This is a genomic window from Sphingopyxis sp. EU05-FHT14B03 (assembly GCF_058790875.1).
In genome coordinates this window covers 57,672-172,444 of record NZ_JBYTDC010000002.1, presented here as the reverse complement: position 1 = coordinate 172,444, position 114,773 = coordinate 57,672, and the positions used below count along the sequence as shown (strand labels likewise).

101 protein-coding genes, 1 tRNA gene and 1 pseudogene (2 of these 103 cut by a window edge) are annotated in these 114,773 nt (G+C 67.0%); 27 read left to right on the top strand and 76 right to left on the bottom strand.

Features of this window, described 5'->3' with window-relative positions:
• The 23 genes from AC3WS4_RS09910 to AC3WS4_RS09800 all read right to left on the bottom strand — a co-directional run.
• Window positions 1–498, bottom strand: partial view of a Rossmann-fold NAD(P)-binding domain-containing protein gene (locus AC3WS4_RS09910; protein WP_492739067.1) — the 5' portion only. Its footprint begins 162 nt before the window's first position; only the first 498 of its 660 coding nucleotides appear in the window; its start codon is at window positions 496–498; the stop codon falls past the left edge of the window.
• A gap of 11 nt (window positions 499–509) precedes the next feature.
• Complete coding sequence (locus AC3WS4_RS09905) at window positions 510–1,082, bottom strand: hypothetical protein (protein WP_492739068.1); 573 nt, start codon at window positions 1,080–1,082, stop codon at window positions 510–512.
• Window positions 1,083–1,118: 36 nt separating this feature from the next.
• Entirely contained in the window at window positions 1,119–2,294 is a 1,176-nt protein-coding gene (locus AC3WS4_RS09900) for a deoxyguanosinetriphosphate triphosphohydrolase (protein WP_187138933.1), read from the bottom strand.
• A 159-nt stretch (window positions 2,295–2,453) separates the two neighbouring features.
• Window positions 2,454–4,364 carry a tetratricopeptide repeat protein gene (locus tag AC3WS4_RS09895; protein WP_492739069.1) on the bottom strand — a complete coding sequence of 637 codons (1,911 nt, stop codon included), beginning with the start codon at window positions 4,362–4,364 and terminating at the stop codon, window positions 2,454–2,456.
• A 65-nt stretch (window positions 4,365–4,429) separates the two neighbouring features.
• Window positions 4,430–5,884: a cell division protein FtsZ gene (gene ftsZ / locus AC3WS4_RS09890; RefSeq protein WP_492739070.1), complete on the bottom strand. Its 1,455-nt coding sequence runs from the start codon at window positions 5,882–5,884 to the stop codon at window positions 4,430–4,432.
• 150 nt (window positions 5,885–6,034) lie between these two features.
• On the bottom strand, window positions 6,035–7,291 hold the full coding sequence (ftsA, locus tag AC3WS4_RS09885; RefSeq protein WP_056346903.1) for a cell division protein FtsA: 1,257 nt from the start codon (window positions 7,289–7,291) through the stop codon (window positions 6,035–6,037).
• 4 nt (window positions 7,292–7,295) lie between these two features.
• Complete coding sequence (locus tag AC3WS4_RS09880) at window positions 7,296–8,234, bottom strand: cell division protein FtsQ/DivIB (protein ID WP_056346902.1); 939 nt, start codon at window positions 8,232–8,234, stop codon at window positions 7,296–7,298.
• Entirely contained in the window at window positions 8,231–9,154 is a 924-nt protein-coding gene (locus AC3WS4_RS09875; RefSeq protein WP_492739071.1) for a D-alanine--D-alanine ligase, read from the bottom strand. The genes AC3WS4_RS09880 and AC3WS4_RS09875 overlap by 4 nt, the downstream gene beginning before the upstream one ends.
• Entirely contained in the window at window positions 9,151–10,050 is a 900-nt protein-coding gene (gene murB / locus AC3WS4_RS09870) for a UDP-N-acetylmuramate dehydrogenase (RefSeq protein ID WP_492739072.1), read from the bottom strand. Before murB ends, AC3WS4_RS09875 begins: the two co-directional genes overlap by 4 nt.
• A gap of 115 nt (window positions 10,051–10,165) precedes the next feature.
• On the bottom strand, window positions 10,166–11,599 hold the full coding sequence (gene murC, locus AC3WS4_RS09865) for a UDP-N-acetylmuramate--L-alanine ligase (protein WP_492739073.1): 1,434 nt from the start codon (window positions 11,597–11,599) through the stop codon (window positions 10,166–10,168).
• Window positions 11,599–12,783 (bottom strand): undecaprenyldiphospho-muramoylpentapeptide beta-N-acetylglucosaminyltransferase, encoded by a 1,185-nt coding sequence (murG, locus tag AC3WS4_RS09860; RefSeq protein ID WP_056346892.1) that lies wholly within the window; start codon window positions 12,781–12,783, stop codon window positions 11,599–11,601. The genes murC and murG overlap by 1 nt, the downstream gene beginning before the upstream one ends.
• 10 nt (window positions 12,784–12,793) lie before the next feature.
• The gene (locus AC3WS4_RS09855) at window positions 12,794–14,032 is read right to left on the bottom strand and encodes an FtsW/RodA/SpoVE family cell cycle protein (protein ID WP_492739074.1); all 1,239 of its coding nucleotides are present in this window, start codon (window positions 14,030–14,032) and stop codon (window positions 12,794–12,796) included.
• Window positions 14,029–15,345: a UDP-N-acetylmuramoyl-L-alanine--D-glutamate ligase gene (gene murD, locus AC3WS4_RS09850; protein ID WP_492739075.1), complete on the bottom strand. Its 1,317-nt coding sequence runs from the start codon at window positions 15,343–15,345 to the stop codon at window positions 14,029–14,031. The genes AC3WS4_RS09855 and murD overlap by 4 nt, the downstream gene beginning before the upstream one ends.
• Window positions 15,342–16,412, bottom strand: a complete 1,071-nt coding sequence (gene mraY, locus AC3WS4_RS09845; RefSeq protein WP_492739076.1) for a phospho-N-acetylmuramoyl-pentapeptide-transferase — start codon at window positions 16,410–16,412, stop codon at window positions 15,342–15,344. Before mraY ends, murD begins: the two co-directional genes overlap by 4 nt.
• Complete coding sequence (locus tag AC3WS4_RS09840) at window positions 16,412–17,788, bottom strand: UDP-N-acetylmuramoyl-tripeptide--D-alanyl-D-alanine ligase (RefSeq protein WP_492739077.1); 1,377 nt, start codon at window positions 17,786–17,788, stop codon at window positions 16,412–16,414. The genes mraY and AC3WS4_RS09840 overlap by 1 nt, the downstream gene beginning before the upstream one ends.
• Window positions 17,785–19,224, bottom strand: coding sequence for a UDP-N-acetylmuramoyl-L-alanyl-D-glutamate--2,6-diaminopimelate ligase (locus AC3WS4_RS09835; protein WP_492739078.1), 1,440 nt, complete (start codon window positions 19,222–19,224; stop codon window positions 17,785–17,787). Before AC3WS4_RS09835 ends, AC3WS4_RS09840 begins: the two co-directional genes overlap by 4 nt.
• Window positions 19,224–20,915 (bottom strand): peptidoglycan D,D-transpeptidase FtsI family protein, encoded by a 1,692-nt coding sequence (locus AC3WS4_RS09830; RefSeq protein ID WP_492739079.1) that lies wholly within the window; start codon window positions 20,913–20,915, stop codon window positions 19,224–19,226. Before AC3WS4_RS09830 ends, AC3WS4_RS09835 begins: the two co-directional genes overlap by 1 nt.
• Window positions 20,912–21,514 (bottom strand): hypothetical protein, encoded by a 603-nt coding sequence (locus tag AC3WS4_RS09825; protein WP_492739080.1) that lies wholly within the window; start codon window positions 21,512–21,514, stop codon window positions 20,912–20,914. Before AC3WS4_RS09825 ends, AC3WS4_RS09830 begins: the two co-directional genes overlap by 4 nt.
• Window positions 21,508–22,500 (bottom strand): 16S rRNA (cytosine(1402)-N(4))-methyltransferase RsmH, encoded by a 993-nt coding sequence (rsmH, locus tag AC3WS4_RS09820; protein ID WP_492739081.1) that lies wholly within the window; start codon window positions 22,498–22,500, stop codon window positions 21,508–21,510. The genes AC3WS4_RS09825 and rsmH overlap by 7 nt, the downstream gene beginning before the upstream one ends.
• Window positions 22,497–23,018: a division/cell wall cluster transcriptional repressor MraZ gene (locus tag AC3WS4_RS09815; protein WP_492739082.1), complete on the bottom strand. Its 522-nt coding sequence runs from the start codon at window positions 23,016–23,018 to the stop codon at window positions 22,497–22,499. The genes rsmH and AC3WS4_RS09815 overlap by 4 nt, the downstream gene beginning before the upstream one ends.
• A gap of 285 nt (window positions 23,019–23,303) precedes the next feature.
• A complete protein-coding gene (locus tag AC3WS4_RS09810; RefSeq protein WP_492739083.1) occupies window positions 23,304–24,467 on the bottom strand; it encodes a motility-associated ABC transporter substrate-binding family protein in 1,164 nt (387 codons plus the stop codon).
• Window positions 24,464–24,844: a hypothetical protein gene (locus AC3WS4_RS09805; protein WP_492739184.1), complete on the bottom strand. Its 381-nt coding sequence runs from the start codon at window positions 24,842–24,844 to the stop codon at window positions 24,464–24,466. The genes AC3WS4_RS09810 and AC3WS4_RS09805 overlap by 4 nt, the downstream gene beginning before the upstream one ends.
• A 2-nt stretch (window positions 24,845–24,846) precedes the next feature.
• A complete protein-coding gene (locus AC3WS4_RS09800; protein WP_492739084.1) occupies window positions 24,847–25,818 on the bottom strand; it encodes a cysteine synthase A in 972 nt (323 codons plus the stop codon).
• 400 nt (window positions 25,819–26,218) lie between these two features.
• Here AC3WS4_RS09800 and AC3WS4_RS09795 point away from each other — a divergent pair, with 400 nt between their 5' ends.
• A complete protein-coding gene (locus AC3WS4_RS09795; RefSeq protein WP_492742758.1) occupies window positions 26,219–28,258 on the top strand; it encodes a TonB-dependent receptor in 2,040 nt (679 codons plus the stop codon).
• Window positions 28,259–28,328: 70 nt separating this feature from the next.
• Here AC3WS4_RS09795 and AC3WS4_RS09790 read toward each other — a convergent pair whose 3' ends face one another.
• From AC3WS4_RS09790 to AC3WS4_RS09765, 6 genes are all read right to left on the bottom strand, one after another.
• Complete coding sequence (locus AC3WS4_RS09790; RefSeq protein ID WP_492739086.1) at window positions 28,329–28,868, bottom strand: hypothetical protein; 540 nt, start codon at window positions 28,866–28,868, stop codon at window positions 28,329–28,331.
• 44 nt (window positions 28,869–28,912) lie between these two features.
• Window positions 28,913–29,656, bottom strand: a complete 744-nt coding sequence (fabG, locus tag AC3WS4_RS09785) for a 3-oxoacyl-[acyl-carrier-protein] reductase (RefSeq protein WP_187138950.1) — start codon at window positions 29,654–29,656, stop codon at window positions 28,913–28,915.
• 6 nt (window positions 29,657–29,662) lie between these two features.
• The gene (locus AC3WS4_RS09780; protein ID WP_492739087.1) at window positions 29,663–30,133 is read right to left on the bottom strand and encodes a GxxExxY protein; all 471 of its coding nucleotides are present in this window, start codon (window positions 30,131–30,133) and stop codon (window positions 29,663–29,665) included.
• 46 nt (window positions 30,134–30,179) lie between these two features.
• A complete protein-coding gene (locus tag AC3WS4_RS09775; protein ID WP_492739088.1) occupies window positions 30,180–32,114 on the bottom strand; it encodes a beta-propeller domain-containing protein in 1,935 nt (644 codons plus the stop codon).
• A gap of 72 nt (window positions 32,115–32,186) precedes the next feature.
• The gene (gene fabD / locus AC3WS4_RS09770) at window positions 32,187–33,125 is read right to left on the bottom strand and encodes an ACP S-malonyltransferase (protein ID WP_492739089.1); all 939 of its coding nucleotides are present in this window, start codon (window positions 33,123–33,125) and stop codon (window positions 32,187–32,189) included.
• A 110-nt stretch (window positions 33,126–33,235) separates the two neighbouring features.
• Entirely contained in the window at window positions 33,236–34,063 is an 828-nt protein-coding gene (locus AC3WS4_RS09765) for an LD-carboxypeptidase (RefSeq protein ID WP_492739090.1), read from the bottom strand.
• 55 nt (window positions 34,064–34,118) lie between these two features.
• Here AC3WS4_RS09765 and AC3WS4_RS09760 point away from each other — a divergent pair, with 55 nt between their 5' ends.
• The 7 genes from AC3WS4_RS09760 (at window position 34,119) to AC3WS4_RS09730 (ending at window position 39,836) form a co-directional block, all read left to right on the top strand.
• Complete coding sequence (locus AC3WS4_RS09760) at window positions 34,119–35,498, top strand: Mur ligase family protein (protein WP_492739091.1); 1,380 nt, start codon at window positions 34,119–34,121, stop codon at window positions 35,496–35,498.
• A 347-nt stretch (window positions 35,499–35,845) separates the two neighbouring features.
• Window positions 35,846–36,214: a 30S ribosomal protein S6 gene (gene rpsF, locus AC3WS4_RS09755; RefSeq protein ID WP_431593325.1), complete on the top strand. Its 369-nt coding sequence runs from the start codon at window positions 35,846–35,848 to the stop codon at window positions 36,212–36,214.
• A gap of 11 nt (window positions 36,215–36,225) precedes the next feature.
• A complete protein-coding gene (gene rpsR, locus AC3WS4_RS09750) occupies window positions 36,226–36,450 on the top strand; it encodes a 30S ribosomal protein S18 (protein WP_056346852.1) in 225 nt (74 codons plus the stop codon).
• A 14-nt stretch (window positions 36,451–36,464) separates the two neighbouring features.
• Entirely contained in the window at window positions 36,465–37,088 is a 624-nt protein-coding gene (gene rplI / locus AC3WS4_RS09745; RefSeq protein ID WP_056346850.1) for a 50S ribosomal protein L9, read from the top strand.
• Between the two features lie 296 nt (window positions 37,089–37,384).
• A complete protein-coding gene (locus AC3WS4_RS09740; protein ID WP_492739092.1) occupies window positions 37,385–38,422 on the top strand; it encodes a hypothetical protein in 1,038 nt (345 codons plus the stop codon).
• A gap of 8 nt (window positions 38,423–38,430) precedes the next feature.
• Window positions 38,431–39,087, top strand: a complete 657-nt coding sequence (locus tag AC3WS4_RS09735) for a Fe2+-dependent dioxygenase (RefSeq protein ID WP_187140328.1) — start codon at window positions 38,431–38,433, stop codon at window positions 39,085–39,087.
• 5 nt (window positions 39,088–39,092) lie between these two features.
• Window positions 39,093–39,836, top strand: coding sequence for a class I SAM-dependent methyltransferase (locus AC3WS4_RS09730; RefSeq protein WP_492739093.1), 744 nt, complete (start codon window positions 39,093–39,095; stop codon window positions 39,834–39,836).
• Here AC3WS4_RS09730 and folE read toward each other — a convergent pair.
• Window positions 39,817–40,413: a GTP cyclohydrolase I FolE gene (folE, locus tag AC3WS4_RS09725; RefSeq protein ID WP_056346841.1), complete on the bottom strand. Its 597-nt coding sequence runs from the start codon at window positions 40,411–40,413 to the stop codon at window positions 39,817–39,819. The genes AC3WS4_RS09730 and folE overlap by 20 nt on opposite strands.
• Window positions 40,414–40,850: 437 nt before the next feature.
• On the opposite strand from folE, the gene AC3WS4_RS09720 reads away from it, so the two are divergent.
• Window positions 40,851–43,856: a TonB-dependent receptor gene (locus tag AC3WS4_RS09720; RefSeq protein ID WP_492739094.1), complete on the top strand. Its 3,006-nt coding sequence runs from the start codon at window positions 40,851–40,853 to the stop codon at window positions 43,854–43,856.
• 125 nt (window positions 43,857–43,981) lie between these two features.
• Here the strand turns inward: AC3WS4_RS09720 and AC3WS4_RS09715 are convergent, their stop codons facing one another.
• Complete coding sequence (locus AC3WS4_RS09715) at window positions 43,982–46,639, bottom strand: TonB-dependent receptor (protein ID WP_492739095.1); 2,658 nt, start codon at window positions 46,637–46,639, stop codon at window positions 43,982–43,984.
• A gap of 286 nt (window positions 46,640–46,925) precedes the next feature.
• Here AC3WS4_RS09715 and AC3WS4_RS09710 point away from each other — a divergent pair, with 286 nt between their 5' ends.
• Window positions 46,926–48,053 carry a hypothetical protein gene (locus tag AC3WS4_RS09710; RefSeq protein ID WP_492739096.1) on the top strand — a complete coding sequence of 376 codons (1,128 nt, stop codon included), beginning with the start codon at window positions 46,926–46,928 and terminating at the stop codon, window positions 48,051–48,053.
• Between the two features lie 40 nt (window positions 48,054–48,093).
• On the opposite strand, the gene AC3WS4_RS09705 is transcribed toward AC3WS4_RS09710, so the two are convergent.
• From AC3WS4_RS09705 to AC3WS4_RS09615, 19 genes and pseudogenes are all read right to left on the bottom strand, one after another.
• A tRNA-Phe gene (locus AC3WS4_RS09705) sits at window positions 48,094–48,169 on the bottom strand.
• A 96-nt stretch (window positions 48,170–48,265) separates the two neighbouring features.
• Window positions 48,266–48,460, bottom strand: coding sequence for a DNA gyrase inhibitor YacG (locus tag AC3WS4_RS09700; protein WP_056346836.1), 195 nt, complete (start codon window positions 48,458–48,460; stop codon window positions 48,266–48,268).
• On the bottom strand, window positions 48,450–49,433 hold the full coding sequence (locus AC3WS4_RS09695) for a ribonuclease (RefSeq protein WP_492742757.1): 984 nt from the start codon (window positions 49,431–49,433) through the stop codon (window positions 48,450–48,452). The genes AC3WS4_RS09700 and AC3WS4_RS09695 overlap by 11 nt, the downstream gene beginning before the upstream one ends.
• The gene (locus tag AC3WS4_RS09690; protein WP_492742755.1) at window positions 49,417–50,007 is read right to left on the bottom strand and encodes a Maf family protein; all 591 of its coding nucleotides are present in this window, start codon (window positions 50,005–50,007) and stop codon (window positions 49,417–49,419) included. The genes AC3WS4_RS09695 and AC3WS4_RS09690 overlap by 17 nt, the downstream gene beginning before the upstream one ends.
• Window positions 50,004–50,222 carry a translation initiation factor IF-1 gene (gene infA / locus AC3WS4_RS09685; protein ID WP_010162480.1) on the bottom strand — a complete coding sequence of 73 codons (219 nt, stop codon included), beginning with the start codon at window positions 50,220–50,222 and terminating at the stop codon, window positions 50,004–50,006. The genes AC3WS4_RS09690 and infA overlap by 4 nt, the downstream gene beginning before the upstream one ends.
• A 73-nt stretch (window positions 50,223–50,295) precedes the next feature.
• Window positions 50,296–51,162, bottom strand: a complete 867-nt coding sequence (locus tag AC3WS4_RS09680) for a cupin-like domain-containing protein (protein ID WP_492739099.1) — start codon at window positions 51,160–51,162, stop codon at window positions 50,296–50,298.
• Entirely contained in the window at window positions 51,159–52,364 is a 1,206-nt protein-coding gene (locus tag AC3WS4_RS09675; protein WP_492739100.1) for a GNAT family N-acetyltransferase, read from the bottom strand. Before AC3WS4_RS09675 ends, AC3WS4_RS09680 begins: the two co-directional genes overlap by 4 nt.
• A 151-nt stretch (window positions 52,365–52,515) precedes the next feature.
• Window positions 52,516–54,411 carry an XrtA/PEP-CTERM system amidotransferase gene (locus tag AC3WS4_RS09670; RefSeq protein WP_492739101.1) on the bottom strand — a complete coding sequence of 632 codons (1,896 nt, stop codon included), beginning with the start codon at window positions 54,409–54,411 and terminating at the stop codon, window positions 52,516–52,518.
• A 13-nt stretch (window positions 54,412–54,424) separates the two neighbouring features.
• Complete coding sequence (gene xrtA / locus AC3WS4_RS09665; RefSeq protein ID WP_492739102.1) at window positions 54,425–55,942, bottom strand: exosortase A; 1,518 nt, start codon at window positions 55,940–55,942, stop codon at window positions 54,425–54,427.
• Window positions 55,939–57,144: a TIGR03087 family PEP-CTERM/XrtA system glycosyltransferase gene (locus AC3WS4_RS09660; RefSeq protein ID WP_492739103.1), complete on the bottom strand. Its 1,206-nt coding sequence runs from the start codon at window positions 57,142–57,144 to the stop codon at window positions 55,939–55,941. The genes xrtA and AC3WS4_RS09660 overlap by 4 nt, the downstream gene beginning before the upstream one ends.
• Entirely contained in the window at window positions 57,144–58,190 is a 1,047-nt protein-coding gene (locus tag AC3WS4_RS09655; protein ID WP_492739104.1) for a FemAB family XrtA/PEP-CTERM system-associated protein, read from the bottom strand. The genes AC3WS4_RS09660 and AC3WS4_RS09655 overlap by 1 nt, the downstream gene beginning before the upstream one ends.
• Window positions 58,187–59,047 carry an XrtA system polysaccharide deacetylase gene (locus AC3WS4_RS09650; protein WP_492739105.1) on the bottom strand — a complete coding sequence of 287 codons (861 nt, stop codon included), beginning with the start codon at window positions 59,045–59,047 and terminating at the stop codon, window positions 58,187–58,189. Before AC3WS4_RS09650 ends, AC3WS4_RS09655 begins: the two co-directional genes overlap by 4 nt.
• Before the next feature lie 795 nt (window positions 59,048–59,842).
• Window positions 59,843–60,805 (bottom strand): annotated as a pseudogene (locus AC3WS4_RS09645) (XrtA/PEP-CTERM system-associated ATPase); the annotation flags it as partial.
• 13 nt (window positions 60,806–60,818) lie between these two features.
• Complete coding sequence (locus AC3WS4_RS09640; RefSeq protein ID WP_492739106.1) at window positions 60,819–62,546, bottom strand: hypothetical protein; 1,728 nt, start codon at window positions 62,544–62,546, stop codon at window positions 60,819–60,821.
• A 2-nt stretch (window positions 62,547–62,548) separates the two neighbouring features.
• Window positions 62,549–63,583, bottom strand: coding sequence for a P-loop NTPase family protein (locus tag AC3WS4_RS09635; protein WP_492739107.1), 1,035 nt, complete (start codon window positions 63,581–63,583; stop codon window positions 62,549–62,551).
• Window positions 63,584–63,597: 14 nt separating this feature from the next.
• Window positions 63,598–65,145, bottom strand: coding sequence for an XrtA system polysaccharide chain length determinant (locus tag AC3WS4_RS09630; protein WP_492739108.1), 1,548 nt, complete (start codon window positions 65,143–65,145; stop codon window positions 63,598–63,600).
• 52 nt (window positions 65,146–65,197) lie between these two features.
• Window positions 65,198–65,857 (bottom strand): XrtA/PEP-CTERM system exopolysaccharide export protein, encoded by a 660-nt coding sequence (locus AC3WS4_RS09625; RefSeq protein WP_056346818.1) that lies wholly within the window; start codon window positions 65,855–65,857, stop codon window positions 65,198–65,200.
• Between the two features lie 321 nt (window positions 65,858–66,178).
• A complete protein-coding gene (locus tag AC3WS4_RS09620) occupies window positions 66,179–67,408 on the bottom strand; it encodes a pyridoxal-dependent decarboxylase, exosortase A system-associated (protein WP_492739109.1) in 1,230 nt (409 codons plus the stop codon).
• Window positions 67,405–68,928, bottom strand: coding sequence for an acyl-CoA ligase (AMP-forming), exosortase A system-associated (locus AC3WS4_RS09615; RefSeq protein WP_492739110.1), 1,524 nt, complete (start codon window positions 68,926–68,928; stop codon window positions 67,405–67,407). Before AC3WS4_RS09615 ends, AC3WS4_RS09620 begins: the two co-directional genes overlap by 4 nt.
• Window positions 68,929–68,963: 35 nt before the next feature.
• Here AC3WS4_RS09615 and AC3WS4_RS09610 point away from each other — a divergent pair, with 35 nt between their 5' ends.
• The 4 genes from AC3WS4_RS09610 to AC3WS4_RS09595 all read left to right on the top strand — a co-directional run bounded on the left by AC3WS4_RS09610 (window position 68,964) and on the right by AC3WS4_RS09595 (window position 71,874).
• Window positions 68,964–69,965, top strand: a complete 1,002-nt coding sequence (locus tag AC3WS4_RS09610) for a GNAT family N-acetyltransferase (RefSeq protein WP_492739111.1) — start codon at window positions 68,964–68,966, stop codon at window positions 69,963–69,965.
• 7 nt (window positions 69,966–69,972) lie between these two features.
• Entirely contained in the window at window positions 69,973–70,257 is a 285-nt protein-coding gene (locus tag AC3WS4_RS09605; protein WP_056346809.1) for a phosphopantetheine-binding protein, read from the top strand.
• Window positions 70,258–70,390: 133 nt separating this feature from the next.
• Window positions 70,391–71,065: an alpha/beta hydrolase family protein gene (locus tag AC3WS4_RS09600; RefSeq protein ID WP_492739112.1), complete on the top strand. Its 675-nt coding sequence runs from the start codon at window positions 70,391–70,393 to the stop codon at window positions 71,063–71,065.
• A complete protein-coding gene (locus AC3WS4_RS09595) occupies window positions 71,050–71,874 on the top strand; it encodes a hydrolase 1, exosortase A system-associated (RefSeq protein ID WP_492739113.1) in 825 nt (274 codons plus the stop codon). Before AC3WS4_RS09600 ends, AC3WS4_RS09595 begins: the two co-directional genes overlap by 16 nt.
• A 97-nt stretch (window positions 71,875–71,971) precedes the next feature.
• On the opposite strand, the gene trxB is transcribed toward AC3WS4_RS09595, so the two are convergent.
• Complete coding sequence (trxB, locus tag AC3WS4_RS09590; protein ID WP_492739114.1) at window positions 71,972–72,937, bottom strand: thioredoxin-disulfide reductase; 966 nt, start codon at window positions 72,935–72,937, stop codon at window positions 71,972–71,974.
• Window positions 72,938–73,029: 92 nt separating this feature from the next.
• Between trxB and AC3WS4_RS09585 the strand changes: the two genes are divergently transcribed.
• Both AC3WS4_RS09585 and AC3WS4_RS09580 read left to right on the top strand, forming a co-directional pair.
• Complete coding sequence (locus tag AC3WS4_RS09585; RefSeq protein WP_492739115.1) at window positions 73,030–73,653, top strand: class I SAM-dependent methyltransferase; 624 nt, start codon at window positions 73,030–73,032, stop codon at window positions 73,651–73,653.
• Window positions 73,654–73,672: 19 nt separating this feature from the next.
• Complete coding sequence (locus AC3WS4_RS09580) at window positions 73,673–74,968, top strand: caspase family protein (RefSeq protein WP_492739116.1); 1,296 nt, start codon at window positions 73,673–73,675, stop codon at window positions 74,966–74,968.
• Window positions 74,969–75,198: 230 nt separating this feature from the next.
• Here the strand turns inward: AC3WS4_RS09580 and trhO are convergent, their stop codons facing one another.
• The 5 genes from trhO to AC3WS4_RS09555 form a co-directional block, all read right to left on the bottom strand.
• On the bottom strand, window positions 75,199–75,924 hold the full coding sequence (gene trhO / locus AC3WS4_RS09575; protein WP_492739117.1) for an oxygen-dependent tRNA uridine(34) hydroxylase TrhO: 726 nt from the start codon (window positions 75,922–75,924) through the stop codon (window positions 75,199–75,201).
• 122 nt (window positions 75,925–76,046) lie between these two features.
• Complete coding sequence (locus tag AC3WS4_RS09570; protein WP_492739118.1) at window positions 76,047–78,068, bottom strand: GMC family oxidoreductase N-terminal domain-containing protein; 2,022 nt, start codon at window positions 78,066–78,068, stop codon at window positions 76,047–76,049.
• Window positions 78,069–78,536: 468 nt separating this feature from the next.
• Window positions 78,537–78,896, bottom strand: a complete 360-nt coding sequence (locus AC3WS4_RS09565; RefSeq protein ID WP_492739119.1) for a GFA family protein — start codon at window positions 78,894–78,896, stop codon at window positions 78,537–78,539.
• Window positions 78,893–80,989 carry a malate synthase G gene (locus AC3WS4_RS09560; protein WP_492739120.1) on the bottom strand — a complete coding sequence of 699 codons (2,097 nt, stop codon included), beginning with the start codon at window positions 80,987–80,989 and terminating at the stop codon, window positions 78,893–78,895. The genes AC3WS4_RS09565 and AC3WS4_RS09560 overlap by 4 nt, the downstream gene beginning before the upstream one ends.
• A 69-nt stretch (window positions 80,990–81,058) precedes the next feature.
• Complete coding sequence (locus AC3WS4_RS09555; RefSeq protein WP_492739121.1) at window positions 81,059–82,720, bottom strand: phage tail sheath family protein; 1,662 nt, start codon at window positions 82,718–82,720, stop codon at window positions 81,059–81,061.
• Between the two features lie 113 nt (window positions 82,721–82,833).
• Here AC3WS4_RS09555 and AC3WS4_RS09550 point away from each other — a divergent pair, with 113 nt between their 5' ends.
• A complete protein-coding gene (locus AC3WS4_RS09550; protein ID WP_492739122.1) occupies window positions 82,834–83,505 on the top strand; it encodes a spermine/spermidine synthase domain-containing protein in 672 nt (223 codons plus the stop codon).
• On the opposite strand, the gene AC3WS4_RS09545 is transcribed toward AC3WS4_RS09550, so the two are convergent.
• The 4 genes from AC3WS4_RS09545 to AC3WS4_RS09530 all read right to left on the bottom strand — a co-directional run bounded on the left by AC3WS4_RS09545 (window position 83,502) and on the right by AC3WS4_RS09530 (window position 89,039).
• Window positions 83,502–84,860 carry an efflux transporter outer membrane subunit gene (locus tag AC3WS4_RS09545; protein WP_056346786.1) on the bottom strand — a complete coding sequence of 453 codons (1,359 nt, stop codon included), beginning with the start codon at window positions 84,858–84,860 and terminating at the stop codon, window positions 83,502–83,504. The two genes, AC3WS4_RS09550 and AC3WS4_RS09545, sit on opposite strands and share 4 nt — an antisense overlap.
• Window positions 84,860–86,059 carry an HlyD family secretion protein gene (locus AC3WS4_RS09540; RefSeq protein WP_492739123.1) on the bottom strand — a complete coding sequence of 400 codons (1,200 nt, stop codon included), beginning with the start codon at window positions 86,057–86,059 and terminating at the stop codon, window positions 84,860–84,862. Before AC3WS4_RS09540 ends, AC3WS4_RS09545 begins: the two co-directional genes overlap by 1 nt.
• Window positions 86,056–87,726, bottom strand: coding sequence for an MFS transporter (locus AC3WS4_RS09535; RefSeq protein ID WP_187140297.1), 1,671 nt, complete (start codon window positions 87,724–87,726; stop codon window positions 86,056–86,058). Before AC3WS4_RS09535 ends, AC3WS4_RS09540 begins: the two co-directional genes overlap by 4 nt.
• Window positions 87,727–87,848: 122 nt before the next feature.
• Window positions 87,849–89,039: a GGDEF domain-containing protein gene (locus AC3WS4_RS09530; protein WP_492739124.1), complete on the bottom strand. Its 1,191-nt coding sequence runs from the start codon at window positions 89,037–89,039 to the stop codon at window positions 87,849–87,851.
• 173 nt (window positions 89,040–89,212) lie between these two features.
• Here AC3WS4_RS09530 and AC3WS4_RS09525 point away from each other — a divergent pair, with 173 nt between their 5' ends.
• From AC3WS4_RS09525 to AC3WS4_RS09495, 7 genes are all read left to right on the top strand, one after another.
• Window positions 89,213–90,424, top strand: coding sequence for a hydrolase (locus tag AC3WS4_RS09525; RefSeq protein ID WP_492739125.1), 1,212 nt, complete (start codon window positions 89,213–89,215; stop codon window positions 90,422–90,424).
• Complete coding sequence (locus tag AC3WS4_RS09520; protein ID WP_492739126.1) at window positions 90,421–91,422, top strand: arginine N-succinyltransferase; 1,002 nt, start codon at window positions 90,421–90,423, stop codon at window positions 91,420–91,422. Before AC3WS4_RS09525 ends, AC3WS4_RS09520 begins: the two co-directional genes overlap by 4 nt.
• Complete coding sequence (locus tag AC3WS4_RS09515; RefSeq protein ID WP_492739185.1) at window positions 91,422–92,672, top strand: N-succinylarginine dihydrolase; 1,251 nt, start codon at window positions 91,422–91,424, stop codon at window positions 92,670–92,672. The genes AC3WS4_RS09520 and AC3WS4_RS09515 overlap by 1 nt, the downstream gene beginning before the upstream one ends.
• 258 nt (window positions 92,673–92,930) lie before the next feature.
• Window positions 92,931–93,470, top strand: a complete 540-nt coding sequence (locus AC3WS4_RS09510) for a phosphatase PAP2 family protein (RefSeq protein ID WP_492739127.1) — start codon at window positions 92,931–92,933, stop codon at window positions 93,468–93,470.
• Between the two features lie 78 nt (window positions 93,471–93,548).
• Window positions 93,549–94,631, top strand: coding sequence for a helix-turn-helix transcriptional regulator (locus tag AC3WS4_RS09505; RefSeq protein WP_492739128.1), 1,083 nt, complete (start codon window positions 93,549–93,551; stop codon window positions 94,629–94,631).
• A 273-nt stretch (window positions 94,632–94,904) separates the two neighbouring features.
• Window positions 94,905–95,153, top strand: coding sequence for a hypothetical protein (locus AC3WS4_RS09500; RefSeq protein WP_492739129.1), 249 nt, complete (start codon window positions 94,905–94,907; stop codon window positions 95,151–95,153).
• A gap of 49 nt (window positions 95,154–95,202) precedes the next feature.
• Window positions 95,203–95,955 (top strand): alpha/beta fold hydrolase, encoded by a 753-nt coding sequence (locus tag AC3WS4_RS09495; protein ID WP_492739130.1) that lies wholly within the window; start codon window positions 95,203–95,205, stop codon window positions 95,953–95,955.
• Here AC3WS4_RS09495 and AC3WS4_RS09490 read toward each other — a convergent pair.
• Both AC3WS4_RS09490 and AC3WS4_RS09485 read right to left on the bottom strand, forming a co-directional pair.
• Window positions 95,909–96,943, bottom strand: coding sequence for an alpha/beta fold hydrolase (locus AC3WS4_RS09490; RefSeq protein ID WP_492739131.1), 1,035 nt, complete (start codon window positions 96,941–96,943; stop codon window positions 95,909–95,911). The two genes, AC3WS4_RS09495 and AC3WS4_RS09490, sit on opposite strands and share 47 nt — an antisense overlap.
• Window positions 96,944–97,307: 364 nt before the next feature.
• Window positions 97,308–98,687, bottom strand: coding sequence for a DEAD/DEAH box helicase (locus AC3WS4_RS09485; protein WP_056346766.1), 1,380 nt, complete (start codon window positions 98,685–98,687; stop codon window positions 97,308–97,310).
• A 490-nt stretch (window positions 98,688–99,177) separates the two neighbouring features.
• On the opposite strand from AC3WS4_RS09485, the gene AC3WS4_RS09480 reads away from it, so the two are divergent.
• On the top strand, window positions 99,178–100,650 hold the full coding sequence (locus AC3WS4_RS09480) for a glycerol kinase (RefSeq protein ID WP_492739132.1): 1,473 nt from the start codon (window positions 99,178–99,180) through the stop codon (window positions 100,648–100,650).
• 140 nt (window positions 100,651–100,790) lie between these two features.
• Here the strand turns inward: AC3WS4_RS09480 and rpmE are convergent, their stop codons facing one another.
• From rpmE to rpsB, 12 genes are all read right to left on the bottom strand, one after another.
• The gene (gene rpmE / locus AC3WS4_RS09475) at window positions 100,791–101,018 is read right to left on the bottom strand and encodes a 50S ribosomal protein L31 (protein ID WP_187140287.1); all 228 of its coding nucleotides are present in this window, start codon (window positions 101,016–101,018) and stop codon (window positions 100,791–100,793) included.
• Between the two features lie 104 nt (window positions 101,019–101,122).
• On the bottom strand, window positions 101,123–101,602 hold the full coding sequence (fabZ, locus tag AC3WS4_RS09470; RefSeq protein WP_187140286.1) for a 3-hydroxyacyl-ACP dehydratase FabZ: 480 nt from the start codon (window positions 101,600–101,602) through the stop codon (window positions 101,123–101,125).
• Window positions 101,603–101,606: 4 nt separating this feature from the next.
• The gene (locus tag AC3WS4_RS09465) at window positions 101,607–102,293 is read right to left on the bottom strand and encodes an OmpH family outer membrane protein (RefSeq protein ID WP_492739133.1); all 687 of its coding nucleotides are present in this window, start codon (window positions 102,291–102,293) and stop codon (window positions 101,607–101,609) included.
• A complete protein-coding gene (gene bamA / locus AC3WS4_RS09460; RefSeq protein WP_492739134.1) occupies window positions 102,293–104,971 on the bottom strand; it encodes an outer membrane protein assembly factor BamA in 2,679 nt (892 codons plus the stop codon). Before bamA ends, AC3WS4_RS09465 begins: the two co-directional genes overlap by 1 nt.
• Window positions 104,972–105,042: 71 nt before the next feature.
• On the bottom strand, window positions 105,043–106,176 hold the full coding sequence (gene rseP / locus AC3WS4_RS09455; protein ID WP_492739135.1) for an RIP metalloprotease RseP: 1,134 nt from the start codon (window positions 106,174–106,176) through the stop codon (window positions 105,043–105,045).
• Window positions 106,169–107,332 (bottom strand): 1-deoxy-D-xylulose-5-phosphate reductoisomerase, encoded by a 1,164-nt coding sequence (locus tag AC3WS4_RS09450; protein WP_492739136.1) that lies wholly within the window; start codon window positions 107,330–107,332, stop codon window positions 106,169–106,171. Before AC3WS4_RS09450 ends, rseP begins: the two co-directional genes overlap by 8 nt.
• 1 nt (window position 107,333) lies before the next feature.
• Window positions 107,334–108,008: a phosphatidate cytidylyltransferase gene (locus AC3WS4_RS09445; protein ID WP_492739137.1), complete on the bottom strand. Its 675-nt coding sequence runs from the start codon at window positions 108,006–108,008 to the stop codon at window positions 107,334–107,336.
• A 3-nt stretch (window positions 108,009–108,011) separates the two neighbouring features.
• Entirely contained in the window at window positions 108,012–108,698 is a 687-nt protein-coding gene (gene uppS, locus AC3WS4_RS09440) for a polyprenyl diphosphate synthase (protein WP_492739138.1), read from the bottom strand.
• Window positions 108,699–108,815: 117 nt separating this feature from the next.
• The gene (frr, locus tag AC3WS4_RS09435) at window positions 108,816–109,370 is read right to left on the bottom strand and encodes a ribosome recycling factor (RefSeq protein WP_187140280.1); all 555 of its coding nucleotides are present in this window, start codon (window positions 109,368–109,370) and stop codon (window positions 108,816–108,818) included.
• A 14-nt stretch (window positions 109,371–109,384) separates the two neighbouring features.
• Entirely contained in the window at window positions 109,385–110,116 is a 732-nt protein-coding gene (pyrH, locus tag AC3WS4_RS09430; RefSeq protein ID WP_056346747.1) for a UMP kinase, read from the bottom strand.
• Window positions 110,117–110,230: 114 nt separating this feature from the next.
• On the bottom strand, window positions 110,231–111,157 hold the full coding sequence (gene tsf, locus AC3WS4_RS09425; RefSeq protein WP_056346745.1) for a translation elongation factor Ts: 927 nt from the start codon (window positions 111,155–111,157) through the stop codon (window positions 110,231–110,233).
• A gap of 142 nt (window positions 111,158–111,299) precedes the next feature.
• The gene (gene rpsB, locus AC3WS4_RS09420; protein ID WP_056346744.1) at window positions 111,300–112,169 is read right to left on the bottom strand and encodes a 30S ribosomal protein S2; all 870 of its coding nucleotides are present in this window, start codon (window positions 112,167–112,169) and stop codon (window positions 111,300–111,302) included.
• 320 nt (window positions 112,170–112,489) lie between these two features.
• Here rpsB and AC3WS4_RS09415 point away from each other — a divergent pair, with 320 nt between their 5' ends.
• Window positions 112,490–112,750, top strand: a complete 261-nt coding sequence (locus AC3WS4_RS09415; protein ID WP_187140279.1) for a hypothetical protein — start codon at window positions 112,490–112,492, stop codon at window positions 112,748–112,750.
• Here AC3WS4_RS09415 and AC3WS4_RS09410 read toward each other — a convergent pair.
• Together AC3WS4_RS09410 and AC3WS4_RS09405 are read right to left on the bottom strand one after the other, a co-directional pair.
• Complete coding sequence (locus AC3WS4_RS09410) at window positions 112,734–113,507, bottom strand: CDP-alcohol phosphatidyltransferase family protein (protein ID WP_187140278.1); 774 nt, start codon at window positions 113,505–113,507, stop codon at window positions 112,734–112,736. The genes AC3WS4_RS09415 and AC3WS4_RS09410 overlap by 17 nt on opposite strands.
• Before the next feature lies 1 nt (window position 113,508).
• On the bottom strand, window positions 113,509–114,243 hold the full coding sequence (locus AC3WS4_RS09405) for a phosphatidylserine decarboxylase (RefSeq protein ID WP_056346739.1): 735 nt from the start codon (window positions 114,241–114,243) through the stop codon (window positions 113,509–113,511).
• 158 nt (window positions 114,244–114,401) lie between these two features.
• Between AC3WS4_RS09405 and AC3WS4_RS09400 the strand changes: the two genes are divergently transcribed.
• Window positions 114,402–114,773 carry the beginning of an NADP-dependent isocitrate dehydrogenase gene (locus AC3WS4_RS09400; protein WP_187140277.1) on the top strand. Its footprint extends 843 nt past the window's final position, so only the first 372 of its 1,215 coding nucleotides appear in the window; it begins with the start codon at window positions 114,402–114,404; its stop codon lies beyond the right edge, outside the window.

Genomic DNA, 114,773 nt, shown 5'->3' with positions numbered 1-114,773 from the left:
GATCGCGATCCCCTCCCCCATCCGTTTCGGCCCGGCGCGGTCGCCCGTCAACAAGCCGGGGCGCAGGATGTCGAGCCGCTCGAAACCAAGCGCGCGCAGCCCGTCCTCGGTCTCGCCCTTGGTCCTGAGATAGAAATTGCGGCTCTTCGCCGCGGCACCGACCGAGCTGACGACGATCATCTGCGTCGCCCCCGCCATGCGCGCGCCGCGCGCCGCCGCGAGGATCAGGTCGTGATCGACGGCGCGAAACGCCGCTTCCGACCCCGCCTGCCGGATCGTCGTGCCGAGGCACGAAATGAGGACGCGCGGGCGCTCGATCGCGATGATGTCGGCCCAGCGCTCGGGCGGCGCGACGAGCAGCGCATGCGCTTCGGGCAGATCGTCCATTTCGCGGCGAACGAGAACGGTCAACGACAGCGCGCCCGCGTTCGCGATCACCGCGCCGCCGACCATCCCGGTCGCGCCGATGAGCAATGTTCTCCCACCGGACTCTGTCATGCGATCTTCCTTCAATCGGGCGCGCCAAATTCGGCGCTCTCAAGCATTCGCGCAAACAATGACAGATCGCGCCCGAAATGCCTGTCGGGGCTTTCCATCCGAAACGTGTAAAGAAAACGTGGCCGTGCTTCCTTACCTATCGCTTCGCGACCGGGCGAAAGAAGTTTCAGTTCGATGGTGCCGTTCCGGCTTCCGGCGGGCGCGCATTGCTCTACCTCCATTCCGAGTTTCCGCCATTTATCAACCATTGGCGTCAACGCGGCGTTTGGCACTTCCGGCGTGCAGCCGGCGTCTTTCAGCGATCGATGCTCCATCGCATTGTGGTCGGCCCAGACAGCGACCCAACGATCATTTGCGGCGGCGTCACGTGCGGCATCGCAATCGGCATAGCGTGCACCAACACGAAAGAAGAAACCGTGCGGATGCGTGTCGCTCATCGCCGCACAGACAAAAGCGTCCTTCGGTAATTCGGGCCTGAATGCATATTCGTCAAACGCCATCGCGACGCGTCCATCACGCTCATCCGCGCCATTTCGCTTCGGCGGCGCAGCAGGGTCCTCGCAGCCTGTCAGGATCAGGGTCATGGCGAGCAACGGGACAGCAAGAGCGCCCCGCATCGTTCAGACATGCGCCAGCGCGGGCGGCACTTCGCCGCGGCCGAAGATTTCGGCATAGCGGTCGATGGCGAAGCGGTCGGTCATGCCGGCTATATAGTCACCGATATGGCGCACTGTCGCGCATTCTTCGCCCGGCACCCGCGCCGACCAGTCGGCGCCCATCAGGCGCGGATTGTCGGCATAGGCGGCGAAGAGCCGGGCGATGATCTGGTTCGCCGCCTCGGCCGCCGCGACCTGTTCGGGGTGATGATAGAGATTGGCGTACATGAAGCGCTTGAGATCGCGCTCCTTGCGCGCCAGTTCACCCGAAAAGCCGCCGAGGGTGCGGCCGGCGGCGCGGACTTCGGCGGCGCTCGTCACGCCCGCGTCGGCGACATTGGCGCGCGTCGCAGCGATCACATCGTTGACCATGACGCCGATCTGGTCGCGGACCAGTTCGCGCAGCAAGCGGTCGCGCGGAGCGCCGGGAAAGCGATCCTCGACCGCCGCGAAATTGGCGGCGACGAACGGCTGGGCCATCAGCTGGTCGAGGCTGAGCAGCCCGGCGCGCAGCCCGTCGTCGATGTCGTGATTGTCATAGGCGATGTCGTCGGCGACCGCCGCGATCTGCGCCTCGAGACTGGCATGGCTGGAGAGGTCGAGCGGAAATTCGGCGTCGATCGCGGCGAGCGCCCAGCCGGGATATTTGACCGGGCCATTATGCTTGGCGAGCCCTTCGAGCGTTTCCCAGGTCAGGTTGAGCCCGTCGAACAACGGATAGGGGCATTCGAGGCACGCAAGCGTGCGCAGCGTGTGGCCGTTGTGGTCGAAGCCGCCATGGTCGGTCATCGCGGCCTTGAGCGCATCCTCGCCGGCATGGCCGAAGGGCGGATGGCCGATGTCGTGCGCAAGGCAGAGCGCCTCGGTCAGATCCTCGTTGAGCCCCAGCGCGCGCGCGATGCCGCGGCCGATCTGCGCGACCTCGATACTGTGGGTCAGGCGGACGCGATAATGATCGAGATCGGGGGCGACGAACACCTGCGTCTTGTGGCGCAGGCGGCGGAAGGCGATCGAGTGGATGATGCGGTCGCGGTCGCGCTGGAACGCGTCGCGCGGCCCGCGCACGACGCGGCCGACCTCTTCATGGCGGCGTCCGCGACTTTGCAGCGGATCGCTGGCGCAGTCAGAGACGGAGGCCATCGAGGTCCTCCCCATCGCGTAGCGTTGGGGAGGTGGCAGCGCGGAGCGCTGACGGAGGGGTAAGGACGCCAGCGTCGAAACCCCTCCACCACCGCTTCGCGGCGGTCCCCCTCCCCAACGCTTCGCGATGGGGAGGATCTATCTCGACCGCTGCCGTGCTCATCTGACCGGATCGACGTCTTGGCCCGCGTCGCTGTTGAAGAGGAAGCCGTCGCCGCCCGCCTTTTTGTAATCGGCGAGCCAGGTGTCGGCGCTCTTTTTGTCCTTGAACGGCCCGACGAGCAGGCGGCGGGTCTTGCCCCATTCGGTGGTGCCGCCCGCCTTGCCCTTGAACAGCGCCGGAGACTTTTTGGCGAATTTGCCGAAGTCGGTCGCCAGCGCCTTCGCATTGGCGCCGGTCGCGACCTGCACCCAGATGCGTGCCGGGTTCGCTTTCTTTTCAGCCGCTTCGGCCTTGGCCTTCGCATCGGCTTCCGCTTTGGCCTTGGCCGCGGCGTCGTCCTTGACGCGCTTCGCCTCGGCAGCGGCATCGGCCTTGCGCTTGTCGTCGCGCAGCTTGGCGAGGGTGGCCGCGTCGACCGCTTCGCTGGCGGGCGCCATTTCCTCGGCGGGGATTTCGAGCGAACCGACGATATCGGCGAGCGAGGCGAGCGGCGCCGAGGGCGTCGGCGCGAAGGTCGGCGATGCCGCGACGGCCGAGGTCGGCGGCGGCGGCGCGTCGGCCTGCGCCATCTCGGCGGACGCCGGAGCGGGAGCCGCGGCGCCGGGCGCCGGCGTCGCCGCGCCGGGCTGGCCGATGTCCGAGATCGAGAAGCCGGGACCGACCGGACCGCCGTCGCGGATCGCGACGCCGATCGGTGCCGACGTCGTCGCGGCGGGCGGCGGGCTGGCGGCCGGAACCGCCTGAGCCGGGGCATCGACGCGAGCGACCGTCGTAGCCGCAGGCGCAGGCGCCGGTGCAGGCGTGGGCGTGGGCGTGGGCGCGGGACGGGCCGGCACCGGCGTGGTCCGAGCCGGCGTCGCGCTGGCAACTGCGACGCTCGGCGCCTGCCGTGGCGGCGTTGCGACGGGCGCCGGATCGGGGGCGCGGCGGACGGTTACCGGCGGCGGTGTCGCGCTGACGGGCGTCAGCGTACCGCGTGCCCGCTCGCGCTCGCTGGGGCGGCGGCGGTCGGGCCTGGACGCCGCAGGCTTGGACGTCGACGGCGCCGCTGCGGGCGGCGGCACGGCCGCGGCGACCTGCACGGGCTTGCGCGGCGGGCCGAGGTTGCCCGACGGGAAGCGGCCGAAATGCGCGGCGGCGGCCTGTTGCGCCGGGTTGAGCCGGTCCATCTGGACCAGATAAGGCAGGATATTCTGCGCCAGCTGCGGCGGCATCGTCGCGTTGACGATCTCGGTCGCCTCGCCGTTGCGACCGTTGATCGCGAGGATCATCGCGCGCATCCGCCAGGCGCCGCGATCCTGGGTGCGGAGCTGGCCCGACAGCAGTTGCACGCCGCGGTCGGCCTCGCCGGCGATCCCCAGCGACAGCGCGTAGCGGCGCAGCGTTTCGTCGTTCGGTGCCAGCGACAGCGCGAGTTGATAGTCGCGCTGCGCCGCGTCCTGCTGCCCGAGCAGGTCGCGCGCAAGACCCCGGTCGGAGAGGAAAATCCGCTCGGGCGCGCCGAGCAATTGCGCCTCGCCGAAATAGTCGAGGGCGCGGGTCGGATTTTCCATATGGACCATCGCCGAGCCAAGCGCCGCCTTGACCGCACCGTCGCGCGGGTTCGCCTGTTCGGCGCGGGTCAGGAAACCGAGCGCGGCGCGATAGTCCTCAAGCTCGATCGATGCGCGTCCGGCGTCGAGCAGCGCGGGGCCGTCGGTGCTGTTGGCGGCGATCCGCGCCAGCGCCGACGACAGCAAGGTTCGCGCCGCGGTGCGCTTTTCCATCGCAGCGCGCGTCGCCGCGTCGGGCGGCGTGACCTGCGCCTGCACGGCCGCGAGCGGCAGCACGCCAAGCCACAGCGCGGAAAGCGCGAGCGCATGACGCGCCGCGCGTCCCGGCCTGCCCGACTTCATCGTTCGCCGCATGGGCCAATTCATCCCGATTTCCGCGCCGCCCTGCCCTGAAGGACGGCGGCGGTATGATCGCCCCGTTACTGGTTGTTCTGGCGGTTAAGGAAGCGCGGGATATCGACCCCGTCTTCCTTGCCCTCTTCCTCACCCTCGGCCGGCGCGGCGCCGCGCGACAGGCGCGACATGCGTTCGAACAGGGTGCCGCCACCGATTGCGCGCGACGGCGCCTCGTCGGCGGCGGGTTCGGGCGCCGGAGCGGGCTGATAGGCCGGAGCCGACGCTTCGGGCTGTCCCAGAACCAGCTCATCCGCCGTGTCGTCGTAGGTCGCGGCGATGTTCGACAGTTCCATCGGCTCTTCCTCGACCACGGCCGCGGGCGCGGACGGAGCGCTGTCGCCGAGCGAGAAACCCGGCGCCGGATCGGCGGCAACGGGCGGAGCCTCGACCGCCGCTTCGAAGGGCGCTTCCTCGACCGGCTCTTCGACGACCGGCGCCGCGGCGGGTGCCGCGCTACGCGCCGGAGCGAAGGAGAAGCTGCGCGTCGCGGCGGGAGCCGGTGCGGCTTCGCCGGTGCCGTCGATACCGGTCGCGACGACCGACACGCGGATCTTGCCCTGCAGCGCTTCGTTGAAGGCGCTGCCCCAGATGATGTTGGCGTCGGGATCGACGAGTTCGCGGATGTGGTTGGCGGCTTCGTCGACTTCCATCAGGCGCATGTCCTCGCCGCCGACGATCGAGACGATGACGCCCTTGGCGCCCGCCATCGACACGCCGTCGAGCAAGGGGTTGGCGATCGCCTTTTGCGCCGCTTCGAGCGCGCGGCCGTCGCCTTCGGCTTCGCCGGTGCCCATCATCGCCTTGCCCATTTCGCGCATCACGCTGCGCACGTCGGCGAAGTCGAGGTTGATCAGGCCGGGCATGACCATCAGGTCGGTGATCCCGCGCACGCCCTGCTGCAACACTTCGTCGGCCATGGTGAAGGCTTCTTTGAAGGTCGTGTTCGGGTTGGCGACCAGGAACAGATTCTGGTTCGGAATGACGATCAGCGTGTCGACATGGTCCTGCAGCTCGGCGATGCCGGCATCGGCCGAGCGCATACGCCGCGCGCCTTCGAACATGAAGGGCTTGGTCACCACGCCGACGGTCAGGATGCCGCGGTCGCGGGCCGCCTTGGCGATCACCGGCGCCGCACCGGTCCCGGTGCCGCCGCCCATGCCGGCCGCGATGAAGCACATGTGCGCGCCGTCGAGCGCGTCCTCGACCTGCGCGATCGTTTCCTCGGCCGCCGCGCGCCCGACCTCGGGCCGCGAACCCGCGCCGAGGCCCTGGGTGATCTGCGCGCCGAGCTGAATGCGGCGTTCGGCCGGCGACGCGTTCAGCGCCTGCGCGTCGGTGTTGGCGACGATGAAATCGACCCCTTCGACCTTGGCCGCGATCATGTTGGCGATGGCATTGCCGCCGGCACCGCCGACGCCGATCACCGCGATCCGCGGCTTCAGCTCATCGACCTGCGGCGGGCCAATATTGATGCTCATCAAATAATCTCCCTGCAGCGGCGAACCCTTGCCGCTTCCTCATCGTGCGACCCACGGGCGGTGGTCCCGCCGCCCCGATATCCGTTACCGCATTGCACTATTGTGACGCCGGAATCACTCAAAAAATTAACCCTTTCGCGCAACTCGTCGCTAGAAACTGTTTTTAAGTGCAGCCATCAGGCGATTGATAATTCCGGTACTGCGCGGACGATAGACGTCCTGCGACATCATCGGCAGGTCGCGCAGGTCCACCGGGTCCGACGCAGCGTAAAGCACCAGCCCGGCAAGCGTCGCGAAAGCCGGTCCCGAATGGGCGTCGGGCAGCCCGAGCAGGCCCTTGGGGCGGCCCACCCGCGCCGCGCGGCCGAGCGCGCTCTGGGTGTAATCGGCGATCCCCTTCAGGTCGGCGCCGCCGCCGACCAGCACCACCTGACGGCCGATCGGGCCGACGAAATGCAGGTCTTTCAACGTCCTGCCGATCTCTCCCATCATCGCGTCGAGGCGCTGGCGGATCACCGTGACAAGCTGGGCGCGGGTGATGCGCGGCGATTCCGATCCGCTGGGTGCGCCGGGTTCGAGTTCGATGATCTCGTTGTTATCGCGCGGGCTGGCCGAGGCCGAGCCGTAGAAGCTCTGCAGGCGCTGCGCCTGGCTGCGGCGGATACCGAAAGCCGAGGCGATGTCGTCGGTGATGTCGCTGGCGCCGAACGGCAGCGACGCCATTTCGACGAGCATGCCGCCGGCATAGAGCGAGACGGTGGTCACCGACGCGCCAAGCTCGACAAGTGCGACGCCGAGGTCGCGTTCCTCGTCCGACAGGCACGAGAGGCCGGCGGCGATTGGCGAGGCGACCACGGCGTTGACGTCGAGATGCGCCTGGCGCACCGCGGCCTCGAGGTTCCGCACCGGGGCGCCATCGGCCATGATGATATGGATGTCGACGCCGAGCCGGTCGGCGTGGAGGCCGATGGGGTTCTTGACCCCGGTGAGGCCGTCGAGCGTGTAGAGCGCGGGCTGGGCGTGGAGGATCATGCGGCCTTCGGGATCGATGCCGGCGCGGCCCGCGGCGAGCAGGTCGTCGACATCCTCCTGCTCGATGCGATGGCCGCCGAGTTCGCTTTCGATCGGGGCGACGTCGCTCAAGAGGCTGCCCGCCGAGAAGGCGACCCAGACATCGTCGATGTTGAGCCCGGCGATGCGCTCGGCCTGTTCGATCGCCTCGCGCACGACATGTTCGGTCTGTTCCATGTCGGCGACATAGCCGCGCTGGACGCCGCGGCTTTCGCGCTGGCCGGTGCCGAGGACGTGGAGCGCGCCGTCGGCGGTCTGGCCCGCGATCAGCGCGCACACCTTCCACGACCCGACATCGAGCGCGGTGATGATCTTCTCGATGCGCGGCGGCGCCATCGCCCTATCCTTCTTCGGCCGCGGTCGCGGCGGCCAGCGCGTCGGCGGCGGCGCGCGCGCCTTCGAGCTTCGCGGGTGCCACCTGTCCTTCGTGCGGCAAGCGTAGCACAAAACGGTTGGGGTCGCGCATGTCGAAGCGCAGGATACCGCGTCCGAGCAACCGGTTGGCGCCGTCCATATGCGCGAATTTGGCGAGCGCGGCCTTGGCCTCGGTCTCGCCTTCGGGCAGCGACAGCGTCTCGCCGCTGCGGAAACGCAGATCCCAGCGACGGTTGCCGACCCAGGTCGCGCCGGCGAGCAATTCCTTGAGGCTGCTCGCTTCGGCGAGCAGGCGGTCGAGGTCCTGCGAGCGCTGGTTCGCCTTCGGCCCGATGACGAGCGGCAGGTCGGGCATCGTCGCGATGGTGACGGGTTCGAGCACGACGCCATTTTCGTCGATCAGCGACAGCCGGTTGTTGTGCTGCCAGATCGCCGCCGGGGTGCGCTCGACGATGTCGACGACGAGCGTGTCGGGCAGGCGGCGCGAGACGCGCGCATCCTTGATCCAGCCATATTTCATCAGGTCGCCGCGCACCCCTTCGAGGTCGAGCGCCGCCATCGAGCGGTCCTTTTGCGCCAGCGCGATGTCATAGACCTTGAGCCGGTCGATGCGGTCGGCGCCGACGACCTCGACCTTCTTGACCTGGAAGCCGGCGCGGCCGACCGCCTGCGCATATTCCTCCTGCACCTTTGCCGTCACGCCCGTCGCATGGGCGGCAAGACCGACCACGGCGAAGAGGCCGAGGCCGATCGTCCAGTTGGCGACCTGCTGCAGCCGCTGCGGACTGATCGGCAGCGCGTTGATCACCGCGTCGACGCGCGACGTCTTGATCGTCTTGCGCTTTTTCGGCGCGCGCGCCGGGCGGCGCGGCGCCGACGTAGGCCGCTTGATCTTCTGGCTCATAATGCTTCCCCCACGATGCGTTCGACCAGTTCCGCATAATCCATGCCGATCGCGCGTGCCTGTTCGGGCACCAGGCTGAGCGGCGTCATCCCCGGCTGGGTATTGACCTCGAGCAGGAAGATGCCCGCGAGGCCATGCTCGTCGTCCCAGCGAAAATCGGAGCGCGAAGCGCCCTTGCAGCCGAGAAGGCGGTGCGCCTGGACCGCGAGGTCCTTCATGCGCTCCGCGACGTCGTCGGGCACCTCCGCGGGGCAGACATGTTCGGTCAGCCCGTCGGTATATTTGGCGTCATAGTCGTAGAAGCCCGACTTCACCCGCAGTTCGGTGACCCCGAGCGCCTGATCGCCGAGCACCGCGACGGTCAGTTCGCGGCCCTTGATGAAGGGTTCGGCGAGCAGGCGGTCGAATTCCTGCCAGGGCCCCACCGCACCGCGCGCGATCGGATTGCCGTAATTGCTGTCGTCCTTGACGATCGCGACCCCGACCGACGAGCCTTCGTTGACAGGTTTCAGGACATAGGGACGCGGCAGCGGGTCGACCGAAAACAGGCTTTCGCTGTCGACCATCGTGCCCACGGGCATCGGGATGCCGTGCGGGACGAGCGCCTGCTTGGTCAGTTCCTTGTCGATCGCGATCACCGAGGTGACGAGACCGCTGTGGGTATATTTGAGGCCCATCAGGTCGAGCATGCCCTGCACCGTGCCATCCTCACCGGGGACGCCGTGGAGCGCGTTGAACACGACGTCGGGATTGGCATCGGCGAGCCGCCGCGCGACGTCGCGGTCCATGTCGATGCGCGTGACCCGGTGCCCGCGCGATTCGAGCGCGTCGGCGATGCCCTTGCCGCTCATCAGCGAGACTTCGCGCTCGGCGGACCAGCCGCCCATCAGGACGGCGACATGCCACGGACCCCGGCTCACTTCTTCACTCCCACGCGCTGTATTTCCCATTGCAATTCGACGCCGCTCTTCGCCTTCACGCGGCGGCGCACTTCCTCGCCGAGCGCTTCGATGTCGGCGCTTGTCGCCTCGCCGGTGTTGATGAGGAAATTGGTGTGCTTCTCGCTGACCTGCGCGCCGCCGACCATAAAGCCGCGGCAGCCGGCTTCGTCGACGAGTTGCCACGCCTTGCGGCCGTCGGGGTTCTTGAAGGTCGAGCCGCCGGTTTTCGAGCGCAAGGGCTGCGAGGCTTCGCGGCTCGCCGAGATGCGGTCCATTTCGGCCTGGATCGCGGCGGGTTCGCCGGGGCGGCCGCGGAAGGTCGCGCCGACGACGACCGCACCCTCGGGCAATTCGCTGTGGCGATAGGTGTAGCCGAGGTCGGCGAGCACGAGCGTGCGGCGCTCGCCCGAGCGCAGCACGATGTCGGCGTCGATCAGGATGTCCTTGACCTCGCCGCCATAGGCGCCGCCGTTCATGCGCACGAAGCCGCCCACGGTGCCGGGGATCGAACGCAGGAATTCCATGCCGGCGATGCCGGCGTCGCGCGCGGTCGAGGAAACGAGAATGCCCGAGGCGCCGCCGCCGCAGCGCAGCGTGGTCGCGTCGATGGCTTCGACCTTGGCAAAGGCCTTGCCAAGGCGGACGACGACGCCGGGGAAGCCGCCGTCGCGAATGATCAGGTTCGACCCGAGGCCGAGCGCCATGACGGGCGTTGCGGGGTCGAGGTCGCGGAGGAAATCGGCAAGATCGTCAGCGTCTTTCGGCTCGAACAGCCAGTCGGCGGGGCCGCCCGACTTGAACCAGACGAGCGGGGCCAGCGGCGCCTTTGCCGTCAGCTTGCCGCGCACGGCCGGGAGGGTGGCAAGGTCGCTCACAACCGCATCCCTTCCCCGTTCGTCCCGAGCGAAGTCGAGGGACGCGTGGCGCTGCGCTGGCATGTCTCGACTTCGCTCGACACAAACGGAGATGGGATGGGAACGGAGAAGCTTGTCACGCCGCGCGCTCCACCGCCGCGGCCAAACCCGCCGCCATCTTGGTGATGTCGCCCGCGCCGAGGCAGATGATCTTGTCGCCTGCACCGAGGTCACCCGCAGCGATCGTCTGGGCGATGGCGGCCGCCAGCGCATCGGCGTCGGCGACGGTTGACGCCTGGCGATGCCCGCGATCGCGCAGCCCCGCCACGAGCGTGTCCGACGACACGCCCTCGATCGGGCTTTCGCCCGCCGTGTAGACGGGCAGAGCCAGCACGATGTCGGCGTCGTTAAACGCCTGCTGGAAATCGTCCATATGGTCGCGAAGCCGGGTGAAACGGTGCGGCTGGACGACCGCGACGACGCGCCCTGCCCCGACACCCTCGCGCGCGGCCGAGAGCACGGCGCGGATTTCGACGGGGTGGTGGGCGTAATCGTCGATGACGGTCACCACGCCCTCACCCGCCGCGATCTCGCCGACCTTGGTGAAGCGGCGCTTGACCCCGGCGAAACCGTTGAAGCCCGAGGCGACCTTCTCGTCCGACACCCCCATGTGCAGCGCCACCGCGATCGCAGCGAGCGCGTTCTGGACATTGTGGCGCCCCGACATCGGCAAATGGATGCCCTCGATCGTCCGGCTGTTGCCGTCGCGGTCGCGCACGACGACGTCGAAACGATTGCCGTCGGCGCCCGGCGTCACGTTGGTGCCGCGCACATCGGCCTGCGCCGAGAAGCCATAGGTGATAATGCGGCGGTCGCGGATGCGCGGGATGATCGCCTGTACCTCGGGATGGTCGAGGCAGAGCATCGCGGCGCCATAGAAGGGCACATTTTCGATAAACTCGACAAAGGCGTCCTTGATCGCGTCGAAGCTGCCATAATGGTCGAGATGTTCGGGATCGATGTTGGTGACCACCGCGATCGTTCCGTCGAGGCGCAGGAAGCTGCCGTCGCTTTCGTCGGCCTCGACCACCATCCAGTCCGACGCACCAAGCCGCGCGTTCGAGCCATAATTGTTGATGATGCCGCCGTTGATCACGGTCGGGTCGATGCCGCCCGCGTCGAGCAGCGCCGCGACGAGGCTGGTCGTCGTCGTCTTGCCGTGCGTCCCCGCGATCGCGACGGTCGATTTCAGCCGCATCAGTTCGGCGAGCATTTCGGCGCGGCGGACGATCGGGATGCGGCCGGCCAAGGCGGCCTCGACCTCCGGATTTCCGCGCTTGACCGCGGTCGAGGTCACGACGACCGCGACGCCGTCGACGTTCGAGGCCTCGTGGCCGATCGCGACCTTGATGCCGCGCTTGCGCAGGCCTTCGATCACATAGCCGTCGGCGATATCGCTGCCCTGCACCTGATAGCCGAGGTTGTGCATCACCTCGGCGATGCCCGACATGCCGATGCCGCCGATGCCGATGAAGTGGATGGTGCCGATGTCGGTCGCGACGCCGCGCATCAGCGGTCTCCCGAACGCGTCGCGGCGACGCCGCCCGCGACGGCGGCCGAGCGCGACGGCGCACCGACACGGATGACATCCATCATCGGCGGCGCGGCGAGCGATTCGACGAGGTCGGCGAGGTCGCGCGTCGCGTCGGGCAGGCCGCAGCTCGCCGCGCGCGCAGCCGCTTCCTCGAGCGCGCCGGGTTCGAGCGCCATGCGCTGGATCTGCTTAGCGAGCGCCGCGGCGGTGAAGTCAGGCTGCGCGAACGACACTGCGCCACCCGCCTCGACGAGATCGGCGACGTTGTAGGTCTGATGGTCGTCCATCGCGTGCGGATAGGGCACGAACACCGCGGGGCGACCGGCGCAGGCGAGTTCGGACACGGTCGAGGCGCCAGCGCGCGCGATCACCAGATGCGCCCAGCGCATGCGGTCGGGGATGTCGGCGAAATAGGGCGCGCATTCGGCGGCAACGCCCAGCTCGGCATATTTGGCGCGCACGCCCTCGATATCGGCCTCGCGCGCCTGCTGGACGATCTGCAACCGGTCGAGCAAGGCACGCGGCAACATCGCGATGGCGGCGGGAACAACCTCGCTGAGCACCGTCGCGCCGAGGCTGCCGCCGACGACGAGCAGGCGCAGGATGCCGTCCTCGGGAAGCGGCGGATAACCTTCCTCGCGGATCGCGATGACCTCCTCGCGCACCGGGTTGCCGGTCAGGTGGCGCTTGAGCGCCAGCGCTTCGGGGAAACGATGGATGTTGCGATAGGCGACCGCGATCGCGTCGACGCGCGATGCCATCAACCGGTTGGTGCGGCCGAGCACGGCGTTCTGCTCGTGGATCACGCTCGGGCGCCTGGTCGCCTTGGCGGCGAGCAGGCTGGGAAGCGAGGGATAGCCGCCGAAGCCGACGACGACCGCAGGGTCGAATTCATTGATCAACTCGATGCCGAGGCGCCGCCCCTTGCGGATCGCCAGCGCCGCCTTGACCCAGCCGATCGGGCCGCCAGCGACGCGCCCGGCGGGCAGGACATGGGTTTCGAGTTCGGCGGGGGCGCCGGGAATCTTGAGGCCGCGGTCGTCGCTGACCAGCGCGACGCGGTGGCCGCGCGAAATCAGCTCGCCCGCCAGCGCATAAGCGGGAAGCATGTGGCCGCCGGTCCCCCCGGCGGCGAGAAGATAGTGACGCGTTGCGGTCATTTGCGGGCCGTCATTTTTTGTTCCAGTTGCGGGTCATCGATACCCTTGCGGCATAGGGGTTCCGCCGGGTCAGCGACAAGAGCAAACCCATGCCGATCGACAGCGCGATCATCGACGAGCCGCCGTAGCTGATGAAGGGCAAGGTCATCCCCTTCGACGGGAAGAGCTGGGTGTTCACCGCCATGTTGATGATCGCCTGTCCGCCGAACTGCGCGATCAGGCCGGCGACCGCGAGGATCAGGAAGCTGTCCTCTTCGTCGAGCAGGCGAACGAGGACACGGACGATGATCGCGAGATAGAGGATCGCGATCGCCATGCACGCGATCATCCCGAACTCCTCGCCGATCACCGAGAAGATATAGTCGGTATGCGCCTCGGGCAGCTGGAATTTGGCGAGGCCCGCGCCGGGACCGGTGCCGATCAGCCCGCCGGCGGTGAGCGTCGCGTGCGCCTTGTCGACCTGGAAGCTGTCGCCCTCGGCAAACAGCCAGATGTTGATGCGCTGCTGCGCGACCGGATAGAAGAAATAGGCGAGGACGATACCGGCAAGGCCGCCCGCCGCGAGCATGCCCATGATCCGCATCGACAGGCCGGCGACAAGGACGAGGACGAGCCAGGTCGCGATGAAGATGATCGTCTGGCCAAGGTCGGGCTGGCCCATCAGCAGCATCGCGATGATACCTGTGAGCACGAAGCTGAGCGGCACGACGGGCAGGCTCTGGTCCTGCAGCCGCAGCGACAGCACCCATGCGAGCGCGACCGCGAAGAAGGGCTTGAGAAACTCCGACGGCTGGAGGCGGAACATGCCGCTGCCGAGCCAGCGCTGCGCGCCGTTCACTTCGGTGCCGATCAGCGGCACGAGGAAGAGCAGCCCCATGAAGGTGATGGTGCCGTAGATCGCGAAACGCCGTGCCTGCTGTTTGGGCAGCATCGACACCGCGAGCATCACCGGCACGCCGACGAGCACCCACATCAGCTGGCGATAGAAATAATAGAGCGGGTCGAGGCTGGCGGTCGAGGTCGAGAGCTTCTGCGCCGCGACCGGCGAGGCGGCGGTGACGGCAACGAGGCCGACCGCGATCAGCATCGACACGAGCAGCAGCAGCACGCGGTCGATTTCCCAGAACCACAGGCCGAGCGGGGTGCGGTCGGCGCGGCTGAGCCGCGGGCCGCGCCGCTTGCTGCTGCGCGTCGTGGCGATGATCGGCCGTTCGTTGGTCGCGTCCATATTGTCGAGCCCCCCGCTCATGCCCCGAATGCCTTGACGATGGCGCGAAAGCGGTCGCCGCGCTCCTCGAAACTCTTGAACTGGTCGAACGACGCGCAGGCCGGCGACAGCAGTATGATGTCGCCCGGCTCGGCGACCGCCGCCGCGCGCGCGACCGCGGTCGCGAGGTCGCCCGAACGGTCGACGGGAATCGCATCGCCGATCTCGGCCGCGAAACCGTCCATTGCCTCGCCGATCAGATAGGCACGCTTGACGTGTCCGAACCAGGGACGGCAGGCGGACAACCCGTCGCCCTTGGCCTGCCCGCCGGCGATCCAGTGCAGACGCTGGTCCGGCGCCGGCGGAAAGGCCGCCAGCGCCGGTGCAGCGGAAGCCGCGTTGGTCGCCTTGCTGTCATTGTACCAGCGGACGCCAGCGACTTCGCCGACCAGTTCCATGCGATGCGGCAACGCCTTGTAGGTGGCGAGGCCGGCTTCGATCTGTTCGTCGTTCAACCCGAGGACGCGGCACACCGCGATCGCGCAGACCGCGTTCTGCGCATTGTGCGGCCCCTGCAGCGCCGGCCAGCGCATCTGGTCGACGGGGTCGACATCCTTGCCCGAGACGCGAAACAGGCGGTGATTGATCCGCCCCGCGATGATCTTCGACGGGTCGTCGTCGACCGCGACGATCGCGACCTGATCGCGGTGCTGGAGCGAGAACAAGCGCGCCTTCGACGCGGCATAGCCCGCGAAACCGTCGTAGCGGTCGAGATGGTCGGGGGTGAGGTTGGTGAGCAGCGCGACATCGCAGGCGAGGCTGTGCGACAGGTCGATCTGGTAGCTCGACAGTTCGAGGACATAGACCCCGACGCCGTTTTCATTGGGGGCGAGCGGATCGCGGCTGAGGATCGGCAGGCCGATATTGCCGCCCATCAGCGTCGGGATGCCCGCGCTTTCGAGCATATGGGTGACCAGTGCGGTGACGGTCGACTTGCCGTTGGTGCCGGTGATGCCGACGACCTTGTGCGGCGGCAGCTCCGCGCGCGCTTCGGCGAACAGCTCGACATCGCCGATCACCGGGACATGCGCCTCGCGCGCGTGGGCGGCGATCGGGTGGCGGTTGAGCGGGACGCCGGGCGACACGACGACGCCCGCGAAACCGATCAGGTCGATCTCCAGCGGATTGCCGATGTCGGCGCCGAGCGCCATCGCCTCGTCGCGCGCTTCCTCACGGTCGTCCCACGCGGTGACGCCGGCACCGCTGGCGACGAGTGCCTCGACCGTCGCGAGCCCCGAGCGCGCCAGCCCCAGCACCGCGTAGCGGCGACCGGCAAAGGCGCGGCTGGTGATCACCGGAGCTTGAGCGTCGCAAGCCCTGCCAGCGCGAGAACGATCGACACGATCCAGAAACGGATCACGACGGTCGATTCGGGCCAGCCGAGCTGTTCGAAATGATGGTGGATCGGCGCCATGCGGAAGACGCGCTTGCCGGTGCGTTTGTACCAGGCGACCTGGATGATCACCGACAGTGCCTCGACGACGAACAAGCCGCCGATGATGACGAGCACCAGTTCATGCTGGGCGGTCACCGCGATCGTCGCGAGCGCGCCGCCCAATGCGAGGCTGCCGGTGTCGCCCATGAACACCGCCGCGGGGGGCGCGTTGAACCACAGGAAGGCGAGGCAGGCGCCGATGATCGCGGCGGCGAAGATCGCCAGTTCGCCCGCGCCGGGGACGTGCGGGATGCCGAGATATTCGGCGAATTTCACGTTGCCCGACAGATAGACGATGACGAGGAAGGCGAGGCTGGCGATGATCACGGGGAAGGTCGCGAGTCCGTCGAGCCCGTCGGTCAGGTTCACCGCATTGCCGAAGCCGACGATCATCACCATCGCGAAGAGATAATAAAAGGGCCCGAGTTCGAGCACGATGCCGCTGAAGAAGGGCAGATACAGGTCGGTACCGGTGCGCGACACGATCAGGAACACCGCGACCCCCGCGATGACGAATTCGATCAGCAGGCGGACGCGGCCGGGGATGCCGCGGTGGCTGGCCTTGGTGACCTTGTCGAGATCGTCGAGGAAGCCGACGACCGCGAAACCGCCGGTGACGAACAGGCAGGCCCAGACAAAACGGTTCGACAAATCCATCCAGAGCAGCGCCGAAATCATCAGCGAAATCAGGATCATCAGCCCGCCCATCGTCGGCGTGCCCTTTTTCGCGAGATGCGTCTGCGGTCCATCGTCGCGGATCGGCTGGCCCTTGCCCTGGCGCATGCGCAGCATCAGGATGAAGCGCGGGCCAATCCACAGGCCGATGATCAGCGCGGTCGCGACCGCGGCGCCCGAGCGGAAGCTCAGATAACGAATGAGGTTGAGGACCCCCGGAAAGCCAAGCCATTCCGCCAGCCAGTACAGCATCAATATTCCCCGTTGGTCAGCGCCGTCACCAGATGCGACAGGCCAACGCTGTTCGACCCCTTGACCAGCACGGCATCGCCGGCGCGGATCAAGTCTTTCAGCCGCTCTTTGGCGGCCCGATGGTCGGGCACATGCGCGAAATCGATACGCCCCTCAAGCGCTTTGGCGAGCGGCGCCATCTCTTCGCCGACGAGCAAGGCGAACTGCACGCCCGCTGCGACGAGCGGAGCGGCCAAACCGGCATGATAGGCCTCGCCGCCCGGGCCGAGTTCCTTCATCGCACCGAGAATCGCGACGCGGCGGTCGGCGGATTCGCTGCCGAGCTGGTCGATCGTGGCGACCATCGACGCGGGGTTGGCATTATAGCTTTCGTCGATCAGCAGGATGTGGCCGCCGCCGAGCGCCAGCCGGTGGCGCGCGCCGCGCCCGGCGAGTCCGGCCATCTCGGCAAAGGCGAGCCCCGCCGCGGGAAGGTCGCCACCGACGGCTTTCACCGCGGCGAGCACCGCGAGCGCGTTCGATACCCAATGCGCGCCGGCCTGCGCGATGTTGAAGCAGAGCAAGGCTTCCTGAACCTGCGCGGTGACGAGCGAACCGCCCTGCCCGTCGGGCAGCCAGTCGACCGCACGGACATCGGCGCCGGCGCCGAGCCCGAAGCTCACCACCTGCCCGGCGTGCTGCTCGGCCTTGGCGCGCAGCCGTGCATAATGCGGGCTGTCGAAGGGCACGATCGCGGTACCGCCGGGTTCGAGGCCTTCGAAAATTTCGCCCTTGGCGTCGGCGATCGCCGCTTCGCTGCCGAAAAATTCCATATGCGCCGGCGCGATGGTGGTGACGATGGCGACGTGCGGGCGCACCATCCGGGTCAGCGCGGCGAGTTCGCCGGCGTGGTTCATGCCCATTTCGAACACGCCATAATCGGCGGTCGAGGGCATGCGCGACAGGCTCAAGGGCACGCCGACATGGTTGTTGTAGCTTTTGACCGAGCGATGCGCCTTGCCCGGGCGGAAGCGGTCGAGCGCCGCGAACAGCGCCTCTTTGGTCCCCGTCTTGCCCGCCGAGCCGGTCACGCCGATGATCCGGCCATGGCAGCGCGCGCGCGACGCGATACCCAGCGCGTTCAGCGCGAGGGCGCTGTCGGCGACGCGGACATGCGGATGGTCGATGGCGGTTTCGCAGACGATCCCTGCCGCGCCCGCGGCGATCGCCTTATCGATGAAGTGATGGCCGTCGGTCGCCTCGCCCTTCATGGCGACGAACAGGTCGCCCTTCCCCACTTCGCGCGAGTCGAAGGCGACGCCGTGGACGGTGAAGTCGGCGCTGGCGGTGCCGCCGGTCGCAGCGGCGATGGCGCGCGCGGTCCACAGCGGGTTCATGCCGCCTCCTCGCGCGCGACGGTCACATCGTCGAAGGGAATGACGCGCATCGCGTCGCCCCGGCCGACGATCTGGCCCTGTTCATGCCCCTTGCCCGCGATGCAGACGATGTCGTCGGCGCGCGCCTCGGCGATCGCGGCGGCGATGGCGGCGCGGCGGTCGCCGATGACCTGCGCGCCCGGCGCGCCGGCGGCGATCGCGGCGCGGATCGTCGCGGCATCCTCGCCGCGCGGATTGTCGTCGGTGATGATCGCGATGTCGGCCTTCGCGGCGGCGACCCGGCCCATTTCGGGGCGCTTGTCCTTGTCGCGGTCGCCACCGGCACCGAAGACGAGGATCAGGCGGCCGGTCGCGTGCGGGCGAAGCGCGTCGAGCGCCGCCTCGATCGCGTCGGGGGTGTGGGCATAATCGACATAGACCGGCGCGCCCGTTTTGGTGATCGCGGCGCGTTCGAGGCGCCCGCGCACCGGCTGGAGCCGCGCGAGATTGCCGAGCGTCTGCGCGACATCGCCGCCGGTCGCGATAACGAGGCCCGCCGAAACCAGCGCATTGGCGACCTGATAGGCGCCGATCAGCGGCAGGGTGACTTTCTGCACCACCGGACCCGCCGCGATCATCAGCGATTGCCCGAGTTGGGTCGGCTCGCGCGAGACGAGACGCAGGTCCTCGCCATGCTGGCCGACGGTGAGGATGCGAACGCCGCGCTGTTTCGCTTCATATTCGGCGGCCGGCGACCACATGTCGTCGTTCCAGATAACGACCGTGCCGTTCGGGTCGACGACCTCGCGGAACAGCCGCATCTTCGCGGCCATGTAGCTGTCCATGTCGCCATGATAATCGAGATGATCGTGGCTGAGATTGGTGAAGGCGGCGGCCTTCACCGGCAGGCCCTCGGTCCGATACTGGTCGAGGCCGTGGCTCGATGCCTCGAACGCGGCGTGGGTCACCCCCTCGGCGGCAAGGCCCGCCATGTTCGACAGGAAGGTAACAATATCGGGGGTGGTCAGCCCGGTGACGACGCGGTCATCGCCGGCGGTGACGCCGAGCGTGCCGATCGACGCGGCGTGGAAGCCCGCCATGCGCCACAGCTGGCGGGTCATCTCGACGGTCGAGGTCTTGCCGTTGGTGCCGGTCACCGCGACGCAGGTCGCGGGAAATTTGTGGAAAAAGCGCGCGGCGATATGCGCGAAGGCGCGGCGCGGATTGGCGTCGGCGATATGGACCGCGCCCTCGACCCTCGCCTCGGGCCGCGCGACGATGGCTATCGCGCCCGCCTCGATCGCGGCGGCGATAAAATCCTCGCCGTTGAACTTTTCGCCGACGAAGGCGCCGAAGATCGTCCCCGGCGCAACCTTGCGATGGTCGATCGCGAGCCCGGTGACGACGGGGTCGGCGCCCGACAAAGCCTGATTTTCGATCAGCGCCGCGAGACGCATTACTCGGCTTCCCCGTTTCTCCAGAGCAGCGGGGTCAGTTCGGACACGTCGACGTCGCGGCTTTCGTCGGGGAAGACGCCGAGCATCGGACCCGCGCGCATCACGACTTTTTTGACCACCGGCGCCGCGGTCCAGCCCGCGGTGCGCTGGCCCGAACTATAGGCATTGCCCTTGGGCTGGTCGATCATCGCGATAACCACGTAACGCGGGTTATCCATCGGAAATGCCGCGGCAAAGGTCGCGACGACCGACGTCCGGTTATACCCGCCGATGCCGGGCTTTTCGGCACTTCCGGTTTTCCCGCCGACGCGGAAGCCGGGCGCCTCGGCCTGCTTGCCGGTGCCGTCGGACACGATCAGACGGAGCAACTGGCGCATCCGCGCGCTGGTCGACGCCTTGAAGACGCGGCGGCCCTGCGGCGGCGCCTTGTCGCCCAGCTTGAGCATCGTCGCCGGGCGGTAGATGCCGCCGTTGACCAGCGCGGCATAGGCGCTGGCGAGGTGCAGCGGGGTGACCGCGATCCCGTGACCATAGCCGGTCGTCATCGTGGTCAGCCGGCCCCAGTTTTTAGGCCACAGCGGAAATGCCCGTTCTTTCAGCTCGATGCCCGGCCGTTTGTCGAAATCGACGCTGCGGAACATCGCCTCCATCTTCTCGCGGCCCAGTTCGTCGGCGATCTGCGCGGTGACGATGTTCGAGCTGTGGATCAGCGTTTCGGGCACATTGTACCAGCGCCCCGCCGGATGGCTGTCGCGGATCCGGAAACCCGCGATCGCGAGCGGCTGGGTCGCATCGTAGCGCCGCGCCATGCTGGTCACCGTGCCGGCGTCGATCGCCGCCGCGACGGTCAGCGGCTTGAAGGTCGAACCCAGCTCATAGAGATTATAGGTCACGGCGTTGCGGCGCGTCGCGGGGTCGCTGCCGGTCAGCTTGTTCGGGTTGAAGGTCGGCAGCGACGACATCGCCAGCACTTCGCCGGTGTGGACGTCGAGGATGATCCCCGCGCCGCCGATCGCCTCGAGGTTCGTCACCGCGCTGCCGAGTTCGCTTTCGAGCACGCCCTGCACCCGCGCGTCGATCGACAGCGCGAGCGGCTGGCCGCGCGTCGCGGCGTCGGTCAGGCGCTTGTCATAGGCGCCCTCGATCCCGGTGACGCCCTGCCCCTCGGCGTTGATGAAACCCAGCGTGTGCGCCGCGAGGCTGAGCTGCGGATAGAGCCGCTCCTTCTCGCGCGGGAAATCGAAGCCGATCTCACCGATCGCGTTCACCGCCGCGACCTGGTCGGGCAGCGCGCGGCGGCGAATATAGGTGGCGCGCGGGCCAGTCAGCTTGGCGAGAAATTCCTCGCGCGGGGTGTCGGGGAAGATCTTGACCAGTTCGTCGGCCAGATAGGCACGGTTGTTGAGCAGCTTCGACGGCACGACGCGGATTGAATAGCCGTCGATGGTGCGCGCCAGCGGCACGCCGTTGCGGTCGACGATGTCGGCGCGCGCCGGAACGAAGGCCGCGGCGGTGCCGCGCTGCGGCGTCGTGTCGAACGCCGCGAAATAGAGCAGACGCAGCGACACGAAAAAGATCGCCGCCGTGAACAGCAGCATCAGGATCATCAGCCGCTGCTGTGCGGTGAGCAGCAGTTGCTGCCGCACCCCGGCGGTACGGACGCGTGTCGGACGGACGACCAGCGTGTTCATCGGCCCCTGGCTTCCCCTGCTTCGGCGGCGGCAGCCCGCTTGAGATCGGCGAGCGTCGATTCGGCGAGGAGCTGGTCCTCGATCATCTTCAATTGTTCGCGGCGGCGGGTCGGCGCCATGCGCGGCGGCGTGTCCGACTGGACCGCGGCAAGCTTGATCGCCGCCGGCTTCGGCGCCGCGGCTGGGGCGGCGGGGGCGTCCGGCGCCGTGGCGGCGGCGGGCTTGGCCTTTTCGGGCAGCGCGACCGGCGACACCATCGCCATCAGCACCGGCGCGACGTCATTGGCACCGCGCGCGCGCGGCAAGCGGCCGACCGAAGCAAGCTGGCGCTCGTTCGCGAGATACTGGCTCGCCGACGGCGCCGAATAGCCGAAGGTTTCGGCGTTCCATTGCTCGAGCTGGCGCATCGACGCGCGCACCGCGAGTTCGGATTCGAGGTAGCGGATATTGTCGCGGGTGCGATTGATCTGCTGGTTGATCTGCGCGAGTTCGCTGCGTGTCGCCGCGACCTTCAGCGACACCGGATAGAGCATCATCGCGAACACCAGCACGAGCAACACCAGCCCGATACCCTGCAATTTGCGCGCCGCCATCAGCATGAGATCGCCTCCTGTGTCGTCGAACCCGCGGACCATGCCGCCGCTTCGGTGCGCACCGCGCTGCGCAATGTCGCCGAACGGGCGCGGGGGTTGCGGGCTTCTTCATCCTTGCCCGGGCGCACCCGGCGCGCCGGGGGCAGGAAAGTTGCGGCCCGCGCCGGAGGGGCTAGCGCGGGCCGGTGGCGCGAACCGGCGGCATCGCCTCCGCTCCGTTCGCGCAGGAAATTCTTCACGATGCGGTCCTCGGTGCTGTGGAACGACACCACCGCGAGCCGGCCGCCGGGACGCAGCAGCCGCTCGGCGGCGTCGAGCCCGGCCTTGAGCTCGTCGAGTTCGCCGTTGATGTGGATGCGGATCGCCTGAAAACTGCGCGTCGCCGGGTCCTTGGGGGCCCCGGGCGGGTGGCGCAGCGCCTTGCGGATCACCGTCGCGAGTTCGCCGGTGCGGGTGAGCGGGCGCGCCGCGACGATCGCGCGTGCGACGCGGCGCGACTGGCGTTCGTCGCCATAATGGAACAGCACATCGGCGATCGCGCCTTCGTCGGCGCTGTTCAGCCAGTCGGCCGCGGTCTCGCCGTCCTGCGCCATCGTCATGTTCAGCGGGCCGTCGTTCTGGAACGAAAAGCCGCGTTCGGCGCGGTCGAGCTGCATCGATGAGACGCCGATGTCGAAGACGATGCCGTCGACGGCATCGATGCCGCGCTCGGCGAGCAGCCGGTCGATTTCGCCAAAGCGACCGTGGACCAGCGTCAGCCGGCCGGCGGCTTCGGCGACGAGTGCCTGGCCCTCCGCGATCGCATCGGGATCGCGGTCACAGGCGACGACCTGAGCGCCCGCCGCGAGCAGCGCGCGGGCATAGCCGCCGGCGCCGAAGGTGGCGTCGACATGGCATTCGCCGGGCGCGATCGCGAGCGCGGCGACAATCTCGTCGCGGAGCACGGGGTCATGGCGCGGATCCCTGAAGACATTGGGGGCAAGGTCGGTCATTTCCGCCCCCTCGCCTTGCTGGCTTCCCATGCGGCGGCGACGCGGCGCAGGCGCGGGTCGGCCTCTTCGCAGGCGGCGAGCAGCGGCAGCCACCAGATTTCGAAGCGGCGCCCCGCACCGACGAAGGCGCAGGCGCTGCCGTCGAACGCCAGCACGTCGGGATCGTAAGGATTGTCGCGGTGCGAGAAGGTCGGCAGGAAGCGACCGCTTTCGTCGAGCGTGTAGTTCTTCGTGAAGTCGAAGCGCTTCTTATATTCGGCGTCTTCGTCATAATCGCGGTCGCGGTCGCGCGCGATGTCGCGGTCGCGGGCGATTTCGTCGTTGAGGCGGTCGAACTGGTCCTGGCCATAAGCGACCAGACAGGGCAGCTTTTCGTGAAAGCCGACCCAAAGCACGCGCTGGCCATCCGCATTGAGGGGCACATTGTTGCGGAATTCGGAGGGGACGGCGATGCGTCCCTTGCCATCGATCGCGGCGAATTCGGTGCCGGAATAGCTGCCGGGCGTGATAACCGCCATCGATTTGCCCCCAGCCTAGCACCCCGGGCAAAACTTCCCCGACCCCGGAATCCAAAAATTCCGAATCCAGTGACTCAGGTGGAGATTGCCCCTCTCCGATTCCTGCCTACCAAGTCTCGGTCGGGGTGGAAAGGGGTAAATTAGGGCCTGACCGGGTCAATTCACCACATTTCTAGGGCAGATCGGGGCGAAAGGCGCGCAAATGAGCGGCAATGGCCCGCGACGCGCACGCCGCAGGCCGCTGTGGATAAGCATCAACGGACGGAAAAACGCCGGTTCCAGCGGTCAGCGGATCCAGATCGGCTCGAAATAGGCCCTGGAGGGGCCGCCCAGGGCGGAGACCAGCCATTTCATATTGTCGGACCGGCGGAGCCATAGCGCATCGGGGATCGGCGACTGCCACAGGCTTTCGTGGAGCAGGTCGGCGTCCCCGACGAGCCAGACGGTCGCCCGACCGATCGGACAGCGCGCGACGCGGCGGTCGCCCCAGGTCGCACAGCCGGCCGGCAGGCGCGTAAAGCGGCCCGCCGAATGGAGCCGGAGCTTCTGCCCCGCCGGGTCGAGGAAGACATCGACATCCCCCGCCCGCGCCGGATCGGGCGCGGCGAGCGTTATCCCCCAATGGTCGAGCAGCGGGGTGAGCAGGCTGGTCACCGGCGGATTGCGCGGATCGCCGAGCGGATAGGCGGGCGGCCAGGTCGACAGCGCATCGGCAAGGATGACGATGGTGCGCGGCTGCGCGGTGAGTGTGTCGAGCCGGACCAGTTCCTCTGGCGCAAGCGCGCGTGGATGAGCGACGAGCAAGGCATCTTCATCGCCGACATCCGCGAGACTATCGACGACACGAACGTCCAGCCTCCGGTATAATTCCGAAAGCGCCTGCGCCTCGGAAGGCCCCGCCTCCAGCATCGCCGCAAAATCGCCGCCCTGCCCGGCCCAGCGCAGCGGCAGGCCCGTTATCATGGCAACGGGCTGCGAAAGCGGCTTGGTCCATGTTGCATAGGCTGGGCCGATCAACGCCTGCCCGCCGACAAACCACAAAATGAGCGTGAGAAGCATTGCCGGCCAACGCAGCGCCGCATGCCAATTACCGGTGCGCCCGATGAGGATTGCCGCAATGCCGCATCCTACGCCACCACATAGCAAGGTAACGACGAGTTGGAGGCCACCCATTCGCTCCGCCAGTCCATAGTGCAGCGCCAACTGCGTCATGGCCAGGATCAGCAACGCCGCCGCAAAGGTCCGGGCGCGCGCCCGCAGGCTCTCGCCCCGGATGAGCCATGCAAGGAGCAGCGCGCCCGGCATGAGCAGAGGGATTGCCAGCGCCGCGTCGACCCTTCCGAGCAGCATCTGGCCACCGCATATCCAGGCCAGCGCCAGCGCCGGAAGGACATAGGCGGCGGACAGTCGGAGCGTCGGCGCCAGCCCGGCAAAACGCGCGCGCGTCACTGTGCCGATTTGTTCCGTGCGCGCTGCAGTTCGGGATCGGGTTCGAGGTCGGGAACCTTTGCCGTCGCGGGCGGCAAGGGCGCGGCCTTGGCCGCAGACGGGGCCGCCTTTGCAGCGTCGGCCGTCGGCGTCACCGGCTGGACGCCCAGTTCTTCGAGCGGGGCGCCGCTGCCCTTTTCGGGCGTGCCGGTCGCGGCGGGATCCGCGGTCACCGCATCGCTCGCGACCTGTTCGCGCGCCCGCTCCCCGATCAGCCCGGCGAGACCGACGAGCAGCAGCACCGCCATCACCCCGGCGATGCCGATCTGCAGCCGGCGCATCGAATCATTGGGACCCAGCGGTTCGGGCGATACGGGCGAGGGCCTGGGCTTTTTCATGTTCACGCCGCCAATCCTTTGCTCGCCAGCCACGCGGGGTTGTAGAGCGTCGAGAGATAGCGAAACCCGCTGTCGCACAGGATGGTTGCAATGCGCTTGCCGGGGCCGAGCTGGCGTGCCAGCGCCATCGCGCCCGCGACGTTGATCCCCGACGACAGGCCGAGGCACAGCCCTTCCTCGTCGAGCAGCTGGCGGACCACCGCCAGCCCTTCGGCATCCGAGATGCGGAATTGCGTGTCGATCGGCGCGCCGTCGAGATTGCCGGTGATGCGGTTCTGGCCGATCCCCTCGGCGACGCTCGATCCTTCGGGCTTGAGTTCGCCGCACTGGTAATAATTATAGAGTCCAGCACCATGCGGGTCGGTCAGCGCGATGGTGATTTTCTCGTCCTTGGCTTTCAGGCCGAGCCCGGTTCCCGCGATCGTGCCGCCGGTGCCCGCGGCACAGGTGAAACCGTCGATGCGGCCGTCCATCTGCTCCCAGATTTCCTCGGCGGTGCCGAAGATGTGCGACTTGCGGTTGGCGATATTGTCGAACTGGTTCGCCCAGATCGCATTGTCGGTTTCCTCGGCGATGCGGCGCGAGGTGTGGACGAAATGGCCCGGATTGGCGAAGGGCGCCGGCGGCACGAGCACCAATTCGGCGCCGAGCGCGCGGATGGTGTCCATCTTCTCGGCGCTCTGGTTGTCGGGCATGACGATGATCGTCCGGTACCCGAGCGCATTGGCGACGAGCGCGAGGCCGATGCCGGTGTTACCCGCTGTCCCCTCGACGATCGTGCCGCCGGGCTTCAGGCTGCCGTTCGCCTCGGCATCGCGGACGATATACAGCGCGGCGCGATCCTTCACCGATCCGCCGGGATTGGCATATTCGCATTTGCCCCAGATTTCGCAGCCAGTGGCGGCGCTGGGGCCTTTCAGAAGGACGAGCGGGGTGTTGCCGATCAGCTCGAGGCTGGTGTGCGCAATGGTCATGGCGCTTGATCTAGGGCGCCGCCCCGCGGCCCGCAAGACAGCTTCTTTTGGGAGGACGAAGACGGGGCTTTGCCGGGAGCAGCGGCGTCGGGGTGGGGAGCGGACGCTTATGCCACCGTCATCCCGGGCTTGACCCGGGACCCGCCTTTCTTCGTCGACCGTCGGATAAAAGAAAAGGCGGGCCCCGGATCAAGTCCGGGGTGACGACAGGGGCACGCCCGAAACCAGCCGCTCCCCACCGCCCTTCATCGACGGACGGCGCCGTGGTCCCGACGAACGGCGGGAACTGGCCCTTGCCTCTGTAACAATATATCATTACTGACGCCGCCACAGTCGCCAACGAAAACAGGATTTCCTCTCCATGCGCTTGCTTTGCTCCGCCGCTTCGACCCTCGCCCTGATGCTGACCGCGCCCGCCTTTGCGCAGGACACCGCACCGCAGACGGGCGACGACGATTATCACACCGACCAGCCGATCATCGTCACCGCGCCTTATGTGCGCAGCCTCGACATATTGGGCAATGTGTCGGTGATGGAAGGCGAAAAGCTGGCGCAGGATATTCGCGGCCAGATCGGCGACAGCCTGACCAGCCAGCCCGGCGTGTCGGCCAGCAGCTTCTCCCCCGGCGCCTCGCGTCCCGTGCTGCGCGGTTTTTCGGGTGAGCGCGTCAGCGTGCTCGTCGACGGCCTTGGCGCGATCGATGCCTCTTCGACCTCGGCCGACCATGGCGTCAGCATCGACCCGCTGACCGCCGAACGCATCGAGATCCTGCGCGGCCCGTCGGTCCTGCTGTTTTCGAGCCAGGCGATCGGCGGCGCAGTCAACGTCTTCGACCGCCGTATCCCGCGCGGCATTCCCGAAGCGCCCTTTCACGTCGACGCGCTCGCCAGCTATGGCAGCGCCGCCGACGACAAGAGCGTCGGCGCGTCGGTCGACGTCGCCCTGACCAAACAGCTCGTCTTCCACGTCGATGGCAATTATCGCGATTCAAACGATGTCCGCGCCGGCGGGCTGATCTATGCCGAGCCTTTACGCCAGCGCCTGCTCGGCCTTGCAGCCGATGCGACCGCCGACGGCGATGCCGATGAGGCCGCGCGCCTGACCGGCGCCGCGAACAGCCGCGGGCGCATCCCGAACAGCGCGAGCACCAGCACGAGCGCCGGGGTCGGCGCGGCCTATATCAACGACGGCGGCATGCTCGGCCTGTCGTTCGGCTATCTCGAAAGCGATTATGGCATCCCGCCGCGCGCCGACCTGGGCGAGGAACCGACGATCTCGTCGCGCCAGTACCGCGTCGACCTGCGCGGCGAGGTCGAACTGGGCGACGGCCTGTTCGAGAAACTGCGCGTGCGCGGCGCCTATGGCGATTACGCCCACACCGAATTCGACGACGGCGTCCCCGGCACGACCTTCCTCAACAAGGGCATCGAGTTCCGCACCGAACTGGCGCAGAACGACCGCGGCGGCTGGCGCGGCGCGAGCGGCTTGCAGTACAGCTTCCGCGACTTCGCGGCGATCGGCGACGAAGCCTTTCTGCCGCCCAACGAAACCACCCGCCTTGCCGCCTTCACGCTGCAGGAAAAGGAAATGGGTCCGCTGACGCTCGAGGGCGCGCTGCGGTTCGAAAAGAGCAATATCAAGGCGAGCAGCATCGGTTACGACCGGTCGTTCAACGCTTTTTCGGGTGCGGGCGGTTTCAGCTATGCCCTCGCCGACGGGATCAAGGCGAGCATCTCGGTCTCGCACAGCGAACGCGCGCCCTCGGCCGAGGAGCTGCTGTCCGACGGTCCGCACGCCGCGACCCAGACCTTCGAACGCGGCAATCCCGATTTCGACAAGGAAACGAGCTGGGGCGGCGAAGCGTCGCTGAAGTTCAACCGCGACGGCTATTCGGTCGCGCTCACCGGCTATGCGAGCTGGTTCGACGGCTTCATCTATGAAAGCGATACCGGGCTGATCGAGGACGATCTGCCGCTGTTCCAGTTCCTGCAGGACAAGGCGCGCACCTACGGCTTCGAGTTCGAAGCGGCGGCGCCGATCGCACAGATCGCCGGTTTCAACATCGTCGGCGACGTCACCGCCGACATGACGCGCGCCAAGATCAAGGGCGCCGGCGTCGACGGAAACGTCCCGCGCATCCCGCCGCTGCGCGTGCTCGGCGGGCTGGAAGCGCAGGGCGACCGGATCGACGCGCGCGCCGAGGTCGAATGGACCGACGACCAGAACCGCATCGCAACCTTCGAAACCCCGACCAAGGGCTTTACGCTGGTCAACGCGTCGCTGACCTGGCGTCCGCTGCCCGAAACGAAGAATCTGTCGCTGACGCTGGCGGCAAACAATATCTTCGACGTCGATGCGCGGCGTCACGCCAGTTTCACCAAGGATTATGTGCCGCTCGCCGGCCGCGATATCCGGATTACCGCCCGCGCGAGCTTCTAGATCCCTCTTCCGGAGGGTCGCCCGGGGAAGCCGGGTCCGGCACCGCCGCCGGACCCGGCTCATTGTCCCGTCAGAAGGGCAGCAGCTTGCGCTTGTTCCAGTAGATCGAGGTCGCCGCGGCGTATGCGCCGACCTTTTCCCACACCCCCGAATCGACCTTTTCGATGTCGACGCCGGTGTCGATATAGGCCTGGACGATCGACATGATCTGGTCATCGGTCATGTCGGCCGACAGGTCCGGATTCGTGCCGCTCGGACCGAAATCGAGCGCCTTGTCGACCGGCGCGTTCGACAGGCTGTTGCGCGCAAGGTCGCCGATCAGCCATTCGCGCGAAATCCGCGCGAGGCCGTAGTCGAAATAGTCGGCCTTGTTTGCATCGTCGATTCCGTGGCGAGCGACACAGGTGTCGGTGATCGTCGCCAATTGCTTGAACAGCGCGTCGCGCGACACATCGTCGCCGACGCCGGTCATCGCCGCCCCGATCGACGCCTTCAGCGTCGCATTGGCGTCCTTCGTCACACAGTCGAACTTGGCGCCTTCCTGCGCCATTGCGGCGCCAGGCATGGCGGTCCATGCCAGCAAGGCGCCCGCCATGATTCCCTTCAACATAGGATCGTCCCTTCCACCCGAATTTCCCTCGGCAATACAGTCGCCTAGGACAGCATGGCCATGCCGCCGTTAACATGCAACGTCTGGCCGGTGACATAGCCCGCCTCTTTCGAGGCCAGATAGACCACCGCCGCGGCGATGTCGCTGCCCTCGCCCATGCGCCCCGCCGGTATGCGGGTGTTGAGCGCGTCCTTCTGCGCGTCGGGCAGTTCGGCGGTCATCGCGGTGGCGATGAAGCCCGGTGCGACGCAATTCGCTGTGACCCCGCGGCTCGCCAGTTCCTGCGCCAGCGCCTTGGTCATGCCGGTGACGCCGGCCTTCGACGCCGCATAATTGGCCTGCCCCGGATTGCCGGTGGCGCCGACGACGCTGGTGATCGAGATGATGCGCCCGAAGCGCGCCTTCATCATCGGCTTGGCCGCCGCGCGCGCGAGGCGGAAATTCGCTTCGAGGTTGATGCGGATGACGTCCATCCATTCCTCGTCCTTCATCCGCATGATCAGATTGTCGCGCGTCACCCCGGCGTTGTTGACGAGGATGTCGAGCTTGCCGCCGAGCGCCTCGACCGCCGAAGGGACCAGCGCGTCGACCGCGGCGCTGTCGCCAAGGTTGCACGGCAGCGCGACATGGTCGCCGCCGAGGGTGTCTCGAAAGGCGTTCAGCTTGTCGGCATTGGACCCCGAAACCGCGAGCCGCGCGCCCTGCGCCGCCAGCGCCTGCGCAATGGCCGAACCGATGCCGCCGCTGGCGCCGGTAACGAGGGCGGTCATGCCGGTGAGATCGAACATCAATATCTATCCTTGCAATGGTCCGGTTTTTCCGGACGTCGGTGTATCAGTTTTTTCGCGCAGAGACGCAGAGGACGCAGAGTCTTTATGGTCGTTTACGAGGCGGCGAATTCCCTGCTTCAATGTCGGCTCGCCAAAATTGATCAGCAGGCCGACGGGCATATGCATCAACCGCAGATATGTGAGAACCTGTTTCGCGTGCACCGGATGCAGATTCTCGGTGGATTTGATTTCGACGACCAGCCGGTCGTCGATCACCAGATCGGCGCGCGCAACCTCGCGAAATTCGATCCCGTCGAAAACGACGTTGATCGGCCATTGCCGATCAACCTTGTATCCCATGGCGGCCAGGCGACCGGCAAGGAGCGTCTCATAGACACTTTCCAGAAGCCCCGGACCGATCTCGCTATGTAGCCGCATCGCGACGCCAATCACGTCATGCGATATCTGGTCGATATGGAGCGCCGCCTCGCCCATCCCCAGCCAACTCTCCGCGTCCTCTGCGCCTCTGCGCGCAAATCTTCTACCCCGACCCGCCGCCTTTCCTCGGAGTGAAGTCGATGCGCGCCGTTTCGCGTATCTTCCCGTCCTGCCAGCGGCCTTCGACCAGTTCATAGCCCATCAACGCGAAGATGCGACCGCCAAAAAACACCGGACGCGCGTTGCCGTACCAGTCGACGCATGAGGCGAGACAATGATCGTCGCCCTGCCCCGGGCGGGCGTCGAGCGTGCCCGCGAGCGACAGGTCGCGCGCCGCGCGGCGGAGGTAGAGGATCGACGCCGCGCTGCCGAGGAACTTCGTCCCGTCGTCGCCGCCGCGCATCACCGGCAGGCCGAGCAGCCCGTCGTCGCCGTTGCCGTCCGGATCGGGGCGATAGAAAAAGGCGTGGCTGCGATTCTCGCCCTCCGCCGCGGCCGGGAAGGCGTAGCGGCTGGCGAGCCGCGGCGTGCCGTCGAGCGCCACCGTCGTGAAGGTCAGCGCGCCGTCGCCGCCCGAGCCGACGATGATCGCGTCGCGGCCCATGATGTCGATCCGCCCGACCTGATGACCCGGATCGAGCGGGACGACCTCGCCGCCCTTCACCGGGACGGCATAGAGCGCGGCCTGCCCGCCGCCTTCCTTGCGCAGGTCGCGACGTATCTGGCCGCCAGCATAGAGCAACCAGTCGCCGACGAAGCGGTTCTGCCGCTCCCACCCCTCGACGCCGGGCAGCACGCGGAAATCGGCGGGCTTTACCTTGGCCCCGCCGTCGCCAAAGCGCGATGCCGCAAGGTGGAGCAGCGCCATGTCGCCCTTGTCATTCGCCTCGGCCTGCCACATCGCATCGCCGCCGCCCTCGTCCATCGTCAACACGTTGAGCGCGCCGTCGCTTTCTTCGCGGAAGGAGAATTGGTCGAGCGGCATACCGGCGACCTCGACCGCCTGCGGTGCGCCGCCGCCCAGCGGGATGCGATAGAGCATGGCGCGGTTGTCCGCCGGATCGCTGCTCCATTCGGACCCCATGCCGGCCCAGACATAGACGGCGTTCTGCGAGACATAGAAGCTGCGTGACCAGCTGCCGAGCACGTTGGTCGCATCGCAATCCATATCGTCGCTGCCGAGGTCGCAGATCATCACGCTGTGCAGCACATCGCCGGCGAGCCTGTCGTCGGCCCATGCCGGCTGCGGCATATAGATGTCGCGCGCGCCGGTGAACGGCTTGAAGGCGCCGACCTTGCCCTTCTGCCACGTCGCAAGCGCCGGCAGGCTGTCGGCGATGCCCTCATAGGTCGGCAGCGGCGCATAGAAGATCAGCCTGTCGCCGATCAGCCGCGAGGCATAGTTGCGCGACGAATAATAATCGCCCGAACGCAGATAATGGGTGTCGCGCCATTTAAGCTTGCCGTCGGCGGAGAGGTGGAAGCGGTTCACCTCGGTCCCGCTGCGCGCATAGCTGTAACCGAGCACGACGACGGTATCGTCGCTAACCAGCATCTCGTCATACCAGGTGCCGTCGGCATCGCTTTTGCCCGGAAAGACATCGACCGCGGCGATCGGTCGCATGCCCCCGCCCGAGGCGTCGATCGTGAACAGCCGCCCGCGCCGCAGCACGATCAGCAAATCGCCCTGTTTCTTGACGATGCCACCTTCGTCGACCCCGGCGGTCTGGACATTGGTGATGCCTTCGCCCGGCGCCGCCTTTGCCGCGGGTTCTTCGGGGGCGACGGCGACCGAGGGTAGCGGAACCGATTCGAGCACGGGGGCCGCCGCGGCGTCAGCGGCGGCCGGTTCGGCAACATCGAGCCGCTGGACCGCGTTTCGTTTCGCGAGGAACGCCTTCAACTCGGCCTCGCTGGCAAAGGCTCGCATGGCGCTGCCATCGCCCTCGCTCGCCGCACAGGACGCCAGCAACGCCGCGCCGATTGCCGCAACCAGCGCGCGCGATCGCGGGATTCGTAGTTGGATTAGACCGTTCATCACCCTCTCCCTTGGCTTGAACCATGGGAGTAATGATACATTATCTCTTTAGTTGAGAAAAGCGATATTCGCTCAAAGCGTTTTGAGCAGCGCCTCGATATCGTCCATCGAGATCACGCTCGTCACCTCGACCTCGCCCGACGCGCTGCGCTTGACCATCGGGCCCAGCACCTTGCCGCCGAATTCGACGAACTGGCCGACCCCGATAGCCTCCATCGCGCCGACGCTTTCGCGCCAGCGGACGCGGCCGGTGACCTGCTGGACGAGCAGGTCGCGGATCGTATCGGCGTCACCCACCGGGCTGGCGGTGACGTTGGCGACCACCGGAACGAGCGGCGCGGCGGGCGGATTGGCGCCGAGCGCCTCGGCCATCGCGTCGGCGGCGGGCTGCATCAGCGGGCAGTGGAAGGGCGCCGACACGGGAAGCAGCACGCCGCGCTTGATGCCATAATCCTTGACCAGCGCGACCGCGCGCTCGACCGCGCCCTTGTGGCCCGAGATCACGACCTGCGACGGGTCGTTGTCGTTGGCGACGGTGCAGATTTCGCCCTCGGCGGCGGCGTCGGCGAGCTTCTGCGCGGTGTCGATGTCGGCGCCGAGCAGCGCCGCCATCGCGCCGATGCCGACGGGCACCGCCGCCTGCATCGCCTGCCCGCGCGTCTTGAGCAGCCGCGCGGTGGTCGCGAGGTCGAAGGCGCCGGCGGCGCAGAGCGCGCTATATTCGCCGAGGCTGTGGCCCGCGACATAATCGGCCTTGGCCGACAGCGTCACGCCGCCTTCCTTTTCGAGCACCCGCAGCGTCGCGATCGCGTTCGCCATGATCGCAGGCTGGGCGTTTTCGGTGAGGGTCAGCTGGTCCTCGGGGCCTTCGGTCATCAGCTGGAACAGTTTCTGACCGAGCGCGTCGTCGACCTCCTGAAACACCTCGCGCGCCACCGGCGACGCGTCGGACAAGGCCTTGCCCATGCCGACCGCCTGGCTGCCCTGACCCGGAAAGATGAATGCGCGCATGACCCTGTCCTTATATCGTCGCCCCCGCGCAGGCGGGGACCGTTAGCGTTTGAACTCTAGCGGCCCCCGCCTTCGCGGGGGCGACGCAATAGGGTCAGGCGCCTATTCCCTCACCCCGCGCGATGCAAGCCGAAGGGGACGACCTTGTTGCCCGCATCATGGCCGATATCGGCGCGGCCAAGATACGGAATGTCGCAGCGCGCACACCAGTGGCGCGCGATCTCCTCGGCGTCGGCGCCGAACGGACGGTCGTTTTCGGGCACATCGCTGACGCGGCCGAGCCGCAGCCCGGCCAGCCCGCGCGGGCCGAGATAGCTGGCGACATGGAAGAAGGCGCGATCGAAGGCGTAGAGATATTCGCTCACCTCCTCGACCAGCAATATATGACCACCAAGATCGGGTTCGAGCGGGGTGCCGAGCAGCATCGACAGCGTCATCAGGTTGAACGCCGCGTGGCGCGCGCCATGCTGAAGCCCCGGCTCGCACACCGCAGGATCGCGCGCGACGAGCCAGTCGAGCGCACGCAGCACCGCGGCATCGCCATCCGCGCGGCGGATATCGGCGACCATAGGCCCGTGCGCGACATGGTCGAAGCCGTCGCGATAGAGCGCGCCGAGCAGATTGCCCTGGTCCGAATAGCCGAGATACGCCTTGCCGCGCGCGACATCGGTCATCGCCGCAACCGCGTCCTCGGCGATCCGGCAGGCACCATAACCGCCGCGCGCGAACCAGATCGCGTCGATGTCGGGACGGTTCGCCATCTCGACCAGCGCCGCGAAGCGATGCCCGTCCTCACCCGCGAAATGGCCATGCACCGCGAAACATTGCGGGTCGAAGACGAGTTCGACGTCGGGATAGCCGAGGCTCGCCAGCGCGCGCACCGCCTCGGCGTCGTCGGGCAATATGGGGGTGCTGGGGGCGACGATCCCGATGCGCATAGCGTTCGCCTCCCCTTCCCTTGCCAAGCCCTCGCCAACGCCATAACGCCGCGCCATGGCGGAAAACAAATCCTATTTCTTTTGCGGCATCGGCGGGTCGGGCATGTTGCCGCTGGCGATGATCGTGGCGGCGCGCGGCGCGCAGGTTTCGGGCTCGGATCGCAGCCGCGACCAGGGGCGTTCGCCCGATAAATTCGCGTGGATCGAGGGCCAGGGCATCGCGCTGGTCCCGCAGGACGGCAGCGGCGTCGCCGCCGGCCAGACCCTCGTCGCCTCGGCGGCGGTCGAGGACAGCGTTCCCGACATCGCCGCCGCCAACAAGCTGGGCCTTCCGCGCATGACGCGCGCCGATCTCAACGCGGCGCTGTTCAACGAAGCGGCGCAAGCTGTCGGCGTCGGCGGGACCAGCGGCAAGTCGACCGTCACCGGGATGATCGGCTGGATCCTCGCGCGTGTCGGACGCCAGCCGACCGTGATGAACGGCGCGGTGATGCGCAATTTCGCCAGCGACGAAACACCCTTCGCCAGCGCGCTGGTCGGCGATGCGGCCACTTATGTGAGCGAGGTCGACGAGAGCGACGGATCGATCGCGCTCTACCGCCCCGACGTAGCGGTGGTCACCAACATCAGCCTCGACCATAAGAGCCTCGACGAGTTGCACCGGCTGTTCGGCGATTTCGCCGCCAAGGCGCGGATCGCGGTGGTCAATGTCGACGACCCCGAATCGCGCCCGCTGATGAGCGGCGAGAATGTCATGCGCTTCGGCTTCAGCCCGCTCGCCGGGATGCGCGGCAGCGATTTCGAGGCACTGCCCGACGGGTGCCGTTTCACCGCGCACTTCAACGTCACGCAGTGCGAGGTGCGGCTGCGGATGCCGGGGCGCCACAATGCGTCCAATGCGCTGGCAGCGATGGCGGCGGCGCGCGCGCTGGGCATTTCGATCCGGGAGTCGGCAGCCGCGCTCGCCGATTTCACCGGCCTTGCCCGGCGCTATGAGGTGCTGGGGCAAGCCGGCGGCGTCACTATGATCGACGATTTCGCGCATAATCCCGACAAGGTCGCCGCGACCCTCGCGGCGGTAGCCGAACTGCCGGGCCGCGCGCTGCTCTTCTTCCAGCCGCACGGCTATGGCCCGCTGCGCCAGATGGGCAAGGAACTCGCCGCCAGTTTCGCGTCCGGCATGCGCGACGGCGACAAATTGTTCGTCTGCGATCCCGTCTATTTCGGCGGCACCGTCGACCGCAGCATCGGCAGCGAGGCGCTCGTCGCCGACATCGTCGCCGGCGGCGGCGATGCGGTCCACCTGACGACGCGCGCCAATTGCGGCGCGGCGATGCTCGATGAGGCGAAAGCGGGCGACCGCATCCTCATCCTCGGCGCGCGCGACGATACGCTGACCGAGTTCGGGCGCGAGTTGCTGGCGAAGCTCGCATAGTTCCTTCTCCCCTTGAGGGAGAAGGATACGAAGCCTTGCGCCGAAGGCGCCAGGCGCAGTTGGATGAGGGGTTGCGCGCCAGAGGCGCGCGCGGCCCTGCGGACCGCAACCCCTCACCCAGCTTCACTAACCGCCAAGGCGGTAAGTCTTCGCAACCCTCTCCCTCAAGGGGAGAGGGGCGGCATGCTTGATTCCCTCGCGCAAATCTGTATAGGCGCGGCCATCGGGGCGAGGCTTTGAGCCATCGCCCCGTTTGCTTTGCCATGATTCGCAAAGCAGGACGACAGCCGGAGGGGGTTCGCGATTGGCGCGGAACCAGCGATCGGCCAAATCGAAGGAAGCGCACCATGCCGTTCTACGAGCATGTTTTTATCGCGCGTCAGGACCTGAGCCAGGCTCAGGTCGACGCGCTGGCGGAAACCGTCACCAACGTCATCGGCGAATTTAAGGGCGAGGTCCACAAGACCGAAACCTGGGGCCTGAAGCAGCTCGCCTACAAGATCCAGAAGAACCGCAAGGGTCATTATGTGATGTTGTCGGCCGAAGTGTCGGGCGAAGCCGTTGCCGAGATCGAGCGTCAGGCTGCGATCAACGAAGATATCATTCGCTGGATGACCATCAAGGTCGACGAACTCGAAAAGGGTCCCTCGGTCATGATGCGCAAGCAGGAACGTCGGGGCGGCCGTGGCGGCCGTGACCGCGACGGCGAAGAATAAGGAACAAAGACATGGCACGACCCTTTTTCCGCCGCCGCAAGACCTGCCCCTTCACCGCGAAGGACGCACCGGTCATCGATTACAAGGACGTCCGCCTGCTCCAGGGTTACCTGTCGGAGCGTGGCAAGATCGTCCCGTCGCGGATCACCGCGGTGTCCACCAAGAAGCAGCGTGAGCTGGCGAAGGCGATCAAGCGCTCGCGCCACATCGGCCTGCTCCCCTATATCGTTAAGTAAGGAGGGCTGGTCCGATGGAAATCATCCTGCTCGAACGTATCGAAAAGCTTGGCGGTATCGGCGATGTCGTCACCGTCAAGAACGGCTTTGCCCGCAATTACCTGTTGCCCAACAACAAGGCGCTGCGCGCGAACGACACCAACCGCAAGCTGTTCGAAGCCAACCGCGGCAAGATCGAGGCTGACAACGCCGAACGTCGTGGCGAGGCCGAAGGCCGCGCCAAGGATTTCGACGGCAAGCAGATCGTCCTGATCCGCCAGGCGTCGAACACCGGCCAGCTCTATGGTTCGGTTTCGGTGCGCGACATCGTCGATGCGCTGGCCGAAGACGGCATCACCGGCATCGGCAAGTCGATGGTCGAACTCGAACGCCCGATCAAGGCGCTCGGCCTGGTCGACGTCAAGGTCAAGCTGCACCCCGAGGTCGTCGTGACCGTCGGCGTCAACGTCGCGCGCTCGCCCGACGAAGCCGAAATGCAGAAGCAGGGCATCGACGTCATCGCCGCGATGTTCGAGGAAGAACAGGCCGAGGCTGCTGCCACGGCGCTGGAACCCGACAGCGAAGACGAGTTCGAAGAAGGCACGCCGCCTTCGGAAACCGCCGTCGAAGCGGTTGCGGACGACGCCGAAGAAGCCTGAGCTTTTTCAGCCAAAGCCATTTGAGAGGGCCGCGTTTCCGAAAGGGAACGCGGCCCTTTCTGTTTGGGGGTGATGGGTTGCGGGCGAACGCCGCGTTTGCGTAATCCGCATCGTCATCCCGGGCTTGACCCGGGACCCGCCTCCCTTCTTTCGCCGTCGGACCAAAGGCAAGGCAGGCCCCGGGTCAAGCCCGGGGTGACGATGAAATAGGTGCCCGCTCCCCACCCCAAAGCCGACGCACCCACCCGCCGATCCCCGCTGGCCAATCCCCGTCGCCTTTCCTATGGCCGCAACTGATGGCCGACGATCCCTTCCAGCGCCGCTTCGCCGGTGACGCGAGCCTGTTGCCGCATATGGCGGACCTCGCGAACGACCGCGTCCTGATCGCGCTGCTGACCGAGGCCGATTATCGCGCCACGAGCTTCCTCGACCAGCGGCTGCTCACCGACCGGATCGGGCGCGAGTGGATGGCGTGGGATGCGCTGCCCGACCTTGGCCCGGCGGCACCGCGCCCGCACCATATCTTCCACATCGGCCATGTCGGCTCGACCCTGGTCTCGCGGCTGCTCGCCGAGACGGGCGACGTCCTGCCGCTGCGTGAGCCGATGCTGCTGCGCACGCTGGCGCAGGTCGCCGAGCGCATCGATCGGCCGGAGTCGGTCTGGTCGCCCGATCTGTATCGCCAGCGGCTGGCGCAGGTGTCGGGCTGGCTCGGCCGCGGTTTCGCCGCCGGACAGGTCGCGATGGTCAAGGCGTCGAGCGTCATCACCGCGATCGCCGACGACCTGACCGGCGCCGAGGGCCGCGCGCTGTTTCTCTACGCCCCGCTCGCGCGCTACATCGAAACCATTCTGGCGGGCGAGGCGTCGCTTGCCGAAACACTGGCGCAGGCGCCCGCCCGCATGGCGCGCCTCGCGGTGTTGTTTCCCGACTTTCCGCACCGGCTCTGGCAATTGCCCCCGGTCACCCGCGTCGCGATGAGCTGGCTTTGTGAAATGGCGACCGCAGCCCGCACCCTGCCCGCCGCCGATCCACGCCACCTGTGGGTCGATTTCGAGGCGATGCTCGCCGACCCCGCGACCAGCCTGACCGCACAGGCACGGCATTTCGGCCTCGCGCTCGACGCGGCGCGGATCGAGGCCGCGCTCGCGGGGCCGATCATGCGCCAATATTCGAAGGCGCCCGAGCATGGCTACAGCCCCGACCTGCGGCGGCAATTGCAGGCGCAGGCCGCCGCCGAGCACGCTCCGGCGATCGCCGAGGCCATCGCCTGGGTTGAAGCGCTCGCCGCACGCGATAAGACAGTCGGCGACCTGCCGATCCACGGCCGATAGGAACGACGATGTTCAAGCTTGTCCAGTTGCTCGACGATGCGGAAGTGCGCGCGCTGCGCGACATCGCCGCGGCCGGCCAGTTCGTCGACGGCAAGATCAGCAACCCGCATTCGACGATCAAGAACAACCTCCAGCTCCACGATGCGCAGGCCTATGAACGCTCGTCGAAGATCCTGCTCGACGCGATGGTGCGCAATCCCGATTTCATGGAGTTCAGCTTTCCCGCGCGGATCGCGCCACCGCTGCTGACGCGCTACAAGCCGGGCATGCATTACGGGCTGCACCCCGATGCCGCCTATATCCCGCTGCCCGATGGCCAGCTGCGCACCGACGTCAGCTGCACGGTGTTCCTGGGCGATCCCGCCGATTATGACGGCGGCGCGCTGCACGTGCAGCTCGGCAACGCCGACCTGCGCTTCAAGGAAGCTCCGGGCGTCGCGATCGTCTATCCCTCGCACACGCTGCACGAGGTCGAGCCGGTGACCCGCGGCGAACGGCTGGTCGCGATCACCTTCATCCAGAGCCTGATCCCCGACGTCGCGCACCGCAATCTGATGTACGAACTCAACGAGGTCGCGGCGCTCGAGGGCGGCAAGATGGATCCCGAAAATTATACGCGGCTGCAGGCGGTGCAATATCAGCTGCTGCGGATGTGGCGGCGCTAGGGCCGGTGAGTGGCCACGAAGAAACCCGCTACGAAGCCCGCCTCAACCACAGCGCGGTCACCCGCTTTCTCCATTCGGTCCGCTACAAGAACCTGCTCGGCGTCGTCGCAGCGCTATCGGGTTTCCGCGGCGGCAAGCCGATCCGAATCCTCGACATCGGCTGCGGCAGCGCGCGCGCCTTCGGCCTGCTCAATCCCCGGTTCGCCATCGACTATGTCGGTGTCGAAATGCGTCAGAAGCTATGCGCAGTCGCCCGCGACCGTTTCGGCGACCGCCCCAATTTTCGGGCCGTGCGGAACATCATCGGCAACCGGCTCGACCTGATCGACCAGGTCGACCTGGTCATCGCGCTCGAAACCCTCGAACATATTCCCGCAGACCAGGTCGCGGTGCTGGTCGAGCATATCGGTCGCGCCGAGATCGACGGATTCTATTGCACCGTGCCGAACGAGATTGGTCCCGCCATCGCGGTCAAGAACCTGGGGTCGGCGATGATCGGATATCGGCGGCACCGCGAATATAGCTGGCAGGACACTTTCCACTCGGCGACCTACCGCCTCGACAAGGTCGCGCCGCACCGGACCGGACACAAGGGCTTCGACTGGCGCGCGCTGCAACGGGTGATCGCGGCGCATCTCGACATCCAGGCGGTGCACCGTTCGCCCTATGGCTGGGTCCCCCGCGCGGTATCGCCCAGCATCGGTTTTTATTGCACCCCGCAGCCGCGGCTCAATAGCCCATCAGGCTGAGCACTTCCTTGCGGCTGCGTTCATCCTCAAGGAAGCAGCCGAGCAGCCGGCTGGTCACCATGCCGACGCCCGGGGTGCGCACGCCGCGTCCGGTCATGCAGCCATGCTGGGCGTCGATGACGACCGCGACGCCATGCGGCTGGAGATTGTCCCAGATGCATTTCGCGACCTCGGCGGTCAGCCGCTCCTGCACCTGCAGGCGGCGCGCGTAACCGTTGAGCACGCGCGCCAGTTTCGAGATGCCGACGACGCGGTCCTTGGGCAGATAGGCGATCGACGCCTTGCCGGTGATCGGCGCCATATGATGTTCGCAGTGCGACTGGAACGGGATGTCGCGCAGCAGGACGATCTCGTCGTACCCGCCGACCTCTTCGAAGGTGCGCGACAGGTGGATCGCCGGGTCCTCGGCATAGCCCTGGCAATATTCGAGCCAGGCGCGCGCGACCCGTTTCGGCGTGTCGAGCAGGCCCTCGCGCGACACGTCGTCGCCGGCCCATGTGATCAGTGTGCGGACCGCATCGAGGACCGCGTCGGGCACCACCGGCCTGCCGTCCGGTCCCACTTCCACCTTCGTCATCCGCCCGCCTTCACTGTTGCTATCATGTCGCACATTTCGGGACGAAAGCGCCGCGAAGCAAGCCCCGCGCGACAATAATTTGCTCCAGCGGGCAAAGCTTACGTTGCGGAATCGGAGCTTTTTTCTCGTCTCGCGTAATAATATTCCAGCAGGTGAATCTGGTTCAACAAGTCACTTGACGCTTTCGTCAACTGGGCGCAGTTTTATGAGGTTACAGAGCCTGCTCAAGCAGGCCGTGATCGGAGAGCCGGCGTTATTCCCCGAGCGCCGGGGGGAGAGGACGATGCCCAGCACGGCTGGCTACAATATATCGCGCACGCGCTCGCGCTGGACCGATGAGGTTCGGCGCTCGTAGTCACACGTCTGGACACATCCCCTCCCAATTGAGTGATGCAATTGGGCGATCCGCGACGCGGATCGAAAAAGGGAGGCTATATATGAAGTTCAAGGCACTGATCGGCACCTCGATCCTTGCGATATCGGTGGCGAGCCCGGCGTTCGCGCAGAACGCGGCGGACGAGACCGAACGCGACGCATTCGGCGGCGAAATCGTCGTGACCGCGCAGCGCCAGTCCGAACGCCTGCAGGATGTTCCCATCGCGGTCAGCGCCTTTTCGACCGAAGCGCTCGAGGCGCAGCAGATCAAGACGCCATCGGATCTTCAGCTGACGCTGCCCAACGTCACCTTCACCAAGACCAACTTCACCGGCGCGAGCTTTACCATCCGCGGCATCGGCGACCTTTGCGTCGGCACGACCTGCGACAGCGCGACCGCGATCCACCTGAACGGCGACCCGCTCTTCTCGACGCGCCTGTTCGAAACCGAATTCTTCGACCTCGAGCGCATCGAAGTGCTGCGCGGGCCGCAAGGCACGCTGTTCGGCCGCAACGCGACCTCGGGCGTGGTCAACGTCATCACCGCCAAGCCGAAGCTCGGCGCGTTCGAAGCCGCCGCCGAAGCCGAGTACGGCAATTATGATTCGATGAAGGGCAAGGCGATGGTGAATATTCCCATCGGCGACACCCTGGCCCTGCGCGTCGCGGGCATCTACCTCAATCGCGACGGCTATACCAAGAACACGTTCCTCAATACCCGCATCGACGACCGCGACCTGTATTCGGTGCGCGGTTCGATCCGCTGGGAGCCGACGCCCGACACGACCGTCGATTTCCTCGCCTCCTACTTCCACGAACGCGACAATCGCACCCGCATCCAGAAACAGCAGTGCCAGCGCGACCCGACCGGCATCCTCGGCTGTCTGAACACCCGTCGCGACAATTCGCCGTTCAACGGCAATGCGACCTTCACCGCCGCGCTGACGTCGAAGGAATTCCTCGCGACCCAGGGCATTCCTACCGCCTTCGCGCTCGGCAGCCTCTATGGCCCCGACGTCTATGCCAATACGACGATCCCCAGCGATCCGCGCACGGTGAACACCGCCTTCACGCCGCAATATTTCACCAGCGAACTGACGCTGCAGGGCGAGATCGAGCATAATTTCGGGCCGGTCTCGCTGCAGGTTTCGGGCCAGTACCAAAAGGTCAAGCTCGACTCGATGCAGGATTACAACAGCAATATCGGCAACCGTGCGCTGTATGCGGGCGGTCTGAACACGCTGGCCTTCTTTGCCGCGAACGGCATCCCCACCGGCCTGCCGGCGCCCGCGCCGGCCTTCGTGCCCGGATCGGCCGCCTATTTCGCGCCGGTCGCCGCCGCGATCATTCCGCAGGGTCCGAACGGCCCGCTCTGCACCTCGCTGCCCGAGGAAACCGGCTTCGGCTCGTTCGGCGGCAACAAGATCTGCGACGCGACGTCGCTGCAGTTCGACCGGTCGAACCAGTATAACAGCAGCTGGTCGACGGAAGCCATTCTCAGCAGCGATCTCGACGGGCCGTTCAACTTCCTCGTCGGCGGCATCTATGCCGATTATCACCTGACCGAGAACAGCTATTATGTGAACGCCTTCCCGATCGACTATCTGACCGGCGTTCTCGGCGCGTTCAACTCGTTCGCCAACGGCCTGCCGCCGTCGTTCCTCGCGACCCCGTTCTTCCGCAACAACACCGACGATTTGAAGATCAAATCCTATGGCATCTTCGGCGAGGCCTATTTCGAGTTCAACGACCGGCTGAAACTGACCGCGGGCCTGCGCTACAACAACGACAAGAAAAGCGTGCTCGCGCGGTCGACCCTCGCCAGCTTCCTGACGCCGTTCAGCCAGACCGGCGACGTGTTCGGTTCGCCCTTCGTCGGCTCGTTCGACGCCGATCCGGGCACGCCGGGCAACCAGCTGATCCAGGCGCGCAGCGTGAAGTTCAACAAGCTGACCGGACGCGCGGTCCTCGACTTCAAGATCACCGAGGACAATCTGATCTACGCCTCCTATTCGCGCGGCTATAAGTCGGGGGGCATCAACCCGCCGCTGCAGCCGATCTTCCAGGTGCCCGAGAACTTCAAGCCCGAACAGGTCGATGCGTTCGAAATCGGTTCGAAGAACACGTTCGGCGACGGCGCATTGCAGCTGAACCTCACCGGCTTCTACTACAAGTACAAGGACCTGCAGCTCAGCAAGATCGTCGCCCGCACTGCGGTCAACGACAATATCAATGCCAATATCTGGGGTTTTGAGGCCGAAGCCATCGTCCGCCCCGATCCGAACCTCGTGATCAACCTCGGTTTCAGCTATCTGAACACCAAGGTCGTCGGCGACGAATATAGCAGCAATCCGCGTGACTTCGGTGGCGGCCGCAAGGATGCGGTGATCATCAAGGACATCACCAACGCCGCGAACTGCGCGGTGGCGTCGGCGTCGGGCAGCGTGGCCGGGGTCAACGGCTATGTGAATCAGGTCAATACGCTGATCAACCAGGGCGCTATTCCGGGTCTCAAGCCGGGCGCCGGCTTGCAAGGGACCACGCCCTTCCCGTCGGATGGCGGCATCGCATCGACGGGCGCCTATAGCGTTTGCGCCGTAATCATGGCACTTGCTCCGACGCTTGGTCAGGCCTTTGGCGGTATCGAGACCTCGGCCACGCTCAATGGCGAGCTCTTCCAGTATACGGCCGGCATTCCCGTCAATCTGAAGGGCAACGAGCTGCCGCAGGCGCCGAATTACAAATTCTCGGCGGGCGTCCAGTACAGCATCAACTTCGCTAACGACATGTCGCTCGTCCCGCGCGTCGACCTCGCCTACACCGGCGACAGCTATGGCAGCATCTTCAACGGCAATGTGAACAAGATCAAAGGCTATGCCCAGGTCAACGCCCAGATGCAGCTGAACGGCACCGACGACAAATGGTATGTGAAAGGGTTCATCCAGAACCTGTTCAACTCGTCGAGCGTCACCGGCCTGTACATCACCGACCAGTCGTCGGGTAACTACACCAACATCTTCACCCTCGAACCGCGCCGCTACGGCATCGCGGCGGGCGTGAAGTTCTAAAGCTCGACGGCGGCAACGCCCAAAAGAAAACCCGGCCTCTCGGCGGAGAGGCCGGGTTTTTCTATACCCGAAATCCGGGGACCCGATAGCGGGGGCAGGCGCGCCGCCCCTCGCTATCCCGATCCTCAGAATTTGAAGCGAACGACACCGCCATAGGTGCGCGGCTGGTTCGGATAGCCCGAAACGCTGCCCGACTGCGCAACCGCGGGGAAGATCGTCGTCAGATAGGTCGCGTTGGTGAGGTTGCGGCCCCACACGCCGACTTCGACACCATTGGTCAGCGCGACGGTGAACGACGCGTTGAGCTGGTTGACTTCGCGCTTCAGATTCTGCGCGACGCTGGCCGGGAAACCGGTCAGGCCCTCGACGATCTGCACCGGGCTCTCATAATGATAGTCGACGTGCAGGATCGCGCGCGTACCGCCCGCGAATTCATGCGTGTAGGTACCGCCAGCCGACACCGTCAGCGCCGGGATGCCCGCGGGCGTGCTGCCCGAGATATCGCCGAACGCCGAATTGATGAAGCTGTCGTACTTCGGGTCGAGATAGGTGAGCGCCATCGTCAGGTTCAGGCCCTCGACCGGGCGGACCGAGCCGTCGAACTCGACGCCGAAGGTCGACTGCTTGCCCGCATTGGCGAGCGCGAAGCCGGTCCCGGTGAAGATGTTCGACTGGAAGCCCTTGATCGACTGCTTGAACACCGCGAGGTTCAGCGACGCGACCGACCAGTTGGCCTTGAGGCCCGCTTCATAAACGGTCGATTCTTCCGGCGCCGCGAAACGCGAACCCGAGGTGAGGTTCACCGTGCCCAGACCGCCGCTGATGATCGCCGGCAGGTCGCTGGCGAGCGGGCGGCTGTCGCGCGACAGATTGACCGAGCTCGCCTTGAAGCCCGTCGCATAGGTCGCATAGAGGTTGACCGTGTCGGTCAGCTCGTACGACGCGCGGACGCTGTACGAGAAGTCACCGTCGTTCGTCTTGCCGGGTTCGACCGCGTTCGGAAGGTTGAGGAACGGAGGCAGGAATTGCAGCGGGGTCAGGGCCAGAAGCGGGTTGCCCACCGTGAGCGGATTGTTGTCGGCAGCCGCCTGAGCCGTCGTCAAGCCTGCGTTCAGTGCGCCAAATTGATTGGCGCCCGCAACGATCTGACCAAAGCCTGCCGGCTGTGCTTGGGCAAAGGCCTGAATCTGCGCCTGGCTGGCGAGCGTGCCGGCGGGAAGGCCCAGGAACGTGCCAACCTGCGTCGCGATGGCTTGCTGCGCCAGAGCGCGCCCGCCGGTCCCGGTCAGGTCGATCCCCGAAAAGACGTCGCTGCTGACGACATTGGTCGAGAAACGTTTGCGGTCCTTGGTATAGTTTCCGCCGAGCGTGAGGGTCAGGCGATCCGAGACCTCGAAATCGACCGTGCCGAAGATCGAAAACGCCTCGTTCTTCATCTTGTAGGCTTCGTCGAGACCGTCACCGGCGCGGAAGAACTGACCGCTGTAATTGGTACCGTTCGCGCTGCTCATCACCGCCTCGAGCTGTGCCACGTTGAACGCACCGCCGCTCGCCTGCTGGATCAGGGCGCTGGCATAGGGACGGAAGTCGTTTCCGAACTTGATCGCGCTCTGCTGGTCGATCTTCTCGTTGAAATAATAGCCGCCGAGCAGGAAGTTGAGCGGGCCGTCGAAATCGGACGTCACGCGGAATTCCTGCGTGAAGGTGTCGATGTCGACATAATCGCTCTTCTCACCGATCAGGTCGGCGCCGGTGAAGTCCGAATCCTGATTGGTGTCGGCACGAACCTGACGATAGGCGGTGATCGAGGTCAGCGCGAGATTGCCGAGATCGTAATCGATCTGCGCCGAACCGCCGTAGTTCTTGATTTTGTTCGACGACAGGAAGTTGTTGTACACATTGTACGAGAAGGGATTGTTCGCATCGACGCTGGCGCCGCCCGCCAGCGCGTTGGTGATCGCGACGGTCGGGCCGGCGATGACGTTGCCGGCGATGCAGCAATTTTCGTCGATCTTGTCATAGTCGCCGATCAGGCGGATCGACAGCGCGTCGGTCGGTTCGAACAACAGCTGGCCGCGCACGCCATAACGGTTGCGGTCGTTGACGTCGGTGCCGAGCTTCAGGTCCTGGGCATAGCCGTCGCGGCGGTTGTAGTTGCCGCCGATCGAGAAGGCGATCGTGTCGCTGATCGGGCCGGTGACATTGCCCTTCACGGTGATGGCGTCGTAATTGCCATAGGTGGCTTCGGCGCTGCCGCCGAACTTGAACTGCGGCTTTTGCGTCACGATGCTGATCACGCCTGCCGAGGCGTTCTTGCCGAACAGCGTCGACTGCGGACCGCGCAGCACTTCGATGCGCTCGACGGCGGGAAGGTCGCCGATCTGCGCGGCCGAGCGCGAGCGATAGACGCCGTCGATGAAGACGCCGACCGACGGTTCGATCCCGGCATTGTTCGCGCCGTTGCCGAAACCGCGGATGATGAAGTTGGTGTTCGCGCTCGACTGGAGCTGCGACACGCGCAGGCTCGGCACCGCCGACTGCAGGTCGATGAGGTCGCGGATCTGCGAACGCTCGAGGTCGGCGGCCGAGGTCACCGAAACGGCGACGGGCGTGTCCTGCAGCGTCTGCGACCGCTTGGTCGCGGTGACGATGATCTCGTTGCCATAATCGACGGTTTCGGTCGTCGTGTCGGCGGCCGGGGCGGCGTCCTGGGCAAAGGCGAAGGCAGGGGTGGTTGCGGCGCACAGCATGGTGGCGCCCAACAAGATGTTGCGCAAGGTCATGAGGTTTCTCTCTCCAACCCGCCGGAACGCGGCCCGGGGGCCAAAGGAGGGGATGCTCCAGCAGGAACTGGCGGCTCTAGCCGCCCGGTTCGCCGCGTCAACGGGGCGGCGTTATCACATGACTGATTTTCCGGGGTTAAGTGACCAAAAAGCAACAGTTTGCACTGCACCATGACGAGTCAAGTCACGCCATGGCATCGCCGCAATAGGCCATGTCTTAACCTTGCCCCTTTAGGGTGACGCTACTGCGAGCGAGGAGATCATGATGCAAGCAACACATAGGAGCATGACCCCCGGGATCGCCGCGGCGGCCGCGCTGGCGATCGCGGCATCCGCTGCCGCGCAACCCGCGGCGCCCGACGTTCCGATCGCCCTCGTGAACGGATTCCACAGCGGCGGCCATATCGAAGACTATGTCGCGCGGGTGGTCGGCGAGCTTCGCCAGGCGGATCGGGCCGGCGACGGCCTCGACCAGGGCGACATCGACTTTGCCATGGCCCGGCGCGCGGCGGTCCAGCGCGCCGGGCCGATCCAGCGAATCCTGCCGATGGACCTCGACGGCGACCTCCGCATCACCCGCCACGAAATCGGGACGAGCACGAGCGCCGATTCCGGCACGCCCGACGATCAAACGACGCGCGATCGCCGCATCGAGCATCATCTCCAGCAATATGACATCGACGGCGATGGCGTCATTACCCTTCCCGAAGCCGCCGCGACCGCGCGCCAGCAGGCATGGGACTATCGGCTCGTCGCGCTGCTCGCGACCGATCCCGACGGCGACGGCCGGCTGACCGCCGCCGAACTGACCGTTTTGGCGGAAAAGGCCTTCCGCGCCGTCGATGCCGATGGCGACGGCACCACATCGGAGCCGGAACTTGCGGCGATCCGGGGCCGGATACGCGAAAGCCAGATGACCTGGCAGGCCGAAATCTGCCCATTACCAGCCGTGCCCGCCGCTGCGAGGCTGATCGCCTATGGCGGCTATGAGAGCCGGACGATCTCGCCCGTCCAGATCGAGAGCAACGACAAGCGGGAAAAGACGCGGCTGGTCGAGGTGACGATCGAGCCGGGCGGGCAACCGCTCTATCTGGTGCTGACATCCTATGAAACGACGCTCTGGCGCCTCACCGGCGCGACCGACCGGGTGAGCCATGTCGTGGCCTCCTCCTACCGCGCCGGGCGCGGATCCATATCGGCGGCGGGCGTCACCGGGGTGCCGGCGAGGAAAGTCACGATCTCGAAGGCGGGATGCCCCAATTATTTCAGCTCGACCACCGAAGAAGAGGCCGAGCGCGCCCGCGCATCGATCCGCTTTTCGCTGAAGCGCGATCCCGACGCGATGTTCGCCGACTATGCCGCCGACCGGATATCGCTACCCTCAGGCACGATCGCCGCGACGACGGACGAATGACCGCGAGACCGTCCGGTTGACGTCACAAGGATGGGGAAAGTGGTGCCCGGGGACGGATTCGAACCGCCGACACTGCGATTTTCAGTCGCATGCTCTACCAACTGAGCTACCCGGGCACGGGCCTCGCGAAGCCGACCGGCCCGCTGGCGAGCGGCGGCTATAGGCAGGGTCTCGCGTCCTGTCCAGCACCTTTGTTGTCGTGTTTCGACCGCTCATTCGTCGGTGAAATTATCCTCGTCGGCGGTGCCGTCGGCGGGCTGGTCGACGGGCACGCGATAGCCCTCGCCGAACCAGTTGAGCAGATCGCGGTCGCGGCAGCCGCGGCTGCAAAAAGGCTTGAATTCGTCGGCACGCGGCTGGCCGCATAGCGGACAGGCACGCGGTCTGGCGGCGGGTTTACTGGGCATGGCCCGATCCTTTGATGGCGGCATCGGCGATGAGTTCGACCGGGCGTCCGGTGCGTGTCTGCAGCATATGGGTCCACGCAGGGTGCGCCGCAATATGGTCGGCAACCGCCGGGCGCACGGCCAGGCGCAACACCCCCGTCCCCGCCGCGCGCTCTGCCTGCCGCAGCAGCAGCGCCGCGTCGGTCGCGACCGCATCGAACCGCACCTGCTCGATCAGCGACGGCCGCTCGCGGCGGCGGATGATCTGCAGCAAGCCGAACCCGTTCGTTGCGGTGCGTTCGAAAGGCTGTGGCAGGATTTCGTCGATGAGCGCGTCGACGGCCAGCCGTTCGGCGCGGGTGCGAAGTGACGGAAAGTCGATTCCGATCGACCCGCCGACATCGCAGCAACGGATGACATGCGCCGCCGCCGCTGCCCCCGCCTTCGCGAGCGCCAGGGCGTCACCTTCTCCGTCGATATCGATCAGCGTCATCGCCGGCGTCGTATCGACCCACAGCGCGCCACCGGCAAAGGGCCAATAGCCGGCGCGGACATGGTCGATCACCTCGGACCACCCGGCCTCTTCAAGGCGGTCGAGGTCTGTCGGGCGCAAGTCGACCACCGGAAATTCCGTCGCGGCGATGCGCGCGCGAAGATCGGGTCCCGCAACCGGCGAACTGCCCTCGGTCGCCAGCCGAACGCGGGCGGGCTTGTCGCGTCCGCGTTCGCGTAGCGCCATACGCGTGATTTCGACGATGAGCCTCGTACCGAGCGAGATGGGGGATGGCAGCGCCGCGATCGTCGCGACGGGTTGGCCCGGCACATCGAGCATGACCTTGCCCGATTCGACCAGCCGGGCGGAAACAATCGCTCCGACGAGGGGAGCTTCATCATCGCGTTCGATCCGGGCCTCGACGATTTCACCGTCCTCGACCAGCGCGGCGCGCGCCTCGCCGATCCCGGCTTCGTACAGCCACTCAGCCAAGCGGCACACCCGCGCTGCTCAGCAGGCCGCGCGTCTCGAACAGCGGCAGGCCGACGACGTTCGAATGGCTGCCCGACAGGAGGCGGACGAAGCTTTCGGCCCGGCCCTGGATCGCATAGCCGCCCGCCTTGCCCATCCCTTCCCCACATTCGACATACCAGTCGATCTCGGCGGCGCTCAGCACCTTGAAGGCGACGATGGTGTCGGCGACGCGGACGCGCGGCTTGCCGTCGGCGCCGACGACGCAGACGCCCGACCAGACATGGTGCCGCCGTCCCGACAGCAGGCCGAGCATGCGACGCAAATCGGCCTCGTCGACCGGCTTTTCGAGGATGCGGCGTCCGACCGCGACGGTGGTGTCGCCGGCGAGCACGACCTCGTTTGCGGCGCGGTCGACCGCAAGCGCCTTGCCCTCGGCGAGCCGCGCGACATAGGCGCGCGGCAGTTCGCCCTTCAGCGGCGTTTCATCGATTTCGGGGGCTGCGACGCGCGTCGGGGTCAGGCCGATGCGCGCGAGCAATTCGAGCCGGCGCGGCGACGTCGAGGCCAGCACCAGCGCAGGAGCATCCACCGCCCTGCTCACTTGAAGCGATAGGTGATCCGACCCTTGGTCAGGTCATAGGGGGTCAGTTCGACGAGAACCTCGTCGCCGACGAGCACGCGGATGCGATTCTTGCGCATCTTGCCGGCCGTGTGGCCGAGAATCTCGTGATCGTTTTCCAGTTTGACGCGAAACATCGCGTTGGGAAGCAGTTCGACCACCTGGCCGCGCATTTCCAGAAGTTCTTCTTTCGCCATCAATCCTCAAGGGTCTCGAACAAATTGGGATGCGCGCCCATAGCCGCAAAAGGCGGCGATGGAAAGCCATCTGTCAGTGGACAAGCCGCAGCTTCCGCGCGAGCCGCCAGCCAACGGTCTTGGCCCAGGCGTAGCTCGGCCAGCGCGGCGGCATCGCGGGGTCGAGCCCCATGCGGCGCAGCGCGGCGTTGGCCGCATGGGCCTCGGATTCGCGGTAGCTCCATTCGCTGCGCCAGGTGATCGACAGCGAGATCGAGGGTGCATCGCCATTGGCGACATAATGCGGCGCCATGACGGGCATCAGAACCGCGTCGCCGGGCGCGAGCGGCACGGCCGTCTGCCCACCCTCATAGCCCTCTTCCCACGGAAGGTTGCGGTGGCCGCCGGTGTGATAACGCTCATGCTCGCGGCGGTGCGCGAAGCGTTCGTCGCCGGCCGGCCAGACGTTCATCACCTTGGTCCCGCGCAGTTGCAGCAGGATATTATGCTCAGGGTCGAAGTGGAACGGGGTGATCGACCCCGGCGACGAGATGAAGATAAACCCCTGCGGCGTCAGCATCGCGCCGGTGCGCGGCTGCACCACGGGTTCGAGTTCGCCGAGCAGCGCCATCAGCAGCTCGCGATACGGCGCCTCGCTCTCGATATTCTTGAGCACCGCCCAGCTGCGGTTGCTGTCGATGGTGCGGATCGTCTCGCCGATCGACAGGCCGTTGGCGGGAATGTCTTCGGGCAATATGCCGATCGGCACGTCGCCCGGATTATATTCGACCTGCCCCGCGGGCAGGCCTTCGCCGAGCCGCGCCAGCGCCTCGAGCGACAAGAGCGGATGGTCGGGCAGCCGGTGGTGCAGCAATCCGGCCTGTTGCGGATAAAGCCGTTCCATCGTTTCGAGCGTCTCGGGCGGAAAGACGCGGCTATCGATCTTTTGGTGCGCGGTCATGGCTGGTCCTGGTCTTCGGGCGTTTCGGCGGGTGCGGCATCGGTCCGTTTCAGGCGCCGCCATGCCTTTTCGGCCTTGGTGAGCAGCGAAAAGCGCAGCCGGTCGCCGGCGCCGCTCAGCGGCACATTGATCCAGGCGAGCGCGCGGCGTTCGCGCCATACGCTGTCGATCATCGGATGGCCCGGCGCGGCGCAACTGTCGACCCAGTCGATGCGGTCGTCGGCGAGCAGGTCGAGGTTCGCCTGTTGCAGCAATACCCCGGGCGAAAAGCGCGCATAATCCTCATCGAACGCGGTCTTGAACGAAAAGCCGCCCGGCGGGCAGAGGAAGTTGACCAGCATCGCGAGCGGCCGGCCGTCGAGGTCGAGCGCACGCATGTCGAGCCGCCCGGCTTCCGCAGCCCCGGCGAGGATAGCGCGGAACCACGCCTCGGTCTCGCCATGGCTCGCGAGCGCCGATCCGGCACGCCCTTTCCAGCCGCGCGCTTCGAGGTCGAGGAAGGCATCGACCCATGGTTCGACCGGCTCGTCCGCCGACCAGCGGCGAAAGGCGACCGCGCCCTGTTCGGCCAGCCGGTTTGCCTGCCGCCGATGTTCCTTGCGCTTTTTCGCGCGCACCGCGCCGTCCCAATAATCCTCGGGCGACAGGGTGCTTTCGAGCAGCGCGCGCTCTTCGCGATGGACGATCTCAGCCTCGCCGCCGCGACCGCGAGCGATATCGACCAGCGCGCGGTGAAGCGGCCCGTCCTCGGTCAGTCGCGGCATATGGACCAGCGTCTTCGCCCAGCGCGCGGCGTCGCACCAGCCGAGCAGGATCGACCAGAAGAGGCTCTCGAACCCCGCGCGGACCAGCGGGGCGCCATGAAAATGATTGGGATGTGCCCAACCCGTGACATGGCGAAACGGCAGGCGGCCATAATGGCTGGCGGGCGCCAGCGGCATGACGCCGATCACCGGCCCTTCGGCGCCGTCGCGGACCATGACGAGCCGCGTCAGCCGCTCCGGATCGAGCAGGTGCAGCGCCGACTGCAGGCACCAGCGTTCGGCAAAGGGGTTCGGCTCGCTCGCCTCGGCCGCAACCGCGTCCCACGCGGCCGCAAGCGCCGGAGACAGCGCCAGCGGATCGACGACGCGCACCGTCAGCGGCGTAGCGCTGGCGGGCATCGGGGCGCCGTCGACCGGAAAGGCGGGGTGGACCGTCATTGCGGGCAGGCTAGCAGCGAGGGGTTAAGATGAGGTGGCTGCAAACATAAGCCCCTCCCGCTTGCGGGAGGGGTTTGGGGAGGGCATGTCGGATTGGGCTGCGCTTGAAAACATGCCCTCCCCCGGCCCCTCCCGCAGGCGGGAGGGGGGATTATATCCCGAACAATTTCGCCAGCGACTTTTCCAGCATGAAGAATTGCCAGATCAGCCGCCCGTGATCGCGCCGTCCGCTCTGGTGCGCGGCGACGACGCGCTCGATCTCGGCCATGTCGAACCACCCCGATCGCGCCAGCGTCGCCGAGGTCGCCAGCGCCTTCGCCTGTTCGACCAGCGGGCCGCGAAACCAGTGTGATACCGGGGTCACGAACCCCATCTTGGGCCGATAGAGGATGTCGTGCGGCAGGTAACGCTCCATCGCCTGCTTCATGATCGCCTTGCCGGTGCCGCCCTTCACCCGCATCGACGCGGGCAGGCTCGCAGCGAATTCCACAAGGCGATAGTCGAGCAACGGCTCGCGCGCTTCGAGGCTCACCGCCATGCTCATCCGGTCGGTCTTGGTCAATATGTCGCCGGGCAGCCAGATTTTCAGATCGGCATATTGCGCACGATCGAGCGGTTCGCGCGCCGGCGCGTCGGCCATCGCCTGCCAATAACGCACCTCGGCGACATGATCGCCAAGGGCGTTTTTTGCCGCATCGTTGAACAGCCGCGCGCGCTGGTCGGGGCCGGTCACCCCGACCGCCTCGGCATAGCCTTCGGCGCCGCTCTTCGACAGGCTGGCGAGCGTTGCGCGCGCGCGCAACGGGCGCGGCGCCCAGTCCATCTGCGGCCAGACCTTCGCCAGCGGCCCGAGCAAATTGCGGCGCAGCACCCCGGGGATCAGCCCGCGCAGCTTTTCCTCCTGATGCTGGAACACCAGCCGGCGATAGCCCGCGAACGCCTCGTCAGCGCCATCGCCCGACAGCGCGACGGTAACCTCTTCGCGCGCCAGTTCGCAAACACGATAGGTCGGCAGCGCACTAGCGTCGGCGAAAGGTTCGTCGAACATGTCCGCGATCCGGTCGACAAGGTCGAAGTCGCTCGCCGCGACGGTGCGTGTGCGGTGGTCGGTCGCGAAGCGCTCGGCGATCTGCTGGGCGTAGGCGGTCTCGTCGAGCGCCGCCTGGTCGAAGCCGATGGTGCAGGTCTTGACCGCCTTGCTGCTCGCCTCCGCCATCAAGGCCACGACCGCACTGCTGTCGACACCGCCCGACAGGAAAGCGCCGAGCGGCACGTCGGACACCATGCGGTCGGTCACCGCGGCACGCATCAGGTGCGTCAGATGCTCGGAGGCTTCGCCTTCACTGGCGCGGATGCGTTTCGAGAAATCGGGTGCCCACCAACAGGTCGGCGCGGGCACCGGCTTGCCGCGTTCGAGCAGCAGATAATGGCCGGCGGGCAGCTTCTGCACCCCCGCGACGATGCAATTGTCGTCGGGGACGTAACCGAATGCGAGGAAGTCCTCGATCGCGGTGATGTTCGCTTCCTGCCGGAGCAGTGGATGCCGCAACAGGCCTTTGAGCTCGGACGCAAAGGCGAGCGACCCGTCCGACAGCCGCGCATGGTGAAGCGGCTTCACCCCCAGCCGGTCGCGCGCGAGGAACAGGCAACCCCGCTGATGGTCGTGGAGCGCGAAGGCGAACATGCCGTTGAGCCGCGACAGGCATTCGACGCCCCATTGGCGCCAGGCCGCGATGATCACCTCGGTGTCGCCGCTGGTGCGGAAACGGTGGCCGCGCTCCTCGAGTTCGGCGCGCAGCTCGCGGAAATTATAGATTTCGCCGTTATAGGTCAGCGTCACCGCCTCGTCGTCGCTCGCCATCGGCTGCGGGCTGCCGGCGATGTCGATGATCGAGAGGCGGAGATGGCCGAGACCGACGCCCGGCGCGGTCCACACACCGGTGCCGTCGGGGCCGCGATGCGCCATCGGATGGAGCATCGCGCGCAGCCGCGCCGGATCGACCGGCTTTGCCGTGTCCAGATGATAAAGGCCCGCGATCCCACACATATTCGGCGAGGCTCTAGCGCAGTTTCAGCGCGCGGTCAGCCATCGCCTGCGCTCCGCCCGACGCGGAAACGAAATCGGTGATCGCAGATACCCCGCCCTGCCGCTGCTCGCTCGACACGATCAGCGACAGCGCGCGCGGGTCGCCGCCGAGCAGGCGCGCCTTGAGCCCCGCGAGCTTCGCGGCGCGCGGACTACCCGTTACAGCGCCATCGACGACGTAAAAGGTCACGGCATCGCGCAGCACCGGACCGGGATGGAGAAGCTTTTCGGTCTTGCCCCCGTCGATCGCGGGCACCGCCGCGCTCCACGCCCATTGGCTGTCGGGATCGATCGCGCCCTGCCCGAAGGCGACGACCTCGCGCCCCTCGTCCTGCCGTTCGTAGCCGCCTAGTCCGACCGCGACGCGGCGCCCCTTGCCATCGATGAAATGGCGGAGCCAGAGCTGGTCGGCACCATCGAAACGCGGCGCCCAGACGGTGCCTTCGCCGATCGTCTCGGTCCAGCCGGCGGGGACGGCGATCTCCATCTTGTCAGGCAGCGGCGCCGAGCGCGCACCGACGAGCGCCGCCCAACCGGCGAACAGCAGCGGCACCGCCAGCGCAGCGGGCAGCACGGCCTTCGCGGCGCCCGCAAAGCGCGGCGCGCCCTGAAGCCCCGACACATCGACCGCGACATCGTTCGCCGGCCGGTCGAACCAGCGGCGCGCGACGAGCATCACGATCAGGATGACGAGTCCGAAGAAGATCCACCCGTAAAAGATATGGTCGATCCCGCCAGCCGCCTCGATCCCCCAGATTTCGGCGGCGACCATCGTGCCCCAGGCGCGCAGCGCGTTGGCGAGGATCGTCGTCGCGAGCGCGCCGACGACAAAGACGATGCGCCGGGCCCAGCTTTTGAAACAGAGATGCGCGGCAAAGGTCGAGTAAGCGAACATCGCGATCAGGAAACTGATCCCCGAACATTCCTCGGCGACCTCGAAGAAACCGGCGCGGGTGGTGATGAACACCCCCTCCATATGCGCGTCGAGCCCGATCAGATGGAGCAGCACGATGCTGATATGTGCGGTGAGCGTCTGGAGCAAAGGCACCAACTCCTCGCCAAACGGCACGAGGAGCAGCGCGTAGGCGAGCGGGAAGAGCAGCCCGCGCACCAGCTTCTCGCCCAGCGTCGCCGCGACCGCGCCCTGCAGCATCAGCACCAGCCCGAGCTGGCGGAACAGCCCGACGCCCGCCGCTTCGCCGACGAGCCACACCAGCCCCCCACCCGCCATCCAGATCAGCGCCGGCCACCAAAAGACCGGGGTCAGCGGGCGCAGCAGCGCGGCGCGCTGCGACACCAGCCAGCCGATCATCGGCACCATCAGCAGGCAGTGGGTGAAGGTCGAGCTGTGCCACCAGATGCCCGCCATATCGGCGGCGTCCCGGTGAAAGAGCGCGAGGATCGCCGCCGACAGCCCGGTCAGCGCGGCCAGATGCGCTTGCCAGCGCGTCCAGCTTTTCGGACGAACGAGGTTCGCCGCCCCCGCGATCATGCCGCGAGCCCCAGCAATTGCCCGAGCGGCGCGAGGCGGGCATCCCAGCCGTAGCGCGCGACCATCCGTTTGCGGGCGGCTTGGCCCATCGCCCGCGCGCGATCGCGGTCGTCGAAAAGCCAACACACCGCGGCCGACATGGCATCAGCCCCGTCGGCAACGAGCAGATGATCGCCGGGCGTCGCATCGATGCCCTCGGCAGCGGCGGTACTCGCGACCACCGGCCGCGCCATCGCCATCGCCTCGAGCAGCTTGTTCTGGATGCCGCGCGCGAGCAGCAACGGCGCGACCACCGCATCGGCGGCGGCGAGCCAGGGACGCACGTCGGGCACCTCGCCGGTGACGGTCACGCCGGGCAGGCTGGCGAGCGCCTTGACCTCGTCGGTCGGCGCACGGCCGACGATCGCGAAGCGCGCCGCCGGATGGCACCGGCGGATCAGCGGCAATATGTCGGTCGCAAACCAGCGCACCGCATCGATATTCGGCCGATAGTCCATCTGGCCGGTGAACACCGCGAGCGGGCCTTCGCCCTGCCCGACCGGATCGTGCGGCAAGGACGGATCAAATGTGTCGGTGTCGATGCCATTCTCGACCGCGCGGACCCTGTCCTCATCAAGGCCGCTGCGACCGCGAAACAGGGCGGCTTCGGCGGTGCTGACGAACAGGCTGGCGTCGACACGGCCCGCGACTTCGGCCTCATAGGCGCCAAGCCGGTCGGCCTCGCGCGCATGGACCCAGTGCAGCGGCTGGCGCTTGTCCTGCGCCGCGTAGGTGGCGAATTTGGCCGAATCGACGTCGACGAAGTCCATCAGCACCGGGCCGGCGAAATCGGCGGGCAGATATTGCGCCATCTGGCCCGAGAAGGCGACGATATGGCTGATCTCGCCGTGGCGGATCAGGCCGCCGACGTGGCGCGCCAGCGCGGCGTTCCGGAACAATCGGTTCGAAACCGGTTCGCCGCGCAACACCGCCTGCGCCAGCGCGAGCGGGCGCGACACCTTGCGCACCTCGATGGCAAGGCTCGCGCAGAGCGGCGCCATCTTGCGACGCGCGACCTCGGCCTCGGCGTCATTGTCAGCGAGCGCGGCGACATGGACGGGCGCGAGCTTCGCCAGCGCCTCGAACATATGCCAACTGCGGATGCGGTCGCCGCGGTCGGGGGGCCAGGGCGCGCGGTGAACGAGGAACAGGATTTCGGCCATCAACCCAGTCCGCGCGCGATCAGCGGTCCGATGCGGTTGGCGGCCCAGAGCGGGAGTTTTTTCCACAGATCGACCTGCAGCCGGTATTTGGCGCTGGTCGGGTTGGTGTCGCGCGGGGTTTCGCCCTCGGCGAGCCAACGCGCATAGGTTAGTGCTTCGGGCTCGAAGCCCCAATTCTTCTTGTAGCTGTACGGCCCGGTGCCGAGTTTCGAGCGGCCAAAGTCGAAGCGGGCGCAGCCCTTCGAACGCGCATGGTTCATCAGCGCGAAGTACATCAGCTCATTGGCGCGCAAGCTCCGCGCCGAGACGAGCCCGCCACCCCAATAGGGCATCACCGTGCCGCGCCAATAGAGGCTGAGCACGCTCGCCACAACTTCACGATCGTTGCGCACATTGAGGATGTCGGCGTCGGGTCCGAAGGCGTCAAGAACGTGCGAAAACAAAGACTTGGGAAACACAGGCGTGCCAAGGTTGCGGACGCTGGTGGCGTAGACGCGGTAGTGGTCGGCGCGGTGGGCTTCGTCGGTGCCGACGGTGACCTTCAGATCGCTCCCAAGCGCCTTGCGGACCTCGGCGCGCTGCTTGCGCGGGATGGCGAGAAGTTCGGCCTCTTCGTCGCTGGCAAGGTCGCGCGCGAAGCCGGCGTAGACACCCTCCTCGGTAGGCCATCCCTCTGGCAACGAACCACCCCGCAATTCGATCGACGGGACCCCGAGCGAGCCCGCGAGGTCGATCGCGGCATCGGCAAGGACGGCGGCGATCTCCGGGCTGTCGGCGAGCAGGCCGCCGCCGACCGCGAAGCCGCTGGCGACGAGCGCCTGCCCGAACAGCGGCGAGCGGACATGGTGGAGCGGCAGGATGCCGACGATCTGCCCCGCCGCATCGCGCTGCGCGATCAGATGGTGCTTGTGCCCCGTCGCCCTCGTGATCGCCTCGCACCAGGCGCGCGTGTGAAAAGGCGTCGCGTCGGGGTGCGCGGCGACATAGGCGTCCCACGCCGCGTCGTCGGGCAGCGGCGCGGCAACCGGATGTGCGGGCGCGTTCATGCCGCCTGCTTCCACGGCACGGCGCGGCCCTGTTGCGCGGGCAGCAAAGCGTCGGCGCGCGTCCATTCGAAATCGTCGAGCAGCTTCCGCAGCTTGCCCGCCATGGCCGAGAGACCGCTGTAATGGCGTATTTTCGATTTGAGCGGCGCGTCGGCGACGCGCGGCTGGCCGGGGTCGATTTCCCATGGGTGGAAATAGAGGATCGCGGGATGCCCCTCGGCATTCATGCGCGCGATCGCCCAACGGGTGAAGCCATAGGGAAGCAGGCGCATGAAGCCGCCCCCCCCGGCAGCAAGCGTGCGCCCGGCGAAGCGCGCGGTGGTGACCGGCCATTCGACCAGATCGCTGTCCGCGACCGGGCGCCAGGCGTGGCGCGGGCTGGCGGGCCAGCCATAATGGTCGTGCACGACGGGCGCGACACTCGACGAATAGGCATAGCCCTGCTCGGCGAGGATCGGATGCGCCCAGGGGGTGCGCTGGTCGACCGAGAAACTCGGCGCACGATAGCCGCGCACGGGCACGCCGCCGAGATCCTCGAGGATCGCCTGCGTCTTCTTCAGGTCCGCCGCAAAAGCGTCGGGGGTCATCGCGAACACGCGCTGGTGGTCGTACCCATGGCTCGCGAGTTCGTGTCCCGCATCGACGATGCGTTTGATCAGCGCCGGATAGCGCTCGGCGACCCAGCCCAATGTGAAGAAGGTACCGCTGACCCCGGCCTCGGCGAAGAGTTGCAGCACCGCGTCGCAATTCGCCTCGACCCGGCATTCGAGCGCCGGCCAGTCGGCGCGGTCGATCACGCGCTCAAAGGCGCCGACCTGGAACCAGTCCTCGACATCGACCGACAGGCCATTCTGCATGATCCCTCACCTTCATCGATCCGGCAGCTAGCCGCGACCGGGACGCCGTCAGGCGGCCCAGGTCTGCGTCAGCGTCGGATCGGGCGCATTCGCCGGATCGCGTTCGACCCAATCGATCAACAAATCAAGCACACGGCGCAGCGCCACATCCTGCTCGGCGATCCGCGCCTCCAGCCCGGCGAGCTGGCGCTGGAGGGCGACCAGTTGCGCCTCGTCGACCAATGCGGCGGCCGGGGCGTCGGCCGACGCCTCGGCTTCGACCGGTTCGGGTGCGATCGCTTCGGGTTCGGCGAAGGCCGCGCTCGGTTCGGATGCTTCTGCTTCCCGCTCGACCGCGGCTTCGACAGGGTCGGGGGCAATGGCGAAACGCCGCGCTTCGGCAACGGGTTCGACTTCGGCGGCCGCCGCGGGCGCGAGGCCAAGCTGTTCGGCGACGAGCGAACGGGCTTCGACGAAGCTCGTCGCGGCGTGCGACGGCGGCAGGATGTCGACCTCTTCGAGCGCGGCGCGCATCGACAGGCGTTCGAGGCCCATGGCGGGGGCTTCTTCGTCCGGGGCGGCGAAGGGCGGCGGCGCCGCTTCGACGCTTTCGGCTTCGACGGCCGGTTCGGCGATAGCGGCGGCAGCCGGCCATTCGAGCGGCGCTTCGACCTCGGCGGCCGGGGCGGCAAAGGGCGCGGGTTCGGGTTCAGCTTCGGGTTCGACCGGCGCGACGACGGGGTCGGGTTCGACGAAGGCCTCGACAAGTTCGAACGGCGCTTCTTCGGGTTCGGCTTCCGCCACGGGCGCGGGTTCGGGCCACACCGGTTCGGGCTTCGGTGCCGGGGCCGCCATCGCCGCGAGCGACGCCACCGGCGCCGGTGCGAAGGCGGCGGGCGCGGGTGCAGGTGCGGCAAAAGCCGGTTCGACCGGGGCCGGCGGCACCAGCGTCTTCGCGTCGATGCCGCGATCGGCCTCGATCTCGGCGACGACGTCGCGCACATGCTGGGCGGTGATGCGATGCTGTTGCTCGACCGCGCCGAACAGCAACAGGCGGCTGACCAGCACGTTCAATTTGCGCGGCACGCCTTCGCTGTAATCGAAGATTTCCTCGAAGGCGTCGGGGCTGAAGCTGGGGTTGCCGGTCCAGCCGACCTTGCCGAGGCGGTGGAGAATATAGGGTTCGACCTCCTCGGGCTCCATCGGGTCCAGATGATGCGTCGCGATCACCCGCTGGCGCAGCTGTTCGAGCTGCGGCGAGTGAAACAGCGTCTGGCGGAATTCGGGCTGGCCGAGCAGGAATATCTGCAGCAGCGAATGACCGCCGAGCTGAAAGTTCGACAGCATGCGCAATTCTTCGAGCGCCGAGATCGCGAGATTCTGCCCCTCGTCGACGATCAGCAACGTGCGGCGGCCGGCGCGCGCCTGTTCGCGCAGATATTGTTCCATCGAGCGCAGCAGCTCGGCCTTGCTCTCGCCTTCCCAGTCGAGCCCGAATTGTTCGGCGACGAGGCGGAGCAGGTCGTCGCCCTCGACCTGCGTCGACACCAGCTTGACCGCGGTCAGGCGGTTGGGGTCGATCGTGTTCATCAGATGGCCGACGAGCGTCGTCTTGCCCGCGCCGACGTCGCCGGTGATCACGATGAAGCCCTCGCCCTGCGCCAGCCCATAGCCGAGATAGGACATCGCCTTGCGGTGGGTGCCACTCTCGAAATAGAAATTCGGGTCCGGCGTCAGCTGGAAAGGACGTCCCGTAAAGCCATAATATTGATCGTACATATTATCTTCCCCGTTACCGGAAATTGTAGCGCAGACCGAACAGCGCCGATGCCACGAGCTGGCTGTTGAAACCGTCCTGGTCGAAGCCGGTGATGCTGGCCGCCGCGCTGCCGGTCAGGCCGCGCCAGAAGCGCTGCGAATAGACCGCCGATGCGCCATAGGATTGCACGTCGGTCGCGCCCGGCGAGCCATTGTCGAAATAATTGTAGAAGCCGCTGAACGACAGATCGGCATCGCGGCCGAGCTGGCGCCCGATCGACGCGAAGAGATAATAATTCTCGTCGGTCACGCCGTTGAGGTCGGCAATCTGCGACAGCGCGGGCACGAGCAGGCGGCGGCGATCGTAACCGGCGCCAAAGCCATAGCTCCACGCCCCGGCGCGGCTGGTGAAGATGCCTTGGATGCCGCGGCTGCGGAACTGCGCGCCGGTCGCGTTCGACAGCGCGTTGTTGAGACAGCCGCCGCCCTGCGCGCCGAACTGGCAGCTGTTGATATCGCCGTCGATCGGGTTGCGCGTCGGGTCGAACTGCGTCGGCAGGCCGGCGAGGCCAGCGGAAAGCCCGCGCCCGAAGCTGGAGATGCCGTCGTAGACGCCGACCTGGATCTGCGTCGCATGGCCGGGGCGGTAATAGAAGCTGCCGGTGTAGATGGTGTCGCCATAGCGGCGCCCGACCTTGGCGGTCAGCGAGGTGCGGCGGCTGGGCTGCCACATCACGCCGGCGTCCCAGATCAGCCCGTCGGTGTCGAACGACAGCTGGCGCGGGCTCGACTTGTCGGTGACGAAGCGCCCGTTCGCGTCGCGGACCGGCACGCCGTTCGCGTCGACGACGGGGTTGCGTTCGCTGATCTCGATATCTTCATAGCCGACGCCGCCAAGCAGCGCGACGGTCGGGCCGATCGGCACCGTCACGTCGGCGCGGGCGAACTTGCCCTCGAACCGCTGGTCGAGCTGGGTCGCATCCTCGCGTTCGTAACCGCCCGACACCTGCCAGCCGAACGGCAGGTCGCCCGGCCGCTGGCCGACGCTGCCCCACGCGACATGGTTGGTCGAGCTGTCGAAAATATCCTGGCTGGTCGCGCCCGGCGGCAGCACCGCAGGGGTATCGACCTCGACCTTGTTATAGCCGAAGCGATAACCGGCGCCGACGTCGAGTCCGCCGATGCGGCGCGCAAAGGTCGGGCCGGCGTAGATCGAATAGACGTCGGCCGAGTTCGAACCATTGCCGACGAAAATCGGATTGTCGGCGCCCTGCCCGTCGGCGCGGGTGCGCGTCGCGAGCGCTCCCGCCTCGACATTCAGCCCGCGCGCCAGTTCGTAACGGCCGCGCAGCAGCCCGCTGATCGTGTCCGAATCGCCGAGGCCGCCCGATTCGCCGATGCGATATTCGTAGCGCAGCGTCGCCGCGACTTCGGCGCGGCGCGTCGCGATGACCGCGTCGACCCCGGCGGCGAGCGTCGTGTAGGTGAGCACATCGCCATCATTTTTGAGATCGGCCTGCAGCACCTGCCCCACTTCGAGATAGGGTGTGACTTCGACCGTGCGCTTGCTGCGCTTCTGGCCGCGCTCGTCGCGCTTGCCGGTGCCGCTTTCGGCCGAGGCCGGTGCCGACGACGCAGCGCCATCACCGCTGCCGCCTTCGGGACCCGAGAATTGCGCATGCGCGCTGGTCGCGGTGCCCGCGAGCAGCAAGGCAACCGCCGTCATGACGCCATGGCGTGCGTACGGGAGAGTGGTGCGCATGGTCAGGCGCCTCCTTGTCCATAATAGGTGCCGAAGCGGCGACCGCCCGGCGAATATTTGACCCCGTTGAGGAGCAGCTGGATGTGCGGGCAGGCGCCCATCAGCCCGATCGCGTCGCGCAGCGCGCTTTCGAGCGTCGTATCGGCGCGCACCACCATGATCAGCTGGCCGACATGGCCGGCGAGCACCGCGGCGGGCGACGCCGCGAGCACCGGCGGCGAATCGAGGATGATGATCCGGCCCGGCGCCCCCGCTTCGAGCTGCGCGAGCAAGGTTTCGGTACGCGCCGAGGCGAGCAATTCGGTGTCGTGCATATGCGCCGTGCCCGCGGGCATGACCTTCAGCCCCGGAATATCGGTCTGGATCAGGCAGTCGCCGAGCGGCAGGTGCGGGTCGGCGAGCGCGTCCATCAGCCCGGGACCGTCCTCCAGCCCGAGCGCGTTCAGCACGCTGGGCTTGGCGATGTCGGCGTCGATCAGCAGCACGTCATGGTCGGTTTCGACCGCAAGGCTGAGCGCGAGGTTGACCGCCGAGAAGGTCTTGCCTTCGCCCGGGTTGGCCGAGCCGATCAGCACGCGGTGGCCGCGCGGCAACACCGGACGGCTGCCGCTGCCCGCGAAGTTGCGGATCAGTTCGCGCTTCACGATGCGATATTCTTCGGAAATGCCGCTGACCGCCGCGCCCGGCACGATCATGCCGCTGGCGGCGAGCCGTTCGCGGTCGATCGTTCCCTGACGCGTCGGCACGACGGCGGGCGCCGCCCTGGCAATATCCTTGCGCGGCGACGGTTTCGGCGCCGCCTCGACCGCGGGCGCGGCCTCGACGACGGGATCGAGCGTTTCGGCCTCCGGCGTAAGCGGGGGGGTCACCGCCGCTTCTGGCTCGGCCTTTTTCTTCGCCTTGCCCTTGCGGACCGGCTCTTCGGGCAGGCCCGAGACGTCGATCGTCGGCGCGCCGGCGGCGGGATCGGTGCCGAACATGTCGGCGGCGCGTTCGAGCAGCGAGGGCGTGCGCTTGATGGGGCGATGTTCGTTCATTTTCTTGTCCCCCGTCACGCGACCATGCCACGCTGGACGAATTCGGCGACCAGCAGCAGGACGAACAGCGCCACCAGCGCGCCGCTGCCCCCCGCGAGCCAGACGAGTTTCTTCTTGCGATCGGCGTGCCGTTCGGGCGTCACGACCTCGGTGATCGATCCGATGACCGGCAGGCCGCTGGCGCGTTCGAGCTTGGCCGCGGTCGCATAGCTGGTGCGCACCTGACCGAGGCCGAAGGCGACCCCGATGCCGCCGCCGATGCCCGCGAACAGCACAAGCGTCAGAAACAACGGCCGGTTCGGTGCCGCGGGCGAGGTCGGTTTCGTCGGCGGGTCGAGCAGTTCGACCTTGATCGCATCGGTTTCGGTCTGCACCTCGCCGCGCATGCGCACCTGTTCGCGCTGTGCCATCAGCCGGTCCGACTGGGCCTTGAGCGCGGTATATTCGCCGTTGATCCGCTCATATTCGGCGGCGACGCCGGGGTTCTGGATCTGCGCGGTGGTGATGCGGTTGATGTCAGCCGACAATTGCGCCTTGCGCGACGACAGCGCCGCGACGGTCGCCTGGCGTTCGGCGCGCATCGCCTGCAGCGTCGCATAGGCGGGGTTCTGGGCGTTGCCGCCGCCACCGGCGCCCGTGCCTTCGCGGTCGGCCATGGCTTTCAGTGATGCGATCTGGCTTTTCAGCGCGATGACGTCGGGGTGCGCGTCGGTCAGCCCGCGCGCGCGCATCGACGACAGTTCGTTCTGCGCCCCGGCGAGCTGCTGGCGCGCGACACCGCCGCCGACGCCGCCCATGCCGGGGACGTTGATCGTCGCCGGGGTCGACGCCATCTGGCCGTTCGCGGCGGCGAGCGAGCCTTGCGCCGCAGCGAGCTGGGTCTCGATCTGGCCAAGCTCGGCGCGCGCGGCATCGATACGCTGGCCGGGCGAACCGGTGCCGCTAGAGATCAGGCCGATATTCTTCGCCTCGAAAGCGGCGCGGCGCGCCTCGACCTCGCCGAGCGCCTTTTCGCGGTCGGCGAGCTGGGCGTCGAGGAACTTCAGCCCCTCGCGCGCGGTCATCCGGCCGCCGCGCAGCTGTTCGTCGCGGAACACGGTGATCAGGCTGTCGAGGACGCCGCTCGCAAGCTTGGCATTGTCGGCGTCGGACAGGCTGCCGACTCCGATCGACGAGGTGATCTCGAAGATATTTTCCTGCTGCGGGATGACCTTGATATTCTTTTGCAGCATCGCGACCGCGCCGGCCTTTTCGCGCTCACCGGCGCCGGCGGGGAGCATGCCGGTGGTCACCGCGACCTTTTCCAGGTTGCGCGCGCTGGTCAGCGTCTCGCGAATCTGGTCGATCTGGGCGCGATCGGCATAGGGGCCGCTCTGGCTGTCGGCGGGGACGATCTCGTTGATGTCGACGAGCAGGCGGGCGCGCGAATCATACCGGTTGGGGATCGAGGCGATCGCCAGCCAGCCGAGGATGCAGATGCCCCATGCCACGGCCAGAACCAGCCAGCGGCGCGTCCAGACGCTGTGCAGCGCCACCCGGAATTCGTCGTAAAGGCCGTTCATTGTCTGGTTTCAGTCCTTGGCAGGTTTGGGGAGTCGGCCGCGCGGTAACGCGTCAGAACATGCTTTCGGGGATGATGATCACGTCGCCCGGCTGGAGCCGGACGTTCGCCTTGATGTCGCCGCGCTTGACGAGGTCGTTGAGGCGCAGGCCATATTCATGCTGCTTGCCGCTGCCCTTGTCGTAACGGACGAGACGCGCCTTGTTGCCCGCGGCATATTCGCCGAGGCCGCCGACCGCGATCATCGCGTCGAGCACGGTCATATTGGCGCGGAACGGGATCGACGCGGGCTTTTCGGTCGCGCCGACGACGCGCACCTGCTGCGAGAAAGTGCTGTTGAAGCTGGTGACGATGACGCTGACGATCGGGTCGGTGATATACTGGCTGAGCTGGAGCTTGAGGTCCTGCTGCAGCATCGTCGGCGTCTTGCCGACCGCGGGCATGTCGGTGATCAGCGGGGTGGTGATGCGGCCGTCGGGGCGGACCTGGACCTTGCCGCCCAGCTCGGGGTTGCGCCACACGAAGATCTGCAGCTCGTCGAGCGGGCCGATGATATATTCCTCGCCGGGTCCTTCCTGATTCTGGACGAAGGTCGCGCTCGGCAGCTGCGGCGCGGCGGCGCCGCCGCCCATGCAGCCGGTCAGCGCGGTCGCGGCGATCCCGCACGCGAGGGCCACGCGCGCGGCGCGAAGGGCGGGGAAGGACGTCGTCATGGTATCACCTTTCCTGCGGCAGCGGCGTCGCCGCGAGCTAAATGCCCGGGGCGAAAGCCAATGCGTCAGGGTCAGCGATGACCGAAAAGGGTGAATATACCGTTAGTAGTCGGCTAGGTTCTCGCCGCGTTCGTCGCACTCTGTGCCGGTTCGGGACAGAAATGGCCATTCCGATCCTCCCCATCGCGTAGCGTTGGGGAGGTGGCAGCCCGCAGGGCTGACGGAGGGGTCGACGCCGTCAGGCGTCGGTGCAACCTTTCAACCCCTCCACCACCGCTTCGCGGCGGTCCCCCTCCCCAACGCTTCGCGATGGGGAGGATCTTAAACGAGCATCTCGCGCGCCGGCCCCTGGCCGAGGAAAGCCGAGGGGCTCGCGGTCGCGCCATAAGCCCCCGCCTGAAAGATCGCCACAAGATCGCCGACCTCGCCGCGCGGCAGCGCGACCTGGTCGCCGAGGCGGTCGAGCGGGGTGCAGAGGCAGCCGACGACCGAGACCGTCTCGACGGGCTCGGCGCCGAACTGGCTGGCGAGCGCGATCGGATAGTTGCGGCGGATCACGGTGCCGAAATTGCCGCTCGCCGCGAGCTGGTGATGAAGCCCGCCGTCGGTGACGAGGAAAGTCTCGCCATGGCTGGTCTTGCGATCGACGATTCGGGTCAGATAGACCCCCGCCTCGGCGACGAGCCAGCGCCCGAGTTCCATCGCGAAGCGGCTGGCACCGAGCATCGGGTCGCGCGCCGCGAGTGTCGCGGCGAGCGCGTCGCCCACCGCGTTGGCATCGACCGCCTTGTCGCCGGGAAAATAGGGCACCCCCATGCCGCCGCCGAGATTGACGAGCGGCGGCACCGCGCCGATTTCATTCGCGAGCCGCGCCGCGAGCGCGACGGTCTGCGCCTGCGTATCGGCGATGGCGCCGGCATCAAGCGCCTGCGATCCGGCAAAAATATGGAAACCCTGCCAGTCGGCGCCGGCATCGAGCAGACGCCCCACCAGCGCCGCGACCTCGGCGGCGTCGACCCCGAAGGGCTTGGCGCCGCCGCCCATCTTCATGCCCGACCCCTTGAGGTCGAAGTCGGGGTTCACGCGTACGGCGAGTCGCGGGACGATCCCGAGCCGCGTCCCGATCGCGAGCGCGCGTTCGGCCTCGCCCGCCGATTCGAGGTTGAGTGTCGCGCCCGCCTTGATCGCATATTCGAGTTCGGAGTCGCGCTTGCCCGGCCCCGCGAAGCTGATGTGCCCGCTCGCCATACCGCTGGTGCGCGCGGCCTTGAGCTCGCCGCCCGACGCGACGTCGAGTCCGTCGACCATCGCCGCCATATGGCCGAGCAGCGGGCCATAGGGGTTCGCCTTCATCGCATAATGAAGCTGCAATTCGGCGGGCATCGCGGCGCGCCATTCGGCGACGCGCGCGGTGAGCAGCTTGCTGTCATAGACGAACAGCGGGGTGTCGCCGGCATCCTCGGCGAGGTCGTCGGCGCGCTGGCCGCCGATCAGCAACATGCCGTCGGCATCGGCGGCGAAGCCGGGCGGGATCGGACCGTGCGGTTTCATGCTGCCACCTTCCAGTCGGCGGCGATCGCGACGCGGTCGAGCTTGCCATTGGGGTTGCGCGGCAGTTCGGCGCGCCATTCGATCGCCTGCGGCTGCATGAAATTGGGCAGGTTCGCCTTGAGATAGGCGGCGAGACCGTCGGGATTGCCCTCCCCCTTGCCGCGCACGATCAGCACGATCGCCGCGCCAAGCCGGGCGTCAGGGACCCCGAACGCCACCGCCTCGTAAATCAGGCCCGAGGCGATCGCGACATCCTCGACCTCGGTCGGGCTGACGCGGTTGCCGGCGGTCTTGATCATCGCATCGTCGCGGCCGACGAAATAGAGCAGGCCATTGGCGTCGCGACGCACCGTGTCGCCCGACCACACCGCCATGCCGCCATAGTGCGACGCACGCGGCGCGGGCCTGAAGCGCTGCGCGGTGCGTTCGTCATCCTGCCAATAGCCCTGCGCGACGAGCGGCCCGCAATGGACGAGCTCGCCCGGTTCCTCGTCGGCGGTGATCGTGCCGTCGGCGCGGCACACCAAAATCTCGGCATGCGGGATCGCGCGGCCCATCGAGGTCGGGTGATCGGCGACCAGCTTTGGTGGCAAATAGGTCGATCGGAAGGCCTCGGTCAGCCCATACATCGGATAGACGTCGGCATTGGGGAAAGTCGCGCGCATCGCGTCGATCAGCGACGGGGTCAGCGCGCCCCCGCTGTTGGTCAGGCGCTTGAGATGCGCCGCACTTTCGGCGGGCCATTCGCTCTCGACCAGTTGCACCCAGAGCGGCGGCACGCCCGCCAGCGTCGTCGCGCCATGCCGCGCCACCGCCTTCACCACGTCGCGCGGGGTCAGGTAATCGAGCGGGGCGACGGCGGCGCCGGCATGCCAGCTCGAAAGCAGCTGGTTCTGACCATAGTCGAAGCTCAAGGGCAGTAGCGCGAGCACGCGGTCGGCGGGCACGATCTCCAGATAGGACGCGACCGCCTCGGCCCCCAGCCACAGATTGGCATGGCTGAGCATCACCCCCTTGGGGCGCCCGGTCGAGCCGCTGGTATAGAGGATCGCCGCCAGATCGCCGGGCTCAGCGAGCGACGGGGGAAGCCCCTGCCCGCCCGAATCAATCACTTCCTCGGCGATCTTCAAATCCTGCACGACGCAATCGACCGGCAGGGCTTCGCCGAGCGTGTCGCTGCGCGCCGCATTGGTGACGAGCAGCTTCGCGCCGCTGTCCGCCAGGATATGCGCAACCTGCGGCGCCTTGAGCAGCGGATTGACCGGCACATGGATCAGCCCCGCCCGCGCCGCCGCGAGCGGCATCAGGCACGCGAGCCGCGTCTTCGCGCTCCAGCTGGCGACGCGTTCGCCGGGGCCGCCCGCCTGTGCGAGCAGCCAGGATGCCAGCCGGCCGACGCCCGCATCGAGATCGCCGAAGCTCGTCACCCGGTCGCCGATCAGCAACGCGGGCGCATCGGCCGCGCCGCGGCGGGCGAGATGGTCGATCGGGCGCGACGAGGGGATCAGGGCTTCGGTCATCGGTTCTTTAGGACTGGGTGATAGAGCGCCAGCCTATGCAAGGGAACGGTGAACATCGCGCTAATGATGAAGGCGGGCTGCCCGCCGACGCGCGCGCCGCCGCGCCCGCGTCGCCGTTCGACCGCGCGGCGTGGTTCGACCTGCTGACAGACTATGGTTTTGCGGGCGAAGGCCGCGTCGACGCGCATGGCCATGCAGGCGACGTGACGGCATGGCTACCGCTGCGCCGCGACCGGCCGGGGCAGCTGAGCGGGCTCACCAACTGGTACAGTTTTGCGATCCGGCCACTGTTTACGGGCGAGGGCGACCGGAAAGCGGCGCTGCGCCTGCTGTTCGCGAAGCTGAAGAAACAGGCAGGGCGGCTGACGCTCTATCCGATTCCCGATATGGTGCAGGCCGACCTCGCCGCCGCGCTGCGCAAGGCCGGCTGGTGGGTCAAGGCGACCCCGGCGGGCGACCGCCACTGGCTCGACCTGACCGGCCTGACGCATGACGACTGGTGGGAAAGCCGCCCCGGCGCGCTCAAGAACACCGTCAAACGCAAGGCGAAGAAAGGCGTGGTCGATATCCAGCTGCTCACCGCCTTCGATCCCGGCAGCTGGGCCGCCTATGAGAGCATCTATGCCGCGAGCTGGAAGCCCGAGGAAGGCCATCCCGCCCTGCTGCGCGCCTTTGCCGAGGCCGAAAGCGCGCGCGGCACGCTGCGCATGGGAATCGCGCGGATCGAGGGCATCCCGGTCGCCGCGCAATATTGGACCGTCGAGGACGGCACCGCCTTCATCCACAAGCTCGCGCATGTCGAGGACAGCCTGAAGGCCTCGCCCGGCACGCTGCTGTCGGCGGCGCTGTTCCGCCATGTCATCGACGTCGACCATGTCGAGCGCATCGATTTCGGCACCGGCAACGACGGGTACAAGAAGGACTGGATGAACCGCCACGAACCGCTGTGGCGATTGGAGGCTTTCAATCCGTCGCGCATCGCGGCATGGGGACCCGCGATAAAGGCTTTTGCGCGTTCCCTTACGGCACGCGAGTGAGGACGTGATGACCGATACCCCCGCCAGCCCCACCTCTTCCGGCGTCGATGCGACGCTGCGTGCGTTGCTCGCCGACATTTTGGGCCTCGGCGAAGCCCGCGCCGCGGCGCTGACCGAGGACAGCGGCCTGTTCGGCGCGCTGCCCGAGTTCGACTCGATGGCGGTTGCGACGGTGCTGACCGAGATGGAGGACCGCCTCGGCATCATCATCGACGACGACGAGATCGACGGCGAGATTTTCGAAACCTACGGCAATTTGCTGGCATTTTCGCTGCGCAAAGTGACCGACTGAGGGATGCCGAATGGCGCGTTCCTCTCCTGATTGTCATCCCGGCGAAGGCCGGGATCTCGCCGTCGAATATTCCGCACCGGCGAGATCCCGGCCTTCGCCGGGATGACGGCAGGTTGAAACAGAGGTCCGCGTCATGGCCACCTCCGAGCATATCCTGCGCATAGAGCCCGCCGGAGCGCCGCGCGCCACCGTCCTGATCGTCCCCCCGCTGTTCGAGGAAGCGAACCGCACGCGCCGCACCCTCGTGCTCGCGATGCGCGCGCTCGCGGTGCGCGGATTCGCGGCGGAGATGCCCGACCTGCCGGGGCACAATGAGAGCCTCGTGGCGCTGGAAAGCGTCGACCTCGACATGTGGCAGAACGCCCTCGCCGAAGTTGCGAAGACAATCGACGGCCCCGTCCTTGTCGCATCGGTCCGCGGCGGGGCGCTGATCGACCACCGTGTAAAGGCAGCCGGCTGGTGGCGACTGGCGCCAGCGGGCGGGTCGTCGCTGCTGCGCACCCTGCTCCGCGCGCGCGTCTCGGCCGATCGCGAGGCGGAAGTGACATCGTCGCTCGAAAGCCTGAGCGAGACCGCCAAGAGCGAGCCACTGCTGCTCGCGGGCAACCGGCTGTCGCCCGCGATGATCGCGCAGTTGGGCAGCGCCGAGGCCCAGCCGGTCGAGCCGCTACGCAACGTCGCGCTCGGCGCCGACGGCATCGCGGGCACCCCGCTATGGCTGCGCGCCGAACCCGGCGAAGATGCGGCGATGGCCGAAACGATCGCCGACGACATTGCGGATTGGGGAGCGGCATGCGGCGTCCGCTGAGCTTCGCCTGCGAGGGCGCCGCGATCGCCGCCACGCTCGACGAAGCGCCGGGGACGACCGGGCTGCTGATCGTGTCGGGCGGCAACGAGATCCGCAGCGGCGCGCATCGCGGCATGGCGATGCTGGGGCAGCGCGTCGCCGCGGCGGGGCATCCGGTGTTGCGTTTCGACCGGCGTGGGATCGGCGACAGCGAGGGAACGAACGGCGGCTATCGGTCGAGCGGCCCCGATATCGCGGCGGCGATCGCGGCATTTCGCGACGCGGCGCCGCAGCTGACCCGCATCCTCGCGTTCGGCAATTGCGACGCCGCGAGCGCCTTGCTGCTGCACCAGCCGCTGGCGCTCGACGCGCTGATCCTCGCCAACCCCTGGACCTATGAGGATGATGGCGACGACGACGCGGAAGCCGACGAACCCGCCCTGCCCCCGGCCTCGGCGATCCGCGCGCGTTACCTGTCGCGGCTGAAGGACCCGAAAAGCCTGCTGCGGCTGGTGAAGGGCGAGGTCGATTTCCGGAAATTGTTTCGCGGCCTGTCGGCGCTGGGGAAAAAGCCGGTGGCACCGGCGTTCGGCAGCCTCGCCGACGAACTCGACAGCCTGCTGGCCGAGGTCTTCTGTCCGGTGACGATCCTGCTCGCAACCGGCGACCGGACGGCGCAGGCGTTCATGGAAAAGCTGGCGAAATCGCTCGCCTATATCGAGCAAAATCCGGGATCGATCCGCGTAGAGCGGCTGGCGAGCCCGTCGCACAGTTTTGCGGGGGATGATGCCGAGTGGCTGGCGGAACGGATTTTGGCCGCCCTCAGCTAACCCGTCGCCCCCGCGAAGGCGGGAGCCGCAATCGGCCTAAATCTGCGTCGCTGTGTAAACCGACAGCGGCCCCCGCCTTCGCGGGGGCGACGGTTTGTTACGCATCCACCATCGCGTGATACTCGGCCTCGGCCAGAAAGCGTTCGGCGTCGAGCGCCGCCATGCAGCCCATGCCCGCCGCGGTCACCGCTTGGCGGTACACCTTGTCGGTGACGTCGCCCGCCGCGAACACGCCCGGGATGCTGGTCAGCGACGTACCCGGCGTGACCTCGAGATACCCATCGGCATCCAAAGGCAGCTTGCCCTTGAACAATTCGGTCGACGGGCTGTGGCCGATCGCGACGAAGCCGCCGTCGGTCGGCTCATGGCTCGCTTCGCCGGTGACGGTGTCGATCAGGTCGACCCCGACAAGGCCCGCGACGCCCTCGCCCGCGACGAAGCGGTCGACCTTCTTGTTCCACAGCACCTTGATCTTGGGATTGGCGTGGAGCCGGTCCTGCAGGATCTTTTCGGCGCGCAGATGATCGCGGCGGTGGATGAGCGTCACATCGTCGCTGTGGTTGGTGAGGTACAGCGCTTCCTCGACCGCGGTGTTGCCACCGCCGATCACCACGACCTTCTTGCCGCGATAGAAAAAACCGTCGCACGTCGCGCATGCCGAAACGCCCTTGCCGCCCAGCTCCTGTTCGCCTTCCACGCCGAGCCACTTCGCCTGCGCGCCCGTCGCGATCACCAAAGTTTCCGCCAGATACACGTCGCCGCCGTCGCCGGTCAGCTTGAACGGGCGCTGCGACAGGTCGACATCGACGATCGTATCCCAGATCATGCTGGTGCCGACATGCGTCGCCTGCGCGGTCATCTGTTCCATCAGCCACGGGCCCTGCACGACCTCGGCGAAACCGGGGTAGTTTTCGACGTCGGTGGTGATGGTGAGCTGGCCGCCGGGCTGGAGCCCCTGCACCACGATCGGTTTCATGCCCGCGCGCGCCGCGTAGATCGCGGCGGACAGGCCCGCGGGGCCGGAACCGAGGATGAGCATCTTGGTGTGGTGGGTGGCGGGCATGGTCGTCCTTAATGCTGGCGGGGTTCGCCTAAATGGGTGTTGCCAAGCGCGCTAGCAAGGGACAGGCTGCGCGCCAAGGGGAGTGTGCCGATATGGCGAGCTGGTGGGAACGTCACGGAGTACCGCGCCTGATCAAATGCGCCTGTTCGCAGGGGCAGATCATGAAGGCGCGCAGCAAGGTCGTGCCGCATGCGGCGGGCGATGTGCTCGAGCTCGGCTGCGGCGGCGGGATCAACATGGAATTTTACGACCGCGCGCGGGTAACGAGCTTCACCGGGCTCGACCCCTCGCCCGAACTTCTGGCGATGAGCCGCGCGGCGGCGCAGGCGCATGGCATCGATGCCGATATCCAGGGCGGGGTCGGCGAAGCGATGCCGTTCGAAAGCGGGCGTTTCGACACGGTGGTGACCACCTTCACCCTCTGCTCGGTCGCCGAGCAGAGCGCGGTGCTGAGCGAAATCCGCCGCGTGCTCAAACCCGGCGGCACCGCGCTGTTCCTCGAACATGGCGGCGCGCCCGATGCGGGGGTCGCGAAATGGCAGCGGCGGATCGAACCTTTGTGGAAACGCATCGGCGGCAATTGCCACCTCACCCGGCCGATTTCGGACGCTTATGCCGCCGCGGGTTTCGCGGTCGAGCGGCAGGCCGCGCTGTATATGCCCAAGACCCCGCGCCCCTTCGGCTGGGTCGAATATGGAGCCGCCCGCCCGAACTGACGACGAAAGGACAGCTAAGATGACGCGTTTCTGGCTACCCCTTTTGACCCTGCTGATGCTGCTGGCGCCCGCCAGCGCCGAGGCGCGCAAGGTCGCGCTAGTCATCGGCAATTCGGCCTATGCCAACACCGGCGCGCTGACCAACCCCGCGAACGACATCCGGATCGTCGCCGATGCCGCGAAAGCCGCGGGCTTCGAGGTGGTCACCGCGAGCAACCTCAACAATCAGGCCTTTCAGGGCGCGATGCGCGACTTCCGCACCAAGGCCGACGGCGCCGAGGTGGCGATGGTCTATTTCGCCGGCCACGGGATCGAGGCGCAGGGCAAGAACTGGCTGCTCCCCATCGACGCCAAGCTCGAATCCGACCTCGACCTGCCCTATGAGGCGATCGAGCTCAGCCGGCTGATGGAGGCGGTGTCGGGCGCGCAGGTGCGCATGGTCGTGCTCGACGCGTGCCGCAACAATCCCTTCGGCAGCAAGTGGCGGTCGGGCACCCGCGCGGTGGCGCGCGGCATGGCGGGGGTCGAGGCCGACGATGTGCTCGTCATCTTCGCCGCCGCCCCCGGCCAGACCGCGAGCGACGGCAATGGCGCGAACAGCCCCTTTGCCCTCGCGCTCGCGCGGCGATTGCCCGAACCCGATCTGCCGGTGCAGCTGCTCGGCGGCGCGATCCGCGACGATGTGCTCGCGGCGACCGGCGGCAACCAGCGGCCCTTCGTCAGCGCGAGCATCACCGGTACCCCGGTCTATCTCGTCCCGCGCACCGTGCCGACGTTGGTCGCCGCGGCGCCGGCGGTGCCCACGGGTGATCGCACCGCGAGCGAGGAGATTTTCTGGAAGGGGGCGCTCGCCGAAAGCAGCGTCCGCGCGTTCAGCGCCTATCTGTCCGAGTTTCCAAGCGGGCGTTATGCGGGCGATGCTTCGGACGCGATCGCCCGGCTGCTGGCGCCGGGCGCCGACGGCAGCGCCGTGCGCGGCGGCAAATATCGCGTGTCGGACATCGTGATCGAATGTGTGAAGGTCACCGGGTTTCTCGGTCTGCCCGATCAATTATTCCTGCGTTTCGGAGGAGACCAGCGGTTTCCGGAGAGCAAGAAGGACAGCTATACGATGAAAAAGGGCCAGCGCTGGGTCGTGCCGCGCAGTTTCGATTTCGACGGCAATTCGACGGTGCAGCTGCTTGAGGACGACGATGTCGGCGGGAACGACATATTGGGGACGATCGACCTCGAGCCGAGGGTCGGAAATTTCACCCGGACGATCAACGGGGATCGGAGCGAGTATCAGGTGACGTATCGGGTCAGTGCGGAGTAGCGGAGTGGCGAAGGCCGGTTTCGCGCAGAAACGGGCGCTTAAATCCTCCCTGTGGCCGGAGGCCATGGGGAGGGGGACCGCTCGCGAAGCGAGTGGTGGAGGGGCCGAAGACTTGCACGACGCCTGACGGCGTCGGCCCCTCCGTCAGCGGCTTCGCCGCTGCCACCTCCCCATCGCTTCGCGACAGGGAGGATCGGCAACGGTCGCTCCCCAACCCAAAGAAACCGCCGCTATTCCTTCTCCCCCACCTCGACCAGCCCGTGCCCGACGCTCACCCGCTCGTCGAAGACGAAACAGCTGCCGTGCCAGCGGCTTGTCGCCTCGGGAACCTGTTCGAGATAGGCGAGGATGCCGCCCTTCAGGTGGACCACGTCGTCGATACCTTCGCTGCGCAAGAATGCGGTCGACTTTTCGCAGCGGATGCCGCCGGTGCAGAACATCGCGATCCGCTTGCCGGCGAAGTCTTCGCGGTGGTCGCGCCACCAGTCGGGAAATTCGCCAAAGCTTTTGGTGTGCGGGTTCAAGGCGCCGTCGAAGCTGCCATAACCGACCTCGAAATCGTTACGTGTGTCGATGACCACCGTGCCCGGATCGGCGATCACCGCGTTCCAGTCGGCGGGGTCGACATAGCGGCCGACGTCGCGCGACGGGTCGATGCCCACCACCTTCATCGTCACGATTTCCTTCTTCAGCCGCACCTTGAGCCGCTGGAAGGGCATCGCGGCGGCGGCCGAATATTTGACGTCGAGCTCGGCGCAATCGGGGAGCGCGCGGATATGCGTGAGGACGGCGGCGATGCCAGTTTCGGGGCCAGCAATGGTCCCGTTGATCCCTTCACGCGCGAGCAGCAGCGTGCCCTTGACACCTTCGGCCGCGCAGAGGTCGAGCAACGGCTGGCGCAGCGCGGCGGGGTCTTCGAAGGGCGCGAAGCGATAGAGGGCGGCAACTTGAAACATCGGCGCCCCCTACTCCCACAGCGCATCAAACAAAAGTACGTCATTGCGAGCGAAGCGAAGCAATCCAGAGCCCGCGTAAACCGCTCTGGATTGCTTCGCTTCGCTCGCAATGACGCGTCGGGTCACCGAAACGGATCGCCCCGCCCGGTCGCATAATGCGCCATCGCCATCGTCGTCCATTGCGCGTTGACGCGGATGCAGCTCGGGAAGACGCTCGCGTCGGTGACCAGCACATTGGTCGTGCCGTGGACGCGGCATTCGGGGTCGACGATGCCATATTCGGGATTCTCGTTGATCGCATTGCCGCCATGCGCGTGGCTGCTCGACAGCGTCAGATCGTCCTGTTGGCCGATCTCGCGGGCGAAAAATTCGTCGACGTCCATGCCGGGCTTGATCGTCTTGCCATTCGCCAGCGCGGGATAGCATTCGAGCGCGCCCGCCGCGAAATGGACCTTGGTCAGCGTCGCCATCGCATCGCGCAGCACCGGCATATCGTCATCGACGTCGAGGCGGAAGTGCAGCTTGCCGTCGACCACCTGCCCGCGCCGGTCGGCGGGGAAGAGGATGCCCGCCGAATGGACGCGGCTGAAATTCCGCATCCGCTCCGCATGGGTGCCGAACCAGCCCGGCATCAGCGACGCCATCGCCATCGGCGGCTGGAAATGGCTTTCGAGCAGATATTTGCCGCAGTCGACATAGCTGGTCATCTGGTCCTCGTCCCACGCATTTCCGCCGACACCATCGTTCATCAGCGCAACCACCGGCGAGGCGACGTTGAGCGAGATCTGATAACCCGTCCCCTGAATACCGCTGCTGTCGAGCAGTTTCGACGAGGCGATGGTGCCGCCCGCGACGATCACCCCGACGCGGGCGCGGACGAGACGGCGGGACCCGTCGGGCATGACGAGGCGGACCGCCTCTGCCTCCAGCTTGTCGTTCGCGGCGTCGCGCCACAGGATTTCCTCGGCCTTGGTTTCGGGCAGGATACGGGCGCCATGGTCGCGGCACGCCTGCGGCAGATAGGTCTGCGCCATGCCCATGCGCCGCCCATAGGGGCAGCCCGAGTTGCAATAACCGCAATAGGCGCAGGCGTTCGGGGTGTTCGGCGGGCCGAAATTCTTGTCGAACCAGTCGGTCACCGCACGCTGTTCGCGCGGGTCCGACGAGGCGGCGGCATGCGCCTGCCACCCCTTGATCAGATGCGTGCCATTGTGGCGCCCGCTGCGCGGTTCGGCGCGGCCGATGCCGAGCTTTGCCTGCACCGCGTCGTAACTGGCGTGAAAGGCGGCGGCGTCGACCGGCGCACCGATGCTCGCCCATTTGGCGAGCACGTCGGGCGCATCGGGGTGGGTGCGTCCCGCTTCGTTGACGCGCAGGCAGATGCCGTTGTTCACCGTCGACGACCCGCCGACGCAGCGCCCCTGGAAGATCACGAAATCATTGTTGGTCGTCGTCTGGACGCCGCCATGCTTGTAGAGCGCGGCGATCATGTCGAGTTCGCGGTGGGTGATGCGCGGCGAGGGATAAAAGGGCCCGGCCTCGACGATCAGCACCTTATAGCCCTGCGCCGCGACATTATAGGCAGCGACCGCGCCGCCCGCGCCCGAGCCGATAACGACGACGTCATACTCGTCCGCCAGCGTGTCGGCGGTGAGGATATGGTCGGGATGGATCTCGCGCCCCGTCACATCGGCGATCGGCATTTCGGGCGGGTCGGTGCGGGTGCGGAATTTCGGCAGGGTGAAGCCGATCTGCTGATGCACCGGGTTCGCGACATTGGCGTCCTGCCCCGCGTCGCGCGGCCGCTCGCCGCCCTGCCAATAGCCATAATAACACGCATAAATGATGCCGCGCAGCCGGGCCATGTCCTGGAACAGGTCGAACTCGCTGTTCTGGAGCCGGTCGCGGACGCGTTCGGCGCGGGTGTCGACATCGAGTTCGACGAACACCGGCGCCAGCGCCAGTTCGGTCATGTTGAGCGAGAAGCGCAGCTCGTCGAGCTTGGTCCCGCCGACCTTGCCGAACAGCTCGACGACATTGGCGACGACCTGATCGGCGGTGATCGCCATGTCGACGCCGTGGAACAGCGCCTCGGTCAGCGCCTCCAGAAATTTGAGTTGCCCGAAATTGAACGGTGCCGTCATCGCCCTGCCCCCTGCTGGTCCTGCGCCCACGAATGCGGGTTTATAGCAAATGAAGGCAAGAGCTTATTGTACGGGAACGACGGCTTTGGGGTGGGAAGCGGACCTTGCCGATCCTCCCTGTCGCGCAGCGATGGGGAGGTGGCAGCCCGTAGGGCTGACGGAGGGGCCGACGCCGTCAAAGACTGGCGCGCGGCCGCGGCCCCTCCACCACCGCTTCGCGGCGGTCCCCCTTCCCACGGCTTCGCCGCAGGGAGGATTTATGCCCGCTATTCGGTCATTAGCGGTCGCCCCGACGGCGAACATCAAATGCGCGCAGAGGCGCAGAGGTCGCAGAGAGGAGAGACCCAGCGCCTCTGTGATCTCTGCGCCTCTGCGCGCACATCTTCGAAACGGGCCAGAGACGCGGGATTCCCGCCTTCGCGGGATGAGGAAGACAGGTCGTCGGCGGCCACCCCCGACGCTGCCCGGTCAGCCTGTCCAGTCCCACCCGTCGTCGCGGTGACTTATAATCAACTCGCGCGGCGCGGGCAGATCGTCGATCAACCCGCCGCGCAGCCGCAGCACCGCCGGCAAATCGTCGCGGCGACTGTACACCGGCGCACCGCAACCCGTGCAGAAGGCGCGATATTTGCCCGGCGAACTTTCATATTCGCGCACCCGGTCGCGCGCGTCGAAGCGGACCTCGGCGACATCGGCGAGCACCGCGACGTTGAACGCGCCGCCGTTCGCGCGGCGGCACTGGCCGCAGTGGCACAGCACCACCTCGCCCACCGGCCCGTCGAAGCGATACCGCGTCGCGCCGCACAGGCACGAAGCGGACAGCGTCACGCCGCCGCCTTCTTCTTCTGGCGATAGGCGTGGAGCAATGGTTCGGTATAGCCCGACGGCTGGGTCACGCCCTCGAAGATCAGCGCGCGCGCCGCCTGATAGGCGATGCCGTCGGGGGTCAGCTTTTCGTAGAGCGCATCGCCCGCGTTCTGTGCGTCGACCTTGGCCGCCATGCGGACCAGCGCGGTGTCGACCTGCGCCGCGGTACACACGCCGTGGAGCAGCCAGTTGGCGAGCGCCTGACTGGCGATCCGCAGCGTCGCGCGATCCTCCATCAGGCCGACATCGTCGATGTCGGGCACCTTCGAACAACCGACGCCCTGGTCGATCCAGCGCACGACATAGCCCAAAATGCCCTGGCAATTGTTATCGAGTTCGCGGGTAACCTCGGCTTCGCTCCAGTTGCGGCCGGTCGCGACCGGGATGTTCAGCAGCCGATCGAGCGACGGAACCGCCTCGCCCGCGATCTCCTTCTGCCGCGCGAACACATCGACCATATGATAGTGCAGCGCGTGCAAGGTCGCGGCGGTCGGCGACGGCACCCAGGCGGTGTTCGCGCCCGACTTCGGATGGCCGATCTTGGCGTCGAGCATCCCCTTCATCAGGTCGGGCATCGCCCACATGCCCTTGCCGATCTGCGCCTTGCCGCTGAGCCCGCAGGCGAGGCCGATGCGGACGTTGCGGTCCTCGTAGCTCGCGATCCAGTCCGACGCTTTCATCTCGCCCTTGGGGATCATCGGGCCGGCGCGCATCGAGGTGTGGATTTCGTCGCCGGTGCGGTCGAGGAAGCCGGTGTTGATGAAGACGATGCGGTCCTTCACCGCATGGATGCACGCACCCAGATTCGCGCTGGTGCGGCGTTCCTCGTCCATCACCCCGACCTTGATCGTGTGGCGCGACAGGCCGAGCATATCCTCGACGGCGTCGAACAGCCGGTCGGTGAAGCCGCATTCCTCCGGCCCGTGCTGCTTGGGCTTGACGATATAGATGCTGCCCGCGCGGCTGTTGGTGAGCGTGCCGAGGCCCTTCAAATCGTGGAGCGAGCAGAGGCTGGTGAACACCGCATCGCAAATCCCCTCGGGCGCTTCGCTGCCGTCGGCGAGCTTCACCATCGGGGTGGTCATCAGATGGCCGACATTGCGCACGAACATCACGCTGCGCCCCGGCAGGGTGAAGGCGGCGCCATCGGGCGCGGTCCACTCGCGGTCGGGCTCCATCGCGCGGGTGACGGTGGCGCCGCCCTTGGCGAACACCTCGGTCAAATCGCCGCGCATCAGGCCGAGCCAGTTGGTATAGCCGAGGGTCTTGTCCTCGCCGTCGACCGCCGCAACGCTGTCCTCGAGGTCGATGATCGTAGTCAGCGCGGCTTCGAGCAACACGTCGGCGATGCCCGCGGGGTCGGTCTGGCCGATCGCGCTCGCGGGATCGATGACCAGTTCGATGTGGAGGCCGTTGTGCTTCAACAGGATGGCGCCCGGCTTCGTCCCGACAAGCTGCGCCGGGTCGGCGAGTTCGGGGCTGCCGCCAGTCCACTCGGCCCAGCTGCCCGACGCGAGCGGCACGGCGTCGTCGAGGAAGGCCTTGGCGCGCGCGATCACCGCCGTGCCGCGGGCCGCGTCATAACCGCCGGGCTGCGCGGGCGGCGCATCGAGCGCGTCGGTGCCGTAGAAGGCGTCATAGAGACTGCCCCAGCGCGCATTGGCGGCGTTGAGCGCAAAGCGCGCGTTCAGCGCCGGGACGACGAGCTGCGGCCCGGCCATCGTCGCGATTTCGGGGTCGACGTTCGTCGTACCGACCTGGAAGGCGGCGGGTTCGGGGACGAGATAGCCGATGTCGCGGAGGAAGGCCTGATAGGCGGCGGGGTCGTGCGCCTGCCCGGCCCGTTCGAGATGCCAGGCGTCGATCTTTGCCTGCAAATCCTCACGCTTCGCGAGCAAAGCCGCATTTTCGGGGGCGAATTTTCCGAGCAGCGCCGCGAAGTCCGCCCAGAATCTGTCGGCGTCGAGCCCGGTGCCGGGCAGCGCGCGATCCTGGACAAAATCGACCAGCCGCGCATCGATCGACAGCCCGTGGCGGTCCAGAAATTCGGTCATTGCAGCACCCTTTGGTTCGGCGCGTTCGCGCCCGTTGGTCCGGGGAGGAAAGGGTGCCGCCCTATGCCTTCATTGCGGCATATTGGCAATGGGGGGTGCGCCGCTCGCGATCATCTGTTCGAACGTCAGCACGATAAACTCCGCCGGATGGGTGATCGCCAGCGTCGCCGAAACGACCAGCCGGCCATCGAGAAGATCCTGTCCCGTCATCGTCGTCCCCACGCCGCACTGCACCTGAAAGGCGTCGCTCGCCTTGTCGCCCATCAACCCGCCCTGCTGCCACAGCCCGGTCAGGAAGCTGGAAATCGCGGCACTGACCGTCGCCCAGGTGGTCGCGTCGTTGGCCGCGAAGACAAAGGACTGCAGCGCCGCCTTGATCGACTGCCCGATATAGATCAGTTCGCGCCGCACCTGGATATACCGATAGTCATTGCTGTTGCCGTCGAGCGTCCGGGCGCCCCATACCACCACCCCGCGCCCCGTCTGCGCGCGCAGGACGTTGATCGCCAGGCCATTGACGGGGGTGTTGAACCCGCCCTGCTCGTCGTCGGTGAAGACCCACAGCGGCGACGTCACCGCGGCGAGCGCGACGTTCGCCGGGGCGTTCCACACGCCGCGTTGCTGGTCGTTCTGCGCCCACACCCCGGCAACGATGCCGCTCGGCGGCTGGATATTCAGCGCATCGGTCATCGCCTGCGCGATTCGGGCGTACAGCGGCAGCGCGGCCCGCAACAGATCGTCGAGCGTGAGCTGCCATTGCGCCGGCGTCTGCGGCGGGGCGAGTATGGGATAGGCGCTGCCGTCGGCCGAATATGTCGCGCTGTTGCCCGTCATCCCGGCCGAGGGCGGAAACGCCGTCGCGATCGCCGCCTGCACCGTCGCCAGTTGGGGGTCCCGATACAGCTCCACCGCATTGGCCGTCAGCAGGCCGTTGATCGCATCATTGCCGCCGTCCGCCGCGCGCAACTGCGTATAGCTTGTGTCGGCCGGCGCGACGATCGACCCATTGACCGCGGGCGCATAGGCCGCGCCATAGCGGACGCTGGCCAGCGCCGGGGCGATCGCGGTCCAGAAGTCATCCTGCGCGGCGGTCAGCAAGGCGAAGCTATCGGCGGCAAGGCAGCCCGGCAGGTCGAGAATCGCCACGCGGTCCTGCAGGCTGTCCGCCTGCGTCAGCATCGCACAGGCGACGGTGCCATAACCGGCAAGATCGAGCTGGCACGCCTCGGGCACCGCCAGCATCGCCGGACCGACCGCATGGCCGGCCGCGTTGATCCCGCCGATCAGGTCGGCGGCGCGGATGGCGCCGGGCGGCGACGTGCCGATATTTTCCGCGTTGGTCGGATAATCGTCGGCGCCATAGCTGCCGACCGACACGATAAAACAATCGCCGCCGCCATTGGCGAAGAACAGGCGCATCTGCCAATAAAGGTTGAAGGCGTCGGGGCCCGCCCCGCCCGCGACCGGCGCCAGGGTGAAGCCGTCCGCGGCGGCGGCGTCCGCCGCAACCACGAAGCGTTGCACCGCCGGGCCGCCGAAATAACTGACAAATTCGGCCATCGACGCGATCGCGACCGGCGTGTTGTACAGCGACGCCCCGGTGACCGGGTTGCCGGCAAATTGCGTATAGCCGACGAAAACGGGCACGCCGGTCGCGACGCCGACGACCGACGACCCGAAGGCGTCGATTTCCGTGATATAGACTCCGGGCGTTCTATACTGGGTCGCCATCCGGTATCTCCTTTGGCGCACAATGGCAGAGCCGGCGCAGGGCGGCCAGCGGATTGGCGTGACGCGGCGCCGGGGCCTCGCCAAACGCCCCGCCATCCGTCTATACGCGCCGCATGACCCCCCGCATCCTCCTCGCCACCGCCGACGTCCCCGGCGGCGACCCGCTGCGCCTGTTCCAGCGCGGCGACGACTATTTCATCACGCTCGGCCACAGCGAATTGATGACCAGCCGGATGAGCGGGTCCGAGGAAGCACTCGCGGAAATGAGCTGCGACCGGCTGCGCGACGACGCCGCCCCGCACCTGCTGATCGGCGGCTACGGCATGGGCTTCACCCTGCGCGCGGCGCTCGCGCGGCTCGGCGCCGACGCCCGCATCACCGTCGCCGAGCTGGTGCCCGAGATCATCGACTGGGCGCGCGGGCCGATGGCCGCGCTCACCGCGAGCTGCCTCGACGACCCGCGCGTCGACCTGGTGCTGGACGATGTCGGCGCGGTGATCGGCGGTGCGACGCGGCGCTACGACGCCATCCTGCTCGACGTCGACAACGGCCCCGATGGGCTGACGCGCACCGGCAACGACCGCATCTATTCGGTGGCAGGCCTCGCACGCGCCCGGGCCGCGCTGCGTCCCGGCGGCATCCTCGCGATCTGGTCGGCGGCGCCCGACGTCCGCTTCACCCGCCAGCTCAAGGACGCGGGCTTCGCGGTCGAGGAGGCGGCGGTGCGCGCCCGCGCGAACGGCAAGGGCGGCCGCCATGTCATCTGGTTCGCGCGCACGCCTTAGGTCGGCGCCCCGCCCCCCAACGCCTGATAGAGCGCGACATAGGCGGTGAGCCGGTCGGTGCGCAGCTGGATCAGCGCGATGTCGACCGCGAACAGCGCGCGCTGCGCGTCGATCTGTTCGAGATAGGGCGAATAGCCGGCGCGGTAGCGGTTGGTCGCGTGGCGCAATGTTTCGGCGACCGCCGCGCGCTGCGCGAGCAGCGCCTGTTGCTGGACCCCGATGCGGTCGATCACCGCCAACTGGTCCTCGACCTCGCGAAAGGCGGTGAGCACGGTGCGGCGATAGGCGAAGGCGGCCTGGTCGCGCTGCGCGGTCGCGGCGTCGAACTGGCCCTGCAGCCGCCCGCCCGAAAAGATCGGCGCCAGGATGCTGCCGCCGATCGACCAGACCGAGATCGGATCGTCGAGCAGCGACGAGATCGCCGCCCCCGCCGACGCCGACAGGCGGATTTGCGGCAGGAACTGCGCGCGCGCGCCGCGCAAATTGGCGTCGGTCGCGGCGAGGGCATATTCGGCCTGCGCGATGTCGGGGCGGCGGCGGACAAGGTCGGAGGGCAATACGGCGGGCACCCCGGGGGTGACGAGCGCGTCGAAATCGGCGCCGCGATCGATCGCGCGCGGCGCGTCGCCGACCAGAACCGACAGCGCATTTTCCTGCCGCGCGATCGCCGCCTCGATCGCCGGAATCTGCTGCTCGGTGCCGCGATATTCGGCCTCGGCCTGGCTGAGTTCGAGCCGCGAGGTATAGCCCGCCTCGGCCCGGTCGCGCGCGATGCGCAGCGCCTCGCCGCGCGACGCCAGCGTCTGCACCAGCAAGGCGCGCCGCTCGTCGAGCGCGAGAAGGACGATATAGCTGCTCGCGGTCGCGGCGCTGACCGACAGCGTCGCCGCCTCGCGCGCCGCCGCGACGGCGGCGGCATTGGCGCGCGCCGCGTCGACCGTCGCGGCGTTGCGCCCGAACAGGTCGATCTCATACGCCGCCTGGAACGCCGGCTGCGCCGAGAAGCTTTCGCTCGGCTGGCCGAAGGCGTTGACGCTGCGCGCCTCGGCGCCGGGGACATTGGCCGACAGTGTCGGCAGCAGCAGCGATCGGGCGACGCGCTCCTGCGCCCGCGCCTCGGCGACCCGCGCCGCCGCGATCGCCAGGTCGGTGTTGTTGGCGCGCGCCTGGTCGACCAGCGCCGACAATCGCGCGTCGCCAAAGCCCGCCCACCAGGCGCGCTCGACCGGACCGGCGGCGGGCATCGCGGTGCGCCAGTCGGCGGGCGGCGCAACGAGGCTAGCATCGGGGCGCGGCGTGATCGCCGGGGCGCAGCCGGCCAGCAGCAGCACCGCGATCGGAAGAACGCGCCGCATCACTCGGCCCCGGTACGGACGGTCGCGATCACCGACATGCCGGGTCCGAGCCGTTCGGCAAGCTTCTGGCCGGGTTCGATGCGGATGCGCACCGCGATGCGCTGCGGCACCTTGACGAAATTGCCCGATCCGGTGTCGGGCTTGACGATGCTGAACTCGCTGCCCGCCGCCGGGGCGATGTTTTCGACCACCCCTTTCAGCTCGGCGCCGCCGAGCGCGTCGATGCGCAGCGTCGCCGACTGGCCGACGCGGATCTTCGCGGTCTGCGCTTCCTTGAAATTGGCGACGACCCAATGTTTCTGCGGCACCAGATACATCATCTGGGTCCCCGGATTGACGAGCTGGCCGACGCGCACCGTCACTTCGCTCAGCTTGCCGGCGCGCGGCGCCCGCACCACCGTCCGCATCAGGTCGATGTCGGCAAGCCCGCGCGTCGCCTTGGCATTCTCGACCCCGGCCTGCAGCCCGCCGCGCCCGACGGTGACCGAGCGCACCTGCTCGAGCGCGATCTGGCGCTGCGCCTCGGCTGCGCGGACCCCGGCTTCCGCCTGACGCAGCGCGGCGAGCGTCTGGTCGCGTTCGCGCAGCGACACCGATCCCGCATCGACCAGTTCATTGACGCGGCGCATGTCGGCCTGCGCGCGCTGCAACTGGGCGCGGGCGTTGGCGACCGCGGCGTCCTGCGCCTTGACCTGTGCCTCGGCCGAGCGCTGACTTTGCGCGCTGTTGTCGAGGCTGGCGGTCTGCGCCGCGATGCTGGCGGCCCCTTGCGCGACGCGCTGGCGATAGATGCTGTCGTCGATCCGCACCAGCACCTGCCCGGACTGCACGGTCTGGAAATCCTGCACCAGCACCTCGGTCACATAGCCGCCGACCTGCGGCGCGATGATCGTCGTCTGGCCGCGCACATAGGCGTTGTCGGTGGTCTGGCTCGACGCGCGGAAGGGCGGCAGACCCCAGGCATAGAGCGCCGCGAGCACCCCGGCGACGATGACGAGGCCGAACAGCACCATCTGCCGCCGCGAACGATCGGGCCGCCAGCCGCTGGCTTCGCCGCTTTCGGCGGGCGCGGCATCGGCGGGCGGCGCGGCCGGTTCGGGTGCGGGCGTCGGCGCGGGCGCGGGCGCGGGCTTTGCCGTTTCGGCGGGAACCGGCGGCGGGCCGGCGGGCGCGGGATCGGATGTGGTCTTGTCGGTCATTGAGTCCTTGCCAACATTTTCTGGAGGGCTTCGAGTTCCTTCGCCAGCGGGTTGACCCCGCGCCGGCGATCATAGAGCCAGCGCGCGAACATGACCACGAAGGCCAGCGCCGACAGGCTGCCGATGACGAAGAAAATATCGTTGAAGGCGAGGATCGCGGCTTCGCGCGCCACCTCCTGCACCACCTGGGCCCCCGCGACCCCGCTGCGCAGCGCCGGGTCGGTCATCGTGCCGCCGAGGCCGTTCGCGAGCGCGTTGATCGCCTGCGCCACCCCGGGGTCGCTCGTCGACAGGCTGCTGCCCAGCGTCATCAGATGCTGCTTGGTGCGCAGCGTGTGGAACGCCGACAGCGCGCCGACCCCGGCGAGGCCGCCCAAGGTCTGCGACAGGTTGAAGACCGCGAGGAAGCTGATGACGTACGACGGCCCCTTGGCGAGCGCGCGCACAAAGCCCTCCATCAGCATCGGTCCCATGAAATAGACCGCGGCAAAGGCCAGCGCGGCCTGCGTCAGATACAGGTTGCCGGGCCGCGTCATCAGGCCCGAATGGGTGTCGGCGAACGCGGCGACCGCGATCACCGCGAGCGAGACGAGGATCGGCCGCCGCAGGTCGAGCGGGTTGAGCCGCGCCACCGCGAGCACGCCGCCCGCGAGCGTCGCGGCCGCGAGGATCGCATAATAAGTGACAAGCTGGTCGTTCCCCATGCCGACCGCAGAGAGCAGGCCCGAGGCGCCGAAATTCTGTTCGGACAGCAGCACGCGGACCGCGGCGCCGGTCAGCGCGAATTTCAGCAGGTCGCTGCTCCCCATCCAGCGCGTGTGGAGCATCGGATTGGCGCGGTTATGCTCGATCAGGAAGGCAATGCCGATCAGCAGGATCGCCGCCGCCAGCGTGCCGCCGAGCCAAGGCGTGGTCCACCACACGATGCGGCCCTGGACAAAAAAGGCGCAGAGCAGCCCCACCCCGACCGCGAGCAGCGGAAAGGTCACGAGGTCGAGCTTGCCGAAAGAGCGGACGGTATCGCCCTGCGGCAATTGCAGGACATTGACCAACCCGACCGCGACCAGCGACATCGCGAATTGCAGCACGAACAGATTATAGACATTGCCGTCGGCGAGCAGCAGCGGCGAAATCGCGCGCGCCAGCGGCAGGCCGACCTGCGAAATGCCGATCGCCAGCAGCAGCCCGCCGATCCGCGCCTTCGCCGGCATCCCCTGCATCAGATAGAAGGCCGCGAGCGTCGACAGCCCGCTCGCCGCGATCCCCGATATGCCGCGCGACACCAGTTCGAGCCGGTATCCCGCATCGAACAATTGCAGGAAATTGGCGAGCAACAGCGCCCACATCGTCGCGCGCACGAAGCGCTGGATGCCGAATTCCTGCCGCACCTTGAACAGCAATATGCTCATGCAGGCGTTGGTCATGCTGTAGACGGCGGTGACCCACCCCGACTCGACGGGGGTGAGGTCGAGATGGCCCTGCAACGCGGTCAGGTTGGCGAGCAGCAGCCCGTTCTGGAATCCGCCGACGATCGCGAGATAAAAACCGATAAACAGGTAGAAAAGCTTGCGCCGCCCCGGATGGTCGGGGTTTGCCGGCGACCCCGGCATGATCGGGCGTTCGTGCGGCTTGTAGACATAACCGCCGGATACGGCCCCCTCAGCCATGGCGAGTAAAGGGCGCGGTTCCCGCGCGCATGGTCCGGCCGTTTCCGATCATCGGCCTCCTATAGCAGCGCAGGCCGGATGCGACACACCTTATCGTCGCGCCGGGCGCTGCGCCGCGCCTCCTAACCCGCCGCCACCCCCGCCGGCTGCATCGGTGCGAGTTCGGAGAGCATGGTACCGACGCGGTTCCGGCCTCGCGCCTTCGCGCGGTAAAGCGCGGCATCGGCGCGACGCGAGAGGGTGAGCAGACCGTCGCCGGCCGCCAACTGCGCGACGCCGAACGACGCGGTGACGGCACGCGTGATGCCAAGATGGGCGAATGATGTCGCGGCAAAGGCGGTGCGGACCGCTTCGGCAAGGCCCCGCGCCTCGGCGAGCGTCGCGCCGGTGACGAACACCGCGAACTCCTCGCCCCCCAGGCGGCTCACGATCGCGCCGGGCGGCACATGGTCGCGCAACAATCGGGCAAAGGCGGCGATCACGTCATCGCCCGCAGCATGGCCGAAACTGTCGTTGATCGCCTTGAAATGGTCGAGGTCGGCGGCGATCAGCACCGCGGGCTCGCCAAGCCGAAGTGCGCGGGCCAGCGCGTCTTCGGCCCGCGCATCGAACCCGCGGCGGTTGAGCAGGCCCGACAGCACGTCGGTTTCCGACCGCGCGACCATCTCCGCCGCGGTATCGCGCATGATGACGAGCAGCAACACGAGCGCGATCGCGACGAGCAGCACGACGCTCGCGCTCTGCGAGATGGCGGCATAGGCCGTGTCCATATAGCCCTGCGGCGAGCGCGCGGTGCCGACGATCGCGGCGATCAGCGGCTTGGCGAGATAGAGCACCGCAACGACCAGTTGCAGCGCGAGGAACAGCATGTCGAGCGGCTGGCGGCGCTGCGATCGCCAGACGAGCACGGCGAACAGCAGCTGCATCGCGATATAGGGCGCCTGATAGAGGATCGACCGCAGCGGCGAGCCATAGACGAGGCCGAACACCACCGGCACCGCGAGGATCGTCAGGCTCCAGATCGCCGCCATCGCGATCCACGGCGGCGCGACACCATAGTGCCGCGCCACGCCGATCATGCAGAAGCTTTGCGAGAGCAGGAAAACCAGGAAGATGCTCACGCCGACCGGGGTCGGGTCGACCTGTGTCGTCTGCAGATATTCGAGCGCGAGATAGGCGATTCCCATCGCATAGCCGAGCGCGATCCACCGCACGCCGCGCGCTTCGCGATTCATCGCCGCGACCACCGCAAAGGCGATCGCGAAGATGCCGATGAGCGACATGTTGGTGGAAAGAATGAAGGCGGCTGTCATGGACCCGAACTGCGATGATGTCGCCGACGATAGGATAGCAGCGACGAATCTTTCGTTAATGGCGCCCCCTGCGACGCGATGATGCGGCGGGCCAGATTGTTACGGTATCATCCGCAACGATATTGCAGCGCGGGGGGTGCCAAAGCGCGTCCTCGCTCGCTATACCCCTTCGCATGACCAGCCTCACCACCAGCGAAAGCGCGACGATCGAACGCGCCGCCGATGCGCCGATGCTCGGACAGGTCGAGCGCTGGGCGGCGGTGAACAGCGGCACCGGCAATCTTGCCGGGCTCAAGACCGTCGCCGCCATGCTCGCCGATGCTTTTGCAGCGCTGCCCGGCGACATCCGCCTCGTCGCGCCCGATCCGGTCGAAAGCGTCGATGCGGCGGGGAATATCCGGACGACGCAGCGCGGCGACCACCTGCACCTGCGGGTGCGGCGCGCGGCGCCGGTGCAGTTGCTGCTCACCGGCCATATGGACACGGTGTTCGCCGCCGATCATCCGTTCCAGACATTGCAATGGCGCGAACCCGGCGTGCTCAACGGCCCCGGCACCGCCGATATGAAGGCGGGCATCTCGGTGATCCTCGCCGCGCTGACCGCGCTCGAAGCCTCGCCGCTCGCGGCGCGCGTTGGCTACGACGTGATGATCAACAGCGACGAGGAAACGGGCAGCCACGCTTCCGCCGCGCTGATCGCCGAACTGGCGAAGGGCAAGACCGCCGCCCTCACCTATGAACCCGCGCTGCCCGACGGCACGCTGGCGGGCGCGCGGCCGGGCAGCGGCAACTTCAGCATCACCGTGCACGGCCTGTCGGCGCATGCCGGGCGCAATCCCGACGACGGGCGCAACGCGCTCATCGCGGCGGCCGATCTGGCCCTGCGCCTGAACGCGCTCAAATCTCTGGAATTGAAAGTCAATCCGGCGAAAATCGACGGCGGCGGACCGAACAATGTCGTCCCCGACCAGGCAATCCTGCGCGTCAATATGCGCCCCTCGACCCCCGAGGCGATGGTCGCCGCCGAGGTCGCGCTGCGCGATGCGATCGCCGCGGTATCGCGCGACCACGACGTCCACTGCCACCTCCACGGCGGCTTCAACCGCCCGCCCAAGCCGCTCGACGCCGCAGCGACGCGCCTGTTCGAACTGGTGCGCGACTGCGGCGCGGCGCTCGGGCTGCCGCCGATCAGCTGGAATGCGACAGGCGGGGTATGCGACGGCAACAATATCGCGGCGTGCGGCGTGCCCGTCGTCGATACCATGGGACCGCGCGGCGGCGCGATCCACTCTTCGGACGAATTTCTGATCGTCGACAGCCTGGCCGAACGGGCGCAATTGTCGGCGCTGACCATGATGAAAATAGCGGAACGGGGGACGGTGTGAATTATGTGATCCGGGCGGCCAAGCCGGGCGATTTGCAGAGCATTTACGAGATGGCGAAACTGACCGGCGGCGGCTTCACCAACCTGCCCCCCGACCGGCAGGCGCTGCGCACCAAGCTCGAACGCGCCGAGGCGAGTTTCGCATGCGAGAAAGAATATCCGTCGGACGAGCTGTATCTGCTCGTGCTAGAGGACCTCGACAGCGGCGAGGTGCGCGGGACGTGCCAGATTTTCGGGCAGGTCGGCCAGCGCTGGCCCTTCTACTCCTATCGCATCGGAACCGACAGCAAGCACAGCGAGCAACTCGGCCGCACCTTTCATGCACAGGTGCTGATGCTCAGCAACGACCTCAACGGCGCGTCCGAAGTCGGCGGACTGTTCCTCCACCCCGCGGCGCGCGCCGGCGGGCTCGGGCTGCTGCTCGCACGCTCGCGCTATCTGTTCATCGCGCGGCACCGCGCGCGCTTTGGCGACCGCATCCTCGCCGAGTTGCGCGGGGTGATCGACGAGGCGGGCGGATCGCCCTTCTGGGACGGGGTCGCGGGCAAATTCTTCGGGATGAGTTTTCAGGAAGCCGACCAGTTCAACGCGGTCCATGGCAACCAGTTCATCGCTGACCTGATGCCCAAGCATCCGGTCTATATCGCGATGCTGAACGACCATGCGCGCAGCGTCATCGGGGTGCCGCACCCCAGCGGCCGCGCGGCGATGCGGATGCTGGAAAATGAGAATTTCGCCTATGAAAATTACGTCGACATCTTCGACGGCGGCCCGACGATGACCGCGCGCACCGACCAGGTCGCGAGCATCAAGGACGCGCGGCATGGCACGGTGACGGCGGTTGCCGAAGGCGGCGCCGATGCGCTGGTCGCGACCGGGCGGCTCGCCGATTTCCGCTGCTGTTTCGGCAAGGTCGGCGATGGCGACACGCTCGACGGCGCGGCGGCGAAGCTGTTGGGTGTGAGCGAGGGCGACGACATCAGCTGGATCGGGCGTTGATGCTTACCGAAATCAATTTCGACGGGATCATCGGCCCGACGCATAATTATGCGGGGCTGAGCCGCGGCAATATCGCGTCGGCGTCGAACGCCGGCGACGTGTCGCAGCCGCGCGCCGCGGCGCTGCAGGGCATCGACAAGATGCGCCACAATCTGGCGCTCGGCTTGCCGCAGGGCTTCTTCACCCCGCTCGACCGGCCCGATGCGCCATGGCTGGAGGTGCTGGGAACGACGCTCGAGGGTGCCGAGCCGCACCTGCGCGCGCAGGCCTGGTCGGCGTCGTCGATGTGGGCGGCGAACGCCGCGACGGTCTCCCCCGCGCCCGACAGCGACGACGGAAAATGCCATCTGACCGTCGCCAACCTCGTCACCATGCCGCACCGCAGCCACGAGTGGCAGGGCACGCTGAAGCAGCTCCGCCTCGCCTTCGCGAACCCGGCGTTCGCGGTGCACGGCCCCGTCCCCGCCCCCTTCGGCGACGAGGGCGCGGCGAACCATATGCGGCTGTGCGACGGCCACGGCTCCCCCGGGGTCGAGATCTTCGTCTATGGCGTCGGTGGCGGGCGCTATCCGGCGCGCCAGCACCTCGACGCGTCGAAGGCGATCGCGCGGCATCACCGGCTCGATCCGACGCGCACGCTGTTCATCCGCCAGTCGGACAGCGCGATCCAGGGCGGCGCCTTTCACAACGATGTCGTCGCGGTGGCCAACGAGCGCGTGCTGTTCACCCACGAGACCGCGTTCCACGACCGCGAAGCGGCGCATGCCGAAATTCGCGCCGCCTTCCCCGCGGTCGAGATCGTCGAGGTGCCCGCCGAGGCGGTGAGCCTGCCCGACGCGATCAAATCCTATCTGTTCAACGCCCAGCTCGTTTCGCTGCCCGGCGGCGGCGGCATGGGGCTCGTCCTGCCGACCGAGGCGCAGGACACGGCATCGGTGTGGAACTGGCTCGAAGCGCATGTCGCGGGCAACGGACCCATCCGCAAGCTGCTGCCGGTCAACGTTCGCCAGTCGATGGCCAATGGCGGTGGCCCCGCCTGCCTGCGGCTGCGCGTCGTCGCCGATCCGGCGACGGTCGATCCGCGCTTCATAGCCGATGCGGACAGGCTCGACCGGATTTCCGAGATCGTGGCCCGGCATTGGCCGGAGGCGATTGCAGCGGCCGATCTCGCTTCGGCGGGCCTGATCGCCGACGTACGCCGCGCGCGCGCGGCGTTGCTGGAGGCGCTGGAACTGAGCGAGCTGGCCTGAGCTGGCCGGACGGCCGGACAACCCGTCCGGCAGCTGACCCTCGCGGCGCCGTGACGGCATGGGACTCCCGCTTATGCCAGTCCCTTTGAGCGTCTGCTTATGGGCATGATCCGGTCGCGGCCCTAGCCTTTGAGCGACGGGTCTGCCGTCGTCGAATTGCGCCGCGCGATGCTCCACTGTTCCTGTGTGTCGCTGTCGTAAACGCGCTTGGGGACGGCAGACATTTGACCTTTGTTGCCCCCGGTTGGGAGACATGCCGTGCGGAGATCGCTGATCACTCTTGGTGGCGCCGCGGCGCTGGCGTTGGCCCCCTCCGCTCACGCGAGCGACAAGGGATGGAATGATGCCGGATCGCTCGCGCGCGACGCGCTCGTCGTCGCCGCCTTTGGCGTTCCCGCGGCGCAGGGCGACTGGGACGGCGTCCTGCAAGCCGGGGGAAGCGTCGGCGTGGCCGGGGGCCTGTCCTATGGGCTGAAGGAGGCTTTTCCCGAACGCCGCCCCGACGGCAGCGACAACAAGAGCTTCCCGTCCGGACATACCTCGATTTCCTTCGCCGCTGCGGCGACGCTGCAGAATCGCTACGGCTGGAAGGTCGGCGTTCCCGCGCAGCTGGTCGCGGCCTTCGTCGGATTGAGCCGCGTCGAGGCGGAGAAGCATCATGTGCACGACGTACTCGTCGGCGCCGCCATCGGCGAAGCCGCGGGTTTCCTGATCACCCGCAAGGCGAACGACCGCGTCCAGATATTGCCCTGGGGCGGCACCAAAAGCGGCGGTATCGCGATGACGATGCGCTTCTGAAGGCCCGCGCCGTCGCGACGCGCTTGCATTCCACCGTCAAAGTCCGACTATGGCGACAATTCGCCGGGGGGCTTTTCGATGCAAGACGATCTGATCGACCGCATCTACGAATGTTCGGTGGTGCCCGAGGCTTGGCCTGCGGTGCTCGACGATGTCGCGGCGCTGGCGGGATCCACCGGCGGTTTGCTGTTTTCGGCGCGCAAGGCACTGAACTGGACGGCGTCGGACAGCGTCGCCGAGGCGTTCGATGCCTATGTCCACGACGGCTGGTTCGGCAAATGCAGCCGCCGCGTCTGCCTGATGAGCCAGGAGGCGCCCTCCTTCTTTGTCGAATATGATTTCTGGAGCGAGGAGCAGCTGAGCGCCGATCCGGTGTACCGCGATTTCTTTCGCCCGCGCGGGCTCGGCTGGTCGGCGGGGACCGGGCTGCAACTGCCGACCGGCGACAATATCGTGTTCAGCGTCGAGCGCGCCTTCGACGGCGGACCGATCGAGCCCGAGAATGTCGCGCGGCTGAATGGGCTCCGCCCGCATATCGCGCGCAGCGCGCTGGTCAGCGCGCGCTTGCAGCTGAAGCGCGCCGAGGGGGCGACCGAGGCGCTGGCGGCGCTGCGCCTGCCCGCGCTGCTGCTCCACGCGAACGGCGACGTCGCCGAGGCGAGCCCGCTGGTCGAGGAGCTGGGCGACCATCTCGTCTGGGGCGCGAGGGGGCGGTTGCGGCTGGCCGACAAACAGGCCGACACGATGCTGGCCGAGGCGCTCGCGGCGCTGGGCAGCGATGCCGGCGACCGGGTGCGATCCTTTCCGATTCGCGATTTCGCGGGAGATCCCGAACTGGTCGCGCATGTCGTCCCGATACGGCGCAGCGCGCACGATGTTTTCGGCGATTCCTATGCGTTGTTGCTGCTGATCCCCGTCGCATCGGAGCGCGCGCCGTCGGCGACGCTGATGAAGTCGCTGTTCGACCTGACCCCGTCGGAGGCCCGCGTCGCGAGGGGCATCGCGGGCGGCGAGACCCCCGAGGCGATCGCCGCCGATGGCGACGTCGCGATCAGCACCGTGCGCACCCAGCTCCGCCGCGTGCTCGAAAAGACCGGCTGCGCGCGGCAGGCCGACCTCGCGTCGCTGCTGGCGCGGATCGGCGCGACGACACCCGGCTGAATATTTCGCTTCATCCTCCATATGGAGGATGCGGGACGGGTCCGGGGTAGCGATAAGGTGCGCAACTGCCGGCCCTTCTGCGACCCTGGGTTGTCAGTCAGCGGCACCCTTGCAGCGATGCGGGGGTGCCGCTTTCCGTTTCGGCGATGCGTTTTGGGACAATCTTTCCCCGCCCTTCCCTCGCTTGTCGGATTAACTTACAGTTTACCATAAGTCCGTCGCGCCGAATCCCCGATTTGCGCCACTGGCACGGCTCTTGCTGGATAGATGGTGATGCTGAAAAAAATCGGACGCCTGTTCGTCATCAAAACCAAGCTCGAGGCTTGCCTCATCATCTACGCGCTCGGGGTCGGGGCGATGGCGCGCGGGATGATCTATCTCCACGAATATCCGGGGTTCGGCGGCAAATTGCTGCTCGTCGCGTGCAGCGGGTCGGTGTTCCTCGCCGGCGCCAAGATTTTCGATTGCCTGCGTTACGAGCGCGCCGAGAAGGCGGCCGCCCCCGCCCACCAGCCGGGCTGAGGTGCGCGCGGACTTTCGCGCGTCACCAAAAGCTGCCAAGGATCGCGCCATGAGCAGGATCAGCGGCGCCCCCGCCCTCAGCATGGAACATGTGTACGGCCTGACGCTGCGCGTCGCGCGCTGGCGCGTCGGCGCAGGCGGAACGCCGTTGCTGTTCCTCAACGGGATCGGCGCCGATATCGCCGCGGCGGCACCGCTGCTGGCGCAGCTTCACGACCGCGAGGTCTGGACGCTCGACATGCCGGGCGTCGGCGGGTCGCCCGATGCGCTGCTGCCCTATGGCGCCCCGACGATGGCCGCGATCCTGATCGAGATCGCCGATCGCTTCGGCCACAAGACGATCGACATCGCCGGCTTCAGCTGGGGTGGCGCAATGGCGCAGCAGGTCGCGGTGCAATTCCCCGGTCGCATCCGGCGGATGGTGCTGATGGCGACGACCCCGGCCGTTTCGGCGCCGGGCATCGGCTGGGCGGCGCTGCTCGACGACGACATGCTGGCGAGCGGGCTCAAGCTGCCGACCGCGACCCCGCTCGGCCTGGCCTATCAGAGCATGGCGATGGCGGGGTGGACGAGCGCGGCGATGCTGCCGACGCTGAAGAGCATTCCGACATTGGTGCTGATGGGCGAACAGGACGGGGTCGTACCCGCGTGCCACGGCCAGTTGATCGCCGAACTGATCGACGGCGCGCTGCTCGAAGTGGTGCAGGGGTCGCATATGTTCCCCTTTACCCATGCGGCGAAGATCGCCGGACGGATCAGCGACTTTCTGGACGCGCCGGCGGGGCAACAAGCCGCCGCTTGAGGAAATCGGCGATCGCCGCGGCGGTTTCGTCGGGCGCTTCCTCCATCGGCAGGTGGCCGATGCCGTCGAGCAGCACGACCTCCGACCCCGGCAGGCGTTCGTGGAAACTCTGCGCCGCACTCGGATTGATCAGCCGGTCCTCCTTGCCGAACAGGATCAGCGTCGGCGCCTTGATGTCGCCGATCCGGTCCGCCATCGCGGGCTCGCGGTCGAGGGTCGCGCGCAGCGACGTCGCCTCGCGGTTGCCGGGGAAACGCAGCAACTCCCAATAGCGGTCGATCATCGCATCATCGACGATGGCCGGTTTCGCGACCGACCCGCGCAGCGATTCCTCGACCAGCGAACGCGGGGTGATCTGCGTCGCGAGCCAGCGTCCCGAACGATATTGCAGGATGCGGAAACCGATGTTCGACGGCGGGCGCTTCTCCCCCGCGCGCAGCGGCATGCCGCCCGCGTCGAGCAAAAGCAGCGCGTCGACATGCTCGGGATGACCCAGCGCATAGCGCCACGCGACCCAGCCGCCCATCGAATTGCCGCCGAGGGTGAAATGGTCGAGTTCGAGCTTGGCCGCGACGACGTCGACCGCCGCCATCATGCCGCTCGCGCCATAATCCTTGTCGGGGGTGCCGCCGGTCAGGCCGTGGCCGGGCAGGTCGAGGGTGACGATGCGGTAATCGGCGCCGAGCCGCTTCACCAGCGGCTCCCACGTCTGGAGACTGCTGTTGGACCCGTGCAGCAGGACGATGACCGGACCGTCGCGCTTTCCCTGATCGCGGTAATGGATGGTCTGCCCCGCCGGACCGGCGGCGAAGGTCGCGTTGGGACCGCCATATTTGGCGATCATCTCGGCGCGGTCGGTATCGGGGGTGCGCAGCGCGAGGAAGGCGATGACGATCGCGAGCAGCAGCCCGAGCGGAATCAGCACCCGCTTGCGCCGCATCATATGCCGGCGCGGCGGCGGTGCTTCATAGTCGTCGTCGTCGATCATCGCGGTCCCCCACCCTGACCCACAACGACCCTAGACCCTGTTTCAGGCATATGGAAGCGCGTGACGGAGCCGATTTTGACGCGAGGCGAGGCGCGAGGAGGGAGCGATGGTTTTCCATCGTGACCGAGGAGCAACGACGTCCTCGCGTAAAAATCGGCCCGCCGCCGGAGGCGGTCGTCCAGCGAGCCGCGCTGGGCGCGTCGCGTCGCTGGCACGGGCCCACCGGCCCGCCCTGCGCAACGCTCCTCCCCAGCACAGCTCGCTGGACGATCACGTCGCTCCCATATGCCTGAAACAGGGTCTGGCGCACCGGGGGCCGCCGTCAATGCGCCAGGCGGGCGCATCGATCGGCGGCCGATCCCGATCAGTTGACGCGGGTTACCGCGCCCTTGTGCGCACCGACGCTCTTGTTGCGCGGGCGGAAGCGGCGCTTGCGCTGGCCTTCGGCGCCCTCGCCCGCCGCACCGTCGCGGCGCGGGCCACGATCGCCGCCGGGCTTGGCGCCGCCACGACCGCGCATCGCATCCTGGCGCTGGCGACCCGGATCGCGGCCCTGGCTGCCTGTGTCGCGCGGACCCGCAACGGGCTTGGGCAGGTTGCGCACCAGCTCGTTGAAATTCTCGGGCAGCGGCATCGGCTCGGACTTGCTCCGCGTGACGCGCTCGATATCGCGCATATACGGCCGCTCATCGGGGGCGATGAAGCTGATCGCCTTGCCTTCGGCACCGGCGCGCGCGGTGCGGCCGATGCGGTGGACATATTGCTCGGGCACGTTCGGAATCTCGAAGTTGATGACATGGCTGACGCCCGACACGTCGATGCCGCGCGCGGCGATATCGGTCGCGACGAGCAGCTTGATGTCGCCCGAGCGGAACGCCTGCAGCGCGTGGGTGCGCTGCGACTGGCTCTTGTTGCCATGGATCGCCATCGCCTTGATGCCGGCGCCCGCCAGATGACGCACGACGCGGTCGGCGCCATGCTTGGTACGGGTGAAGATCAACGCGCGGTCGATATCCTCGCTGGCGACGACCGCATGCAGCAGCGCCTGCTTTTCCTTCTGTTCGACGAAGGTCGCATATTGGCTGATCTTTTCGACCGTCGTCGCCGCCGGCGTCACCGACACCGTCACCGGATCCTCGAGGAACTGTTCGGCGAGGTGCGCGATTTCCTTGGGCATCGTTGCCGAGAAGAACAGGTTCTGGCGGCGCGAGGGCAGCAGCTTGGCAACGCGGCGCAGCGAATGGATGAAGCCCATGTCCATCATCTGGTCGGCTTCGTCGAGAACGAAGATTTCGACGTCGTCGAGGCGCAGCGCGCGCTGGTCGATCAGGTCGAGCAGGCGGCCGGGCGTGGCGACGAGGATGTCAACGCCGCCCGACAGGTCGCGGATCTGCTTGTTGATCGGCACACCGCCGAACACGGTCGAGACGGTCAGCTTGGTGAAGCGGCCATAGTCGCGGCAGCTCTGCGCGATCTGCGCCGCGAGTTCGCGCGTCGGCGCGAGCACGAGCATCCGGCAGCCGCGCGGGGTCGGGCGGTGCGGATAGGTCAAAAGGTGATGGATCGACGGCAGCGAGAAACCGGCGGTCTTGCCGGTGCCGGTCTGCGCGATGCCGCACAGATCGCGGCCCTTCATCAGCGGCGGGATCGCCTGGACCTGGATCGGGGTCGGGACGGTATAATCCTTGGCGGCAAGCGCGCGATTGATGTCGGCGTGCAGGCCAAAGTCGTTAAAAGTCGTCATAAAATACTCACTATGGGCGACGCGCAGGCGCATCCGTTCGCATCGAACGGACGGCGCACGGGCCGCGGGTTCGAAACGACCCGCGTGAAAGGGTGCCTCTGGGGACAAAGCGCTGGTCCGGCTCGTCCCGCGCCTGAAAACGGGCGGGAAAATCACGCTGCCGGGTGTTGCGGCGGGATATCCCGCCATGCTGCGCTGCACAACATATGGCATGGGTTGCGCGGTTTTGCAAGATAATTGCGTTTCCGTTGTGCAGTGTTCGGCGTCGGCGAGAAAAGAGATTCGCGCGGAGACGCGGAGGGACGGAGAGACGAAGAGGGAAAATTGGCGGCTTTGCCGCCTTTTGCTCTTCTTCCTCTGCGATCTCTGCGCCTCTGCGCCTCTGCGCGAATATTCTTCTTCTTCGCGCCTCCGCGTGAACCCTATTCCTGCCCTTGTTCTAAACCGCCCCCTTTGGCAGGTTCACCGTCAAAGCTTTGGGGGAAACCGGTTGGCCGAAAAAATCATCGTCATCGACGAGGGCACGACCTCGACCCGCACGATGCTGTTCGCCGCCGACGGCACCCCGCTGGGCAGCGCGCAGCGCGAGTTTCGGCAGCATTATCCGGGCCCCGGCCTCGTCGAACATGACGCCGCCGAAATCTGGGAGGCGACGCTCGCCTGTACGCGGGCGATGATCAAAAAGGCGGGCGGCGCCGACCGCATCGCCGCGATCGGCATCACCAACCAGCGCGAGACGGTGGTATTCTGGGACCGCACGACCGGCGAACCGCTGGCGCCCGCGATCGTGTGGCAGGACCGGCGCACCGCGGCCGATTGCGCCGCGTTGAAGGACGCGGGGCATGAAACGGCGGTACAGGCCAAAACCGGATTGCTGCTCGATCCCTATTTTTCGGGGAGCAAGATCGGCTGGGCGCTCAAAAACTGGCCGCAATTGCGGGAAGCCGGCGACCGGCTCGCGGTCGGGACGATCGAATCCTATCTGGTCTTTCGGCTGACCGGCGGGGTGCATGTCAGCGACGCGAGCAACGCCTCGCGCACCCTGTTGATGGACATCAACGGCAGCGGTGGCTGGGACGCCGACCTGTGCGACCTGCTCGGCGTGCCGATGAACCTGCTCCCCGAGATCACCGGCTGCACGGCCAGCGTCGGCAGCACCGATCCCACATTGTTCGGCGGTGCGATCCCGATCTGCGGCATGGCGGGCGACCAGCAGGCGGCGACGATCGGCCAGGCGTGCCTGTCGCCGGGGCAGACCAAGGCGACCTTCGGCACCGGCGCCTTCATCCTGTCGGCGAGCGGTACGACGCGCCCACAATCGAACAACCGCCTGCTCGCAACCGTGCTGGTGCAGGAAGGCGATAACCGCAGCTATGCGCTCGAAGGCTCGGTGTTCGTCGCCGGCAGCCTGATCAAATGGCTGCGCGACGGACTCGGCCTGCTCGCCAATGCGGGGGAGAGCGAGGGGCTGGCGCGATCGGTGACCGACAACGGCGGGGTCTATCTGGTCCCTGCCCTCACCGGGCTTGGCGCGCCGCACTGGCGCCCCGACGCGCTCGCCGCGATATCGGGGCTGAACTTTGCAAGCACCAAGGCGCATGTCGCGCGCGCCGCGCTCGAAGCGCAGGCCTATCAGGCGCATGATTTGAAATCGGCCTTCGCCGCCGACGGAGTCGACTGGGCAGACCTGCGCATCGACGGCGGCATGGCGGCGAACGACTGGATGGCGCAGGACCTGGCCGACATGCTCGACCTGACCGTCGAGCGCCCCGATTTCGTCGAGAGCACCGCGCTGGGCGCGGCGATGCTCGCGGCGACCGGTGCGGGGCTTTATCCCGACCTGGCGAGCGCCGCCAAGGCGATGCGCGGCACCGCGACGCGCTTCACCCCGGCGCTCGCCGCCGACAAACGCAAAACGCGCCTTGCCGGGTGGCAAAGCGCGCTTGCAAAGGTTCTGGGCTGATCGAAATCCTCCCTGTCGCGCAGCGATGGGGAGGTGGCAGCGCGAAGCGCTGACGGAGGGGCTTCAACGCGGCCCCTCCACCACCCGCTACGCGGGCGGTCCCCCTCCCCATGCCTTCGGCACAGGGAGGATCGTATCGATCAGCGCTTGAGGGTAAGACCGCCGAAGCGCTTGTTGAACTTGGCGACCTGGCCCGCAGCGTCGAGCATACGGCCGCTGCCGCCGGTCCACGCCGGGTGCGCGGTGGGGTCGATTTCGAGCGTCATCGTGTCGCCCTCTTTGCCCCAGGTCGAGCGCGTCTGATATTCGGTGCCATCGGTCATCTTGACCGTGATCATGTGGTACGCGGGATGAATGTCTTTTTTCATGTCGGGCTCCTGTGCCGCTGGTTACCGACCAGCGGCTGAGTCTGTGCGTCCGGGGACGCGAAGCGGCGTCCCCTAACGGCGAACGGGTGATTTGGCAAGGGTGGTCAGTCGGCGGGCGGATCGGCGATCATCGCGGTGAACTGGCACTCGGTCGCAAGGCTGTCACCGAGCATCGCCCGGCCCTCGAACTTGCAGATGTTGCGCTTCGCCTGGAGGATCGTGACGTGAAGGTCGAGCAGGCAACCGGGTTCGACCGGTTTCCTGAACTTCACGCCGTCGATCCCCATGAAATAGACGAGCTTGCCGGTCCCGGCGAGGCCGAGCGATTCGATCGCCAGCACGCCGCCGGCCTGCGCCAGCGCCTCGACGATGAGCACGCCGGGCATGATCGGCCGGCCGGGGAAATGCCCCTGGAAAAAGGGCTCGTTCATCGTCACCGCCTTGACCGCGTGGATCGAGGTGTCGGGCACCATCGAAACCACCCGGTCGACGAGCAGCATCGGATAACGATGCGGCAACAGCGCCAGGATCCGGCGGATATCCGCCGGTCCCTTTGCGCCGTCCGTCTTTTCCCCGTCCGCCACGATCTTAGCGGGTGGTCGGCGCAGTGCCGGCCGGGGCCGGCGCGGCGGCGCCCGGCTGGGCGGCGCGGGCGGCGTCCATCAGCTGCTGGTTGCGCTGCTGGACAAGCTGACCCGGCTGGTAGCCCGCCGGTACCGCGGTCGAGACGGTGGGCAGGATGCGGTTGAGTTCGGTCACCACCGCTTCGGTGATGTCGACATTGTTTTCGCGCGCGATCACGGCGTCGGGGTTGAGCAGCAGGTCGACCTTCTTGGCGGTCATCGCGGCCTTGATCGCCTCGTTCATGCGAACGCTGATCTGGTCCTCGACATAAGCGATGGCGAGGTCGACGGGGGCGCCGATCTGGCTGAGTTCGGTCTGCGCGGCCTGGCGCTTGTCCTGCACCGCCTTGGCGGCGGCCTGCAGCGCGGCCTGGTTCGGCGTCGGCTTTTTCGACTCTTCGCTATATTTGGCGACGAGGACGTTGACTTCGGCCTGCAGCGTCTGGGCGCGCGTGTTCTGATTGTCGATCACGGCCTTGTAGGTCGTTTCGATCTGCCCGCTGGCGGTGGTGAAGGCGGTCGAACGCGCGGCGGCGGCGCGGACGTCGGCGACGGCGACGCCCTTGGCCTGTGCGAATGCCGGGGCGGCGATCATGGGCGAAACCGACAGCGTGGCGATCGCCAGTGCCGATGCGACAAGGATTTTCTTCATTAGAATTGGGTTCCTACGTTGAATGAGAAGCGTTTGGTGTCATCACCCTCTTCTTTGCGAAGGGCGTAAGCGAAGTCGATCCGGAAGGGACCGAAAGGAGAGTTCCAGTTGACGCCCGCACCGATCGAGACGCGCGGCATCCATGTGTCGCCGAAGAAGCGTTCCTCGAACGGCACCAGCGACGAGAAGCCCTCGGGGCAGGTCGTATATTTCGTGGTGCTGCCCGTCTCCAGCGTCGCGAACTGGGTCGTGCCGGTCGTGGCGTTCCGGCACAGATATTTGGTCAGGCCGTCGGCGGGATCCTTGAAGTTCGCGAGCGTCGTCAGCGTCGGGCGCTTCACGCCGAACACCGAACCGACGTCGAGGAAGACCGACGGACGCAGCCCCAGTTCCTTGGCGCCGGTGCCGAGCGGAATATCGACCTCAAGCCGCCCCTGATAATAGGCTCGGCCGCCGAGGGCGTCGTCGAACAGATTGCGACGATCCGACAGGCTGGTGTCGAGAACCGGATTCGCCGGATCGGTCAGATCGACGTTGCCGAAACGGATGACGCGCGGGCCGACGCCGCGGATATCGAAACCGCGCATCTGCGGTTCGCCGAGGAAGAAGCGGTCGGTCAGACGGACCTTGTCGCTGGTCGCGGTCGGCGCGCTGCCGAACGGATAGATATAACCGCCCTCACCCGAGATATTGAGGATGAAGCGGCTGCCGAGGTTGAAGTGCTTCGAGGCGTTGGCGCGGGTGCGGACATATTTGACACTGCCGCCGAGGCCCGCGAAATCCTGGCTGATCGACAGCGACTGGCCACGCGTCGGGCGGATGCGATTGTCGCGATCGTCATAGGCGAGCGTGAACCCGAGCAGCGAGGTCGTGCGATTGCCGATCGCGTCGCACAGATAGCGTCCCGCACGCAGCGGGTCGCACTCGTTGCCGAAATAGAAACCATCGGCGGGATCGCGGCTGAGCGTGACATCGTCGAAGTTCAGGCTGTAGCGACCGAAAGCCGACAGATATTCGGTCAGCGGCACACCGACGGTAACCTGCGCACCGGTCGTGATCTGTCCGAAGGTCGTTCGGCGATTGTTGCCGGCAAAGCTGAACGAGTTCAGGTCGCGGCGATAGACGCTGCCGCCGATCGAGATGTTGCGGTCGAACAGATAGGGTTCGGTGAAGCCCAGTTCGATCGACTTCGAATAGCTCGAATAATTCACCGACGCCTGCAACTGCTGGCCGAGACCACGGAAGTTGCGCTGGCGAATCGAGGCCTGGAGCAGGAAATTCTCGATCGACGAGAAACCCGCCGACAGCGACAGTTCGCCGGTCGGCTTTTCCTCGACATTGGTTTCCAGGATGATGCGGTCGGGGGCGCTGCCCTCCTTGCGCTCGATCTCCAGGTTTTCCTGGAAATACCCCAGGCTGTTGATGCGGTTTTCGGTGCGCTTGACGCCGAAGCTGTTGAAGGCATCGCCTTCGTTCAGGCGGAATTCGCGGCGAACCACCTTGTCCTGGGTCAGCGTGTTGCCGTTGACGTCGATGCGTTCCACGTAGGTACGCGGGCTTTCGGCGACGTTGAAGCTGATGGCCATCGTCCGCGTTTCGGGATCGCGGCGGAAGTCGGGATTGATGTCGGCAAAGGCATAGCCGAACAGGCCCGCGGTCTCGCTCAGGCTTTCGACCGTGTCCTCGACCAGCTTGGCGTCGTACCAGTCGCCTTCCTTCATCGGCAGCAGCGTCTTCAGCGTTTCCGGGCGGAAATCGCGCAATTCGCTTTCGACGTTCACCGGGCCGAACTTATAGCGCTCGCCCTCTTCCACCACATAGGTGATGATGAAGTCCTGCTTGTTGCTCGTCAGCTCGGCGACCGCCGAAATGACGCGGAAATCGGCATAGCCGTTCGACAGATAGAACAGGCGCAGCTTCTGCTGATCATAAGCCAGGCGATCGGGGTCATAGCTGGTATTGGACGACAAAATGGTCAGCAGGCCCGATTCCTTAGTCGCCATCTCGCTCTTGAGATCGCCGTCGCTGAATTTCTCGTTGCCGATGATGTTGATCTGGCGGACCTTCGATTTCGGTCCTTCGTTGATTTCGAACACCACATCGACGCGGTTCTGGTCGAGCGACACCATCTTGGGCTCGACGGTCGCGGCGAAGCGGCCCTGGCGCTTGTAGAGTTCGATGATCCGCGCGACGTCGGCGCGGACCTTGGAGCGGGTGAAGATCTGGCGCGGCGAGAGCTTGATCTCGGGCCGGATCTTGTCTTCCTTCAGCCGCTTGTTGCCCTCGAGGATCACGCGGTTGATCACCGGGTTCTCGGCGACCTGGATCGTCAGCGCGCCATTGTCGTCGCTGATCTGGAAATCCTTGAACAATTCGGTCGAGGCCAGGTCTTTCAGCGCCTGGTCGAGCATCGCGCGGTCATAGGTCTGGCCGACGCGCAGGCGCAGGTACGACAGGATCGTCTGCGCCTCGAGCCGCTGGTTGCCGGTGACGGTGATCGAACGGACCGTCGTGGCGGCCGGAACCGCCTCGGTCGAAGGGGCGGGAACGGTCGACGCCGGGACGGTCGGAGGCGGCACCGGTTGCGCGAACGCTGGCCCCGCCAGCATCGTGCCGGCAAGGAGGAGCGTCGTCAGCTGCGTCCGCGCCGAAAATTTGTGTGAAGCCACGCTGTTCATCCCGCAAAAATAACTCAAAAGCGACGAACCCGCTTGCCCACGGGTCGGCGCGCACTCCTGCACCAGTCCGCCTATCCAATCAAGCGCGCGATCCCGTCCCACAGGCCGAATGAGGCCAAATCATTGAAAGTCACGACCAGCATGAGCGTGACGATGGCCGCGAAGCCGAATCGGAACGCCCATTCCTGTGCCGCCGCCGGTGCCGGGCGCCGCCGGATCGCTTCATACGCATAGAAAAGCAGATGTCCGCCATCGAGCATGGGCAATGGCAACAGGTTGATGAACCCCAGATTGATGGACACCAGCGCGATCAGGAAGATGAACGAGTCCGGACCGAGGGTCGCCGCCTCGCCCGACACCTTCGCGATGCCGAGCGGACCGCTCATATCCTTGATCGAGCGGTTGCCGGTGAGGAACTGGATGAGGACGTCGCCCGTCTGGCTGATGATCTGGCCGGTCTGCCGCACCGCCACGACCGGCGCTTCGCTCAGCGGGACGGTCTGAAAAACGCGCTCGCCCCGCTGCTCGATGCCAATGATCGCCATCTTCACATCGTTGCCGAACGAGTCCTTCGCCTTGTACAGCCGCGGCGTCAGACGCAGCGTGCGTTCGGTCCCCCCGCGATCGAGCCGGACATCCATCGCCTCGCCCGGCCGGTGCGCGACCGCCATCGTGATATCCATGAAAACCTCGATCGGGCGCCCGTCGATCGACAGGATGCGGTCGCCCGTGCGCATACCCGCGGCTTCGGCGGGCGACCCCGCGACGATGCCGCCGGCGATCGGCGGCGTCGTGGGCGTGCCGACGAACGCCGCGAAGCCGGCGAGGATCAGGATCGCGAACAGGAAATTGGTGACCGGCCCGGCGAGGACGATCAGCGCGCGTTTCCACACCGGCTGGGCGGGAAAGGTGTGCGCGCGTTCGGCGTCGGACAGCCTCTGCCAGTCGGCGTCGGGCTGGCTGACCGCATCGCGATCCCCCGCGAACTGGACATAGCCGCCGAGCGGCAGCCAGCCGATCTTCCATTCGGTCCCACGCTTGTCGGTCCATCCGAGGATTTTGCGCCCGAACCCGATCGAGAAGGTATCGGACTTCACCCCGCACCAGCGACCGACGATATAATGGCCATATTCGTGGACGAAGACGAGCGGGCCGAGCACCGCGAGAAATGCAACGATATAAAGCCAATATGGCACGTTAGACATGTTCGAACTGATCCACAAAATGCTGCGCGGCGGCGCGGGATGCCGCGTCGACGCTGAATATGTCCTGAAGCGACGTCGGAGCGGCGGGCGCGGAGGCATCGAGCACGCGCCGCACCGTGTCGACGATCGCGGGAAAGGAGATTCGACCGGCGAGGAAAGCAGCGACCGCCACCTCGTTCGCGGCGTTGAGCTGCGCCGGGCGCGCGCCGCCCTCGGCGATCGCGGCGCGGCACAGCGCAGTCGCGGGGAAACGCGTCTCGTCGGGCGCCTCGAAGTCGAGCCGCGCAATGGTCGCGAGGTCGAGCGGCGCGCAGGGCGTCGCCATGCGGTCGGGCCAGGCGAGCGCGCTGCTGATCGGGATCCGCATGTCGGGCGAGCCGAGCTGCGCCAGCGTCGAGCAGTCGATATATTCGACGAGGCTGTGGATCACCGACTGCGGATGAACGAGGATTTCGATGCGGTCGAGCCCGACCGGGAACAGGTGATGGGCCTCGATCAGTTCGAGGCCCTTGTTCATCATCGTCGCCGAATCGACGCTGATCTTGGCGCCCATCGACCAATTGGGGTGCGCGACCGCCTGCGCCGGGGTGACACGCGCCATGTCGGCGGCGCTCATCGTCCGGAACGGCCCGCCGCTGGCGGTCAGGATGATGCGGCGCACCTGGTCGATGCGGCCGCCGGCAAGGCACTGGAAGATCGCATTATGCTCGCTGTCGACCGGCAGGATCGGCGCCCCCGACGCGCGCGCGGCGGCGGTCATCAACTCGCCCGCCGACACCAGGGATTCCTTGTTGGCGAGCGCGACCGGGGTGCCCGCTGCGAGCGCCGCCATCGTCGGGGCAAGTCCCGCGCAGCCGACGATCGCCGCCATCACGAGGTCGGTGGGCGCGGTCGCCGCCGCGACCAGCGCGTCGGCCCCGGCGGCGACTTCGACCCCCGTGCCGGCGAGCGCATCGCGCAGGTCGGCGTAGCGTGCCTCATCGGCGATCACCGCCAGTTCGGGGCGAAACTCCCTCGCGAGCTTTGCCAGTTCGGCGACATCGCTGTTCGCGGTCAGCACGCCGACGGTCCACGCCTCGCCGTCGCGGCGCACCAGATCGAGGGTCGATTGCCCGACCGATCCCGTCGCGCCGAACAGCGAGAGGCGGCGTGTCATATCAGTGCGCCGTTCGCACGATAATATCGCCGGCAAAGGCCAGCGCGCCAAGGATCAACGCGACCGGCAACAGCCCGTCGACACGGTCGAAGACGCCGCCATGGCCGGGGATCAGCTTGCCCGAATCCTTGACCCCGGCGCGGCGCTTCATCCAGCTCTGTCCGAGGTCGCCGAGTTGCGCGATCAGGCCCATGACGAGGCCGATCCACAGCGGCACCCCGATGATGCCCGCGCGGTCGCCGAGCGTCGCGCCGGCGACGAGCGCCGCGATCATGCCGCCGAACAGGCCGGACCAGGTCTTCGACGGGCTGATTTTGGGCGCGAGCCGCGCGCCGCCAAAGGCACGCCCGGCGAAATAGGCGCCGATGTCGGTCGCCCAGACCATCGCGAAAACCCACAGCGCCGCGGTCATGCCGAGCGTGTCGCGGATAAACCACAGCCCGCCGACCGCCCCGATCGTCAGCACGGGGCCGAGGACCATCAAGCCGCTCCTGACACCAGCGCCCAGCGTCATCGCGCGCACCAGTGCGAACCATTCGACGAGCAGCAGCGCCGCCCCGACGAGCAGCAGCAGCGCAAAGGCGATCCCGCCGAACCACAGCGCCGCGCCCGCGATCGCAACCAGCACGACCGCCGATCCCGCGCGTACCATCAGGTCCGATTTCCCTGCCGCCATGCCCTATAGTCCCCCGTAACGGCGTTCGCGCCGCGCAAAATGGTCGAGCGCCGCCTGAAGGTCGGCGGGCTTGAAATCCGGCCACAGCCGATCGGTGAAATAGAGTTCGGCATAGGCCGCCTGCCAGAGCAGGAAGTTCGACAGCCGTACCTCGCCCGAGGTGCGGATGAGCAAATCGAGCGGCGGCATATCGGCGGTATCGAGATGCGCCTCGATCGCTTCCGCGGTGATCGCACCGTCGGCGGCTGCGGCGGTCGCGGCCCGCGCCAGTTCGTCCTGCGCGCCATAGTTGAGCGCGACCGCAAGCGTCGTGCGCTTGTTGCCCGCGGTGCGGTCGAGCGCATTTTCGATCAGCGCGACGACGTCGGGCGCGAGCGCCCGCCAGTCGCCGATGACCTTGAGCTTCACATCGTTGGCGGCGAATTCGTCGAGGTCGCTGATGATGAAGCGCTTCATTAGCCCCATCAGGTCGGAAACCTCGTCCTCGGGGCGCTTCCAGTTTTCCGACGAGAAGGCGTAGAGGGTCAGCGCCTCCAGCCCCATGTCGCCCGCCGCGCGCACGATCGTGCGCACCGCCTCGACCCCCGCACGGTGTCCCGCGACGCGCGGCAGCAGCCGCTTCTTCGCCCAGCGACCATTACCGTCCATGATGATGGCGACATGGCGCGCGCCGTGGTTCTGAATCGTCACAAAAACCTCAGAACCCGTTTGTGTCGAGCGAAGTCGAGACACGTGAAGTCTGGCGCAAGCGCAGCGTGTCTCGACTTCGCTCGACACAAACGGCGGAGGGGCGCGGCCTCGAAAGCACTAGCCCAGGATTTCCTTTTCCTTGGCACTCGCGGCGGCGTCGAGTTCGGCGATCGTCGCGTCGGTCAGCTTCTGCACCTCGGCTTCGTGGCGCTTGCGCTCGTCTTCGCTGATTTCCTTCTTATTCTCGTCGGCCTTCAGATTGTCCATGCCGTCGCGGCGGACGTTGCGCACCGCGACGCGGGCCTTTTCGGCATATTGGCCGGCGAGTTTCGACAATTCCTTGCGGCGCTCCTGCGTCATCTCGGGGATCGGCAGGCGCAGCGTCTGGCCGTCGACGATCGGGTTGAGGCCGAGACCCGCCGAGCGGATCGCCTTGTCGACCGGGCCGACGTTCGACTTGTCCCACACCTGTACCGACAGCATGCGGGCTTCGGGCGCGCTGACCGAGGCGACCTGGTTGAGCGGCATGTGGCTGCCATAGACTTCGACCGTCACCGGATCGAGCAGCGCGGTGTGCGCACGGCCGGTGCGCAGGCCCGCAAGGTCGCTCTTCAGCGATTCGACCGCGCCGTGCATGCGGCGCTCGAGATCGGCCTTGTCATATTTCGCCATCGTAATTTCCTCTCTTATGCGTGGCCGGCCGCGTCGCTGACGACGGTCGAGACACCCTCGCCCGCCAGCACCCGCGCCAGATTGCCCGGCTCGCGGATGTTGAACACCACGATCGGAATATGATTGTCACGGCACAGCGCCACCGCGCTGGCATCCATCACCTTCAGATTGTCGGCGAGCACCCGGTCGTAACCGAGCGTGTCGTACCGCACCGCGTTCGGATCCTTCTTGGGATCGGCGTTATAGACGCCGTCGACGCTGGTGCCCTTGAGCAGCGCGTCGCACTTCATCTCGGCGGCGCGCAGCGCGGCGCCGCTGTCGGTGGTGAAATAAGGGGCGCCGACGCCGGCGGCGAAGATCACGACGCGGCCTTTTTCCATATGGCGTTCGGCGCGGCGGCGGATCACCGGCTCGCACACCTTGTCCATTTCGATCGCCGACTGGACCCGCGTTTCGACGCCGAGTTGCTCGAGCGCGTTCTGCATCGCGAGCGCATTCATCACGGTGGCGAGCATGCCCATATAGTCGGCCTGCGCGCGATCCATGCCCTTGGCGGCGCCCGCCATGCCGCGAAAGATGTTGCCGCCGCCAATGACGAGGCAGATTTCGAGCCCGCGCTCCTTCGCCGCCTTGACCTCGGCGGCCATGCCCGCGACCGTTTCGGGGTCGATGCCGAAGGGGGTCGGTCCCATCAGCGCCTCGCCCGACAGTTTGAGCAAAATGCGTTTCAGGCCGGGCAATGCCATGTCTGGGTGAACCTCTTGTCAGTTATCAATATGCGAATGGCGCGCACCCTAGTCAGAGTGCGCGCCATTGCCAAGCGGACTGCCACGCCGCGGCGCAGCAACCCCACGTTTCTTTTAGACGCCGGCGACCGCCGCGACTTCTGCCGCGAAATCGCTTTCTTCCTTCTCGATGCCTTCGCCGAGCTGGAAGCGCGTGAAGCCCTTGAGCGTGATCGTCGCGCCGACGTCCTTGCCGGCGGCGGCGACGACTTCGGCGACCGGGGTCTTGCCGTCCATCACGAACAGCTGCGACAGCAGCGCATTTTCCTTGCGGAACTTGGCAATGCCGCCGTCGACCATCTTGGCGACGATGTCAGCGGGCTTGCCCGACTGGGCAGCCTTTTCCTCGGCGATCGCGCGTTCGCGGGCGACGAGTTCGGCGTCGAGATCGTCGCCGTTCAGCGCCAGCGGATTGGCGGCGGCGACGTGCATCGCCAGCTGCTTGCCGAGCGGTTCGAGAACGTCGGCACCGGCGGTCGATTCGAGCGCGACCAGCACGCCGATCTTGCCCATGCCGGGCGCGGCGGCGTTGTGGACATAGGCGGTGACGACGCCCGAGTTCACCGACATGATCGCCGAACGGCGCAGCGACTGGTTTTCACCGATCGTCGCGATATTCTGGGTCAGCGCCTCGGTGACGGTGCCGCCGGCCGGATAGGCCGCGGCACCGAGCGCATCGACGTCGGTCAGGTTACCGGCAAGCGCGACCTGGGTCACGTCGCGGACGAAGCCCTGGAACTGCTCGTTCTTGGCGACGAAGTCGGTCTCGCTGTTGACTTCGACCATCGCGCCGCGGGTGCCATCGGTGGCAACGCCGACCAGGCCTTCGGCGGCCACGCGGCCGGCCTTCTTGGCGGCGGCGGCAAGGCCCTTGGTGCGCAGCCAGTCGATCGATGCTTCGATGTCGCCGCCATTTTCGGCCAGCGCTTTCTTGCAATCCATCATGCCGGCGCCGGTACGGTCGCGCAGTTCCTTGACGAGGGAGGCCGTGATCTCAGCCATGGGTGATCCTTTCCTGTGGGGCAAGCCGTCGATCCGGCCTGCATGACGCCCGCGCGCATGGCGGGGCGATAAGTCAAAACGATGACCGGGACGGCGTGCGAACCCGAGAGTTCGCCCGCCGTCCCGTCATCCGAGCAAGCGCTTAGGCGTCGCTCTGGCGTTCGGTTTCGGCCGCTGCTTCGGGCGAGACCTGTTCGTCTTCGGTCACCGGAGCGGCAGCATCGGCGGCCGGGGCTTCGTCAGCGACCGGAGCCGTTTCTTCGACGAGCACGGGTTCGGCGACGGGGTTCACTGCGGCGCCAAGGTCTTCGCCGCGATCGGCGCGGGCCTGCTGCCCGCCACGGGTCGCAGCCTGGGCGATCGCATCGCAGTACAGGCGGATGGCGCGCGCGGCGTCATCGTTCGCCGGAACCGGGAAAGCGATGCCGTCGGGCGAGACGTTCGAATCGAGGATCGCGACGACGGGGATGCCAAGGACATTGGCTTCCTTGATCGCCAGCTCTTCCTTGTTCGCGTCGATCACGAACATCACGTCGGGAATGCCGCCCATGTCGCGGATGCCGCCGAGCGACATTTCCAGCTTGTCGCGTTCGCGGGTGCGGTTGAGCACTTCCTTCTTGGTCAGGCCCGAGGTGTCGCCCGAGAGCTGCTCTTCGAGCGTCTTGAGGCGCTTGATCGAGTTCGAGATCGTCTTCCAGTTGGTGAGCATGCCGCCCAGCCAGCGGTGGTTGACGAAATGCTGACCCGAGGCGCGGGCCGCATCGGCGATCGGGCCCTGCGCCTGGCGCTTGGTACCGACGAACAACACCTTGCCACCCGAAGCCGCCGACGAGGCGACGAATTCGAGAGCGCGCGCAAAGAGCGGCACGGTCTGCGACAGGTCGAGAATGTGGATGCCGTTGCGCGCGCCGAAGATATACGGCTTCATGCGCGGGTTCCAACGGTGGGTCTGGTGGCCGAAGTGGGCGCCAGCTTCGATAAGATTCTGCATCGTGACGACAGGGGCCGCCATGGTCTTTCTCCTTCCGGTTGGTCCTCTGGAAAGCAAGAACCGGGTGTCGCAAGCGACGGATCCCGGCACCGGTTTATGTGCGCTTTCCATGTGGAATGGGCGGCCCGTTAGCGGGCTTGCGCGCCGAAAGCAAGGGTCGGCGCACGCTTTTCGTCGCATCGAGCCATCGCGCCCGCGCCGCGGACGGACTCGTCCCGGCGACAAAATGACTCCATTCGTCGCAAATGCCTTGAGAACAAAACGAGAACATGGAACGAAATGTGCAGCGAGGCCGTCGTTCCGATCATGGTTTCGCACAAAGAAACCGGAAGGACAAGATGATGGTTCAGGTCGCAGCAGCTCTCCTCTTCGCCATTGCCGCCGGGCTCGGCATCACTGTGATCCTCGCGATGCTGAAGAACAACGAATCGGCCATTCTCTCCGCGCTGCTCGGCGAAGGCGCCTTTCCGATCGCGACGGGTCCGGTCACCGGTCCTACAAATGATGCGGTGCTGCTGCGCCGCCGCGCCGAACGCCGCGACGCGCCGCGACCGGTTCGTGCCGTGCTGACGGCCTACCCGGTTCTCAGCCGCGCCGCCTGACGCGGGCGTAGCTGGCGATACCGAACGGCAGCAGCGCCAGATAGACCGCGCACACCCCGAGCAATGTCAGCCAGGGTGCAGTGACCAGCGCCGCGCCGAACAGGCCCACGCCCGCCAGCGCGAACAGCCGCCACGAGCGGCGCAGGCGAAAGGACGACCAGCCGTAGGTCGGGATTGCCGAGATCATCAGCATCGCAACCCCGAGCGCCCAGGGCATGACCAGATACCATTGGCGGAACAGCTCGTTACCCGTCACCAGCCACAGATAGACCGGCACAAAGGACAGCCCGGCCCCGGCCGGCGCCGGGATACCGGTCATGAAACCCGCCGATTTGTGCGGCTGGAAATCGGCATCCATGCGCGAGTTGAAACGTGCGAGGCGCAGTGCACAGCACACCGCGAGCGCGAGCGCCGCGGTCCAGCCGAATTTCGGCGCATCGGTGAGCGACCACAGGAAGAGGATCATCGCCGGCGCGACGCCGAAGGCGATCACGTCGGACAGCGAATCGAGCTCGGCCCCGAACTTGCTCTGCGCGCGGAGCAACCGGGCGATACGGCCGTCCATGCCGTCGAGCACCCCGGCAAAGATCACCGCGCCGATCGCATATTCGAATTGCCCGCCGATCGCGAACCGCACCCCGGTCAGCCCGAAACAGAGCGCCAGCACGGTGATCGCGTTGGGCGGAAAGGCGCGCAGGCTGATGCCGCCGATGCGACGGCCGGCAGCGTCCGCGGGAATCTCCTCGCCCGCCGCCATATTATTGGCCGATGCCGTCGAGGAGGTCCGCGGTGCCGATCCGCGCGACGACGGTTTCGCCCGCCAGCGTGCGCTGGCCGAGCAGGACCTGCGGCGTCGTGCCCGCGGGCAGATAGACGTCGACGCGGCTGCCGAACCGGATCAGCCCGATCCGCTGGCCGGTCGAGACATCCTGCCCCATGCTGACGAACGGCAGGATGCGCCGCGCCACCAGCCCGGCGATCTGGGTAAAGCCGATGCGTACCCCGTCGCCGCGCTCGACGACGAAATGCTGGCGTTCATTCTCCTCGCTCGCCTTGTCGAGGTCGGCGTTGAGGAACTTTCCAGGGATATAGACGATCTTGCGCAGCGTCCCCGCGATCGGGGTGCGATTGATATGGACGTCGAAGACACTCATGAAGATCGAGACGCGCAGCATCGGCGCGTCGCCGATGCCGTCGGCGCCCGCGATCTCGGGCGGCGGCGCGACTTCGGCGATCTGGGTGACCAGCCCGTCGGCGGGCGCGATCACCACATCGCTGCCGGTCGGGGTGACGCGCACCGGGTCGCGAAAGAAAGCCGCGACCCATGCGGTGATGCCGAGCATCAGCCAGCCGGCGATTTCCCAGCCGAGCAACCAGAAACACAGGGTGACGATGGCGGCGATCAGGACGAATTTCCGTCCCTCGGGATGGATCGACGGCCAATGCCATTTGATACCGCCACCGGGGCGGTTGGAGGATATGGATGAGGACATGGCGGTCTTTCTAGGGGGCAGGTCTCGCATAGACAATGCATAAGGTCCGCTGATGGTGTCGTCGGGGCGCCAATTCACGGACCACGGGGCAGTTGAACAATCGCGCGGCTTTGCTTAAGGCCCCTGCAACTCGACTCCCCGCAGGAAAAGGCACGCATATGGGCAAGATCAAGGTAGTGAACCCGGTCGTCGAACTCGACGGCGACGAAATGACCCGGATCATCTGGCAATGGATCCGTGAGCGCCTGATCCTTCCCTATCTCGACATCGACCTGCATTATTACGACCTCAGCGTCGAAATGCGCGACGAGACCAACGACAAGATCACCGTCGATGCTGCCAATGCGATCGCCAAATATGGCGTCGGCATCAAATGCGCGACGATCACCCCCGACGAAGCGCGCGTCGAGGAATTCAAGCTGAAGAAGATGTGGAAGTCGCCGAACGGCACGATCCGCAACATCCTCGGCGGCGTCGTCTTCCGCGAACCGATCGTGATGAAGAATGTCCCGCGTCTGGTTCCCGGCTGG

Coding starts and splice junctions, on each gene's coding strand:
- AC3WS4_RS09735 (WP_187140328.1), top strand. CDS start 38,431: ATGTTCAAGCTTGTCCAGTTGCTCGACGATGCGGAAGTGCGCGCGCTG.
- AC3WS4_RS09500 (WP_492739129.1), top strand. CDS start 94,905: ATGCTGAAAAAAATCGGACGCCTGTTCGTCATCAAAACCAAGCTCGAG.
- AC3WS4_RS09655 (WP_492739104.1), bottom strand. CDS start 58,190: ATGAACGCGCCCGCACATCCGGTTGCCGCGCCGCTGCCCGACGACGCG.
- rpsB (WP_056346744.1), bottom strand. CDS start 112,169: ATGGCGGCCCCTGTCGTCACGATGCAGAATCTTATCGAAGCTGGCGCC.
- AC3WS4_RS09620 (WP_492739109.1), bottom strand. CDS start 67,408: ATGAAACCGCACGGTCCGATCCCGCCCGGCTTCGCCGCCGATGCCGAC.
- AC3WS4_RS09805 (WP_492739184.1), bottom strand. CDS start 24,844: ATGAAAAAGCCCAGGCCCTCGCCCGTATCGCCCGAACCGCTGGGTCCC.
- AC3WS4_RS09855 (WP_492739074.1), bottom strand. CDS start 14,032: ATGAGCGGGGGGCTCGACAATATGGACGCGACCAACGAACGGCCGATC.
- AC3WS4_RS09835 (WP_492739078.1), bottom strand. CDS start 19,224: ATGCGTCTCGCGGCGCTGATCGAAAATCAGGCTTTGTCGGGCGCCGAC.
- trxB (WP_492739114.1), bottom strand. CDS start 72,937: ATGCCCGCCACCCACCACACCAAGATGCTCATCCTCGGTTCCGGCCCC.
- AC3WS4_RS09540 (WP_492739123.1), bottom strand. CDS start 86,059: ATGACCGACAAGACCACATCCGATCCCGCGCCCGCCGGCCCGCCGCCG.
- AC3WS4_RS09780 (WP_492739087.1), bottom strand. CDS start 30,133: ATGGGCGAGGCGGCGCTCCATATCGACCAGATATCGCATGACGTGATT.
- AC3WS4_RS09505 (WP_492739128.1), top strand. CDS start 93,549: ATGCAAGACGATCTGATCGACCGCATCTACGAATGTTCGGTGGTGCCC.
- AC3WS4_RS09570 (WP_492739118.1), bottom strand. CDS start 78,068: ATGACGGCACCGTTCAATTTCGGGCAACTCAAATTTCTGGAGGCGCTG.
- infA (WP_010162480.1), bottom strand. CDS start 50,222: ATGGCGAAAGAAGAACTTCTGGAAATGCGCGGCCAGGTGGTCGAACTG.
- rpmE (WP_187140287.1), bottom strand. CDS start 101,018: ATGAAAAAAGACATTCATCCCGCGTACCACATGATCACGGTCAAGATG.
- AC3WS4_RS09760 (WP_492739091.1), top strand. CDS start 34,119: ATGGCGGAAAACAAATCCTATTTCTTTTGCGGCATCGGCGGGTCGGGC.
- mraY (WP_492739076.1), bottom strand. CDS start 16,412: ATGCTGTACTGGCTGGCGGAATGGCTTGGCTTTCCGGGGGTCCTCAAC.
- AC3WS4_RS09740 (WP_492739092.1), top strand. CDS start 37,385: ATGGCCGACGATCCCTTCCAGCGCCGCTTCGCCGGTGACGCGAGCCTG.
- AC3WS4_RS09415 (WP_187140279.1), top strand. CDS start 112,490: ATGGTTCAGGTCGCAGCAGCTCTCCTCTTCGCCATTGCCGCCGGGCTC.
- AC3WS4_RS09405 (WP_056346739.1), bottom strand. CDS start 114,243: ATGTCCTCATCCATATCCTCCAACCGCCCCGGTGGCGGTATCAAATGG.
- AC3WS4_RS09830 (WP_492739079.1), bottom strand. CDS start 20,915: ATGAACACGCTGGTCGTCCGTCCGACACGCGTCCGTACCGCCGGGGTG.
- AC3WS4_RS09595 (WP_492739113.1), top strand. CDS start 71,050: ATGCGGCGTCCGCTGAGCTTCGCCTGCGAGGGCGCCGCGATCGCCGCC.
- AC3WS4_RS09605 (WP_056346809.1), top strand. CDS start 69,973: ATGACCGATACCCCCGCCAGCCCCACCTCTTCCGGCGTCGATGCGACG.
- AC3WS4_RS09410 (WP_187140278.1), bottom strand. CDS start 113,507: ATGGCGGCGGGCGAGGAGATTCCCGCGGACGCTGCCGGCCGTCGCATC.
- AC3WS4_RS09450 (WP_492739136.1), bottom strand. CDS start 107,332: ATGACACGCCGCCTCTCGCTGTTCGGCGCGACGGGATCGGTCGGGCAA.
- folE (WP_056346841.1), bottom strand. CDS start 40,413: ATGACGAAGGTGGAAGTGGGACCGGACGGCAGGCCGGTGGTGCCCGAC.
- rseP (WP_492739135.1), bottom strand. CDS start 106,176: ATGTCTAACGTGCCATATTGGCTTTATATCGTTGCATTTCTCGCGGTG.
- AC3WS4_RS09495 (WP_492739130.1), top strand. CDS start 95,203: ATGAGCAGGATCAGCGGCGCCCCCGCCCTCAGCATGGAACATGTGTAC.
- AC3WS4_RS09895 (WP_492739069.1), bottom strand. CDS start 4,364: ATGCGGCGAACGATGAAGTCGGGCAGGCCGGGACGCGCGGCGCGTCAT.
- AC3WS4_RS09795 (WP_492742758.1), top strand. CDS start 26,219: ATGCTGACCGCGCCCGCCTTTGCGCAGGACACCGCACCGCAGACGGGC.
- rsmH (WP_492739081.1), bottom strand. CDS start 22,500: ATGACCGACCTTGCCCCCAATGTCTTCAGGGATCCGCGCCATGACCCC.
- trhO (WP_492739117.1), bottom strand. CDS start 75,924: ATGTTTCAAGTTGCCGCCCTCTATCGCTTCGCGCCCTTCGAAGACCCC.
- AC3WS4_RS09610 (WP_492739111.1), top strand. CDS start 68,964: ATGCAAGGGAACGGTGAACATCGCGCTAATGATGAAGGCGGGCTGCCC.
- tsf (WP_056346745.1), bottom strand. CDS start 111,157: ATGGCTGAGATCACGGCCTCCCTCGTCAAGGAACTGCGCGACCGTACC.
- AC3WS4_RS09615 (WP_492739110.1), bottom strand. CDS start 68,928: ATGACCGAAGCCCTGATCCCCTCGTCGCGCCCGATCGACCATCTCGCC.
- AC3WS4_RS09550 (WP_492739122.1), top strand. CDS start 82,834: ATGACCCCCCGCATCCTCCTCGCCACCGCCGACGTCCCCGGCGGCGAC.
- AC3WS4_RS09585 (WP_492739115.1), top strand. CDS start 73,030: ATGGCGAGCTGGTGGGAACGTCACGGAGTACCGCGCCTGATCAAATGC.
- AC3WS4_RS09840 (WP_492739077.1), bottom strand. CDS start 17,788: ATGAACCCGCTGTGGACCGCGCGCGCCATCGCCGCTGCGACCGGCGGC.
- AC3WS4_RS09630 (WP_492739108.1), bottom strand. CDS start 65,145: ATGAACGGCCTTTACGACGAATTCCGGGTGGCGCTGCACAGCGTCTGG.
- AC3WS4_RS09680 (WP_492739099.1), bottom strand. CDS start 51,162: ATGACCGCGCACCAAAAGATCGATAGCCGCGTCTTTCCGCCCGAGACG.
- pyrH (WP_056346747.1), bottom strand. CDS start 110,116: ATGGCATTGCCCGGCCTGAAACGCATTTTGCTCAAACTGTCGGGCGAG.
- AC3WS4_RS09825 (WP_492739080.1), bottom strand. CDS start 21,514: ATGCTGATGGCGGCGCGCAAATTGCAGGGTATCGGGCTGGTGTTGCTC.
- AC3WS4_RS09600 (WP_492739112.1), top strand. CDS start 70,391: ATGGCCACCTCCGAGCATATCCTGCGCATAGAGCCCGCCGGAGCGCCG.
- AC3WS4_RS09535 (WP_187140297.1), bottom strand. CDS start 87,726: ATGGCTGAGGGGGCCGTATCCGGCGGTTATGTCTACAAGCCGCACGAA.
- AC3WS4_RS09580 (WP_492739116.1), top strand. CDS start 73,673: ATGACGCGTTTCTGGCTACCCCTTTTGACCCTGCTGATGCTGCTGGCG.
- AC3WS4_RS09640 (WP_492739106.1), bottom strand. CDS start 62,546: ATGCGCACCACTCTCCCGTACGCACGCCATGGCGTCATGACGGCGGTT.
- AC3WS4_RS09465 (WP_492739133.1), bottom strand. CDS start 102,293: ATGAAGAAAATCCTTGTCGCATCGGCACTGGCGATCGCCACGCTGTCG.
- rpsF (WP_431593325.1), top strand. CDS start 35,846: ATGCCGTTCTACGAGCATGTTTTTATCGCGCGTCAGGACCTGAGCCAG.
- ftsZ (WP_492739070.1), bottom strand. CDS start 5,884: ATGAGCATCAATATTGGCCCGCCGCAGGTCGATGAGCTGAAGCCGCGG.
- AC3WS4_RS09515 (WP_492739185.1), top strand. CDS start 91,422: ATGCTTACCGAAATCAATTTCGACGGGATCATCGGCCCGACGCATAAT.
- AC3WS4_RS09700 (WP_056346836.1), bottom strand. CDS start 48,460: ATGCCCAGTAAACCCGCCGCCAGACCGCGTGCCTGTCCGCTATGCGGC.
- AC3WS4_RS09660 (WP_492739103.1), bottom strand. CDS start 57,144: ATGGCCGAAATCCTGTTCCTCGTTCACCGCGCGCCCTGGCCCCCCGAC.
- AC3WS4_RS09530 (WP_492739124.1), bottom strand. CDS start 89,039: ATGACAGCCGCCTTCATTCTTTCCACCAACATGTCGCTCATCGGCATC.
- AC3WS4_RS09490 (WP_492739131.1), bottom strand. CDS start 96,943: ATGATCGACGACGACGACTATGAAGCACCGCCGCCGCGCCGGCATATG.
- AC3WS4_RS09625 (WP_056346818.1), bottom strand. CDS start 65,857: ATGACGACGTCCTTCCCCGCCCTTCGCGCCGCGCGCGTGGCCCTCGCG.
- AC3WS4_RS09485 (WP_056346766.1), bottom strand. CDS start 98,687: ATGACGACTTTTAACGACTTTGGCCTGCACGCCGACATCAATCGCGCG.
- AC3WS4_RS09900 (WP_187138933.1), bottom strand. CDS start 2,294: ATGGCCTCCGTCTCTGACTGCGCCAGCGATCCGCTGCAAAGTCGCGGA.
- rpsR (WP_056346852.1), top strand. CDS start 36,226: ATGGCACGACCCTTTTTCCGCCGCCGCAAGACCTGCCCCTTCACCGCG.
- AC3WS4_RS09720 (WP_492739094.1), top strand. CDS start 40,851: ATGAAGTTCAAGGCACTGATCGGCACCTCGATCCTTGCGATATCGGTG.
- AC3WS4_RS09765 (WP_492739090.1), bottom strand. CDS start 34,063: ATGCGCATCGGGATCGTCGCCCCCAGCACCCCCATATTGCCCGACGAC.
- AC3WS4_RS09790 (WP_492739086.1), bottom strand. CDS start 28,868: ATGTTGAAGGGAATCATGGCGGGCGCCTTGCTGGCATGGACCGCCATG.
- AC3WS4_RS09545 (WP_056346786.1), bottom strand. CDS start 84,860: ATGCGGCGCGTTCTTCCGATCGCGGTGCTGCTGCTGGCCGGCTGCGCC.
- fabD (WP_492739089.1), bottom strand. CDS start 33,125: ATGCGCGCATTCATCTTTCCGGGTCAGGGCAGCCAGGCGGTCGGCATG.
- murC (WP_492739073.1), bottom strand. CDS start 11,599: ATGCGCGGCGTCGCGACCGACATCGGCACCATCCACTTCATCGGCATC.
- ftsA (WP_056346903.1), bottom strand. CDS start 7,291: ATGGCGCCGCCGCGCATCGAGAAGATCATCACCGCGCTCGATGTCGGG.
- fabG (WP_187138950.1), bottom strand. CDS start 29,656: ATGTTCGATCTCACCGGCATGACCGCCCTCGTTACCGGCGCCAGCGGC.
- AC3WS4_RS09715 (WP_492739095.1), bottom strand. CDS start 46,639: ATGACCTTGCGCAACATCTTGTTGGGCGCCACCATGCTGTGCGCCGCA.
- AC3WS4_RS09880 (WP_056346902.1), bottom strand. CDS start 8,234: ATGAGCCAGAAGATCAAGCGGCCTACGTCGGCGCCGCGCCGCCCGGCG.
- AC3WS4_RS09905 (WP_492739068.1), bottom strand. CDS start 1,082: ATGACCCTGATCCTGACAGGCTGCGAGGACCCTGCTGCGCCGCCGAAG.
- AC3WS4_RS09815 (WP_492739082.1), bottom strand. CDS start 23,018: ATGGCGGTTATCACGCCCGGCAGCTATTCCGGCACCGAATTCGCCGCG.
- AC3WS4_RS09635 (WP_492739107.1), bottom strand. CDS start 63,583: ATGAACGAACATCGCCCCATCAAGCGCACGCCCTCGCTGCTCGAACGC.
- murG (WP_056346892.1), bottom strand. CDS start 12,783: ATGACCGCAACGCGTCACTATCTTCTCGCCGCCGGGGGGACCGGCGGC.
- AC3WS4_RS09525 (WP_492739125.1), top strand. CDS start 89,213: ATGACCAGCCTCACCACCAGCGAAAGCGCGACGATCGAACGCGCCGCC.
- AC3WS4_RS09670 (WP_492739101.1), bottom strand. CDS start 54,411: ATGTGTGGGATCGCGGGCCTTTATCATCTGGACACGGCAAAGCCGGTC.
- frr (WP_187140280.1), bottom strand. CDS start 109,370: ATGGCGAAATATGACAAGGCCGATCTCGAGCGCCGCATGCACGGCGCG.
- rplI (WP_056346850.1), top strand. CDS start 36,465: ATGGAAATCATCCTGCTCGAACGTATCGAAAAGCTTGGCGGTATCGGC.
- AC3WS4_RS09775 (WP_492739088.1), bottom strand. CDS start 32,114: ATGAACGGTCTAATCCAACTACGAATCCCGCGATCGCGCGCGCTGGTT.
- AC3WS4_RS09560 (WP_492739120.1), bottom strand. CDS start 80,989: ATGACCGAATTTCTGGACCGCCACGGGCTGTCGATCGATGCGCGGCTG.
- xrtA (WP_492739102.1), bottom strand. CDS start 55,942: ATGATCGCGGGGGCGGCGAACCTCGTTCGTCCGAAAAGCTGGACGCGC.
- AC3WS4_RS09445 (WP_492739137.1), bottom strand. CDS start 108,008: ATGGCGGCAGGGAAATCGGACCTGATGGTACGCGCGGGATCGGCGGTC.
- bamA (WP_492739134.1), bottom strand. CDS start 104,971: ATGAACAGCGTGGCTTCACACAAATTTTCGGCGCGGACGCAGCTGACG.
- AC3WS4_RS09710 (WP_492739096.1), top strand. CDS start 46,926: ATGACCCCCGGGATCGCCGCGGCGGCCGCGCTGGCGATCGCGGCATCC.
- AC3WS4_RS09800 (WP_492739084.1), bottom strand. CDS start 25,818: ATGACCATTGCGCACACCAGCCTCGAGCTGATCGGCAACACCCCGCTC.
- AC3WS4_RS09675 (WP_492739100.1), bottom strand. CDS start 52,364: ATGACGGTCCACCCCGCCTTTCCGGTCGACGGCGCCCCGATGCCCGCC.
- AC3WS4_RS09555 (WP_492739121.1), bottom strand. CDS start 82,720: ATGGCGACCCAGTATAGAACGCCCGGAGTCTATATCACGGAAATCGAC.
- AC3WS4_RS09650 (WP_492739105.1), bottom strand. CDS start 59,047: ATGCAGAATGGCCTGTCGGTCGATGTCGAGGACTGGTTCCAGGTCGGC.